Annotated in this window: 117 protein-coding genes and 4 tRNA genes (1 of these 121 running past the window's edge); 82 read left to right on the plus strand and 39 right to left on the minus strand. The window is 59.5% G+C overall.

Annotated elements, in window-relative coordinates; translation table 11 throughout:
• The first annotated feature begins 141 nt into the window (after window positions 1-141).
• From birA to bfr, 49 genes are all read left to right on the plus strand, one after another.
• The gene (gene birA / locus HX821_RS14170; RefSeq protein WP_003210105.1) at window positions 142-1,101 is read left to right on the plus strand and encodes a bifunctional biotin--[acetyl-CoA-carboxylase] ligase/biotin operon repressor BirA; all 960 of its coding nucleotides are present in this window, start codon (window positions 142-144) and stop codon (window positions 1,099-1,101) included.
• Window positions 1,091-1,840: a pantothenate kinase gene (locus HX821_RS14175; protein ID WP_087692333.1), complete on the plus strand. Its 750-nt coding sequence runs from the start codon at window positions 1,091-1,093 to the stop codon at window positions 1,838-1,840. The genes birA and HX821_RS14175 overlap by 11 nt, the downstream gene beginning before the upstream one ends.
• A gap of 7 nt (window positions 1,841-1,847) precedes the next feature.
• Window positions 1,848-2,294: a hypothetical protein gene (locus HX821_RS14180; RefSeq protein ID WP_003210101.1), complete on the plus strand. Its 447-nt coding sequence runs from the start codon at window positions 1,848-1,850 to the stop codon at window positions 2,292-2,294.
• Between the two features lie 143 nt (window positions 2,295-2,437).
• A tRNA-Tyr gene (locus tag HX821_RS14185) sits at window positions 2,438-2,522 on the plus strand.
• Window positions 2,523-2,545: 23 nt separating this feature from the next.
• Window positions 2,546-2,619: transfer RNA gene (locus HX821_RS14190), tRNA-Gly, on the plus strand.
• Between the two features lie 26 nt (window positions 2,620-2,645).
• Window positions 2,646-2,721, plus strand: a tRNA-Thr gene (locus HX821_RS14195).
• A gap of 163 nt (window positions 2,722-2,884) precedes the next feature.
• Window positions 2,885-2,960 (plus strand) — tRNA-Trp (locus tag HX821_RS14200).
• A gap of 45 nt (window positions 2,961-3,005) precedes the next feature.
• Entirely contained in the window at window positions 3,006-3,374 is a 369-nt protein-coding gene (gene secE / locus HX821_RS14205; protein ID WP_003210099.1) for a preprotein translocase subunit SecE, read from the plus strand.
• A 9-nt stretch (window positions 3,375-3,383) separates the two neighbouring features.
• Window positions 3,384-3,917 carry a transcription termination/antitermination protein NusG gene (nusG, locus tag HX821_RS14210; RefSeq protein WP_003176436.1) on the plus strand — a complete coding sequence of 178 codons (534 nt, stop codon included), beginning with the start codon at window positions 3,384-3,386 and terminating at the stop codon, window positions 3,915-3,917.
• A 117-nt stretch (window positions 3,918-4,034) separates the two neighbouring features.
• Entirely contained in the window at window positions 4,035-4,466 is a 432-nt protein-coding gene (gene rplK / locus HX821_RS14215; protein WP_003210097.1) for a 50S ribosomal protein L11, read from the plus strand.
• Window positions 4,466-5,161, plus strand: coding sequence for a 50S ribosomal protein L1 (gene rplA / locus HX821_RS14220; RefSeq protein WP_003176434.1), 696 nt, complete (start codon window positions 4,466-4,468; stop codon window positions 5,159-5,161). The genes rplK and rplA overlap by 1 nt, the downstream gene beginning before the upstream one ends.
• 198 nt (window positions 5,162-5,359) lie before the next feature.
• Complete coding sequence (gene rplJ, locus HX821_RS14225; RefSeq protein WP_003210095.1) at window positions 5,360-5,860, plus strand: 50S ribosomal protein L10; 501 nt, start codon at window positions 5,360-5,362, stop codon at window positions 5,858-5,860.
• 78 nt (window positions 5,861-5,938) lie between these two features.
• Complete coding sequence (gene rplL / locus HX821_RS14230) at window positions 5,939-6,304, plus strand: 50S ribosomal protein L7/L12 (protein ID WP_003210093.1); 366 nt, start codon at window positions 5,939-5,941, stop codon at window positions 6,302-6,304.
• A gap of 220 nt (window positions 6,305-6,524) precedes the next feature.
• Entirely contained in the window at window positions 6,525-10,598 is a 4,074-nt protein-coding gene (gene rpoB, locus HX821_RS14235) for a DNA-directed RNA polymerase subunit beta (RefSeq protein ID WP_008436421.1), read from the plus strand.
• 64 nt (window positions 10,599-10,662) lie between these two features.
• A complete protein-coding gene (gene rpoC / locus HX821_RS14240) occupies window positions 10,663-14,862 on the plus strand; it encodes a DNA-directed RNA polymerase subunit beta' (protein ID WP_003210090.1) in 4,200 nt (1,399 codons plus the stop codon).
• 216 nt (window positions 14,863-15,078) lie between these two features.
• On the plus strand, window positions 15,079-15,450 hold the full coding sequence (gene rpsL, locus HX821_RS14245) for a 30S ribosomal protein S12 (protein ID WP_002555494.1): 372 nt from the start codon (window positions 15,079-15,081) through the stop codon (window positions 15,448-15,450).
• 118 nt (window positions 15,451-15,568) lie between these two features.
• The gene (rpsG, locus tag HX821_RS14250) at window positions 15,569-16,039 is read left to right on the plus strand and encodes a 30S ribosomal protein S7 (RefSeq protein ID WP_002555493.1); all 471 of its coding nucleotides are present in this window, start codon (window positions 15,569-15,571) and stop codon (window positions 16,037-16,039) included.
• Window positions 16,040-16,069: 30 nt separating this feature from the next.
• Complete coding sequence (fusA, locus tag HX821_RS14255; protein ID WP_003210087.1) at window positions 16,070-18,175, plus strand: elongation factor G; 2,106 nt, start codon at window positions 16,070-16,072, stop codon at window positions 18,173-18,175.
• Between the two features lie 30 nt (window positions 18,176-18,205).
• On the plus strand, window positions 18,206-19,399 hold the full coding sequence (gene tuf, locus HX821_RS14260; RefSeq protein ID WP_003210085.1) for an elongation factor Tu: 1,194 nt from the start codon (window positions 18,206-18,208) through the stop codon (window positions 19,397-19,399).
• Between the two features lie 141 nt (window positions 19,400-19,540).
• Window positions 19,541-19,852, plus strand: coding sequence for a 30S ribosomal protein S10 (gene rpsJ, locus HX821_RS14265; protein WP_003210084.1), 312 nt, complete (start codon window positions 19,541-19,543; stop codon window positions 19,850-19,852).
• A gap of 81 nt (window positions 19,853-19,933) precedes the next feature.
• Complete coding sequence (gene rplC / locus HX821_RS14270) at window positions 19,934-20,569, plus strand: 50S ribosomal protein L3 (protein ID WP_003194649.1); 636 nt, start codon at window positions 19,934-19,936, stop codon at window positions 20,567-20,569.
• A 12-nt stretch (window positions 20,570-20,581) separates the two neighbouring features.
• Window positions 20,582-21,184 (plus strand): 50S ribosomal protein L4, encoded by a 603-nt coding sequence (gene rplD / locus HX821_RS14275; protein WP_003210082.1) that lies wholly within the window; start codon window positions 20,582-20,584, stop codon window positions 21,182-21,184.
• A complete protein-coding gene (rplW, locus tag HX821_RS14280; RefSeq protein ID WP_002555488.1) occupies window positions 21,181-21,480 on the plus strand; it encodes a 50S ribosomal protein L23 in 300 nt (99 codons plus the stop codon). Before rplD ends, rplW begins: the two co-directional genes overlap by 4 nt.
• A gap of 14 nt (window positions 21,481-21,494) precedes the next feature.
• Complete coding sequence (rplB, locus tag HX821_RS14285) at window positions 21,495-22,319, plus strand: 50S ribosomal protein L2 (RefSeq protein ID WP_003210080.1); 825 nt, start codon at window positions 21,495-21,497, stop codon at window positions 22,317-22,319.
• A gap of 16 nt (window positions 22,320-22,335) precedes the next feature.
• Window positions 22,336-22,611, plus strand: coding sequence for a 30S ribosomal protein S19 (gene rpsS, locus HX821_RS14290; protein ID WP_002555486.1), 276 nt, complete (start codon window positions 22,336-22,338; stop codon window positions 22,609-22,611).
• Between the two features lie 13 nt (window positions 22,612-22,624).
• Window positions 22,625-22,957 (plus strand): 50S ribosomal protein L22, encoded by a 333-nt coding sequence (gene rplV / locus HX821_RS14295; RefSeq protein WP_003210077.1) that lies wholly within the window; start codon window positions 22,625-22,627, stop codon window positions 22,955-22,957.
• Between the two features lie 13 nt (window positions 22,958-22,970).
• On the plus strand, window positions 22,971-23,657 hold the full coding sequence (gene rpsC, locus HX821_RS14300) for a 30S ribosomal protein S3 (protein WP_003176422.1): 687 nt from the start codon (window positions 22,971-22,973) through the stop codon (window positions 23,655-23,657).
• 12 nt (window positions 23,658-23,669) lie between these two features.
• The gene (gene rplP, locus HX821_RS14305) at window positions 23,670-24,083 is read left to right on the plus strand and encodes a 50S ribosomal protein L16 (protein WP_003210075.1); all 414 of its coding nucleotides are present in this window, start codon (window positions 23,670-23,672) and stop codon (window positions 24,081-24,083) included.
• Window positions 24,083-24,274 (plus strand): 50S ribosomal protein L29, encoded by a 192-nt coding sequence (gene rpmC, locus HX821_RS14310; protein ID WP_002555481.1) that lies wholly within the window; start codon window positions 24,083-24,085, stop codon window positions 24,272-24,274. The genes rplP and rpmC overlap by 1 nt, the downstream gene beginning before the upstream one ends.
• A gap of 2 nt (window positions 24,275-24,276) precedes the next feature.
• The gene (gene rpsQ / locus HX821_RS14315) at window positions 24,277-24,543 is read left to right on the plus strand and encodes a 30S ribosomal protein S17 (RefSeq protein WP_003176419.1); all 267 of its coding nucleotides are present in this window, start codon (window positions 24,277-24,279) and stop codon (window positions 24,541-24,543) included.
• Window positions 24,544-24,566: 23 nt separating this feature from the next.
• A complete protein-coding gene (gene rplN, locus HX821_RS14320) occupies window positions 24,567-24,935 on the plus strand; it encodes a 50S ribosomal protein L14 (RefSeq protein ID WP_002555479.1) in 369 nt (122 codons plus the stop codon).
• A gap of 11 nt (window positions 24,936-24,946) precedes the next feature.
• Complete coding sequence (rplX, locus tag HX821_RS14325; protein WP_007896770.1) at window positions 24,947-25,261, plus strand: 50S ribosomal protein L24; 315 nt, start codon at window positions 24,947-24,949, stop codon at window positions 25,259-25,261.
• Window positions 25,262-25,281: 20 nt separating this feature from the next.
• Window positions 25,282-25,821 (plus strand): 50S ribosomal protein L5, encoded by a 540-nt coding sequence (rplE, locus tag HX821_RS14330; protein WP_003210069.1) that lies wholly within the window; start codon window positions 25,282-25,284, stop codon window positions 25,819-25,821.
• Window positions 25,822-25,834: 13 nt separating this feature from the next.
• A complete protein-coding gene (rpsN, locus tag HX821_RS14335; protein ID WP_003176414.1) occupies window positions 25,835-26,140 on the plus strand; it encodes a 30S ribosomal protein S14 in 306 nt (101 codons plus the stop codon).
• Window positions 26,141-26,348: 208 nt separating this feature from the next.
• The gene (gene rpsH / locus HX821_RS14340) at window positions 26,349-26,741 is read left to right on the plus strand and encodes a 30S ribosomal protein S8 (protein WP_003186040.1); all 393 of its coding nucleotides are present in this window, start codon (window positions 26,349-26,351) and stop codon (window positions 26,739-26,741) included.
• A 12-nt stretch (window positions 26,742-26,753) separates the two neighbouring features.
• Window positions 26,754-27,287, plus strand: a complete 534-nt coding sequence (gene rplF / locus HX821_RS14345) for a 50S ribosomal protein L6 (protein ID WP_003176412.1) — start codon at window positions 26,754-26,756, stop codon at window positions 27,285-27,287.
• Between the two features lie 10 nt (window positions 27,288-27,297).
• Complete coding sequence (gene rplR, locus HX821_RS14350) at window positions 27,298-27,648, plus strand: 50S ribosomal protein L18 (protein ID WP_003186037.1); 351 nt, start codon at window positions 27,298-27,300, stop codon at window positions 27,646-27,648.
• Window positions 27,649-27,651: 3 nt separating this feature from the next.
• Window positions 27,652-28,152 carry a 30S ribosomal protein S5 gene (gene rpsE, locus HX821_RS14355; RefSeq protein WP_003186035.1) on the plus strand — a complete coding sequence of 167 codons (501 nt, stop codon included), beginning with the start codon at window positions 27,652-27,654 and terminating at the stop codon, window positions 28,150-28,152.
• A 2-nt stretch (window positions 28,153-28,154) separates the two neighbouring features.
• Complete coding sequence (gene rpmD, locus HX821_RS14360; RefSeq protein ID WP_003186033.1) at window positions 28,155-28,331, plus strand: 50S ribosomal protein L30; 177 nt, start codon at window positions 28,155-28,157, stop codon at window positions 28,329-28,331.
• A gap of 4 nt (window positions 28,332-28,335) precedes the next feature.
• Window positions 28,336-28,773 (plus strand): 50S ribosomal protein L15, encoded by a 438-nt coding sequence (gene rplO / locus HX821_RS14365; RefSeq protein WP_003210066.1) that lies wholly within the window; start codon window positions 28,336-28,338, stop codon window positions 28,771-28,773.
• Entirely contained in the window at window positions 28,774-30,102 is a 1,329-nt protein-coding gene (gene secY / locus HX821_RS14370) for a preprotein translocase subunit SecY (RefSeq protein WP_003210064.1), read from the plus strand.
• 27 nt (window positions 30,103-30,129) lie between these two features.
• Window positions 30,130-30,246 (plus strand): 50S ribosomal protein L36, encoded by a 117-nt coding sequence (rpmJ, locus tag HX821_RS14375; protein WP_002555468.1) that lies wholly within the window; start codon window positions 30,130-30,132, stop codon window positions 30,244-30,246.
• Window positions 30,247-30,375: 129 nt separating this feature from the next.
• The gene (gene rpsM, locus HX821_RS14380) at window positions 30,376-30,732 is read left to right on the plus strand and encodes a 30S ribosomal protein S13 (RefSeq protein WP_003210063.1); all 357 of its coding nucleotides are present in this window, start codon (window positions 30,376-30,378) and stop codon (window positions 30,730-30,732) included.
• A gap of 30 nt (window positions 30,733-30,762) precedes the next feature.
• Window positions 30,763-31,152 (plus strand): 30S ribosomal protein S11, encoded by a 390-nt coding sequence (gene rpsK / locus HX821_RS14385; protein ID WP_002555466.1) that lies wholly within the window; start codon window positions 30,763-30,765, stop codon window positions 31,150-31,152.
• 18 nt (window positions 31,153-31,170) lie between these two features.
• Entirely contained in the window at window positions 31,171-31,791 is a 621-nt protein-coding gene (rpsD, locus tag HX821_RS14390) for a 30S ribosomal protein S4 (RefSeq protein WP_003210056.1), read from the plus strand.
• A gap of 22 nt (window positions 31,792-31,813) precedes the next feature.
• Window positions 31,814-32,815 (plus strand): DNA-directed RNA polymerase subunit alpha, encoded by a 1,002-nt coding sequence (gene rpoA / locus HX821_RS14395; protein WP_003176403.1) that lies wholly within the window; start codon window positions 31,814-31,816, stop codon window positions 32,813-32,815.
• A gap of 41 nt (window positions 32,816-32,856) precedes the next feature.
• Complete coding sequence (gene rplQ, locus HX821_RS14400) at window positions 32,857-33,243, plus strand: 50S ribosomal protein L17 (protein WP_003210053.1); 387 nt, start codon at window positions 32,857-32,859, stop codon at window positions 33,241-33,243.
• A gap of 248 nt (window positions 33,244-33,491) precedes the next feature.
• Window positions 33,492-34,940, plus strand: coding sequence for a catalase (locus tag HX821_RS14405; RefSeq protein WP_177035935.1), 1,449 nt, complete (start codon window positions 33,492-33,494; stop codon window positions 34,938-34,940).
• A 155-nt stretch (window positions 34,941-35,095) separates the two neighbouring features.
• Window positions 35,096-35,560 carry a bacterioferritin gene (gene bfr, locus HX821_RS14410; protein WP_003210048.1) on the plus strand — a complete coding sequence of 155 codons (465 nt, stop codon included), beginning with the start codon at window positions 35,096-35,098 and terminating at the stop codon, window positions 35,558-35,560.
• A 68-nt stretch (window positions 35,561-35,628) separates the two neighbouring features.
• Here bfr and uvrA read toward each other — a convergent pair whose 3' ends face one another.
• A complete protein-coding gene (gene uvrA, locus HX821_RS14415; RefSeq protein WP_003210046.1) occupies window positions 35,629-38,463 on the minus strand; it encodes an excinuclease ABC subunit UvrA in 2,835 nt (944 codons plus the stop codon).
• Window positions 38,464-38,641: 178 nt separating this feature from the next.
• On the opposite strand from uvrA, the gene HX821_RS14420 reads away from it, so the two are divergent.
• On the plus strand, window positions 38,642-40,036 hold the full coding sequence (locus HX821_RS14420) for an MFS transporter (protein WP_003210044.1): 1,395 nt from the start codon (window positions 38,642-38,644) through the stop codon (window positions 40,034-40,036).
• A 9-nt stretch (window positions 40,037-40,045) separates the two neighbouring features.
• On the plus strand, window positions 40,046-40,564 hold the full coding sequence (locus tag HX821_RS14425; RefSeq protein ID WP_003210042.1) for a single-stranded DNA-binding protein: 519 nt from the start codon (window positions 40,046-40,048) through the stop codon (window positions 40,562-40,564).
• 91 nt (window positions 40,565-40,655) lie between these two features.
• Here the strand turns inward: HX821_RS14425 and HX821_RS14430 are convergent, their stop codons facing one another.
• Window positions 40,656-41,564 carry a LysR family transcriptional regulator gene (locus HX821_RS14430; protein WP_177035936.1) on the minus strand — a complete coding sequence of 303 codons (909 nt, stop codon included), beginning with the start codon at window positions 41,562-41,564 and terminating at the stop codon, window positions 40,656-40,658.
• Window positions 41,565-41,667: 103 nt separating this feature from the next.
• Between HX821_RS14430 and tam the strand changes: the two genes are divergently transcribed.
• Complete coding sequence (gene tam / locus HX821_RS14435) at window positions 41,668-42,429, plus strand: trans-aconitate 2-methyltransferase (protein ID WP_177035937.1); 762 nt, start codon at window positions 41,668-41,670, stop codon at window positions 42,427-42,429.
• A gap of 12 nt (window positions 42,430-42,441) precedes the next feature.
• On the opposite strand, the gene HX821_RS14440 is transcribed toward tam, so the two are convergent.
• Window positions 42,442-42,993: a cysteine hydrolase family protein gene (locus HX821_RS14440; protein WP_177035938.1), complete on the minus strand. Its 552-nt coding sequence runs from the start codon at window positions 42,991-42,993 to the stop codon at window positions 42,442-42,444.
• A 95-nt stretch (window positions 42,994-43,088) separates the two neighbouring features.
• On the opposite strand from HX821_RS14440, the gene HX821_RS14445 reads away from it, so the two are divergent.
• The 3 genes from HX821_RS14445 (at window position 43,089) to HX821_RS14455 (ending at window position 46,092) form a co-directional block, all read left to right on the plus strand.
• The gene (locus HX821_RS14445; RefSeq protein WP_177035939.1) at window positions 43,089-44,069 is read left to right on the plus strand and encodes a GlxA family transcriptional regulator; all 981 of its coding nucleotides are present in this window, start codon (window positions 43,089-43,091) and stop codon (window positions 44,067-44,069) included.
• Window positions 44,070-44,240: 171 nt separating this feature from the next.
• Window positions 44,241-45,350, plus strand: coding sequence for a DUF3182 family protein (locus tag HX821_RS14450; protein WP_177035940.1), 1,110 nt, complete (start codon window positions 44,241-44,243; stop codon window positions 45,348-45,350).
• Window positions 45,340-46,092, plus strand: coding sequence for a S9 family peptidase (locus HX821_RS14455; RefSeq protein ID WP_003210032.1), 753 nt, complete (start codon window positions 45,340-45,342; stop codon window positions 46,090-46,092). The genes HX821_RS14450 and HX821_RS14455 overlap by 11 nt, the downstream gene beginning before the upstream one ends.
• Here HX821_RS14455 and HX821_RS14460 read toward each other — a convergent pair.
• From HX821_RS14460 to HX821_RS14480, 5 genes are all read right to left on the minus strand, one after another.
• Window positions 46,079-47,059: a lysylphosphatidylglycerol synthase domain-containing protein gene (locus tag HX821_RS14460; protein ID WP_177020916.1), complete on the minus strand. Its 981-nt coding sequence runs from the start codon at window positions 47,057-47,059 to the stop codon at window positions 46,079-46,081. The two genes, HX821_RS14455 and HX821_RS14460, sit on opposite strands and share 14 nt — an antisense overlap.
• On the minus strand, window positions 47,037-48,335 hold the full coding sequence (clsB, locus tag HX821_RS14465; RefSeq protein WP_177035941.1) for a cardiolipin synthase ClsB: 1,299 nt from the start codon (window positions 48,333-48,335) through the stop codon (window positions 47,037-47,039). The genes HX821_RS14460 and clsB overlap by 23 nt, the downstream gene beginning before the upstream one ends.
• The gene (locus HX821_RS14470) at window positions 48,332-49,108 is read right to left on the minus strand and encodes an endonuclease/exonuclease/phosphatase family protein (protein ID WP_003210026.1); all 777 of its coding nucleotides are present in this window, start codon (window positions 49,106-49,108) and stop codon (window positions 48,332-48,334) included. The genes clsB and HX821_RS14470 overlap by 4 nt, the downstream gene beginning before the upstream one ends.
• A complete protein-coding gene (locus HX821_RS14475) occupies window positions 49,105-50,031 on the minus strand; it encodes a DUF72 domain-containing protein (protein ID WP_177035942.1) in 927 nt (308 codons plus the stop codon). Before HX821_RS14475 ends, HX821_RS14470 begins: the two co-directional genes overlap by 4 nt.
• A 213-nt stretch (window positions 50,032-50,244) precedes the next feature.
• A complete protein-coding gene (locus HX821_RS14480; RefSeq protein ID WP_177035943.1) occupies window positions 50,245-51,447 on the minus strand; it encodes an MFS transporter in 1,203 nt (400 codons plus the stop codon).
• A gap of 177 nt (window positions 51,448-51,624) precedes the next feature.
• Between HX821_RS14480 and HX821_RS14485 the strand changes: the two genes are divergently transcribed.
• On the plus strand, window positions 51,625-53,739 hold the full coding sequence (locus tag HX821_RS14485; protein ID WP_177035944.1) for a mechanosensitive ion channel family protein: 2,115 nt from the start codon (window positions 51,625-51,627) through the stop codon (window positions 53,737-53,739).
• 131 nt (window positions 53,740-53,870) lie between these two features.
• Here HX821_RS14485 and HX821_RS14490 read toward each other — a convergent pair whose 3' ends face one another.
• Window positions 53,871-58,151 carry a DEAD/DEAH box helicase gene (locus tag HX821_RS14490; protein ID WP_177035945.1) on the minus strand — a complete coding sequence of 1,427 codons (4,281 nt, stop codon included), beginning with the start codon at window positions 58,149-58,151 and terminating at the stop codon, window positions 53,871-53,873.
• A gap of 426 nt (window positions 58,152-58,577) precedes the next feature.
• Here HX821_RS14490 and HX821_RS14495 point away from each other — a divergent pair, with 426 nt between their 5' ends.
• From HX821_RS14495 to HX821_RS14510, 4 genes are all read left to right on the plus strand, one after another.
• Window positions 58,578-59,468 carry a sugar nucleotide-binding protein gene (locus tag HX821_RS14495; RefSeq protein WP_008436463.1) on the plus strand — a complete coding sequence of 297 codons (891 nt, stop codon included), beginning with the start codon at window positions 58,578-58,580 and terminating at the stop codon, window positions 59,466-59,468.
• Window positions 59,469-59,711: 243 nt separating this feature from the next.
• Entirely contained in the window at window positions 59,712-60,836 is a 1,125-nt protein-coding gene (locus tag HX821_RS14500) for a PAS domain-containing hybrid sensor histidine kinase/response regulator (protein ID WP_177035946.1), read from the plus strand.
• Between the two features lie 90 nt (window positions 60,837-60,926).
• Complete coding sequence (locus tag HX821_RS14505; RefSeq protein WP_177035947.1) at window positions 60,927-62,387, plus strand: ATPase domain-containing protein; 1,461 nt, start codon at window positions 60,927-60,929, stop codon at window positions 62,385-62,387.
• A gap of 6 nt (window positions 62,388-62,393) precedes the next feature.
• Window positions 62,394-62,756, plus strand: coding sequence for a response regulator (locus HX821_RS14510; RefSeq protein WP_003210009.1), 363 nt, complete (start codon window positions 62,394-62,396; stop codon window positions 62,754-62,756).
• 98 nt (window positions 62,757-62,854) lie between these two features.
• Here HX821_RS14510 and HX821_RS14515 read toward each other — a convergent pair whose 3' ends face one another.
• The 5 genes from HX821_RS14515 to HX821_RS14535 form a co-directional block, all read right to left on the minus strand.
• A complete protein-coding gene (locus HX821_RS14515; protein ID WP_102369992.1) occupies window positions 62,855-63,553 on the minus strand; it encodes an OmpW family protein in 699 nt (232 codons plus the stop codon).
• 96 nt (window positions 63,554-63,649) lie between these two features.
• Window positions 63,650-64,171, minus strand: coding sequence for a DUF3299 domain-containing protein (locus tag HX821_RS14520; RefSeq protein ID WP_008436468.1), 522 nt, complete (start codon window positions 64,169-64,171; stop codon window positions 63,650-63,652).
• An 11-nt stretch (window positions 64,172-64,182) separates the two neighbouring features.
• Window positions 64,183-65,448: an ABC transporter permease gene (locus tag HX821_RS14525; RefSeq protein ID WP_177035948.1), complete on the minus strand. Its 1,266-nt coding sequence runs from the start codon at window positions 65,446-65,448 to the stop codon at window positions 64,183-64,185.
• Window position 65,449: 1 nt separating this feature from the next.
• Entirely contained in the window at window positions 65,450-66,160 is a 711-nt protein-coding gene (locus HX821_RS14530) for an ABC transporter ATP-binding protein (protein WP_177035949.1), read from the minus strand.
• Between the two features lie 148 nt (window positions 66,161-66,308).
• Window positions 66,309-66,920: a DUF2796 domain-containing protein gene (locus HX821_RS14535; RefSeq protein WP_177035950.1), complete on the minus strand. Its 612-nt coding sequence runs from the start codon at window positions 66,918-66,920 to the stop codon at window positions 66,309-66,311.
• Window positions 66,921-67,055: 135 nt separating this feature from the next.
• Between HX821_RS14535 and HX821_RS14540 the strand changes: the two genes are divergently transcribed.
• Window positions 67,056-67,403, plus strand: a complete 348-nt coding sequence (locus HX821_RS14540) for a hypothetical protein (protein WP_087692349.1) — start codon at window positions 67,056-67,058, stop codon at window positions 67,401-67,403.
• Window positions 67,404-67,406: 3 nt separating this feature from the next.
• Here HX821_RS14540 and trxA read toward each other — a convergent pair whose 3' ends face one another.
• The 3 genes from trxA to HX821_RS14555 form a co-directional block, all read right to left on the minus strand.
• Window positions 67,407-68,279 carry a thioredoxin gene (gene trxA, locus HX821_RS14545; protein WP_003209995.1) on the minus strand — a complete coding sequence of 291 codons (873 nt, stop codon included), beginning with the start codon at window positions 68,277-68,279 and terminating at the stop codon, window positions 67,407-67,409.
• A 152-nt stretch (window positions 68,280-68,431) separates the two neighbouring features.
• Window positions 68,432-69,088, minus strand: a complete 657-nt coding sequence (locus tag HX821_RS14550; protein ID WP_087692350.1) for a methyltransferase — start codon at window positions 69,086-69,088, stop codon at window positions 68,432-68,434.
• A complete protein-coding gene (locus HX821_RS14555; RefSeq protein ID WP_003209991.1) occupies window positions 69,085-69,543 on the minus strand; it encodes a YbaY family lipoprotein in 459 nt (152 codons plus the stop codon). Before HX821_RS14555 ends, HX821_RS14550 begins: the two co-directional genes overlap by 4 nt.
• A 139-nt stretch (window positions 69,544-69,682) precedes the next feature.
• Between HX821_RS14555 and nrdR the strand changes: the two genes are divergently transcribed.
• The 10 genes from nrdR to HX821_RS14605 all read left to right on the plus strand — a co-directional run bounded on the left by nrdR (window position 69,683) and on the right by HX821_RS14605 (window position 77,101).
• Complete coding sequence (nrdR, locus tag HX821_RS14560; protein WP_003209990.1) at window positions 69,683-70,153, plus strand: transcriptional regulator NrdR; 471 nt, start codon at window positions 69,683-69,685, stop codon at window positions 70,151-70,153.
• Window positions 70,150-71,286 carry a bifunctional diaminohydroxyphosphoribosylaminopyrimidine deaminase/5-amino-6-(5-phosphoribosylamino)uracil reductase RibD gene (gene ribD, locus HX821_RS14565; protein ID WP_177035951.1) on the plus strand — a complete coding sequence of 379 codons (1,137 nt, stop codon included), beginning with the start codon at window positions 70,150-70,152 and terminating at the stop codon, window positions 71,284-71,286. Before nrdR ends, ribD begins: the two co-directional genes overlap by 4 nt.
• A gap of 34 nt (window positions 71,287-71,320) precedes the next feature.
• On the plus strand, window positions 71,321-71,998 hold the full coding sequence (locus HX821_RS14570) for a riboflavin synthase (protein WP_003209988.1): 678 nt from the start codon (window positions 71,321-71,323) through the stop codon (window positions 71,996-71,998).
• Window positions 71,999-72,014: 16 nt separating this feature from the next.
• Window positions 72,015-73,106, plus strand: a complete 1,092-nt coding sequence (gene ribBA, locus HX821_RS14575) for a bifunctional 3,4-dihydroxy-2-butanone-4-phosphate synthase/GTP cyclohydrolase II (RefSeq protein WP_003209987.1) — start codon at window positions 72,015-72,017, stop codon at window positions 73,104-73,106.
• Window positions 73,107-73,196: 90 nt separating this feature from the next.
• A complete protein-coding gene (ribE, locus tag HX821_RS14580; RefSeq protein ID WP_003209986.1) occupies window positions 73,197-73,673 on the plus strand; it encodes a 6,7-dimethyl-8-ribityllumazine synthase in 477 nt (158 codons plus the stop codon).
• On the plus strand, window positions 73,670-74,170 hold the full coding sequence (gene nusB / locus HX821_RS14585; RefSeq protein ID WP_003209985.1) for a transcription antitermination factor NusB: 501 nt from the start codon (window positions 73,670-73,672) through the stop codon (window positions 74,168-74,170). The genes ribE and nusB overlap by 4 nt, the downstream gene beginning before the upstream one ends.
• Before the next feature lie 18 nt (window positions 74,171-74,188).
• Window positions 74,189-75,142, plus strand: a complete 954-nt coding sequence (thiL, locus tag HX821_RS14590) for a thiamine-phosphate kinase (protein WP_087692351.1) — start codon at window positions 74,189-74,191, stop codon at window positions 75,140-75,142.
• Window positions 75,143-75,270: 128 nt separating this feature from the next.
• Entirely contained in the window at window positions 75,271-75,888 is a 618-nt protein-coding gene (gene ribA / locus HX821_RS14595) for a GTP cyclohydrolase II (RefSeq protein ID WP_003209983.1), read from the plus strand.
• Complete coding sequence (locus HX821_RS14600) at window positions 75,885-76,304, plus strand: MFS transporter (protein WP_177035952.1); 420 nt, start codon at window positions 75,885-75,887, stop codon at window positions 76,302-76,304. The genes ribA and HX821_RS14600 overlap by 4 nt, the downstream gene beginning before the upstream one ends.
• Window positions 76,304-77,101: a cobalamin-binding protein gene (locus tag HX821_RS14605; protein ID WP_177035953.1), complete on the plus strand. Its 798-nt coding sequence runs from the start codon at window positions 76,304-76,306 to the stop codon at window positions 77,099-77,101. Before HX821_RS14600 ends, HX821_RS14605 begins: the two co-directional genes overlap by 1 nt.
• 107 nt (window positions 77,102-77,208) lie before the next feature.
• Here HX821_RS14605 and HX821_RS14610 read toward each other — a convergent pair whose 3' ends face one another.
• The 7 genes from HX821_RS14610 to HX821_RS14640 all read right to left on the minus strand — a co-directional run bounded on the left by HX821_RS14610 (window position 77,209) and on the right by HX821_RS14640 (window position 85,002).
• Window positions 77,209-79,104: a TonB-dependent receptor domain-containing protein gene (locus HX821_RS14610; RefSeq protein ID WP_177035954.1), complete on the minus strand. Its 1,896-nt coding sequence runs from the start codon at window positions 79,102-79,104 to the stop codon at window positions 77,209-77,211.
• 142 nt (window positions 79,105-79,246) lie between these two features.
• Window positions 79,247-81,145 carry a 1-deoxy-D-xylulose-5-phosphate synthase gene (dxs, locus tag HX821_RS14615; protein ID WP_177035955.1) on the minus strand — a complete coding sequence of 633 codons (1,899 nt, stop codon included), beginning with the start codon at window positions 81,143-81,145 and terminating at the stop codon, window positions 79,247-79,249.
• Window positions 81,146-81,255: 110 nt separating this feature from the next.
• Entirely contained in the window at window positions 81,256-82,143 is an 888-nt protein-coding gene (ispA, locus tag HX821_RS14620) for a (2E,6E)-farnesyl diphosphate synthase (protein ID WP_008436503.1), read from the minus strand.
• Window positions 82,140-82,382 (minus strand): exodeoxyribonuclease VII small subunit, encoded by a 243-nt coding sequence (locus HX821_RS14625; RefSeq protein ID WP_003209964.1) that lies wholly within the window; start codon window positions 82,380-82,382, stop codon window positions 82,140-82,142. The genes ispA and HX821_RS14625 overlap by 4 nt, the downstream gene beginning before the upstream one ends.
• Before the next feature lie 88 nt (window positions 82,383-82,470).
• Window positions 82,471-83,610, minus strand: coding sequence for a Fic family protein (locus HX821_RS14630; RefSeq protein WP_177035956.1), 1,140 nt, complete (start codon window positions 83,608-83,610; stop codon window positions 82,471-82,473).
• 416 nt (window positions 83,611-84,026) lie between these two features.
• Complete coding sequence (locus HX821_RS14635; protein WP_087692355.1) at window positions 84,027-84,419, minus strand: MerR family transcriptional regulator; 393 nt, start codon at window positions 84,417-84,419, stop codon at window positions 84,027-84,029.
• A complete protein-coding gene (locus tag HX821_RS14640) occupies window positions 84,358-85,002 on the minus strand; it encodes an NAD(P)H-dependent oxidoreductase (protein ID WP_177035957.1) in 645 nt (214 codons plus the stop codon). Before HX821_RS14640 ends, HX821_RS14635 begins: the two co-directional genes overlap by 62 nt.
• Window positions 85,003-85,401: 399 nt before the next feature.
• Between HX821_RS14640 and HX821_RS14645 the strand changes: the two genes are divergently transcribed.
• Window positions 85,402-85,713, plus strand: a complete 312-nt coding sequence (locus tag HX821_RS14645; protein ID WP_003219377.1) for a DUF6124 family protein — start codon at window positions 85,402-85,404, stop codon at window positions 85,711-85,713.
• A gap of 123 nt (window positions 85,714-85,836) precedes the next feature.
• Here HX821_RS14645 and fic read toward each other — a convergent pair whose 3' ends face one another.
• From fic to HX821_RS14695, 10 genes are all read right to left on the minus strand, one after another.
• Window positions 85,837-86,958, minus strand: a complete 1,122-nt coding sequence (fic, locus tag HX821_RS14650) for a protein adenylyltransferase Fic (RefSeq protein ID WP_177035958.1) — start codon at window positions 86,956-86,958, stop codon at window positions 85,837-85,839.
• Between the two features lie 506 nt (window positions 86,959-87,464).
• Entirely contained in the window at window positions 87,465-88,241 is a 777-nt protein-coding gene (locus HX821_RS14655; RefSeq protein WP_177021485.1) for an XRE family transcriptional regulator, read from the minus strand.
• 214 nt (window positions 88,242-88,455) lie between these two features.
• Window positions 88,456-88,983, minus strand: a complete 528-nt coding sequence (gene ppa, locus HX821_RS14660) for an inorganic diphosphatase (RefSeq protein ID WP_003219382.1) — start codon at window positions 88,981-88,983, stop codon at window positions 88,456-88,458.
• A 93-nt stretch (window positions 88,984-89,076) separates the two neighbouring features.
• Entirely contained in the window at window positions 89,077-89,907 is an 831-nt protein-coding gene (locus HX821_RS14665; protein ID WP_008436519.1) for a zinc-dependent peptidase, read from the minus strand.
• Window positions 89,908-89,913: 6 nt separating this feature from the next.
• Window positions 89,914-90,570 carry a DedA family protein gene (locus tag HX821_RS14670; protein ID WP_177008861.1) on the minus strand — a complete coding sequence of 219 codons (657 nt, stop codon included), beginning with the start codon at window positions 90,568-90,570 and terminating at the stop codon, window positions 89,914-89,916.
• A 240-nt stretch (window positions 90,571-90,810) separates the two neighbouring features.
• Entirely contained in the window at window positions 90,811-91,269 is a 459-nt protein-coding gene (locus HX821_RS14675) for an N-acetyltransferase (protein WP_003219389.1), read from the minus strand.
• Window positions 91,270-91,361: 92 nt separating this feature from the next.
• Window positions 91,362-92,210, minus strand: a complete 849-nt coding sequence (gene eutC, locus HX821_RS14680; protein ID WP_087692359.1) for an ethanolamine ammonia-lyase subunit EutC — start codon at window positions 92,208-92,210, stop codon at window positions 91,362-91,364.
• Complete coding sequence (locus tag HX821_RS14685) at window positions 92,207-93,601, minus strand: ethanolamine ammonia-lyase subunit EutB (RefSeq protein WP_003219393.1); 1,395 nt, start codon at window positions 93,599-93,601, stop codon at window positions 92,207-92,209. The genes eutC and HX821_RS14685 overlap by 4 nt, the downstream gene beginning before the upstream one ends.
• A gap of 64 nt (window positions 93,602-93,665) precedes the next feature.
• Entirely contained in the window at window positions 93,666-95,114 is a 1,449-nt protein-coding gene (eat, locus tag HX821_RS14690; RefSeq protein ID WP_008436523.1) for an ethanolamine permease, read from the minus strand.
• 98 nt (window positions 95,115-95,212) lie between these two features.
• A complete protein-coding gene (locus HX821_RS14695; RefSeq protein ID WP_003219398.1) occupies window positions 95,213-96,733 on the minus strand; it encodes an aldehyde dehydrogenase family protein in 1,521 nt (506 codons plus the stop codon).
• Between the two features lie 286 nt (window positions 96,734-97,019).
• Here HX821_RS14695 and HX821_RS14700 point away from each other — a divergent pair, with 286 nt between their 5' ends.
• From HX821_RS14700 to HX821_RS14720, 5 genes are all read left to right on the plus strand, one after another.
• Window positions 97,020-98,930, plus strand: a complete 1,911-nt coding sequence (locus HX821_RS14700; RefSeq protein WP_087692360.1) for a sigma-54-dependent Fis family transcriptional regulator — start codon at window positions 97,020-97,022, stop codon at window positions 98,928-98,930.
• 473 nt (window positions 98,931-99,403) lie between these two features.
• Complete coding sequence (locus HX821_RS14705) at window positions 99,404-100,150, plus strand: hypothetical protein (protein ID WP_256344287.1); 747 nt, start codon at window positions 99,404-99,406, stop codon at window positions 100,148-100,150.
• A gap of 212 nt (window positions 100,151-100,362) precedes the next feature.
• Window positions 100,363-101,712: a UDP-N-acetylmuramate:L-alanyl-gamma-D-glutamyl-meso-diaminopimelate ligase gene (mpl, locus tag HX821_RS14710; protein WP_003219401.1), complete on the plus strand. Its 1,350-nt coding sequence runs from the start codon at window positions 100,363-100,365 to the stop codon at window positions 101,710-101,712.
• A complete protein-coding gene (gene ubiX, locus HX821_RS14715; protein ID WP_003219402.1) occupies window positions 101,709-102,338 on the plus strand; it encodes a flavin prenyltransferase UbiX in 630 nt (209 codons plus the stop codon). The genes mpl and ubiX overlap by 4 nt, the downstream gene beginning before the upstream one ends.
• Window positions 102,331-102,615: a YceK/YidQ family lipoprotein gene (locus HX821_RS14720; protein ID WP_177035959.1), complete on the plus strand. Its 285-nt coding sequence runs from the start codon at window positions 102,331-102,333 to the stop codon at window positions 102,613-102,615. The genes ubiX and HX821_RS14720 overlap by 8 nt, the downstream gene beginning before the upstream one ends.
• Before the next feature lie 149 nt (window positions 102,616-102,764).
• Here the strand turns inward: HX821_RS14720 and HX821_RS14725 are convergent, their stop codons facing one another.
• The 3 genes from HX821_RS14725 to HX821_RS14735 all read right to left on the minus strand — a co-directional run bounded on the left by HX821_RS14725 (window position 102,765) and on the right by HX821_RS14735 (window position 105,712).
• The gene (locus HX821_RS14725) at window positions 102,765-103,406 is read right to left on the minus strand and encodes an oxidoreductase (RefSeq protein ID WP_003215421.1); all 642 of its coding nucleotides are present in this window, start codon (window positions 103,404-103,406) and stop codon (window positions 102,765-102,767) included.
• A 28-nt stretch (window positions 103,407-103,434) separates the two neighbouring features.
• On the minus strand, window positions 103,435-105,153 hold the full coding sequence (locus tag HX821_RS14730) for a C13 family peptidase (RefSeq protein ID WP_177035960.1): 1,719 nt from the start codon (window positions 105,151-105,153) through the stop codon (window positions 103,435-103,437).
• A gap of 103 nt (window positions 105,154-105,256) precedes the next feature.
• Window positions 105,257-105,712: a MaoC family dehydratase gene (locus HX821_RS14735; RefSeq protein WP_177035961.1), complete on the minus strand. Its 456-nt coding sequence runs from the start codon at window positions 105,710-105,712 to the stop codon at window positions 105,257-105,259.
• A 179-nt stretch (window positions 105,713-105,891) separates the two neighbouring features.
• Here HX821_RS14735 and HX821_RS14740 point away from each other — a divergent pair, with 179 nt between their 5' ends.
• The 4 genes from HX821_RS14740 to HX821_RS14755 all read left to right on the plus strand — a co-directional run bounded on the left by HX821_RS14740 (window position 105,892) and on the right by HX821_RS14755 (window position 107,898).
• Window positions 105,892-106,254: a CidA/LrgA family protein gene (locus HX821_RS14740; protein ID WP_008436537.1), complete on the plus strand. Its 363-nt coding sequence runs from the start codon at window positions 105,892-105,894 to the stop codon at window positions 106,252-106,254.
• On the plus strand, window positions 106,251-106,967 hold the full coding sequence (locus HX821_RS14745; RefSeq protein ID WP_003215425.1) for an LrgB family protein: 717 nt from the start codon (window positions 106,251-106,253) through the stop codon (window positions 106,965-106,967). Before HX821_RS14740 ends, HX821_RS14745 begins: the two co-directional genes overlap by 4 nt.
• 21 nt (window positions 106,968-106,988) lie before the next feature.
• Window positions 106,989-107,579, plus strand: coding sequence for an LON peptidase substrate-binding domain-containing protein (locus HX821_RS14750; protein WP_003215426.1), 591 nt, complete (start codon window positions 106,989-106,991; stop codon window positions 107,577-107,579).
• Between the two features lie 112 nt (window positions 107,580-107,691).
• On the plus strand, window positions 107,692-107,898 hold the full coding sequence (locus HX821_RS14755; protein WP_102369967.1) for a hypothetical protein: 207 nt from the start codon (window positions 107,692-107,694) through the stop codon (window positions 107,896-107,898).
• On the opposite strand, the gene HX821_RS14760 is transcribed toward HX821_RS14755, so the two are convergent.
• Together HX821_RS14760 and HX821_RS14765 are read right to left on the minus strand one after the other, a co-directional pair.
• Window positions 107,895-109,211 (minus strand): bifunctional DedA family/phosphatase PAP2 family protein, encoded by a 1,317-nt coding sequence (locus tag HX821_RS14760; RefSeq protein WP_102369966.1) that lies wholly within the window; start codon window positions 109,209-109,211, stop codon window positions 107,895-107,897. The two genes, HX821_RS14755 and HX821_RS14760, sit on opposite strands and share 4 nt — an antisense overlap.
• A gap of 113 nt (window positions 109,212-109,324) precedes the next feature.
• Window positions 109,325-110,008 (minus strand): DNA-3-methyladenine glycosylase, encoded by a 684-nt coding sequence (locus HX821_RS14765; RefSeq protein ID WP_102369965.1) that lies wholly within the window; start codon window positions 110,006-110,008, stop codon window positions 109,325-109,327.
• Between the two features lie 176 nt (window positions 110,009-110,184).
• Between HX821_RS14765 and HX821_RS14770 the strand changes: the two genes are divergently transcribed.
• Window positions 110,185-110,777: the 5' end (the start) of a glutamate-5-semialdehyde dehydrogenase gene (locus tag HX821_RS14770; RefSeq protein ID WP_003215430.1), read on the plus strand. It continues 673 nt past the right edge of the window; 593 of the gene's 1,266 nt are visible here — the first part of the coding sequence; its start codon is at window positions 110,185-110,187; the stop codon falls past the right edge of the window.

Consider the following 110,777-nt stretch of genomic DNA (forward strand, 5'->3'; position numbering starts at 1 on the left):
CGCAGTCAGGGGTTTTGTTTTGGGCGGTCGGAAAATTTGGGCGGTCGAATTTCAAGCATCTTCAATGCTAACGTCCTGCCTTTCTATGCAATGGCCTAATGCATGGCTATCATGCGTGCCTCATTGTGAGGCGAGACCTGCATGCTGACGTTGTTGAAACTTCTAAAAGATGGTCGATTCCACTCCGGGGAGGCGCTCGGTGCTGCCTTGGGTGTCAGTCGCAGTGCTGTATGGAAGCAGCTTCAGCATCTCGAGGCGGAATTGGGTCTACCTATCCATAAAGTGCGCGGCAGGGGGTATCAGTTGGCTGCGCCCCTGATACTGTTAAGTGCCGATGAAATAGCTCGGCATGTACCTGTTCCTGCATGGCCTGTTCATATCTCTGACTCCATTGACTCTACCAATGCCGAGGCATTGCGGCTGATTGAATCGGGTCGCACTGCGCCATTTCTTGTGCTTTCAGAACAGCAAACTGCAGGCAGGGGAAGGCGCGGACGAAAGTGGGTCAGTCCTTTCGCTCAAAACGTCTACTACAGCCTTGTGATGCGGATCGAAGGCGGCATGCGTCAGTTGGAAGGGCTAAGCCTGGTGGTCGGACTTGCAGTTATGCAGGCGCTGCGCGACGCGGGTGTTCGTGGTGCAGGGTTGAAGTGGCCAAATGACGTTTTGGTCGGGCAGAAAAAGATCGCCGGAATTCTCCTGGAACTGGTCGGGGATCCCGCTGACGTCTGTCACGTCGTTATTGGTATCGGCATCAACGTGAACATGCAGAAGGCGGATGAGGTCGATCAGCAATGGAGCTCCGTACAGTTGGAGAGCGGCAGTGCTGTTGATCGCAACTACCTGGTAGCGCGTCTTGGAGTGCAGCTGCAGGCTTATCTTGAGCGTCACCAGGCATCTGGCTTTTCGGCAATTCAGGGTGAGTGGGAGCAAAGCCATTTATGGCAGGGCCGGCCTGTATCGCTCATCGCGGGCGTGAACCAGATTGACGGCGTGGTGCTGGGGGTCGATGGGCAAGGTGCATTGCGGTTGAGCGTGGATGGTGTTGAGAAAGTATATAGCGGTGGTGAGCTAAGCCTGAGGTTGCGTGATGATTCTTGAGCTCGACTGTGGGAATAGCTTTATCAAATGGCGGGTACTTGAGTCGGATAAGGCTCGTATCTTTGCCGAAGGTGTCGTTGGGTCGGATGCCTCGCTGATCGACAGCCTGTTCGCGCTCACGGGGCTCGCGTTAAAAGACTGCCGGCTGGTGAGTGTTCGCGCTTCGGATGAGACGAGTCAACTGGTCGCTACCCTGGTCGAGGCATTTGGCGTCAAGGTGCTGTGTGCTGCTTCGGCGAGGCAGATGGGTGGGGTGCGGAACGGGTACGAAGATTTCGAGCGCCTGGGACTGGATCGTTGGCTCGCGATGCTGGGTGGGTTTCAGCTGGCGTCGGGCGCGTGCCTGGTGCTCGATTTTGGCACCGCCGCAACAGCAGACTTCATTTCCGCAGACGGTGAGCATCTCGGCGGTTTCATTTGTCCGGGGATGCCGCTGATGCGTAATCAGCTTCGAACACATACCCGCAAAATACGCTATGACGATATCGCCGCTGAACGGGCTCTTGAGGCGCTGTCTCCAGGGCGCACAACTGTGGAGGCGGTAGAGCGCGGCTGTACGCTCATGCTGAGGGGTTTTGTGTTGACCCAGCTGGAGTTGGCTCGAAGCTATTGGGGGAGCGATTTTACCGTCTTCCTTACCGGTGGGGACGCTGAGCTCGTGGCTGACGCTGTGCCTCACGGTAGGCTTGTCCCTGATCTGGTTTTTGTTGGCTTGGCGATGGCGTGCCCTTTGTCCTGAGGTTTTTATGCGTTGGCTGTTTCTGCTTTTGCTGGTCCTCAATGTCTTCTATTACATCTGGCATCAGCAGGAGGCCCCTCTGCGCGCTAAAGATGTCACGCCTTTGGCTCTCTATCGTGGTTCTCAGCAAGATATCCGCCTGTTGAGCGAATCGGCTGATGCGATGGTTCGGCGAGACAGGGCAAAAGCGCCTGATGCGCAGGCGATGTGCTTGTATATCGGCGGTTTGCCTGATCAGAAAGAGGCTCAATCCGTTGAGCAGCGCCTCACGAGCCTGGATATCAAGGTCAGGCTGCAGTCTCTGAACCTGCCTGATGCGTCGGGATACTGGCTGCGAGTGGCCCCTGAAAGCAGGCGTCTGGCCGATGATCTGCCCTTTGAAAACCTTGCTAATGAATTCAATGAGTTAAAACATAAAATAATGCCGTGCGAAGGCATTGCAACCTTCGAATAGTTTGCATAGAATGGCGCCCGCTTCGCAGTGAAGACCTTCTAGGTCGACAGGGTGAAGTGAAGGTCAACGCAGCTAACCTCATATTTTTTAATGAGAAAATGCTTGACAGAAGGCTGGCATGATGTAGAATGCCGGCTCGCTTAGGAGGGGTTCCCGAGCGGCCAAAGGGATCAGACTGTAAATCTGACGTCTACGACTTCGAAGGTTCGAATCCTTCCCCCTCCACCATTTTAGCGTGAGCTGCAAGCTCCGCGGGTATAGTTTAGTGGTAGAACCTCAGCCTTCCAAGCTGATGATGCGGGTTCGATTCCCGCTACCCGCTCCAAGTTTGCAGGTTGTGCAAGTTGTTTCGCTCTTGTAGCTCAGTTGGTAGAGCACACCCTTGGTAAGGGTGAGGTCAGCGGTTCAAATCCGCTCAAGAGCTCCATATAACAAGGCAGATATGAAAATATCTGCCTTTGTTTTAACAGCTACCTCCGGTTGAATATGCCCTCTCTCGCTGTTTTGTTTGGGTGGGTTTCAGGTCTGCAGGGGTTTGTTGTTGTAAAGTCTTTTTCAGATCGGCATAATTGTCGGCCTGATTTTGTTTTAGGTCAGTAGCTCAATTGGCAGAGCGACGGTCTCCAAAACCGTAGGTTGGGGGTTCGATTCCCTCCTGACCTGCCAGATTCACTTGGTGTGTCTGGCTTTCTTTTCACAGGATCTTCATAGATGACTCCTAAGGCTGAAGCTCAAGGCTCTCGCTTCGATCTGCTCAAGTGGCTTGTAGTAGTCGCTGTTGTGGTTGTAGGCGTTGTTGGCAACCAGTACTACTCTGGGTCGCCAATCCTGTACCGTGTCCTCGCATTGCTCGCCCTTGCTGCTGTTGCTGCCTTTGTTGGCCTGCAGACTGCAAAAGGCAAGTCGTTTGCGGTCCTGGTGAAGGAAGCTCGTACCGAGATCCGTAAAGTCGTTTGGCCGACTCGCCAAGAAACCACGCAGACCACGTTGATCGTGGTAGCTGTTGTTCTGGTTATGGCGTTGCTGTTGTGGGGGCTTGATTCCCTGCTCGGCTGGCTTGTTTCCTTGATTGTTGGCTAAGGGTGTCCCGTGGCTAAGCGTTGGTACGTTGTGCATGCTTACTCGGGTTACGAGAAGCATGTCATGCGCTCTTTGCTAGAGCGCGTAAAGCTGGCAGGCATGGAAGATGGCTTCGGCGAAATTCTGGTTCCCACTGAAGAAGTGGTTGAAATGCGTAATGGCCAGAAACGCAAAAGCGAACGTAAGTTCTTCCCTGGCTACGTGCTGGTTCAAATGGACATGAATGAGGGTACTTGGCACTTGGTCAAGGACACTCCTCGCGTCATGGGTTTCATCGGCGGTACCGCTGATAAGCCTGCTCCGATCACTGACAAAGAAGCAGAAGCAATTCTGCGTCGCGTTGCTGATGGTAGCGACAAGCCCAAGCCGAAGACGTTGTTCGAGCCGGGTGAGGTTGTTCGTGTCACAGATGGTCCGTTCGCTGATTTTAACGGCACCGTCGAAGAAGTTAACTACGAAAAGAGCCGGATCCAAGTGGCAGTGCTCATTTTCGGTCGCTCTACTCCGGTAGAGCTAGAGTTCAGCCAGGTCGAAAAAGTCTAGCTGAGCAAGCATCCCAACCCCGCAGCCTTAGGCTGTGGGGTTTTGTCGTCACTGGGATAAACGCGCAAGTAACCGGGGAGCCTTTCGAGGCGTTCGAACCCGTAATTGGAGTGCCTCATGGCCAAGAAGATTACCGCTTACATCAAGCTGCAAGTGAAGGCCGCTCAGGCCAACCCAAGCCCACCTGTTGGTCCAGCTCTGGGTCAGCACGGCGTGAACATCATGGAATTCTGCAAGGCCTTCAACGCCCGTACTCAGGGTATTGAGCCAGGTCTGCCGACTCCAGTGATCATCACTGTATACAGCGACCGTAGCTTCACCTTCGAAACCAAGTCGACCCCGGCTTCGGTTCTGTTGAAGAAAGCTGCTGGTCTGACTAGCGGTTCCGCTCGTCCTAACACCGTTAAGGTTGGCACCGTGACCCGTGCTCAGCTGGAAGAAATCGCGAAAACCAAAAACGCGGATCTGACTGCAGCTGATATGGATGCAGCCGTGCGTACCATCGCCGGTTCTGCTCGTAGCATGGGCCTTAACGTGGAGGGTGTGTAATGGCTAAGCTGACCAAGCGCCAAAAGGCTATCGCCGGCAAAATCGAAGCGGGCAAGTCCTACAATTTTGTAGACGCTGCTGCTCTGCTGACCGAGCTGTCGACTGTCAAGTTCAGCGAGTCTGTTGACGTTGCTGTAAACCTGGGCGTTGACCCACGTAAATCCGACCAGGTCGTTCGTAGCGCTACTGTGCTGCCACACGGTACTGGCAAGACCGTACGTGTAGCTGTCTTCACCCAAGGCCCAGCAGCTGAAGCTGCTCTGGCCGCCGGCGCCGATCGCGTTGGCATGGACGACCTGGCTGCCGAAATGAAAGGCGGCGACCTGAACTATGACGTCGTAATTGCTTCCCCGGATGCAATGCGCGTTGTAGGTCAGCTGGGTCAGATCCTTGGTCCACGTGGTCTGATGCCTAACCCTAAAGTCGGCACCGTGACTCCAGACGTAGCTACCGCGGTTAAAAACGCCAAGGCTGGTCAGGTTCGTTATCGCACCGACAAAAACGGCATCATTCACACCTCCGTTGGCAAAGTCGGCTTTGATGCCGTCAAGCTGAAGGAAAACGTTGAAGCCCTGATCGCTGATCTGAAGCGTATCAAGCCAGCTTCCTCGAAAGGTATCTACGTCAAGCGCGTTACCCTGAGCACCACTATGGGCCCAGGTCTGGTCATCGACCAAGGCTCGCTGGACGTATAAGACACAAATTGGCGCAAGTAATTGCGCCAATTGAAAGATTGGGGTCCCTGCCTGGCGGGGGCTATCCAAGACCGTAGGCGACGCAAGTCTTAAACCACAAGCCTACGCAGATGGTGCTCCCGGTTCCTTACCGAATCAGACACCAAAACGACATCCGGCCCAGGCCAGATGAAACGGTAACAAGCAGGAGTTAAACCCGTGGCAATTAATCTCGAAGACAAGAAGGCCATCGTCGCTGAAGTCAACGAGGCTGCCAAAGCTGCTCTGTCCGCTGTCGTGGCTGATGCCCGTGGTGTGACAGTAAGCGCTATGACCGGACTCCGTAAAGAGGCTCGTGAAGCTGGCGTATACGTACGTGTTGTACGTAACACCCTGCTCAAGCGCGCTGTTGCTGACACTGAATACAGTGTCCTCAACGACGTGTTCACTGGCCCGACCCTGATTGCGTTCTCCAAGGAACATCCTGGCGCTGCTGCCCGTTTGTTCAAGGAATTCGCCAAGGGTCAGGATAAGTTCGAGATCAAGGCAGCTGCGTTCGAGGGCAAGTTCCTCGCAGCTAACCAAATCGACGTACTGGCAACACTGCCGACCCGTAACGAAGCTATTTCTCAGCTGATGAGCGTGATTCAAGGCGCTACCAGCAAGTTGGCTCGTACTCTGGCCGCAGTTCGCGAGCAAAAAGAAGCTGCCGCAGCCTAAGGCTGAGCATCTCCTCTCGCGTATTTTTGTTTATTTCGATGGCCGCGTAGGCCGTCCCCCAATTCAGGAATTACAGCAATGTCTATCTCCCAAGACGATATCCTCAACGCCGTAGCTGAAATGTCGGTTCTGCAGGTTGTTGAGCTGATCAAAGCTTTCGAAGAAAAATTCGGTGTTTCCGCTGCCGCTGCTTCGGCTGGCCCAGCTGTTGCCGCTGTTGCTGCTGAAGAGCAAACCGAATTCAACGTCATGCTGCTGGAAGCTGGCGAGAAGAAAGTAAACGTGATCAAGGCAGTACGTGAACTGACCGGTCTGGGCCTGAAAGAAGCCAAGGCAGTAGTTGACGGCGCCCCTGCCCAGGTTCTGGAAGCAGTGTCGAAAGACGCAGCTGACAAAGCTAAAGCAGTGCTGGAAGAAGCAGGCGCTAAAGTCGAGCTGAAGTAAGCATCGACCTTGCGTCTCCAGCCCAAGCGTTAAGCTGAAGGCTGATGGCTGGTGGCTCTTGCCACCGGCCTTTTTCCGTTATTGGCAATCGACTCGGTCGTCGCCTATAACGCGCTGTAACCACCCGATGCGGTGGCGCAAACCATGGGGTTTGCAAGATTTTCTGGCTGCTCCCGTCGGGAGGGGCCAAACAAGCAGGTGACCAAGCTGGGGAACGCTGATGGCTTACTCATATACTGAGAAAAAACGTATCCGCAAGGACTTTAGCAAGTTGCCGGACGTCATGGATGTCCCGTACCTTCTGGCTATCCAGCTGGATTCGTATCGTGAATTCTTGCAGGCGGGAGCGACCAAAGATCAGTTCCGCGACGTGGGCCTGCATGCGGCCTTCAAATCCGTTTTCCCGATCATCAGCTACTCCGGCAATGCTGCGCTGGAGTACGTCGGTTATCGCCTGGGCGAACCGGCATTTGATGTCAAAGAATGCGTGTTGCGCGGTGTTACGTACGCCGTACCTTTGCGGGTAAAAGTCCGTCTGATCATCTTCGACAAAGAGTCGTCGAACAAAGCGATCAAGGACATCAAAGAGCAAGAAGTCTACATGGGTGAAATCCCCCTGATGACTGAGAACGGTACCTTCGTTATCAACGGTACCGAGCGCGTTATCGTTTCCCAGCTGCACCGTTCCCCGGGCGTGTTCTTTGACCACGACCGCGGCAAGACGCACAGCTCCGGCAAGCTCCTGTACTCCGCGCGGATCATTCCGTACCGCGGTTCGTGGTTGGACTTCGAGTTCGACCCGAAAGACTGCGTGTTCGTGCGTATCGACCGTCGTCGCAAGCTGCCGGCCTCGGTACTGCTGCGCGCGCTCGGCTATACCACTGAGCAAGTGCTGGACGCTTTCTACACCACTAACGTATTCCACCTGAGCGGCGAAACCCTCAGCCTGGAACTGGTGCCTCAGCGCCTGCGTGGTGAGATTGCCGTTCTGGACATCCAGGACGACAAAGGCAAGGTCATCGTTGAAGCCGGCCGTCGTATTACCGCGCGCCACATCAACCAGATCGAAAAAGCCGGTATCAAGACGCTGGAAGTGCCTCTGGACTACGTCCTGGGTCGCACCACCGCCAAGGTCATCGTGCACCCGGCCACCGGCGAAATCCTGGCTGAATGCAACACCGAGCTGAACACCGAGATCCTGGCGAAAATCGCCAAGTCCCAGGTTGTTCGCATCGAGACCCTGTACACCAACGACATCGACTGCGGCCCGTTCGTCTCCGACACCCTGAAGATCGACTCCACCAGCAACCAATTGGAAGCGCTGGTCGAGATCTATCGCATGATGCGTCCTGGCGAGCCACCAACCAAAGACGCTGCCGAGACCCTGTTCAACAACCTGTTCTTCAGCCCTGAGCGCTATGACCTGTCTGCGGTCGGCCGGATGAAGTTCAACCGTCGTATCGGTCGTACCGAGATCGAAGGTTCGGGCGTGCTGTGCAAGGAAGACATCGTCGCGGTACTGAAGACCCTGGTCGACATCCGTAACGGCAAAGGCATCGTCGATGACATCGACCACCTGGGTAACCGTCGTGTTCGCTGCGTAGGCGAAATGGCCGAGAACCAGTTCCGCGTTGGCCTGGTACGTGTTGAGCGTGCGGTCAAAGAGCGTCTGTCGATGGCCGAAAGCGAAGGCCTGATGCCGCAAGACCTGATCAACGCCAAGCCAGTGGCTGCGGCGGTGAAAGAGTTCTTCGGTTCCAGCCAGCTCTCGCAGTTCATGGACCAGAACAACCCGCTCTCCGAGATCACCCACAAGCGCCGTGTTTCCGCACTGGGCCCGGGCGGTCTGACTCGTGAGCGTGCAGGCTTTGAAGTCCGTGACGTACACCCGACTCACTACGGTCGTGTATGCCCGATTGAAACGCCGGAAGGTCCGAACATCGGCCTGATCAACTCCCTGGCTGCCTATGCGCGCACCAACCAGTACGGCTTCCTCGAGAGCCCGTACCGCGTGGTGAAAGACGCACTGGTCACCGACGAGATCGTGTTCCTGTCCGCCATCGAAGAAGCTGATCACGTGATCGCTCAGGCTTCGGCCACGATGAACGACAAGAAAATGCTGATCGACGAGCTGGTAGCTGTTCGTCACTTGAACGAGTTCACCGTCAAGGCGCCGGAAGACGTCACCTTGATGGACGTATCGCCGAAGCAGGTAGTTTCGGTTGCAGCGTCGCTGATCCCGTTCCTGGAACACGATGACGCCAACCGTGCGTTGATGGGTTCCAACATGCAGCGTCAAGCTGTACCGACCCTGCGCGCTGACAAGCCGCTGGTAGGTACCGGCATGGAGCGTAACGTAGCCCGTGACTCCGGCGTTTGCGTCGTGGCTCGTCGTGGCGGCGTGATCGACTCCGTTGATGCCAGCCGTATCGTGGTTCGTGTTGCCGATGACGAAGTTGAAACTGGCGAAGCCGGTGTCGACATCTACAACCTGACCAAATACACCCGCTCCAACCAGAACACCTGCATCAACCAGCGTCCGCTGGTCAGCAAGGGTGATCGGGTTCAGCGCAGCGACATCATGGCAGACGGTCCGTCCACCGATATGGGTGAGCTGGCACTGGGTCAGAACATGCGCATCGCGTTCATGGCCTGGAACGGTTACAACTTCGAAGACTCCATCTGCCTGTCCGAGCGTGTGGTTCAGGAAGATCGCTTCACCACGATCCACATTCAGGAACTGACCTGTGTGGCGCGTGACACCAAGCTTGGGCCAGAGGAAATCACTGCAGACATCCCGAACGTGGGTGAAGCTGCACTGAACAAGCTGGACGAAGCCGGTATCGTTTACGTAGGTGCTGAAGTTGGCGCAGGCGACATTCTGGTAGGTAAGGTCACTCCGAAAGGCGAGACCCAACTGACTCCGGAAGAGAAGCTGTTGCGTGCCATCTTCGGTGAAAAAGCCAGCGACGTTAAAGACACTTCCCTGCGTGTACCTACCGGTACCAAGGGCACTGTCATCGACGTACAGGTCTTCACCCGTGACGGCGTTGAGCGTGATGCTCGTGCGCTGTCCATCGAGAAGACCCAACTCGACGAGATCCGCAAGGATCTGAACGAAGAGTTCCGTATCGTTGAAGGCGCGACCTTCGAACGTCTGCGTTCCGCCCTGGTAGGCCACAAGGCTGAAGGCGGCGCAGGTCTGAAGAAAGGTCAGGACATCACCGACGAAGTACTCGACGGTCTTGAGCACGGGCAGTGGTTCAAACTGCGCATGGCTGAAGATGCTCTGAACGAGCAGCTCGAGAAGGCCCAGGCCTACATCGTCGATCGTCGCCGTCTGCTGGACGACAAGTTCGAAGACAAGAAGCGCAAACTGCAGCAGGGCGATGACCTGGCTCCAGGCGTGCTGAAAATCGTCAAGGTTTACCTGGCAATCCGTCGCCGCATCCAGCCGGGCGACAAGATGGCCGGTCGTCACGGTAACAAAGGTGTGGTCTCCGTGATCATGCCGGTTGAAGACATGCCGCACGATGCCAATGGCACCCCGGTCGATGTCGTCCTCAACCCGTTGGGCGTACCTTCGCGTATGAACGTTGGTCAGATCCTTGAAACCCACCTGGGCCTCGCGGCCAAAGGTCTGGGCGAGAAGATCAACCGTATGATCGAAGAGCAGCGCAAGGTTGCAGACCTGCGCAAGTTCCTGCACGAGATCTACAACGAGATCGGCGGTCGCAACGAAGAGCTGGACACCTTCTCCGACCAGGAAATCCTGGATCTGGCGAAGAACCTGCGCGGCGGCGTTCCAATGGCTACCCCGGTGTTCGACGGTGCCAAGGAAAGCGAAATCAAGGCCATGCTGAAACTGGCAGACCTGCCAGAAAGCGGCCAGATGCAGCTGTTCGACGGCCGTACCGGCAACAAGTTTGAGCGCCCGGTTACTGTTGGCTACATGTACATGCTGAAGCTGAACCACTTGGTAGACGACAAGATGCACGCTCGTTCTACCGGTTCGTACAGCCTGGTTACCCAGCAGCCGCTGGGTGGTAAGGCTCAGTTCGGTGGTCAGCGTTTCGGGGAGATGGAGGTCTGGGCACTGGAAGCATACGGTGCTGCTTACACTCTGCAAGAAATGCTCACAGTGAAGTCGGACGATGTGAACGGTCGGACCAAGATGTACAAAAACATCGTGGACGGCGATCACCGTATGGAGCCGGGCATGCCCGAGTCTTTCAACGTGTTGATCAAAGAAATTCGTTCCCTCGGCATCGATATCGATCTGGAAACCGAATAACACGTGACGCGAATCGAGAGCGGGGCTGTTTAGCCCGCTCTCTGCTCCGCCAGGAGGAAAGGCCTTGAAAGACCTACTGAATTTGCTGAAAAACCAGGGTCAAGTCGAAGAGTTCGACGCCATCCGTATTGGGTTGGCATCGCCTGAGATGATCCGTTCGTGGTCGTTCGGTGAAGTTAAAAAGCCGGAAACCATCAACTACCGTACGTTCAAACCAGAGCGTGACGGCCTGTTCTGCGCCAAGATCTTTGGCCCGGTAAAGGATTACGAGTGCCTGTGCGGTAAGTACAAGCGCTTGAAGCACCGTGGTGTGATCTGCGAGAAGTGCGGCGTTGAAGTTGCACTGGCCAAGGTTCGTCGTGAGCGCATGGCGCACATCGAGCTGGCTTCGCCGGTTGCCCACATCTGGTTCCTGAAATCACTGCCGTCCCGTATCGGCTTGCTGATGGACATGACCCTGCGTGATATCGAGCGCGTTCTCTACTTCGAGAGCTATGTCGTTATCGATCCAGGCATGACCACCCTTGAAAAGGGTCAGCTGCTGAACGACGAGCAGTATTTCGAAGCGCTGGAAGAGTTCGGCGACGATTTCGATGCCCGCATGGGTGCCGAAGCTGTCCGCGAACTGCTGCACGCTATCGACCTGGAACACGAGATTGGCCGTCTGCGTGAAGAAATTCCGCAAACCAACTCCGAAACCAAGATCAAGAAACTGTCCAAGCGTCTGAAGTTGATGGAAGCCTTCCAGGGTTCCGGCAACTTGCCAGAGTGGATGGTGCTGACCGTTCTGCCGGTTCTGCCGCCAGACCTGCGTCCGCTGGTACCGTTGGATGGTGGTCGCTTCGCGACTTCCGACCTCAACGACCTGTACCGTCGCGTGATCAACCGTAACAACCGCTTGAAGCGTCTGCTCGACCTGTCCGCTCCGGACATCATCGTGCGCAACGAAAAGCGTATGTTGCAGGAAGCTGTCGATGCCCTGCTCGACAACGGTCGTCGTGGCCGCGCTATCACCGGTTCGAACAAGCGTCCTCTGAAATCCCTGGCTGACATGATCAAGGGTAAGCAGGGTCGTTTCCGTCAGAACTTGCTCGGTAAGCGTGTTGACTACTCCGGTCGTTCGGTAATTACCGTAGGCCCGACCCTGCGTCTGCACCAGTGCGGTCTGCCGAAGAAGATGGCTCTCGAGCTGTTCAAGCCGTTCATTTTCGGCAAGCTGGAAATGCGTGGTCTCGCGACCACCATCAAAGCTGCCAAGAAAATGGTCGAGCGCGAGCTGCCAGAGGTTTGGGACGTTCTCGCTGAAGTGATCCGTGAACACCCGGTTCTCCTCAACCGTGCACCGACCCTTCACCGTCTGGGTATCCAGGCGTTTGAACCAGTACTGATCGAAGGTAAGGCTATCCAGCTGCACCCGCTGGTCTGTGCTGCGTACAACGCCGACTTCGACGGCGACCAAATGGCCGTGCACGTACCGCTGACGCTGGAAGCCCAGCTGGAAGCGCGTGCGTTGATGATGTCGACCAACAACATTCTGTCGCCAGCCAACGGTGAGCCAATCATCGTTCCGTCGCAGGACGTTGTATTGGGTCTGTACTACATGACTCGTGAAGCGATCAACGCCAAGGGCGAAGGTCGTGTGTTCGCGGATCTGCAGGAAGTTGACCGTGTGTTCCGTGCCGGCGAAGCCGCACTGCACGCCAAGGTTAAAGTCCGCATCCACGAAACTATCAACGATCGTGACGGTGGCAGCGTCAAGAACACCCGTATTGTCGACACCACTGTCGGCCGTGCGCTGCTGTTCCAGGTTGTTCCGCCTGGCCTGTCGTACGACGTGGTCAACCAGCCAATGAAGAAAAAGGCGATCTCCAAGCTGATCAACCAGTGCTACCGCGTGGTTGGTTTGAAAGAGACCGTTATCTTCGCTGACCAGTTGATGTACACCGGTTTTGCTTATTCGACCATTTCCGGCGTTTCCATCGGTGTTAACGACTTCGTTATCCCGGACGAGAAAGCCGCCATCATCGGTGCTGCCACCGATGAAGTGAAAGAGATCGAAAGCCAGTACGCCTCCGGCCTGGTAACCCAGGGCGAGAAGTACAACAAAGTGATCGACCTTTGGTCCAAGGCCAACGACGAAGTGTCGAAGGCGATGATGTCGAACCTCTCGAAAGAGCGTGTTATCGACCGTCATGGCGTGGAAGTCGATCAAGAGTCGTTCAACTCGATGTACATGATGGCCGACTCGGGCGCACGGGGTTCTGCTGCGCAGATCCGTCAGCTCGCCGGTATGCGTGGCCTGATGGCCAAGCCGGACGGTTCCATCATCGAAACGCCGATTACTGCGAACTTCCGTGAAGGTTTGAGCGTACTTCAGTACTTCATCTCGACTCACGGTGCTCGTAAAGGTCTGGCGGATACCGCGTTGAAAACCGCTAACTCCGGTTACCTGACTCGTCGTCTGGTAGACGTTGCGCAAGACTTGGTTGTGACTGAAGTTGACTGCGGCACCGAACACGGTCTGCTGATGACTCCGCACATCGAAGGCGGCGACGTTGTAGAGCCGTTGGGTGAGCGCGTATTGGGTCGAGTAATCGCCCGTGACGTATTCAAGCCAGGTACCGAGGAAGTCATCGTTCCTGCCGGCACCCTGGTAGACGAGAAGTGGGTCGAGTTCATCGAACTCAACAGCATCGACGAAGTGATTGTTCGCTCGCCGATCAGCTGCGAAACCCGCTATGGCATTTGCGCCAAGTGCTACGGCCGTGACTTGGCTCGTGGTCACCAGGTGAACATCGGTGAAGCGGTCGGCGTTATCGCTGCCCAGTCCATCGGTGAGCCGGGTACCCAGCTGACCATGCGTACGTTCCACATCGGTGGTGCGGCAAGCCGGACCTCCGCAGCCGACAGCGTTCAGGTGAAGAATGGCGGTACCGTCCGTCTGCACAACCTGAAGCACGTTGAGCGAGTGGATGGCCACCTGGTTGCTGTGTCCCGTTCCGGTGAGCTGGCAATCGCTGATGACTACGGTCGTGAGCGTGAGCGTTACAAGCTGCCGTACGGTGCTGTGATTTCGGTTAAAGAAGGTGACAAGGTCGACGCTGGCGCAATCGTGGCCAAGTGGGATCCACACACTCACCCAATCGTTACCGAAATGAAAGGTACCGTGACCTACGTGGGCATGGAAGAAGGCATCACGATCAAGCGTCAGACTGACGAATTGACCGGTATGACCAACATTGAAGTACTCGACGCCAAAGACCGTCCAGCTGCAGGCAAAGATATCCGTCCTGCCGTGAAGATGGTTGATGACAACGGCAAGGATCTGTTGCTGCCAGGCACTGACGTTATCGCTCAGTACTTCCTGCCAGCCAACGCCCTGGTCGGTGTTGCGGATGGTGCGAAGATCGCGATCGGTGATGTTATCGCTCGTATCCCGCAAGAAACTTCGAAGACCCGTGACATCACCGGTGGTCTGCCGCGTGTTGCCGATTTGTTCGAAGCTCGTCGTCCGAAAGAAGCGTCGATTCTGGCTGAAGTCAGCGGCACCATCGCGTTCGGTAAAGAGACCAAGGGCAAGCGCCGCCTGGTTATCACCCCGAACGACGGTAGCGATCCGTACGAAGAGCTGATTCCGAAGTGGCGTCACCTGAACGTCTTCGAAGGCGAACAGGTAAACCGCGGCGAAGTTATCTCCGACGGCCCGAGCGATCCACACGACATCCTGCGTCTGCTGGGTGTGAGTGCGCTGGCCAAGTACATCGTTAACGAGATCCAGGACGTTTACCGTCTGCAAGGCGTGAAGATCAACGATAAGCACATCGAGACCATCCTGCGTCAGATGCTGCGTAAAGTTGAAATCGCTGAATCCGGCGATTCGAGTTTCATCAAGGGCGACCAGATGGAACTGACTCACGTACTGGTAGAGAACGAGCGCCTGGCGAACGACGAGAAATTCGTTTCCAAGTTCACTCGTGTGTTGCTGGGTATCACCAAGGCGTCGTTGTCCACTGAGTCGTTCATCTCGGCGGCCTCCTTCCAGGAGACCACTCGCGTACTGACCGAAGCAGCGGTAACCGGCAAGCGCGATTACCTGCGCGGCCTGAAAGAAAACGTGGTTGTGGGTCGTCTGATCCCGGCCGGTACCGGTTTGGCCTACCACAGCGAGCGTAAGCGTCGCCGTGAACTCGACAAGCCGTTGCGCGTAAGCGCCAGTGAAGTGGAAGCTGCACTGACCGAAGCGCTGAACTCAAGCGGTAACTGAGTTCTGCGGTAAATAAGACCGGGCCCTGGCAGCCCCGTTCGTCGGATCGAGACAGATTTGTCCCGGTTCGATGGAAGGGGAGGTCGGGGCCTTGCCTTGACTGGGGACAAGATCCTCTTTAGACTCTTGTACCCCTAAATTTGGCGGGAATTCGTTCCTGCCATTTTGCTTTTCTTGCAAGACAATAGCGTCGCAAGACAACAGTGGAGCTAGTAGATGGCAACTATCAACCAGCTGGTACGTCAGCCGCGTAAGCGTATCGTCGAGAAATCCGACGTGCCTGCGCTGCAGAACTGCCCGCAACGTCGTGGCGTATGCACTCGCGTGTATACCACTACGCCGAAAAAACCTAACTCGGCACTGCGTAAAGTATGCCGTGTGCGCCTGACCAACGGTTTCGAGGTTTCCTCGTACATCGGCGGTGAAGGTCACAACCTGCAAGAGCACAGCGTGGTACTGATCCGCGGCGGTCGTGTAAAAGACTTGCCAGGTGTTCGTTACCACACCGTACGCGGCTCCTTGGATACTTCCGGCGTTAAAGGTCGTAACCAGGGTCGTTCGAAGTACGGTACCAAGAAGCCTAAGTAGTAGCGGCTTTTTGTAAAACTGAATCATCTTATTTTCTGAGTCGATAAGAGTAAGGTCGGAGGCGTCCCGAAAGGGCACCGATTCCGAGCGAACCTGAAGACCGTTTGAGGGCTTATCCATGCCAAGAAGACGCGTAGCAGCCAAGCGCGAAGTGCTTGACGATCCAAAATACGGAAGCCAAATCCTGGCCAAGTTCATGAACCACGTAATGGAAAGCGGCAAGAAAGCCGTTGCCGAGCGTATCGTTTATGGCGCGCTGGAAAAGGTTAAAGAGCGCAAGAACAGCGACCCCCTGGAAATCTTCGAGAAAGCTCTCGACGCCATCGCTCCGCTGGTCGAAGTGAAGTCGCGCCGTGTAGGCGGTGCTACTTACCAGGTTCCGGTTGAAGTTCGCCCGTCCCGTCGTAACGCTTTGGCAATGCGCTGGTTGGTAGACTTCGCCCGTAAGCGCGGCGAGAAGTCTATGGCCCTGCGTTTGGCTGGCGAACTGTTGGACGCTGCTGAAGGTAAAGGTGCTGCTGTTAAGAAGCGTGAAGACGTGCACCGTATGGCTGAAGCCAACAAAGCTTTCTCGCACTACCGCTTCTAATTCTAGCTTCACTAATTTTGCGAGGGCTTTATGGCTCGTACTACTCCGATTAGCCGCTACCGTAACATCGGTATCGTTGCTCACGTGGATGCTGGTAAAACCACCACCACCGAGCGCGTACTGTTTTACACCGGCAAAAGTCACAAAATGGGCGAGGTGCATGACGGCGCCGCGACCACAGACTGGATGGTTCAGGAGCAGGAGCGTGGTATTACCATTACTTCTGCTGCTATTACCGCCTTCTGGAAAGGTTCCGAGAAGCAGTACAAGGACGAGCACCGCTTCAACGTAATCGATACCCCGGGCCACGTAGACTTCACCATTGAAGTTGAGCGTTCCCTGCGCGTACTCGACGGCGCTGTCGTTGTGTTCTGCGGTACTTCGGGTGTTGAGCCTCAGTCGGAAACCGTATGGCGTCAGGCCAACAAGTACGGCGTTCCACGTCTTGTTTACGTAAACAAGATGGACCGTGCTGGTGCCAACTTCCTGCGCGTGATCGGTCAGATCAAACAGCGTCTGGGTCACACTCCGGTGCCAATCCAGTTGGCTATCGGTTCCGAAGACAACTTCCAGGGTCAGATCGATCTGATCAACATGGAAGCTGTTTACTGGAATGACGCTGACAAAGGCATGGTTCCTGTTCGTAAGCCTATCCCTGCAGAACTGCAGGAGCTGGCTGACGAGTGGCGTAACAACATGGTTGAGGCTGCTGCCGAAGCCAGCGAAGAGCTGATGAACAAGTACCTCGAAGGTGAAGAACTCACCAACGTGGAAATCAAGGCCGCTCTGCGTCAGCGTACTATTGCTGGTGAGATCGTTCTGGCTGTTTGCGGTTCTTCCTTCAAGAACAAGGGTGTTCCCCTGGTTCTCGACGCCGTTATCGACTACCTGCCTGCTCCAACCGACATTCCTGCTATCAAGGGTACCAACCCTGATAACGAGGAAGAAGAGATGGAGCGTCACGCCGATGACAGCGAGCCGTTCTCGGCTCTGGCGTTCAAGATCGCTACTGACCCATTCGTGGGTACTTTGACCTTCGTCCGCGTTTACTCGGGCGTGTTGGCCTCCGGCGACGGCGTGATCAACTCGGTTAAAGGCAAGAAAGAGCGTGTGGGTCGTATGGTGCAAATGCACGCAAACGCCCGTGAAGAGATCAAGGAAGTACGCGCTGGTGACATCGCGGCCCTGATCGGCATGAAGGACGTCACCACTGGTGAGACCTTGTGCGACGCTGCCAAGCCAATCATCCTGGTTCGCATGGACTTCCCGGAGCCGGTTATTTCGGTTGCCGTTGAGCCTAAGACCAAGGATGACCAGGAAAAAATGGGTATCGCTCTGGGCAAGCTTGCTCAGGAAGATCCATCTTTCCGCGTCAAGACTGATGAAGAGACTGGTCAAACGATCATCTCCGGCATGGGCGAGCTTCACCTGGACATCCTGGTTGACCGGATGCGCCGTGAGTTCAACGTCGAAGCCAACATCGGTAAGCCTCAGGTTTCCTATCGTGAGCGCATCACGAAGAACTGCGAAATCGAAGGCAAATTCGTTCGTCAGTCCGGCGGTCGTGGCCAGTTCGGCCATTGCTGGATCCGTTTTGCTCCTGCTGATGAAGGTCAGGAAGGTCTGCAATTCGTGAACGAAGTAGTGGGCGGTGTTGTTCCTAAGGAATACATCCCGGCTATCCAGAAGGGTATCGAAGAGCAGATGAAGAACGGTGTTGTTGCCGGCTATCCGCTCATCGGCCTGAAGGCGACCGTTTTTGACGGTTCTTACCACGACGTCGACTCCAACGAGATGGCGTTTAAGGTGGCTGCTTCCATGGCTACCAAGCAACTGGCCCAGAAGGGCGGTGGTGAGTTGCTTGAGCCAATCATGGCAGTAGAAGTCGTTACGCCTGAAGACTACATGGGTGACGTGATGGGCGACCTTAACCGTCGTCGCGGCATGATCTTGGGTATGGAAGATACGGTTTCCGGCAAAGTGATTCGTGCCGAGGTTCCGTTGGGCGAGATGTTCGGTTATGCGACCGACGTTCGTTCCATGTCTCAGGGTCGCGCAAGCTACTCTATGGAATTCAAAAAATACAACACAGCTCCGGCGCACATCGCTGAAACTGTATCCAAAAAACAAGGCTGATTCAGTCCTTTAGGCAAGGAGTTAATTGTCGTGGCTAAAGAAAAATTTGATCGTTCCCTACCGCACGTAAACGTTGGCACTATCGGCCACGTTGACCACGGTAAAACCACTCTGACCGCTGCTCTGACTCGCGTCTGCTCCGAAGTTTTCGGTTCGGCTCGTGTTGACTTCGACAAGATCGACAGCGCACCAGAAGAAAAAGCTCGTGGTATCACCATCAACACCGCGCACGTTGAATACAACTCGCTGATCCGTCACTACGCTCACGTTGACTGCCCAGGTCACGCTGACTATGTGAAGAACATGATCACCGGTGCTGCCCAGATGGACGGCGCGATCCTGGTTTGCTCGGCCGCTGATGGTCCGATGCCACAAACCCGTGAGCACATCCTGCTGTCCCGTCAGGTAGGCGTTCCGTACATCGTGGTTTTCCTGAACAAGGCTGACCTGGTAGACGACGCTGAGCTGCTGGAACTGGTTGAGATGGAAGTGCGCGATCTGCTGAGCACTTACGACTTCCCGGGCGACGACACTCCGATCATCATCGGTTCTGCTCGTATGGCTCTGGACGGTCTTGACGACAACGAAATGGGCACCACTGCCGTTCGTAAACTGGTTGAGACTCTGGACAGCTACATCCCAGATCCAGTTCGTGTTATCGACAAGCCGTTCCTGATGCCAATCGAAGACGTATTCTCGATCTCCGGTCGTGGTACTGTTGTGACTGGTCGTATCGAGCGCGGTATCGTTAAGGTTCAAGATCCACTGGAAATCGTTGGTCTGCGTGACACTACCGTCACCACCTGCACCGGTGTTGAAATGTTCCGTAAACTGCTCGACGAAGGTCGTGCAGGCGAGAACTGCGGCGTTCTGCTGCGTGGTACCAAGCGTGACGACGTTGAGCGTGGCCAGGTTCTGGTCAAGCCAGGTTCGGTTAAGCCGCACACTACCTTCGAAGCTGAAGTGTACGTGTTGAGCAAAGAAGAAGGCGGTCGTCACACTCCGTTCTTCAAAGGCTACCGTCCACAGTTCTACTTCCGGACCACTGACGTGACCGGTAACTGCGAACTGCCGGAAGGCGTTGAAATGGTAATGCCAGGCGACAACATCAAAATGGTTGTCACCCTGATCAAAACCATCGCAATGGAAGATGGTCTGCGTTTCGCTATCCGTGAAGGCGGTCGTACCGTCGGCGCTGGCGTCGTAGCCAAAATCATCGCTTAATAAGTGATGACTTGAAAAAGCCCCCGCTCAGCGGGGGCTTTTTTATTGAGTTGACACCCATATGGGGCGTCTATAGAATTGCGCCTCCTTTTAACGGGCGTGTTGCGCTCGCTGGGAATAGCAGCCGGAGTCTGAAATCCAATGGCAAATCAGCAAATTCGTATCAGGTTGAAGGCTTTTGACCACAAACTGATCGACCAATCCACCCAGGAAATCGTGGAAACCGCGAAACGTACTGGTGCTCAAGTGCGTGGTCCAATTCCACTGCCTACCCGTAAAGAGCGGTTCACCGTTCTGGTCTCCCCGCACGTCAACAAAGACGCGCGTGACCAGTACGAGATCCGTACTCATAAGCGCGTGCTGGACATCGTCCTGCCAACGGATAAAACCGTTGATGCACTTATGAAGCTTGATCTGGCGGCCGGTGTGGAAGTACAGATCAGCCTCGGCTAAGACTTGGGTCTTAGTCGTGTAACGCTCTGAAATGGGCGGCCATAGCGGGTGAAAGCCCCGTACACTCATGAGGTTTACAACATGACTATTGGTGTAGTCGGTCGTAAATGCGGTATGACCCGTATTTTCACCGAAGAAGGTGTCTCCATTCCGGTCACGGTCATTGAGATCGAACCGAATCGCGTCACCCAGTTTAAAACTGAAGAAACCGATGGCTATCGTGCAGTGCAAGTCACTGTCGGCGAGCGTCGTGCTTCGCGTGTGACTGCTGCTCAAGCAGGTCACTTCGCTAAAGCAAACGTTGCAGCTGGTCGTACTGTCATGGAGTTCCGTCTTGAAGACGGCGACTACCAGGCTGGCGATCTGATCAACGCTGAAATCTTCGCCGCTGGTCAACTGGTTGATGTAACCGGTCAGTCCAAGGGTAAAGGCTTCCAGGGTACGATCAAGCGTTGGAATTTCCGTGGCCAAGACAACACTCACGGTAACTCCGTTTCCCACCGCGTCCCGGGCTCTATTGGCCAGTGCCAGACTCCTGGTCGTGTATTCAAGGGCAAAAAAATGTCCGGTCATATGGGCGCTGAGCGCGTGACCGTGCAGTCCCTCGAAGTAGTGCGCGTCGACGCTGAACGCAATCTGTTGTTGGTCAAGGGTGCTGTTCCTGGCGCTACTGGCGGCAACCTGGTTGTACGTCCAGCGGCCAAGGCTCGCGGTTAAGGGGAAGCTGACATGCAATTAAACGTAAATGACGCTCAAGCGATCGAAGTTTCCGAACTGACATTTGGCGGCGAATTCAACGAGACGCTGGTTCACCAAGCAGTCGTGGCCTACATGGCCGGCGGCCGTCAAGGTAGCAAGCAGCAAAAGACCCGTTCCGACGTTCGTGGTGGCGGTAAGCGCCCTTGGCGTCAGAAAGGTACTGGCCGCGCTCGTGCCGGTACTATCCGTAGCCCAATCTGGCGTGGCGGCGGTACCACTTTCGCAGCACGTCCACAGGATCACACCCAGAAGCTCAACAAGAAGATGTATCGCGCAGCACTGCGCTCCATCCTTGCTGAACTCGTGCGTACTGATCGTCTGGTCGTGGTTCAGGACTTCGCTGTTGAAGCGCCGAAAACCAAAGATCTGCTGAACAAGCTGAACGGCATGGGCCTGACTGACGTCCTGATCGTGTCTGAAGCTGTTGATCAGAACCTGTACCTGGCTGCTCGCAACCTGCCACACGTTGATGTACGTGACGTGCAAGGTTCCGATCCAGTTAGTCTGATCGCATACGACAAGGTGTTGATCACCGTGTCGGCCGTGAAGAAATTCGAGGAGCTGCTGGGATGAACCAGGAACGCGTATTTAAAGTTCTGCTTGGCCCGCACGTTTCCGAAAAGGCTACGGTTCTGGCTGACAAGAAAGGCCAGTTCGTTTTCAAGGTTGCAACTGACGCAACCAAGCTGGAAATCAAGAAGGCCGTCGAAAGCCTGTTCAGCGTGAAAGTAGAGCGTGTTACTACCCTGAATGTTCTGGGTAAGAGCAAGCGCACTGCTCGCGGTCTGGGCAAGCGTAATGACTGGAAGAAGGCAGTTATCTCCCTTCAGCCAGGCCAAGATCTCGATTTCAGCAGCAGTGCTGAGTAAGGAAGGGGTGCATCATGGCAATCGTTAAATGCAAACCGACTTCCCCTGGCCGCCGTTTTGTGGTCAAGGTGGTCAACCAGGAGCTGCATAAAGGCGCTCCTCACGCACCGCTGCTCGAGAAGAAATCGAAGACTGGTGGTCGTAACAACAATGGTCGTATTACCACTCGTCACATCGGTGGTGGCCATAAGCAGCATTATCGTCTGGTCGACTTCCGTCGCAACGACAAAGATGGCATCGCTGCCACTGTCGAGCGTATCGAATACGATCCAAACCGTACTGCTCACATCGCTCTGCTGCTGTACGCAGATGGCGAGCGTCGCTACATCATCGCCCCTAAAGGCGTGAGTGCTGGTGACCAGCTGATCGCAGGTGCTTTGGCACCGATCAAGCCGGGCAACGCTCTGCAACTGCGCAACATTCCAGTTGGTAGCACCGTACACGGCATCGAATTGAAGCCGGGTAAAGGCGCGCAAATCGCTCGTTCCGCTGGTGCTTCGGCTCAGCTGATCGCTCGTGAAGGTGTCTACGTGACCCTGCGTCTGCGCTCTGGTGAAATGCGTAAAGTATTGGCTGAATGCCGTGCGACCCTGGGCGAAGTCTCGAACTCCGAGCACAGCCTGCGTTCGCTGGGTAAAGCTGGTGCCAAACGCTGGCGTGGCGTTCGCCCAACCGTTCGTGGTGTTGCCATGAACCCGGTTGACCACCCACACGGTGGTGGTGAAGGTCGTACCTCTGGTGGTCGTCATCCGGTATCGCCATGGGGCTTCCCGACTAAGGGCGCGAAGACTCGTGGTAATAAGCGTACCGACAAAATGATCGTCCGTCGTCGCAAGTAAATAGAGGGATACGACAGTGCCACGTTCTCTGAAAAAAGGTCCTTTTATTGATCTTCACCTACTGAAGAAGATCGAAGTGGCGGCGGAAAAGAACGATCGCAAACCGGTGAAAACCTGGTCGCGTCGTTCGATGATCCTGCCACAAATGGTCGGTCTGACCATTGCAGTGCATAACGGTCGTCAACATGTTCCAGTTCTCGTGAACGAAGACATGGTCGGCCACAAACTAGGCGAGTTTGCCGGTACCCGCACATATCGTGGGCACGTGGCAGACAAGAAAGCCAAGCGTTAAGGGGTAAGGAACGATGGAAGTAGCCGCTAAGTTGTCGGGCGCTCGAATCTCCGCCCAGAAAGCCCGCTTGGTCGCCGACCAGATCCGCGGGAAGAAGGTGGGCGAAGCGCTCAACCTGTTGGCTTTCAGCAGTAAGAAAGCCGCCGAGATCATCAAGAAAGTGCTGGAGTCGGCCGTAGCCAACGCCGAGCACAACGAAGGCGCAGACGTTGATGACCTGAAGGTCAGCACCGTTTTCGTCAACGAAGGGCGTTCGCTGAAGCGCATCATGCCTCGTGCCAAAGGCCGAGCTGATCGCATCGTCAAGCGGTCTTGCCATATCACTGTCAAGGTTGCTGACAAGTAACGGAGTCGAAGAGATGGGTCAGAAAGTACATCCCATTGGCATTCGCCTGGGAATCGTCAAGGAGCACACCTCCGTCTGGTACGCAGACGGTCGGACTTATGCGGACTACTTGTTCGCTGATCTGAAGGTGCGTGAGTATCTCCAAGACAAACTAAAAAGCGCGTCCGTGAGCCGTATCGATATCCATCGTCCTGCTCAAACTGCACGTATCACCATCCACACCGCTCGTCCAGGTATCGTTATCGGGAAGAAAGGTGAAGATGTTGAGAAACTGCGTCAGGACCTGACCAAGCAAATGGGTGTGCCTGTGCACATCAATATCGAAGAGATCCGCAAGCCGGAGCTCGACGGTATGCTGGTTGCGCAGAGCGTAGCTCAGCAGCTGGAGCGTCGCGTAATGTTCCGTCGCGCTATGAAGCGCGCAGTACAGAACGCCATGCGCATTGGTGCCAAAGGCATCAAAATCCAAGTGAGCGGTCGTCTCGGCGGTGCTGAAATCGCACGTACTGAATGGTATCGCGAAGGTCGTGTGCCACTGCACACCCTGCGTGCCGACATCGACTATGCCAACTACGAAGCTCACACCACCTACGGTGTGATCGGTGTAAAGGTTTGGATCTTCAAAGGCGAAGTAATTGGTGGTCGCCAAGAAGAACTGAAACCACAAGCACCAGCGCCTCGTAAAAAAGCTGCTAAGTAAGGGGTACGCCAAATGTTGCAACCAAAGCGTACGAAGTTCCGCAAGCAGATGACAGGCCACAACCGTGGTCTGGCTCAGCGCGGTAGCAAAGTCAGCTTCGGCGAATATGCGCTGAAGTCTGTAGCTCGTGGTCGTCTCACCGCTCGTCAGATCGAGTCAGCGCGTCGTGCACTGACCCGTCACGTTAAACGTGGCGGCAAGATCTGGATCCGTGTATTCCCGGACAAGCCTATCTCCAAAAAGCCCCTCGAAGTTCGGATGGGTAAAGGTAAGGGTAACGTGGAATATTGGGTTGCCCAGATTCAGCCAGGCAAAGTCCTGTATGAAATCGAGGGTGTTACTGAAGAGCTGGCGCGTGAGGCTTTCGCCCTGGCTGCTGCAAAGCTGCCGCTCGCCACCTCCTTTGTTAAACGGACGGTGATGTGATGAAAGCGAATGAACTTCGTGAAAAATCCGCACAGCAGCTGAACGAGCAACTGCTCGGCCTGCTGCGCGACCAGTTCAATCTGCGTATGCAGAAAGCAACTGGCCAGTTGGGGCAGTCTCATCTGCTCTCGCAAGTTAAGCGTGACATTGCTCGCGTGAAGACTGTGCTCAACCAGCAGGCAGGTAAGTGATCATGGCTGAAGCCGAAAAGACTGTCCGTACGCTGACTGGCCGTGTTGTCAGCGACAAGATGGACAAAACCATCACCGTTTTGATCGAGCGTCGCGTTAAGCACCCGATCTACGGTAAATACGTTAAGCGTTCGACTAAGCTGCACGCGCACGACGAAACCAACCAGTGCCACATCGGCGACAAAGTCACTATTCGTGAAACTCGTCCGTTGGCCAAGACCAAGTCTTGGGCCCTGGTTGATGTTCTCGAACGCGCTGTGGAAGTCTAAGGACTAGGGGTCGGAGAAATTATATGATTCAGACTCAATCCATGCTCGATGTGGCCGATAACAGCGGCGCACGCCGCGTTATGTGCATCAAGGTGCTGGGTGGCTCCCATCGTCGTTACGCTGGTATCGGTGACATCATCAAAGTTACCGTGAAGGAAGCAATTCCTCGCGGTAAAGTGAAAAAAGGCCAAGTGATGACTGCTGTTGTAGTCCGCACTCGTCACGGCGTACGCCGTGCAGATGGCTCCATTATCCGCTTTGATGGCAACGCTGCTGTTCTTCTGAACAACAAGCAAGAGCCGATCGGCACCCGTATCTTTGGGCCAGTGACCCGTGAACTTCGTACTGAGAAGTTCATGAAGATCGTCTCGCTCGCCCCAGAAGTGCTGTAAGGAGATCCGACATGCAAAAGATTCGTCGTGACGACGAGATCATCGTGATCGCCGGCAAAGACAAAGGTAAGCGCGGTAAGGTGCTGAAGGTTCTTGCTGATGACCGTCTGGTCGTTGGTGGTCTGAACCTGGTCAAGCGTCATACCAAGCCTAACCCGATGTCGGGCGTACAAGGCGGTATCGTCGAGAAAGAAGCGCCACTGCACGCTTCTAACGTCGCCATCTTCAACGGCGAAACCAACAAGGCTGACCGCGTTGGTTTCAAAGTAGAAGACGGTAAGAAAATTCGTGTCTTCAAGTCGACCCAAAAAGCGGTTGATGCTTGAACACTGCTAGGTAGAAGACCATGGCACGACTAAAAGAGATTTACCGGAAGGAAATCGCACCGAAACTTAAGGAAGAACTTAAGCTTTCGAACGTGATGGAAGTTCCGCGCGTTACCAAAATCACCCTGAACATGGGTCTGGGCGAAGCTATCGGCGACAAAAAAGTCATCGAGCACGCTGTTGCTGACCTGGAAAAGATCACCGGCCAAAAAGTCGTTGTGACCTACGCTCGTAAATCCATCGCTGGCTTTAAAGTCCGTGAAGGATGGCCGATCGGCGTCAAAGTGACTCTGCGCCGTGAGCGTATGTACGAATTCCTGGATCGTCTGCTGTCGATCTCCCTGCCTCGGGTCCGCGACTTCCGCGGCCTGAATGCCAAGTCCTTCGATGGTCGTGGTAACTACAGCATGGGCGTTAAAGAGCAGATCATCTTCCCGGAAATCGACTACGACAAGATCGATGCTCTCCGCGGTCTGGACATCACCCTGACCACCACTGCCAAGAACGATGATGAAGGCCGCGCTCTGCTGCGTGCGTTCAAATTCCCGTTCCGCAACTGATTGGAGTAGGACCATGGCCAAGATGAGCATGAAAAACCGCGAGCTGAAGCGTCAGCTCACGGTTGCCAAGTACGCCAAGAAGCGTGCAGCACTGAAAGCAATCATCGTTGATCTGAACGCAAGTCCAGAAGCGCGTTGGGAAGCTACAGTTGCTCTGCAGAAGCAGCCACGTGACGCAAGCGCTTCGCGCATGCGTAACCGCTGCCGCCTGACCGGTCGTCCACACGGCGTTTACCGCAAGTTCGGCCTCGGCCGTAACAAACTGCGTGAAGCGGCAATGCGTGGTGACGTACCAGGTCTGGTTAAAGCCAGCTGGTAAGTACGTTCGAAGTCTCGGTGGCCAGGATCGCAAGATACTGACCACCGGTGGCCTAGAATCTGGAACAAGCCCCTTTTGGGGCTTGTTTCATTTCCGGAGTGTGTCTAAAATACGCGGCTCGCCTGAGCCCGTGTGTTTTGTGCTCGGAGATTCTCGGCGACACGTAATGGCCGCAAGGCTAATTTTTTTGTATTAGGAGCGTCTAGCCATGAGTATGCAGGACCCGTTAGCGGACATGCTAACTCGTATCCGTAATGCCCAGATGGCTGAAAAGTCCGTCGTAAGCATGCCATCTTCCACGTTGAAGGTTGCTGTTGCCAAAGTCCTGAAAGACGAAGGCTACATTGCGGGTTATCAGATCAGCAGCGAAATCAAACCACTGCTGTCCATCGAGCTGAAGTACTTCGAAGGCCGTCCGGTCATCGAAGAAGTGAAGCGCGTTAGCCGTCCAGGCCTGCGTCAGTACAAGTCCGTTGATGATCTGCCAAAAGTTCGTGGCGGTCTCGGTGTGTCTATCGTCTCCACCAACAAAGGTGTGATGACGGATCGTGCTGCGCGCGCTGCCGGTGTCGGCGGCGAAGTTCTTTGCACTGTGTTCTAAGGGGGGATAAGCATGTCACGCGTCGCTAAGAACCCCGTTAAGCTGCCAGCCGGTGTCGAAGTAAAATTCGCAGGCCAACAGCTTTCGGTGAAGGGTGCCAAGGGCACTCTGGAACTGAACATCCATTCGTCCGTTGAGATCGTTGAAGAAGCTGGTGAGCTGCGTTTCGCTGCTCGCAATGGCGATCAACAAACTCGCGCAATGGCCGGTACCACTCGTGCGTTGGTAAACAACATGGTCCAAGGCGTAAGCCAAGGCTTCGAGCGCAAGCTCCAGCTGGTCGGTGTTGGTTACAAAGCGCAAGCAAAAGGCACGGTTCTGAACCTGGCCCTTGGCTTCTCGCACCCAGTGGATTACGAACTGCCGGAAGGCATCACCGCTGAGACCCCTAGCCAAACCGATATCCTGATCAAGGGTATTGATAAGCAGCTGGTAGGTCAGGTGGCCGCTGAGATCCGCGACTTCCGTCCACCAGAGCCGTACAAAGGCAAAGGTGTGCGCTACGCGGACGAAGTCGTCCGTCGTAAAGAAGCCAAGAAGAAGTAGGGCATAGCAAATGACCGACAAAAAAGTTACTCGACTGCGTCGCGCTCGCAAAGCACGCCTGAAAATGCACGAACTCGAAGTCGTGCGTCTCTGCGTGTTCCGCTCGTCGCAGCACATCTACGCCCAGGTCATCTCGGCCGACGGCAACAAAGTCCTGGCAAGCGCCTCGACTTTGGATAAAGAACTGCGTGATGGTGCCACTGGCAACATCGACGCGGCCACTAAGGTTGGCCAGCTGGTCGCTACGCGTGCTAAGGCCGCCGGCGTCTCGCAAGTGGCTTTCGACCGCTCTGGCTTCAAGTACCACGGCCGCGTGAAAGCGCTGGCTGATGCTGCTCGTGAAGCTGGGCTGGAGTTCTAAGTTATGTCAAATAACGACCAAAAGCGCGACGAAGGCTACATTGAGAAGCTGGTTCAAGTTAACCGCGTAGCCAAAACCGTTAAAGGCGGCCGTATCTTCACTTTCACCGCGTTGACCGTGGTAGGTGATGGTAAAGGGCGCGTTGGCTTCGGCCGTGGCAAGTCACGTGAAGTGCCTGCTGCGATCCAGAAGGCAATGGAAGCTGCTCGTCGCAACATGATCCAAGTTGATCTGAACGGCACCACTCTGCAGTACGCAATGAAGTCCGCTCACGGCGCTTCGAAGGTGTACATGCAGCCTGCCTCTGAAGGTACCGGTATCATCGCTGGCGGCGCTATGCGTGCTGTCCTCGAAGTTGCTGGCGTTCAGAACGTTCTGGCCAAGTGCTACGGCTCGACTAACCCGGTAAACGTGGTTCACGCCACTTTCAAGGGTTTGAAAGCAATGCAGTCTCCTGAATCCATTGCCGCCAAGCGTGGCAAAAGCGTCAAGGAGATCTTCTGATCATGGCTACCGTTAAAGTAACGCTGATCAAAAGCATGACCGGCCGCATCCCTAACCACAAATTGTGCGTTAAGGGTTTGGGTCTGCGTCGCATCGGTCACACTGTAGAAGTACTTGATACTCCCGAGAATCGCGGGATGATCAACAAGGCTTACTACATGCTGCGTGTCGAGGGTTAATTCGATGAAACTCAATGATCTGAGTCCAGCGCCGGGTTCCCGTCGCGAAAAGCATCGTCCGGGCCGTGGTATCGGTAGTGGTTTGGGCAAGACCGGTGGCCGTGGCCACAAAGGTCAGTCCTCCCGCTCCGGTGGCACCATCGCTCCAGGCTTTGAAGGCGGTCAACAGCCGCTGCATCGTCGCCTGCCGAAGTTCGGTTTCGTTTCCCTGAAAGCCATGGACCGCGCAGAAGTGCGTCTGTCCGAGCTGGCCAAAGTGGAAGGCGACATCGTTACCGTGCAGACCCTGAAAGATGCCAACGTGATCAACGTCAACGTACAGCGTGTGAAAATCATGCTGTCCGGTGAAGTGACTCGCGCTGTCACTATCGGCAAGGGAATCGGCGCCACCAAAGGTGCGCGTTCGGCTATCGAAGCAGCTGGCGGCAAGTTCGAGGAATAAATGGCTAAGCAAGGTGCTCTCTCAGCGCTCGGCAAAGGCGGTATGTCTGAACTTTGGGCTCGTCTGCGTTTTCTGTTCCTGGCGATTATCGTCTACCGAATAGGCGCACACATCCCGGTTCCAGGTATCAACCCGGACCGACTCGCAGACCTGTTTCGACAGAATGAGGGGACCATTCTTAGCTTGTTCAACATGTTTTCCGGCGGCGCGCTGGAACGGATGAGCATCTTTGCACTGGGGATCATGCCGTACATCTCGGCATCGATCATCATGCAACTGATGACCGCCGTCAGTCCGCAGTTGGAGCAGTTGAAGAAGGAAGGTGAAGCTGGCCGTCGCAAGATAAGCCAGTACACCCGCTACGGCACTGTCATCCTCGCCCTGGTTCAGGCTATCGGCATGTCCGTTGGCTTGGCCGGGCAGGGTGTTGCGTTCACTGGTGACTTTGGCTTCCATTTCGTCGCGGTATCCACATTTGTGGCTGGTGCGATGTTCATGATGTGGCTGGGTGAGCAGATTACTGAGCGTGGTGTTGGTAACGGTATCTCGATGTTGATTTTCGCAGGTATCGTTGCCGGTCTTCCGAGAGCGATTGGGCAGTCTTTCGAGTCTGCACGTCAGGGTGATATCAATATCTTCGCCCTGGTTGCCATCGGTTTGTTGGCAGTAGCGATTATCGGTTTTGTGGTGTTCATTGAGCGTGGCCAGCGTCGTATTGCTGTTCACTACGCCAAGCGTCAGCAGGGCCGCAAGGTCTTTGCCGCGCAGACCAGCCACCTGCCGCTGAAAGTGAACATGGCCGGGGTTATTCCTGCCATTTTCGCGAGCAGCATTTTGCTGTTTCCGGCTTCGTTGGGTGCCTGGTTCGGTCAGTCTGAAGGTATGGGCTGGTTGCAGGACATCTCGCAGTCGATCGCTCCTGGTCAGCCGTTGAATATTCTGCTGTTTAGTGCAGGGATTATTTTCTTCTGCTTCTTCTATACGGCGTTGATGTTCAATCCGAAAGACGTAGCGGAAAACCTGAAGAAGTCCGGTGCCTTTATTCCGGGTATTCGTCCAGGTGAGCAGTCTGCGCGCTACATTGATGGCGTTCTGACTCGCTTGACCATGTTCGGTGCTCTATATATGACGGCCGTCTGCCTGTTGCCCCAGTTCCTGGTGGTTGCAGCAAACGTTCCGTTCTACCTTGGCGGGACCTCGTTGCTGATCGTCGTCGTGGTTGTGATGGACTTCATGTCCCAAGTACAATCGCACCTCGTTTCGCACCAGTACGAATCCCTGATGAAGAAAGCCAACCTGAAGGGTTACGGCAGCGGCATGTTGCGCTGAGTACCCATAAGGTTCGAGGAGTTGGTGATGAAAGTTCGTGCATCGGTGAAAAAGCTGTGCCGTAACTGCAAGATTATTCGCCGCGAAGGTGTTGTTCGAGTAATTTGCAGCGCGGAACCGCGTCACAAACAGCGCCAAGGCTGAGTGTGATCCGCTTGAAGCCCGGCAGCTAGTGCGCTGCCGGGTTGATTATTTGTTATTACAGCGATATTATCTCGCGCCCTATTTCTTGGCTTCCGGGGCGTAGGTAGCTGTCAATTGGAGTCCCACTGAATGGCCCGTATTGCAGGCGTTAACATTCCAGATAACAAGCACACTGTTATCTCGCTGACCTACATCTATGGTGTTGGTCGCACTACTGCGCAGAAAATTTGCGCAGATACTGGGGTAAACCCAGCCGCAAAGATCAAGGATCTGAGCGACGAGCAGATTGAGCTGTTGCGTGGCGAAGTGGCGAAGTTCACCACTGAAGGTGACCTGCGTCGCGAAATCAACATGAAAATCAAGCGTTTGATGGACCTCGGTTGCTACCGTGGTCTGCGTCATCGTCGTGGTCTTCCAGTACGCGGTCAGCGTACCAAGACTAACGCGCGTACCCGTAAAGGTCCGCGTAAGCCGATCCGCAAGTAATCGCCCACGCGAATCGACAGGAAATTAATCATGGCAAAACCTGCTGCTCGTCCTCGTAAAAAAGTTAAAAAGACAGTGGTTGATGGCATCGCCCACATCCATGCATCTTTTAACAACACAATCGTGACCATCACCGACCGTCAAGGTAACGCGCTTTCTTGGGCTACCTCCGGTGGTTCGGGTTTCCGCGGTTCCCGCAAGTCCACCCCGTTTGCTGCTCAAGTAGCTGCTGAACGTGCTGGTCAAGCTGCGCTGGAATATGGCCTGAAAAACCTCGACGTCAACGTCAAAGGTCCAGGTCCAGGTCGTGAGTCTGCTGTCCGTGCATTGAACGGCTGTGGCTATAAGATCGCCAGCATCACCGACGTGACGCCAATCCCGCACAACGGGTGCCGTCCGCCGAAGAAGCGCCGCGTGTAATCCAGGAGATTGTAAAGAATGGCTCGTTACATTGGTCCAAAATGCAAACTCGCTCGTCGTGAAGGCACCGATCTCTTTCTGAAGAGCGGCGTGCGCGCGATCGAATCGAAGTGCAACATTGAAGCAGCACCTGGTATCCACGGCCAACGCCGCGGTCGCCAGTCCGACTACGGCACCCAACTGCGTGAAAAGCAGAAGGTCCGTCGTATCTACGGCGTTCTCGAGCGTCAGTTCAGCGGCTACTACAAAGAAGCTGCTGGCAAGAAAGGTGCAACCGGTGAAAACCTGCTGCAACTGCTCGAATGCCGTCTGGACAACGTTGTATACCGTATGGGCTTTGGTTCGACTCGTGCCGAATCCCGTCAGCTGGTATCGCACAAATCCGTCAGCGTAAACGGCCAAACCGTTAACGTCCCGTCGTACCAGGTTCGTGCTGGTGACGTGGTCGCGATTCGCGAGAAAGCAAAAAATCAACTTCGCATTGTCCAAGCTCTCGATCTGTGTGCCCAACGTGGCCGCGTAGAATGGGTAGAAGTAGACACTGAGAAGAAGTCGGGCGTTTTCAAGAACGTTCCTGCTCGCAGTGATCTGTCCGCCGACATCAACGAAAGCCTGATTGTCGAGCTCTACTCCAAGTAAGGGCTAGAAAATAGGTGCATCCATGCAGATTTCGGTAAATGAGTTCCTGACACCCCGTCACATTGATGTGCAGGTTGTCAGTCCAACCCGCGCCAAGATCACTCTCGAGCCTCTCGAGCGTGGTTTTGGCCACACCCTGGGCAACGCGCTGCGCCGCATCCTGTTGTCCTCAATGCCCGGCTGTGCAGTAGTCGAGGCCGAGATTGACGGTGTGCTCCACGAGTACAGCGCCATCGAAGGTGTACAGGAAGACGTAATTGAAATCCTGTTGAACCTTAAAGGTCTGGCTATCAAGCTGCACGGCCGTGACGAAGTTACGCTGACCTTGTCGAAGAAGGGTTCGGGGGTGGTTACCGCTGCCGATATTCAGCTGGATCATGATGTCGAGATCGTTAATCCCGATCACGTAATCGCTAACCTGGCGTCTAACGGCGCCCTGAACATGAAGCTCACCGTAGCTCGTGGTCGTGGTTATGAACCGGCCGACTCGCGTCAGAGCGATGAAGACGAAAGCCGCAGCATTGGTCGCTTGCAGCTCGACTCTTCGTTCAGCCCGGTTCGCCGTATCGCATACGTGGTGGAAAACGCCCGTGTCGAACAGCGTACTAACCTGGACAAGCTGGTTATTGATCTGGAAACCAACGGTACTCTGGATCCTGAAGAGGCTATCCGCCGCGCTGCAACCATTCTGCAACAGCAGTTGGCTGCGTTCGTCGACCTCAAGGGTGACAGCGAACCAGTGGTAATCGAGCAGGAAGACGAGATCGATCCGATCCTGCTTCGCCCGGTTGACGATCTGGAACTGACTGTACGTTCGGCTAACTGCCTTAAGGCGGAAAACATTTACTACATCGGTGATCTGATTCAGCGCACCGAAGTAGAACTGTTGAAGACTCCGAACCTGGGCAAGAAATCCTTGACTGAAATCAAGGACGTTCTGGCCTCCCGCGGTCTGTCCCTCGGCATGCGCCTCGACAACTGGCCGCCTGCAAGTCTTAAGAAGGACGACAAGGCGACTGCCTGATCGTCGTAATCACCGAACGTGAGTTTGGTAAGGAATGAACCATGCGTCATCGTAAAAGTGGTCGTCACCTGAGCCGTACCAGCTCGCACCGTAAGGCTATGTTCCAGAACATGGCGGTGTCGCTGTTCGAGCACGAGCTGATCAAAACTACACTGCCGAAAGCTAAAGAACTGCGTCGCGTTGCTGAGCCGCTGATTACTTTGGCCAAGACAGACAGCCTGGCTAACCGCCGTCTGGCTTTCGACCGTACTCGTTCGAAAGCTATCGTTGGTAAGCTCTTCAACGACCTGGGCAAGCGTTACGCTACCCGTGAGGGTGGCTACCTGCGCATCCTCAAGTGCGGTTTCCGCGCTGGTGACAACGCGCCTATGGCGTACGTTGAGCTGATCGATCGTCCAGTTGGCGGTGAAGCTGTATCCGCTGAGTAAGACGTCAGTCTGTAACGAAGAACCGGGCCTAGTGCCCGGTTTTTTGTGCGCGTTGGAAAACTGGAATTACCTCGAGCGGATACACGTTCATCCCGTGCAGCAACTTTTGATATCCGTTCGGATGTATCGTTAGTTAATTTCTATCGGTGGGTATGATTTAATAAATTTGATGGTGTCATCTTCCTGGTCAATAATCGCTCCAAGCCGATTAGCCGGCAGTTCCAAGACTGACCTGAGGAAGATTGAGCATGAGCCAGAATAAAACCCTTACTACCGCCAGCGGCGCACCTGTCGCGGATAACCAGAATTCCCGTTCCGCCGGCCCACGCGGCCCGCTGCTGCTCGACGACTTTCACCTGATCGAGAAGCTCGCTCACTTCAACCGTGAAAACATTCCTGAGCGTCGTGTACACGCCAAAGGCTCGGGCGCTTACGGTACCTTCACCGTCACTCAAGACATCACGCAGTACACCAGCGCCAAGCTCTTCGATTCTGTGGGCAAGCAAACTCCGACTTTCCTGCGCTTCTCCACGGTGGGTGGCGAGCGTGGTTCGGCTGATACTGAGCGCGACCCGCGTGGTTTCGCGTTGAAGTTCTACACCGAAGAAGGCAACTGGGACATCGTTGGTAACAACACCCCGGTGTTCTTCATCCGCGACCCGCTGAAGTTTCCCGACTTTATCCACACCCAAAAGCGCCTGCCGCAAAGCAACCTGAAAAGTGCACAGATGATGTGGGACTTCTGGTCGCACTCCCCTGAGGCGCTGCACCAGGTCACCATCCTGTTTTCGGACCGTGGTATCCCGGACGGCTACCGTCACATGCACGGCTTCGGCAGTCACACCTACAGCTTGATTAACGCCAAAGGCGAGCGTCACTGGGTGAAGTGGCACTACAAGACCAAGCAAGGTATCAAGAACCTGGCGCCGGCTGACGCTGCACGCCTGGCCGGTACCGACCCTGATTACGCTCAGCGCGATCTGTTCGGTGCTATTGAGCGTGGTGACTTCCCGAAATGGCGCGTGTGCATTCAGATCATGACTGAGGCCCAGGCCAACGCTCACTACGAAAACCCGTTCGACGTGACCAAGACCTGGTCGCAGAAAGAGTTCCCGCTGATCGAAGTGGGTGAGCTGGAACTGAACCGCAACCCGCTGAACTACTTCGCTGAAGTTGAACAGGCGGCTTTCGGTCCAAGCAACATGGTCCCGGGTGTTGGCCTGTCGCCAGACCGCATGCTGCAAGGGCGCGTGTTCGCTTACGCCGATGCCCATCGCTACCGCGTAGGTACCAATCACCAGCAACTGCCGGTAAATGCGCCACGCAGCCCAGTCAACAGCTACCAGCGTGATGGTTCGATGGCATTCGGCTCCAATGGTGGTGCGGCCCCCAATTACGAGCCAAACAGCTACGCCGATGCGCCGAAGCAGGCTCCTCAGTATGCCGAGCCAGCCTTGGCCCTGAGCGGTGCGGCTGATCGTTACGATCACCGCGAAGATACCGACTACTACAGCCATGCCGGTGCGCTGTTCCGCCTGATGAACGATGAGCAGAAAGCCCTGCTGATCAACAATATCGCCGGCGCAATGGCGGGTGTTTCCAGCGACGTGGTGCAGCGCCAGTTGCAGTACTTCTTCAAGGCCGACCCGGCTTATGGAGAAGGGATCGCATCTACACTGGGTGTATCGCTTAACTGACTCTAAACGATAAGCAGAACCGCCCTCATTTGGGCGGTTTTTGCGTTATTTAAGCTACTTTTCACCGGAAATCTTCACTTTTCTGCCGTTGGTCCCGTGACCTCCGGGTCATCATGGTTCAAACTACAGGCTTTCAAGCAGGGAGATGTAGGGCGATGCAAGGTCACCCCGACGTAATCGATTACCTCAACACGTTGCTGACGGGCGAACTGGCAGCTCGTGACCAATATTTCATTCACTCGCGGATGTACGAAGACTGGGGCTTTACCGAGCTCTACGAGCGTATCAACCATGAAATGGAAGAAGAGGCACAGCACGCCGACGCACTGATGCGCCGTATCCTGATGCTCGAAGGCACGCCCCGTATGCGTCCCGACGACCTGGATACCGGCACCACGGTGCCTGAGATGCTCGCCAGCGACTTGCGCCTTGAGTACAAGGTCCGTGCCGCGCTCTGCAAGGGCATTGAGCTCTGCGAGCAGCACAACGACTACGTCACGCGGGAAATCCTGCGGGTGCAGTTGAATGACACCGAAGAGGATCACACCTACTGGCTGGAAAAGCAGTTGGGCCTGATCAAGCTGATTGGCCTGGAGAATTACCTGCAATCGCAGTTCTGATTCCTCCAGCTACTAAAAAGCCCCTGTCACTTACACGGTGACAGGGGCTTTTTCGTGGGGCTGAACAATCAGTCCTTGTCGCGAGCCAGCAGAGGCTTGAGGTAGAAGCCGGTGTGAGACTGCTTCATCTCCGAGACTTGCTCCGGTGTGCCGACCGCAATGATCTGCCCACCTTTGGAACCGCCTTCCGGCCCCAGGTCCACCAGCCAGTCGGCGGTCTTGATCACATCCAGATTGTGCTCGATCACTACCACCGTATTGCCGTGGTCACGCAGGCGATGCAGCACGTCCAGCAATTGCTGAATATCCGCGAAGTGCAGGCCTGTGGTCGGCTCGTCGAGGATGTACAGCGTCTTGCCGGTATCACGCTTGGACAGCTCGCGAGACAGCTTGACCCGCTGGGCCTCGCCACCCGACAGCGTCGTCGCCGACTGACCCAGCTTGATGTACGACAGGCCAACATCCATCAGTGTCTGCAGCTTGCGCGCCAGGGCCGGTACCGCGTCGAAGAACACCCGCGCTTCCTCGATCGTCATCTCGAGGGTTTCGTGGATGCTCTTGCCCTTGTACTTGATTTCCAGGGTTTCGCGGTTGTAGCGCTTGCTCTTGCACACGTCGCACGGCACGTAGATGTCCGGCAGGAAGTGCATCTCCACCTTGATCAAGCCATCGCCCTGGCACGCTTCGCAGCGGCCGCCCTTGACGTTAAACGAGAACCGGCCAGGCCCGTAGCCACGGGAGCGCGATTCCGGCACGCCGGCGAACAGCTCGCGAATCGGCGTGAACAGCCCGGTGTAGGTCGCCGGGTTGGAGCGCGGTGTGCGGCCAATCGGGCTTTGGTCGATATCGACCACCTTGTCCAGGTGTTCCAGGCCCTTGATGCTGTCGTGAGCGGCGGCTTCCAGGGTGGTCGCGCCGTTCAGTGCAGTGGCACTCAACGGGAACAGCGTGTTGTTGATCAGCGTTGATTTGCCCGAACCGGATACACCGGTCACACAGGTCAGCAGGCCCAGCGGGATCTCCAGGTCGACATTGCGCAGGTTGTTGCCACGCGCGCCCTTGAGGTGCAGTGCCATCTTCTTGTTGCGCGGGGTGCGTTTGGCCGGCACGGCGATCTTCACGCGACCCGACAGGTACTTACCGGTCAGCGAGTCAGGATGCGCCATCACTTCAGCCGGCGTGCCCTCGGCGACAATATGCCCACCGTGAACACCCGCTCCCGGGCCGATATCGACCACATAATCGGCCAGGCGAATCGCGTCTTCATCGTGCTCGACCACGATCACCGTATTGCCGATGTCCCGCAGGTGCTTCAGCGTGCCCAGCAAGCGGTCGTTGTCCCGTTGATGCAATCCAATCGACGGTTCATCGAGGATGTACAACACGCCCACCAGGCCGGCACCGATCTGGCTGGCCAAGCGAATCCGCTGGGCTTCACCGCCGGAAAGCGTGTCGGCACTGCGGTCCAGCGACAGGTAGTCCAGGCCCACGTTGACCAGGAACTGCAGCCGTTCACGAATCTCCTTGAGGATCTTGTCGGCAATTTCCCCGCGGCGGCCCGTCAGTTTCAGCGTGCCGAAGTATTCGCAGGCATCGCCAATCGGCAGGTTGGTCACTGCCGGCAGGGTCTTCTCGCCAACCCACACATGCCGTGCCTCACGGCGCAGGCGTGTGCCACGGCAATCCGGGCAAGGCTGGGTGCTGAGGAACTTGGCCAGTTCCTCGCGCACGCTGGCGGACTCCGTCTCGCGGTAGCGCCGCTCCAGGTTCGGCACGATGCCTTCGAACGGGTGCGAGCGTTTGACGATATCGCCACGGTCGTTCAAATACTTGAAGTCGACGTTCTGTGAACCGCTGCCATGCAGGATGAATTTCTGCTGTTCGGCGGGCAGTTCGTTGAACGGCACTTCCAGGCTGAACTTGTAGTGCGAAGCCAACGACCCCAGCATCTGGAAGTAATAGACGTTACGCCTGTCCCAGCCACGTATCGCACCCTCCGCCAGTGTGAGGTCACCGTTGACCAGGCGCTTGATGTCGAAGAATTGCTTAACCCCCAGGCCATCACAGGTCGGGCAAGCGCCGGCCGGGTTGTTGAAGGAAAACAGCTTCGGTTCCAGCTCGCTGATGGCATGGCCGCAGATCGGGCAGGCGAAGCGCGCGGAGAAGATAATTTCTTCCCCGGGTTCGTCGTCCATCGGCGCCACCAGGGCGATACCGTCTGCCAGCTTCAGCGCGGTCTCGAAAGACTCCGCCAGGCGCTGCTGCAAATCGGCACGCACCTTGAAACGGTCGACGACCACATCAATCGAGTGCTTCTTCTGTTTATCCAGCTTCGGCGCTTCGTCCAGCTCGTAGAGCTTGCCGTTGATGCGGGCACGCACGAAACCCTGGGCACGCAGTTCTTCAAAGACCGAAAGGTGTTCACCCTTGCGCTCGCGAATCACCGGTGCCAGCAGCATCAGCTTGGCGCCCTCCGGCTGGGCCAGCACCAGGTCGACCATCTGGCTGACGGTCTGGGCTTCCAGGGGAATGTCGTGGTCCGGGCAGCGGGGAATACCCACGCGGGCATACAGCAGGCGCAGGTAGTCGTAGATCTCGGTGATGGTGCCCACGGTGGAACGCGGGTTGTGGGAGGTGGATTTCTGTTCGATGGAAATCGCAGGCGACAGGCCTTCAATGGTGTCGACGTCGGGCTTTTCCATCATCGACAGGAACTGGCGGGCATAGGCCGACAGGGATTCCACATAGCGGCGCTGGCCTTCGGCGTACAGCGTGTCAAACGCCAGGGACGACTTGCCGGACCCGGACAAGCCGGTGATGACGATCAGTTTGTCCCGTGGCAGGGTCAGGTCGATGTTCTTCAGGTTGTGGGTTCGAGCCCCACGAATCAGGATCTTGTCCAAGATGGCCTCGCACGGCGGGCGTAAATAATGCAGGAGTATACGGCTAAAGACTGGATGAATATACACTGTCAAAGTGCCGGGTGCAGCCTTACATGAAAGCTGCGCGGCAAAGCGCCGCATATACCCTCTCAATCGATGGGACTGGTAGAATCGCCGCCGGTTCACACGAGGTTTATCCATGCACGATCCCCACAGCGAACGCATGAGTGGCAGCGAGACCCGCGCAGCAAGCGGTCTGGCCCTGGTGTTCGCATTCCGTATGCTTGGCATGTTTATGGTGTTGCCGGTGCTGGCGACCTATGGAATGGATCTCGCAGGAGCGACCCCGGCCCTGATCGGCCTGGCGATTGGCGCCTATGGCCTGACCCAGGCGCTGTTTCAGATTCCGTTCGGCGTCATTTCCGACCGCATCGGCCGCCGGCCGGTGATCTACCTCGGCTTGATCGTCTTCGCCCTGGGCAGTGTGCTTGCGGCCAATGCCGACTCTATCTGGGGCGTGATCGCCGGACGCGTCCTGCAAGGCGCCGGCGCGATTTCCGCCGCCGTCATGGCACTGCTCTCCGACCTGACCCGCGAACAACACCGTACCAAGGCCATGGCGATGATCGGCATGACCATCGGTCTTTCGTTCGCCGTGGCGATGGTAGTCGGCCCGCTGCTGACCCGCGCGTTCGGCTTGCACGGTCTGTTCCTGGCCACCGGTGGCATGGCGCTGTTCGGCATCGTGATTGTCGCCTTCATGGTTCCGCATTCCACGGGGCCGTTGCAGCACCGTGAGTCGGGCGTCGCCAAGCAGGCATTGCTGCCGACACTCAAGCACCCGGACCTGTTGCGCCTGGATTTGGGTATCTTCGTATTACACGCAATGCTGATGTGCAGCTTCGTCGCCTTGCCCCTGGCCCTGGTACAAAAAGCCGGGCTGCCCAAGGAGCAGCACTGGTGGGTGTACCTGACCGCGCTGCTGATTTCGTTCTTCGCCATGATCCCGTTCATCATCTATGGCGAGAAGAAACGCAAAATGAAACGAGTTCTGCTGGGCGCCGTCGCGACATTGATGCTCACTGAGCTATTCTTCTGGCAGTTCGGCGACAGCCTGCGGGCGCTGGTGATCGGCACGGTGGTGTTCTTCACCGCGTTCAACCTGCTGGAGGCTTCACTGCCTTCGCTGATCAGTAAGGTTTCACCGGCCGGCGGCAAAGGCACGGCGATGGGCGTGTATTCCACCAGCCAGTTCCTCGGTTCTGCACTGGGCGGGATCATGGGTGGCTGGATGTTCCAGCATGGCGGTTTGTCGGTTGTGTTCCTGGGATGCGCAGGTCTGGCTGCCCTCTGGCTAGCCTTTGCTGTTACCATGCGCGAACCTCCCTATGTGACGAGCCTGCGCTTGCCGTTATCGCCCGAAGCGATCCGCGAAGCCGGTCTGGTCGAGCGCCTTAAGGCCGTTGTTGGGGTTACGGATGCTGTGGTTGTTACTGAAGAAGCCGCCATCTACATCAAATTGGACACCGAATTATTGGATCGCGCGACGCTCGAGCAACTGGTCAACCCAGTGCCGACAGCGCGCCCAGCCTAGGAGAACGTTATGGCCCGTGGGGTTAACAAAGTCATATTGGTCGGTACATGCGGCCAGGATCCCGAAGTTCGCTACTTGCCGAACGGTAACGCCGTGACCAACCTGAGTCTGGCGACCAGCGAGCAGTGGACCGACAAGCAAACCGGCCAGAAGGTCGAGAAAACCGAATGGCACCGTGTATCGATGTTCGGCAAGGTTGCAGAGATCGCCGGTGAATACCTGCGCAAAGGTTCGCAGGTCTACATCGAAGGCAAGCTGCAAACCCGCGAGTGGGAAAAAGACGGCATCAAGCGTTACACCACTGAAATCGTGGTCGACATGCAAGGCACCATGCAACTGCTGGGCGGCCGTCCACAGGGCGACCAACAGGGCCAGGGCGGCATGTCCAACTCGGCACCGCGTCCACAGCAGCAGTCCCGTCCGCAGCCAACCCAGCAGCCACAGCGTGAGTCGCGTCCAGCGCCACAGCAGGCCGCTCCTCAGCCGGCAGCCGACTTCGACAGCTTTGATGACGATATTCCGTTCTAAGGTCGCTTGAGACCCAGAACTGTCGCGTAACACCAGAAAACCCCCGGTGGCCTTGGCCCCGGGGGTTTTTCATTGCGGACACGGCAATCCGCTAAACGTCAGTAGAAGCGGCGCTCACCACCAACTCCCGAAACCTCTCCAATACCGACGACGTATCACCCACCCGCGTTGCCAAATGCAACGGCGCCACCAGGCTCCGGCACTCCGAAAGCTCGCGATAAACAATCCCGTCGCCCCGCAACCGTTGCATTGAGGCAGGCACAATCGAAACCCCAAGCCCCGCAGCCACCAGGCTCAACGTCGCCGTCATGCGCGGCGCCTCTTGCACAACTTGCGGGCTGAAACCCGCTTCGCGACACGCCACCAGAATCGCGTCATACAACCCAAGCCCCACCCGACGGCGATACAGCACAAACGCCTCGGTGGCCAATGCCGCCAATGCCAGCGGCGTCGACGGGTTGATAGCCAGTGGATGATCGGTAGGGAGCGCCAGCAACATTGGCTCTACCAGAATTGGCTGGTCCTGCAACGCCTGCGTCCCGCTCAGCGGCGAGCGAATGAACGCCGCGTCGAGCTTTTCGTGCAGCAACGCGTCCAGCAGTTCACCGGTACCGGCTTCTTCCAGTACCACTGAAACGCCGACAAAGGTTTCCCGAAACAGGCGCAGTACGCTGGGCACAAACGGATGCAAGGCGGCGGAGCTGGTGAAACCAATCGCCAGGCGTCCGCGTTCACCTCGGGCGGCGCGGCGCACAATGTCGGCCACACCATCGACGCTGGCCAAGATATGCCGCGCCTCTTCCAGCAAGGCCAGCCCCGCAGTGGTCGGGCGCACGCCTCGTGGCAGGCGCTCCATCAGCACCACACCCAACTCGGCTTCAAGACTTTGCAACAGGCGGGTCAGCGGCGGTTGCTGCATGCCCAGACGTTCTGCCGCGCGGGTGATATAGCCTTCTTCGGCAATCGCGACAAAGGCCCTGAGCTGCCTGAGTTCCAGCATAGGGATACTTTTCAGGTATGGGAGATGATCAATCGTGGCATTTGTTCTCATGGATCACAAGATTTAGGCTGTCCTCACTCCTCACAGAAGAAGGAATGCCGCAATGACCTGGTCAGCCAAGCAATACTCGATGTTCGAACAACAGCGCACTCGTCCCGTCCGGGATCTGGTAGCGGCCATCCCTGAGGGTGATGTGCGCACCGCCGTCGACCTGGGTTGCGGCCCGGGCAATTCGACTGAAGTCCTGGCTGATCGCTTTCCGCAGGCATTGGTCACCGGCATGGACAGCTCTGATGACATGCTGGTGGACGCCCGCAAGCGCCTGCCCGCGTTGAACTTCGAATTGGCGGATATCGGCGCCTGGAACCCCGTGCAGAAATTCGACGTCATCCTCGCCAATGCATCGCTGCAATGGCTGCCTGATCACGCCACGCTGTATCCGCATTTAGTCAATCAACTGACCTCCGGCGGCACCCTGGCGGTGCAGACGCCCGACAATCTTGACCAGCCGGCCCACAAGCTGGCGCGGGAAGTCGCGGCGGACGGCCCGTGGGCCGCAAAGATCGGCAGCGTCAAACACAATGAACGCCATACCGCGAGCTACTACTTTGAGTTGCTGAGCCAACACTGTTCCACCGTGGATGTATGGCGCACCACTTACCACCATCCGCTGGCAGGTTCCGCCGCGGTGGTGGAGTGGTTCAAGGGTTCGGCGTTGCGTCCATTCCTGGCGCCCCTGACCGAGTCAGAAAGGAACGCCTTCCTCGACGAGTACCTGGCGCGGATCACCAAGGCTTATCCAGCGCTGGCCGATGGCACTGTGTTGCTGCCGTTTCCGCGCCTGTTCATCATCGCTACCCGGTAAGCGCGGAGAAGGTCAATCGGCGGACAAGAACTGTTCCGCCGATACCACGCTCGCATAAGCAAACCCCAGCGACGACATAAACGCCGCATGCACCTGGGCTGCCGGCACGACGCTGCCATTGAATTCCAGGTCCCGCGTGGCGCAGGCATCGTGGATCACGGTCACGCTGTAGCCCAGGTCCGACGCGGCGCGCACCACGCCGTCGATGCACATATGGCTCATGCTGCCCACCACCACCAGCTCGGTGATGCTGCGTTGTTCCAGCAGGGCCCGCAGGTTGGTTTCGCGGAACGCATTGACGAAATGCTTGAGCACCACCGGCTCGTCGGCCTGGTTCAGCACCTTGGGGTGCAGGTGTGCACCTTCCGAACCCGGGGTGAAGAAGGGGGCATCGTCGGAGGTGAATTCGTGGCGTACGTGAATCACCGCATCGCCTGCCTGGCGAAATGCCTGTAGCACTTGCTGCGCCTTGTCTGCCGCCGCGTCCACTCCGTCTAGCGGCCACTTGCCCTGGGGGAAGTAGTCGTTCTGGATATCGATTAGGATGAGCGCTTGCTTGGCCATGTTGGTTTCCTTGTGAGGGTTGATGCGTCCAGTATCCTGGCTGGCGTGACGCCTGGGGATTGGCCGCACCGACAATAACAGAGGGAAAACTGACAATGGCGATCGTCGAGCTCGGCGTGCTGATCTACAGCGGTGCGCAAATGGCTGCCGTGCATGGCTTGACCGACCTGTTCGCGGTCGCCAACCGGATTGCGACCGAGCATCAGTCCGAGCAACTGCCGTCCCTGCGCATCAGCCATTGGCAGGCTGAAACAGGCGGTGCGCCGACCCGTGTATTCGATAGCGAGCCCGGTAGCGGGGATAGGTTGACGGCCTTGCTGATTCCACCCTCCATTGCCGGCTTTTTCGAGGGCCAGGCGTCCGCCGAATTGCTGGATTGGCTGCGCCAGCAACATCGCTCCGGGACCATTCTGGGCGGGGTGTGCGTAGGTTCGATCCTGATGGCGGAAAGCGGCCTGTTGGACGGTCGCAGCGCCACCACGCACTGGACGTCGGCGAAAACCTTCGCCGCCCGTTATCCGGCGATTCGCCTGGAAGCCGACAAACCCATCGTCGACGACGGCGACTTGATCACCACCGCCGGCCTCATGGCCTGGTCCGAATTGGGCCTGCGCCTGGTGGACCGTTTGCTCGGCCCGAGCATCGCTGCCAGCACCGCGCGTTTCCTGGTGATCGAACACAGTGACAGCGCCAGTGAGTGCGGCAGTAACTTTGCGCCGATCCTTGCCCATGGCGACGCTGCGATTCTCAAGGTGCAACATTGGCTGCAGGCCAGCGGTGCGGTGGATGTTTCGTTGGCTGCCATGGCGCAGGAGGCGGGACTTGAGGAACGCACCTTCCTGCGACGGTTCCGCGCCGCCACCGGTTTGAAACCCACCGAATATTGCCAGCACCTGCGTGTCGGCAAGGCGCGCCAGATGCTCGAGTTCACCAACGGCACCATTGATCACATCGCCTGGACCGTGGGTTATCAGGACCCTGGTGCTTTCCGCGCCACCTTCAAGAAAATCACCGGGCTGGCGCCAAGTGATTACCGCAGCCGTTTCGGCGTGACGCCCTCTAAGGCGCAAGCCTGAATCGTGCAGAACGCCGCGACACCTTGAGCATTTCGTGCAGAATAAAACAGGCCAAGTGCTATCGCTTTTCCCGCAACTGATTGATTCCCCGCGCGTTTGGATAAATGCCGCCTTGGCTTGATCCCTGCAACCGTCTCCCTACACACATGGCATAACAGCCAAGGGGGACGCATGACCCCGACAAATCGCAAAAAAATCGTTGTGGCGCATTCGATTCGCCCGCACGCGCCGTTGCACGAAGTCGAAACCAACCGCGCGCTGGCCCGTTGGCTGGCGCACGTCCTCGGGCTCAAATATGGCGGCAGCTATAACCCTGAGCTGCACAGTGGGCGCGACCTCTATCTATTGCCCACTCAGACGCTGGTCGGCGCGGCCCAGGCGCGGCAATTCGGCGTCAAAGGCCCTGAGGATTTGTGGGGCGGCTACGTCGATCACGATTTCATCTGCACCAAGGCCATCAGCCACGGTTTGCTGAATAAAAACGCGGTTGCGCCCGAAGGCTGGTCGCCGCTTTTTTCCGAGCGCATCCGCAATGTGGTGCTGGATGGGTTGAGTGTGCACGCCCTGGAAGATGCGCGGCCGGCGGCGACCCATTTGCTGTACACCGGGCCGATCCGTCTCAAGCCCGTGCATGCCTGCGCCGGTCGCGGCCAGGAAGTGATCCGCAGCCTCGACGAGTTCGACGCCATCCTCGCGCGCCCTGATGCGGCGCAATTGTTCAGCGACGGCGTGGTGCTGGAGCAGGACCTGAGTGACGTGGTCACCCACAGTGTCGGCCAGAGCTTTATCGGCGATCACGTCATCAGCTACTGCGGCGATCAATACCTGACCCGGGACGGGCAGGGCGAAGAGGTCTATGGTGGTTCCAACCTGTTGGTGGTCCAGGGCTACTACGAAGACCTGCTCAAGCTCGACCTGCCCGCTGACGTGCGCCTGGCCATCCAGCAAGCGCAGGTCTTCGATAACGCGGCGGATGAGGCCTATCCCGGGTTCTACGCCTCGCGGCGCAATTACGACATCGCCCAGGGCCTGGACAGCGACGGCCAACGCCGCAGCGGCGTGCTCGAGCAATCCTGGCGCATGGGCGGGGCCAGCAGCGCGGAAGTCGCGGCGCTGCAAAGCTTCGTCAACAATCCCGGGCTGCGGGCGATTTATGTCTCGTCGGTAGAAACCTACGTCGACCAGCCACTGCCGGCTGACGCGATCGAGGTGTACCGGGGCCCGGCAGAAAACAGCGACTTTCTTCTCAAGTACGTGACGGTCAAATCCTATGACGGCTAGAAGCGAAACCATTGCCATTGATATCGACGACGAACAGATGAGCGGGACCTTCCTCAGTCCCAAATCGAAAGTACCGGGGGTGTTGTTTGTGCACGGCTGGGGCGGGAGCCAGGAGCGTGACCTGGAACGCGCCAAGGGTATCGCCGGGCTCGGTTGTGTATGCCTTACATTCGACCTGCGCGGCCATGCCGGCAACGGCATTCCGTTATCCCGCGTCACCCGCGAAGACAACCTGCGCGACCTGCTCGCGGCCTACGACCGCCTGTTGTCACACCCGGCCATCGACACCTCGGCGGTGGCGGTGGTGGGCACCAGCTACGGCGGTTACCTGGCCGCCATCCTCACTTCGCTGCGCCCCGTGCGCTGGCTGGCTTTGCGGGTGCCGGCGCTGTACCGCGACCAGGAATGGCTCAAGCCCAAGCGCGACCTCGATAAAGCCGACCTGATGGATTATCGCGGCACCTTTGTGCACGCCGAAACCAATCGCGCCCTGCATGCTTGCGCGGCGTTTACCGGTGATGTGTTGATCGTGGAGTCGGAGACCGACGACCACGTGCCCCACGCCACCATCATGAGCTACCGCGCCGCCTGCCAGCAGACGCATTCGCTGACTCACCGGATTATCGACGGTGCGGATCATTCCCTGAGTGATCCGGTTTCCCAGCAGGCCTACACCTCGATCCTGGTGGACTGGATTACCGAGATGGTGGTGGGCGAGCGCTTGAGCATCATCCAGTCGTAGGCGTTTTCTTCACGCGCAATGCCTTGGCCTTGGCTTCGACCGCGAGGTACATCACCAGGGCCACCAGCAGGGGCAGGATGAAGTAGATTGCGCGGTAGGCGATCAGCCCCGCGAGCAGACTGCCGCGGGACGCTTCGTGCTGCAGCAAGGCAATGAACACTGCCTCCAGCACACCCAGCCCTGCCGGGATATGCGTGACCACCCCGGCAATGCTGCTGATCAGCAACACCCCGAGCACCACGGGGTAATCCAGCTGCTTGGGCAGCAGGGTAAAAATCACTGCTGCCATCAGCGACCAGTTCAGCGCGCCGAGCGCCAACTGCAACACTGCCATGCGCAGCGACGGCAGGCTGATTTCAATCCCGCGTATCGACCATGCGCGCTTTTTCGACAAGCGACAGGCCAGCAGGTAACCCAGGCTCGCCAGTACCAACAGCACGCCGACGCCTTGCAACGCACCGCTGCTGAGCTTCCACCCCGGCGGCAATGTCACCAGCCCGCTGCTGAATACCGCGCCGGCGATCGCCATGTAGCCGAACCAGTTGGTGGCCAGGCTCAAGCCGAGGATCTTCGCGATGTTCCCGCTGCTCACCCCGAGTCGGGAATACAACCGATAGCGCATGGCGATGCCACCTACCCACGCGCTCAGGTTGAGGTTGAACGCATAGCTGATGATGCCCACCGGCAAAATCTGCTTCCAGCCCAACGGCTGGCGGATGTAGGTGCGGCCGATCAGGTCGAAGCACGAATACACCAGGAAACTGCACAAAGTCAGCCCACCCGCGATGAGCAGCGTGCGCAGCTTGAAGTCGCCCAGGGTGTCGAGCACTTCGCTCCAGTCGATACGCCGGGCGAGCAGGGTGAACAACACGATCAGCACCAGGAAAAACACCACCGTCAGCGGTTTTTTCCAGCGTTTCAAGAAGCCGGGGCGAGCGCTTTCTTCAGCGATGCGAGCTTGGGTCATGATCCGCACGCTCCTCAAGAACGAAGGGTTTCAACCTCGGCTTGTGGGCCGGCAACCAGCCGGTCCACGACGGAAAATGCCGCAGCACATGGAACACCACGAAACCCACGGTCACCCGCCAGAACCAGCCGCGAGGCGCGCGGTTTTCCGGCATGGTCTTGCAGTGGTTCTGGCTCAGGTATTCCAGGCGCTCGAACAACTGCTGGTTGAAGCCACGATCACGAACCAGCACATTCGCCTCCAGGTTCAGCGACAGGCTCAGCGGGTCGAGATTGCTCGAACCCACCGTGCTCCACTCTTCATCCACCAGCGCCACCTTGCCGTGCAACGGACGCTGGCAGTACTCGTGGATCACCACGCCTTCCTTGAGCAAATAGTCATAGAGCATGCGTGCCGCCAGCTTGGCCAGCAGCACATCCGGCTGGCCCTGCATGATCAACTGCACGTGCACGCCGCGCCGCGCGGCATTACGAATTTCCCGCAGCAGGCGGTAGCCGGGAAAGAAATAGGCGTTGGCGATCACCACCCGCCGCTCGGCCTTGCGCAGGGCGTGCAGGTAGGCCTCTTCGATATCGGTACGGTGTTGCAGATTGTCCCGGTAGATCAGCCGTACCAGGCCGTCGCCTTCGCCGGCAGCCCATGGCGACGGGCGTTGCTCGCGCCGCCAGCCGCGCCGCTTGCGCACACGCCGGCCACTTTGTGCGAGGGCGAAATGATGCAGGTCGGCGACTGCCGGGCCCTGCACCTGCACGGCATAATCCTGCTTGGCCTCGGGGCCGAAATCCCCCAAGTGATCCGCCGAGAAATTGATCCCGCCGATAAACGCCACATTGGCATCCACCACCACAATCTTGCGGTGCAGGCGGCGAAACCAGTTGGTGCGAAACCCCAATGTCTTGCTCGCCGGGTCGAACATCTGCACGGTCACGCCGGCCTGGCTCAATTCGCTGAGAAACCCCGGTGTCAGCTCGCCACAACCAAAGCCATCGAGGCTGGCGACGACCTTGACGCCACGCTGCGCCGCCTCGATCAAAATGCCTTTGAGCTCGTGGCCGACCTTGTCTTCGAAAAGGATAAAGGTCTCCAGCAAGATCTCCCGCTGGGCCTGGCGCATCGCCTCGAACACTTTGGGAAAGTAGGCCTCGCCGTTCTCCAGCAACTCGATCTGGTTACCGCTCTGCCAGCCGTAATCCAGATCCCGGGCCACGGCATCGTCCGGCGGTTGGTCGGTCGCGATGTGTTCCACCGCGACCTTTTCCAGTGGTGCGCTGTTCATAGCTCGATCTCCACCGACAGCGGCGCATGGTCCGACAAGTGTGACCACGGGCGGCTGGTCAGGACTTGGGGCTGATGCACCTTGAGGTTGCGCACATAGATGCGGTCCAGCGGCAGCAGCGGCAGGCGCGCCGGGAAGGTGCGGGCCGGCTTGCCGTGGGTTTCGATAAACACTTCCCGCAACCCGCAGTGGGCGAGATCGGCGCGCTGGCGCCAGTCATTGAAATCACCGGCGACAATCACCGGCGCGTCGGCGGGAATCTCGGCGACCCGCTGCGCGATCAGGCGCAGTTGCTGCTGGCGATGGACTTCCCGCAGCCCCAGGTGCACGCAGATGGCATGCACGTCCTGCACGTTGCCCGGCAAGCGCAGCACGCAATGCAGCAGCCCGCGACTTTCGTGGCCGCTCTGGGAGATGTCGAGATTGTCGTAGCGGATGATCTGGAATTTCGACAGCAACGCATTACCGTGGTCGCCATGGGGATACACCGCGTTGCGACCGTAGGCGTATTGCGGCCAGATACTGTCGGCGAGGAATTCGTATTGCGGCATGCTCGGCCAGTTACTGTAGCGCTTGGGGTGGCGTTCATGGGTGCCGTGGATTTCCTGGAGGAACACCACGTCGGCGGCCACGCTGCGAATCGCCTCCCGCAACTCGGGCAATATGAAGCGCCGGTTGAGCGCGGTGAAGCCCTTGTGGGTATTGACCGTCAGCACCCTGAAGCGGGTGATGGTTTCGGTGGGCGTGGTTGGCATCAGCTCCGGATGGGTCATGGCAACACCCCCGTGTCCGGCAACTTGCCGGGTTCGGTGGCCAGTGCCTGGTCCAGGCCGAAACGCTGCAGTAATTGGCGCGCATCGAAGGGCGCGCGCACCTTGATGTCGTTATCGAAATAGCAAAACACGTCGCGTTGCTTGCGGGCGCGGGGTTTGTGCTTCGGGTCGATCAACTGTGCATCGGCGGGTTGTTTGCCGTGGCTCCAGCGTTCGATGCGATCGCCCCAGCGCTTGAGCGCTTCGGACGTATAGCCGCTGGCATACAGCGCTTTGTCCCCATGCAGGCGCAGGTACACAAAGTTGGCCGTGACGTCTTCCAGGTACGGCCACTTGCCGGCTGTGTCGGCCACCACCAGGGCCACGCCGTGCTTGTCGAGCATCTCGACAAACTCCGGCACGGCGAAACTCTTGTGGCGAATCTCCACCGCATGGCGCAGCGGCTTTTTACCGTGGGCTTGCAGGCTCGCCTTGCCGTTCAGGCGCGGCTCATGCTCGCGGGCGAGGGCGGCGGCCTGCTGGGTAGTAGTGGGTAATTCGGCGAGAAAGGCTTCAAACAACGGCGGGTCGAATTTGAAACTGGGCGGGAACTGCCAGAGGATCGGCCCGAGCTTTTCCTTGAGTTCCAGCACCCCGGAGGCGAAGAAATTCGCCATCGGCTTGTGCACCTCCCGCAACCGCAGGATATGCGTGATATAGCGCGGCGCCTTGACGCTGAACACAAACCCTTCAGGCGTGTCGCCATACCATTCGGCATAGCGCTTGGGTGTTTGCAGCGCGTAGAACGAGCCGTTGATCTCGATGCTGTTGACCGCCCGTGAGGCAAACTGCAGCTCGCGCTTCTGGGTCAGGCCCTCGGGGTAGAAATCCCCCCGCCAGGGCGTGTAGCGCCAGCCGGAAATGCCGATATGAATCGCGGCCATGATGACTCCCGTGGGTTAACTGTGTGGTGACCTCCGTTTTAGGGTGACTATGATGATCGGGAGAAAGTTTCGACGGTCCTACAGACGGCACCTCTCAAAATGTGGGAGCGGGCTTGCTCGCGAAGACGGTGGGTCAGTCGATATCTCTGTTGACTGACTTACCGCTTTCGCGAGCAAGCCCGCTCCCACATTGGGTTCTTTATCGCTGCGGGATCAGTGCCCGCCAACCACCCGGGTCGAACTTTCGGCATACACCGGCCCCAGCCGGTCAAGGCGCCCGCTCCAGGCCGTCAGCGCCAAGGCCACCAACACCACCGAACCGCCAATCCACGCCGTGTGGATCAAGCCCATGTGGGCGACGATCATGCCGCCGGCCCACGCGCCACCGGCAATCCCCAGGTTGAACGCCGCAATGTTCAGGCCCGAGGCCACGTCCACCGCGTTCGGCGTGTGATGTTCCGCCTGGCGCACCACATACACCTGCAAGCCCGGCACATTGCCGAAAGCGACCGCGCCCCACACCAGCACAGTGGCCAGGGCCAGCCATGGATTACCCGCGGTGAAGGTCAGCACGAACAACACAGCGGCGAGCAGGGCAAAGATGATTTTCAGGGCGCTGATCGGGCCGCGTTTGTCGGCCAGCTTGCCGCCCCAGATATTACCGATGGCCACCGAGATACCATACACCAGCAACACCAGGCTGACGGTGCCGGCGCTGAACCCGGAGATGTCCTGAAGGATTGGCGCCAGGTAGGTGAACGCGATGAACGAGCCGCCGTAACCCACCGCCGTCATGGCGTACACCAGCAGCAGCCGTGGTTGTTTTAATACTTGCAGTTGTTGCAACAGTGACGCGGGTTTGCTGTGGGCGATGTTTTTCGGTACGTAGAGCAGGCTGCCGATAAACGCGATCAAGCCCAGGGCCGAGACGGCGAGGAAGGTTTCGCGCCAGCCGAAGTGCTGGCCGATAAACGTCCCCAGTGGCACACCGGTCACCAACGCGACGGTCAGGCCGGTAAACATGATGGCAATCGCGCTGGCGGCTTTTTCCTTGGGCACCAGGCTTGTGGCGATCGTGGAGCCAATCGAGAAGAACACCCCGTGGGCCAGGCCGGTGACGATCCGTGCCAGTACCAGGGACTCATAACTCGGCGCTTGCCAGGCCAGCAGGTTGCCGAGGGTGAACAGCACCATCAGCGACAACAGCAGCAGTTTGCGTGGCACTTTGCCGGTGAGGGCGGTGAGTACCGGCGCGCCGATGGCCACGCCCAGGGCGTAGAGGCTGACCAGCAGGCCGGCGGACGGCAAGTCGACACCCAGGTCGGCGCCGATGGTGGGTAACAGGCCAACGATGACGAACTCGGTCGTCCCGATGGCAAAAGCGCTGAGGGTCAGCGCGAGCAAGGCAATGGGCATGGCTGCAACTCCGGTGGGTTTCAATCAGGAGCGCAGTCTCGGGGTTCGGCTTGTGCGGAAAAAGCCAGGTATTGGCATTTGATATTTGCCTGGGGCGCACGGATCGAAGTATACGGGGAACGATCAGGCGTCAAACCCGTCAGTTCCTTACAGACCCTTCTGAAGGAGCCCGGTGTTTTGTTGAATTTAAAGACTGTGCTACTGCTCGGCACGCTGCTGTTCTGCGGCAGCGGCGCGCTGCAAGCGGCCACTGCCCCCGCGGCTCCAGAGCCTGCCGCCCCGGCGAAGCCGGAACTTTTGGTAGAAGGCGGCCTGCTCGGCGCCATCAGCTCCAGCATCGATGATGTGCAGGACAAGCTCGACCTCAACCAGAACCTGGTCGACGCCTGGCGCCTGCGGGCCGACCGGGCGGCAGATGAGGTGGACAAGCTGGTCAACCAGCCGTCCGAACGTTCCTCGTGGAGCGTGGCCGGGGATTTCCTGTTGTTGTCCGGGGTGTGGATCGGCGCGTTCGCCGCGCTGACCCTGCTGGGGCGCTTTATCGTCAAGCGCCTGAGCCTGCAGCGGCATATCGCACCTCGCCAGCGCCTCCAGGCGTTGCTGGGTTACCTGATTCCCTACACGATACCGGCGCTTATCTGCCTGCCATTGACGCTCTACGTCAGCCACTTCTTGCCCACCTCGGTGGGCCGTGCGCTGGCGCTGTGTTTTGCCTACGCCACCAGCAGCGGCATCTTCTCCACCTCGATCCTGTTGTGCGTGATCGTCATGTTCAACGTCGGCCACAAGCGCCCTGCGGTGAAGATTATTCGGGACTACTGCCCCAAGCCGCTGTTCCTGATCGGCTTCCTTGCCGCCCTCAGCGATGCGCTGACCAGCCCACAGATCGCCCGCCAACTGGGGGGCAATATCACCGCCAGCGTCGCGATCTTCACCGGGCTGTTTGCCTCGGTGATTTTCGGCATGCTGGTGATTCGCCTGCGCCGTCCGGTGGCGCATTTGATCCGCAACCGGCCCCTGGCCCAGCGCCTGAAACACCCGGCGGTGCAGCAATCCCTGCGGGTGTTTTCCGGCCTGTGGTATTGGCCGATCCTGCTGATGGTGCTGGTGTCGGCGATCAACCTGATCGGCGCCGGCGACGACAGCCAGAAAGCCCTGCGCTGTGCGCTGTTCACCACGATCCTGCTGATCGGCACGGTGTTTCTCAGCACGGTGTTGCAGCACCTGTTCCAGTCCCGCAGCACGGTGGCGGTCCAGCGCAGCAGCGCCTACAAGGAACGTTTCCTCAGCCTGCTGCACGCGCTGTTGCGCATCGTGATGGCCATCGCCTTTATCGAAATACTCGGGCGTATCTGGGGCGTTTCGCTGTTTGAGTTTGCCCAGCGCAACTCCGTGGGCCGGGCCATCAGCGACTCCCTGAGCAGCATCGGTTTGATCCTGCTGGTGACCTGGCTGTTCTGGGTGGTGCTCGACACGGCGATTCAGGAAGCATTGAAACCCCCGGTCAACAAACGCTCCAGCCGCCAGCCCAGCACGCGGGTGAAAACCATCCTGCCACTGCTGCGCAACGCAGTGAAAATCATCCTGGTGGTGATCTGCGCGATCACCACCATGGCCAACCTGGGGATCAACGTCGCACCGCTGCTGGCGGGTGCCGGGGTGGTGGGCCTGGCCATTGGTTTTGGCTCCCAGCAACTGGTGCAGGATGTAATCACCGGGCTGTTCATCATCATCGAAGACACCCTGTCGATTGGCGATTGGGTGGTGCTCGACTCCGGCCACGCCGGTACCGTGGAGGGCCTGACCATCCGCACCCTGCGCCTGCGGGACGGCAAGGGGTTTGTGCATTCGGTGCCGTTCGGGCAGATCAAGGCCGTCACCAACCAGTCGCGGCAATTCGCCTATGCGTTCTTCTCGGTGCAGTTCACCTACGACACCGATGTCGACAAGGCCGTGGAACTGATTCGCGAGGCGGGGCAGTCGATCCGCGACGACGTGTTCCTCAAGTACAACCTGCAAGGGCCGCTGGAGGTATTTGGCGTCGACAAGATGGACCTCAACGGCGTGGTGCTGACGGCGCAATTCCGCACGGTGTCGGGTGGGCAATATGCGGTGAGCCGCGCGTTTAACCAGCGCTTGAAAAAGCTTGTGGATAACTGTGCCTTTGTTCACTTCGCGCAAACTTATCCACAGCAGGTGATGCTGCCGCAGCGGGTCGGGCAGCAGGTGGATGAGCCGGAGGAAGAAGTGCCTTCGTCGGTGGTGCTCACTGAGCAGCCAAGAACCCAATAGTTTTGTGTTGAGGCCGCCGGCCTCTTCGCGAGCAAGCCCGCTCCCACATTCGATACGGTTCCACCCTTGGAATGCGGTCAAATGTGGGAGCGGGCTTGCTCGCGAAGGCGTCATTACGGGCACTGCACAAGTCAGTGTCTGATCAGTTTTTCCCGCACCAACCCGGCCTCCTGCTGATCCAACTCCAGCAACACCTGCTGCTTGCCGGCAATCTCCACCGCCGCCGGCAAACCATCCCGGTACACCAACCGATTGCCGCTCAACGCCGGCACCTTGCTACCCGGCAGCAGCGTACCGACCAGGTTCAGCGGATCCGCCCCACACACGGCAATCAAGCTTCCATCGTGGGGCCGCCGCCGAACTTCCCGCAGCAGCGGAATCGCTTCCGGCAACGCAAACTGTTCCCCCGCCAAACCACTCACAAACCGCCCGCCCCGAATCTCGCCCCGGGCCTCCAGCCGGTGGAACGTACGCAGCAATTCGCGCCAACTGGGCAGCCAGTCCGCCTCGCGCTCCAGCAGGCGCCAGAACACCACCCCGTAGCGGCGCAGCAAGGTCATCGCCACATGCTCCAGCGTCTCGGCCGAGTGAGCCCCCGGACGTGTGCCGTCCGCCACCGGCGCCCGCCGTACCAGGGCCCAACGCCCGGCATCGTCCATCCCGCCGACAAACGCGCCACGTCCGCGCCGACTGCTGCGGGCCTGACGTTTGCTCGCCGGCGTGGTCAGGGCGCGCAGGCCGGCGAAGCTGTCGGCGTTCGCCAGCCCCGCGCCCACCAGTTCCTGCAACGCGGTTTCCAGTTCGCTGCGCAGCAGATGGGCTTCGTGGATCAATTCATCGAAAAACAGCGCGCCGTTTTCCCGCAGCGCCTGATGAACTTTCTGTGCCTTGGGCGACAGCTCGGTGCTGTCCGGCGCTTCGGTCAGTCCACTCCATAATGGCACCTGGCTGCGGGGCAACAGCACCACTGGCGTGCTGCGCAGGGCCGTCGCGCCGGCCTTGTTGCTCAGGCGTGTCCACACCACTTTGCCGCTGCGGCACAAATCGTCCAGCCAGTGGGGCGCGTAATCCTTGATTCGTGCGCTGAGCAAATCGCTGTCCCAGGCCGAAGTGGCTGCGGCGTACCCTTCCAACTGCGCGACGATCTGCGGCAACACCGCGCTGCCCTGGCCCCGGGTGCCGTTCGACAAGTGCTGCCAATCGAACAGAAAACGCATGAAATCCTGCAACGCCACCGGCTCGATTTCCCGGCGCAGGCGCTTGACCGTGTAGCGGTGAATGCGCGCCAGCAGGTGGCGTTCGCACCATTGTTCGGCGCTGGCGCCGGGGCTGAAACGGCCGCGCAGCACGTAGCCTTCGCTCTCCAGCCGCGCGAGTGCCTGTGATACGTCGGCCACCGGCAAGGCCAGGGGCGCGGCGATCTCGATCAGCGTCAATGGGCCATAACCGCTCAGGCGCGCCCGCAGCACTTCCACCAAGGCTTCATCGAAGGTCCAGGGCTCATCGAAACCTGGCAACAGCGGCAGGTCATTCGGGTAGATCGCCGTTAAACAGCTCAAGCGCTCCAGGGCGACCCAAACGGCTTGATTAGCACCAATCTGCAATCGGCTGGCGCGCCCACCGTCGGCCAGGGCTTGCAGCCATTCGGCCCACTGCGCCGTGACCTCCGATTCGGCAATGCACGCCAAACTCATCAGTGCTTCATGCATCTCGTCCAGGCCATTGGGCGCCGGCCAGGCTTCCTCGCACACACCGGCAATCGCTTCGGCATCCAGCGCACCAAGGTCATCGGTGCTTTGCGGGTCGCTCCAGCGCCGGTTGAGCACGGCCTGGGTGCGGCGCTCCTCCAGCGGAGCGTCGTCGAGAAAGGTGTAGGGGCGGGCGCTGAGAATCTCTGCTGCCAGTGGCGACGGCGCCGGCAGATCACGGCTGATCAGGCGGATTTCGCCGCGCTCCATGCGCCGCAACAGGGCCAGCCAGCCTTCGCTGTCCATGGCCTCGTGCAGGCAGTCGTCGAGGGTTTGCTCCACCAGCGGATGCTCGGGCACTTCGCGCTCGCCAGCGAGGTTTTCCAGGCAGGCGATCTGGTCGGGGAACACACTGGCGATCAGGTCTTCACTCTTCATGCGCTGGATCTGCGGCGCCACCTTGCGCCCACCGGTGTAGCGCGGCAATGCCAGGGCCACCCCGGCATTCCAGCGCCAGCGCACGCCGAACAGCGGTGCATCCAGTACCGCCTGGATCAGGATGTGCTCGGCCGTGTTGCTGTTCAGGTAGCGCCACACTTCGTCCAGCTCAAAGCTGTGACTGGTGGACAGCGACAACACGATCGCATCCTCGCTGGCGGCGGCTTGCAGTTCGAAGTTGAAGGTGCGGCAAAACCGCTTGCGCAGCGCCAGGCCCCAGGCGCGGTTGATGCGACTGCCGAACGGCGTATGGATGATCAATTGGGTGCCGCCGGACTCGTCGAAAAACCGTTCCATGATCAACGTGTCCTGGGACGGCAGCGCGCTCAGCGCCAGCCGCGCCCGCGCCAGGTAATCCAGCAGTTGTTCGGCGCTGGCCAGGTTCAGGCCGAGGGCGCCGGTGAGCCAATCGAGCGCCGGTTGCAGGTTACCCGGCGTGGCGCCCAGCAGCGCGTCCAGTTGCCCCTGAAAACGCGCCACGGCAAACGACAACTCGGCACTGCGCCCCGGTGCTTCGCCGAGCCAGAACGGAATGGTCGGCGGCTGGCCGTGGGCATCCTCGACCCGCACCTTCCCGGGTTCCACTCGCAGGATGCGGTAGGAGGTGTTGCCCAGCTGGAAGATATCGCCGGCGATGCTTTCCACCGCGAAGTCTTCGTTGACGCTGCCGATGTTCAGGCTTTGCGGCTCAAGCAGCACGCTGTAGTCGGCGTTGTCGGGGATGGTGCCGCCGCTGGTCACGGCGGTGAGCTTGGCGCCCCGCCGGCCACGCAGGGTGCGGGTGATGGCGTCGCGGTGCAGGTAGGCGCTGCGCAGGCCCTGGCGCCCGTTGTAGCCTTCGGCGAGCATTTGCAGCAGTGCCTGATAGTGACGCTCATCCAGCTCGGCGTAGGGCGAGGCGCGGCGGATCAGCGTGAGCAGGGCCTGTTCCTGCCATTCCTGGCAGCTGACTTCGGCGATGATCTGCTGGGCCAGCACATCCAGCGGCGCAACCGGAATCAGCAAGGTGTCCAGCTCGCCCCGGCGCACGCAGTCGAGCAGGGCGGCGCATTCGATCAGGTCGTCACGGGTGGTGGCGAACAACCGGCCCTTGGGCGTGCCGCCGACCTGATGCCCGGAGCGTCCGACCCGTTGCAGAAAACCGTTGATCGAGCCGGGCGAGCCGATCTGGCACACCAGGTCGACATCGCCGATATCAATCCCCAGTTCCAGCGACGCAGTGGCGATCAACACCTGCAGCTCACCGGCCTTGAGCCGTTGTTCGGCGTCCAGGCGCATTTCCTTCGCGAGGCTGCCGTGGTGGGCGGCGACGGCGGTTTTGCCCAGGCGCTCGCTCAAGTGCCGGGCCAGGCGTTCGGCCAGGCGCCGGGTGTTGACGAAAATCAGCGTGGTGCGGTGTTGCCTGGCCAGTTCGGCGAGGCGGTCGTAGACCAGCTCCCACACGTCGTTGGCCATGACGGCCGACAGCGGCACCGGCGGCACTTCGATATCCAGGTCCCGTGGGCGTGCGTGGCCGATATCGACGATCTCGCAAGGCCGGCCGGTGCCCACCAGAAAGCGCGACACCGCCTCGATGGGCTTTTGCGTGGCCGACAGGCCGATGCGGGTCAGCGGTTCGCTGCACAAACCCTGCAGGCGCTCCAGTGTCAGGGCCATGTGGCTGCCGCGCTTGCTGGCGGCGATGGCGTGGATCTCATCGATGATCACCGTGCGGGTGCTGGCAAGCATCTGCCGGCCGGAATCCGAGCCGAGCAGCACGTAGAGCGATTCCGGGGTGGTGACCAGGATGTGCGGCGGGTGCTTGCGCATCAGGGCGCGGTCTTTCTGCGGGGTGTCGCCGGTACGCACGGCGGTGCGGATCGCCAGCGGAGGCAGGTCGAGGCGCTGCAAGTGATCGGTGATGCCGGCCAGCGGGGTTTGCAGGTTGATCTGGATGTCGTTGGAAAGAGCCTTCAGGGGCGAGACGTAGACCACCAGCGTTTGGTCTGGCAGTTGGCCGCCATTGGCCAGGCCTTGGTGCACGAGATCGTCCAGCACCGCGAGAAAGGCAGTCAGGGTCTTGCCGGAGCCGGTGGGTGCGGCGATCAGTGTGGAGCGGCGCTGGCGGATCAGCGGCCACGCCTGGGCCTGGGCGGCGGTCACCGACGGGAACGTGCTGCGGAACCAGGTGCTGACGGCGGGGTGGAAACCGTTCAAGACCGTGTCCGTTGATTCAGGAAGGTTCATACCCAATTTATGCGGCCGGCCCTGGCAACTTGCAACCCCGGGATGCATTCCCTGTGGTGAGGGAGCTTGTTGTGGCGAGGGAGCTTGCAGTGGCGAGGGAGCTTGCTCCCGCTGGAGTGCGCAGCGCTCCCGCTTTTTTGGGGCCGCTACGCAGCCCAGCGGGAGCAAGCTCCCTCGCCACAAGAAGCTCCCTGGCCACAGCAAGCTCGCTGACCACTGCAAGGCCCCTGGCCACTGCATGCTCCCTAGCCATAAAAAGGCTCTCTCTACCTAAACCCCCCCCGGCCGCAATCGGCGGCGCACTTTATAAGTGACGGTTGCGCTACAAACCCGCAAAATGCAACGATTCTGGCAAATGCCAACGGCATGGCTCACAAGCCTGTCGATAATAACCATCGTTCCAAACAGACCGGGCCTGCTCAATCTATGCGAATGCGCCTTATGTTACTGGGCGGCGGGAATGCCCTCGGGCAGGCGCTGATTCGCCTCGGTGCGGAGGAAGACATCGGTTTCCTCGCCCCGCGCCCGCCCCAAGACGGCTGGGATGCCGCGAGCCTCACGCAACTGCTCGACGACACCCGTCCCGATGCCTTGATCAATCTCGCCTATTACTTCGACTGGTTTCAGGCGGAGACGGTCAGCGAGACGCGTCTGGCCGCGCAGGAGTACGCGATCGAGCGCCTGGCGGAACTGTGCCAGCACCACAGCATCACCCTGCTGCAACCGTCCAGCTACCGGGTGTTCGATGGCTCCCGCGCCACCGCCTACAGCGAAAAAGACGAACCCGTGCCCTTGGGCCTTCGAGGCCAAGCGTTGTGGCGCATCGAGCAGAGCGTACGCGCCACCTGCCCGCAGCACGTGCTGTTGCGTTTCGGCTGGCTGCTGGATGACAGCGTCGACGGCACCCTCGGGCGCTTCCTGGCCCGTGCCGAAAAACCTGACGAACTGCTGATGGCCGACGACCGCCGGGGCAACCCGACGCCGGTGGACGATGCCGCGCGGGTGATCATTTCGGTGCTTAAGCAACTGGATTGCGCCGCGCCGTTGTGGGGCACTTATCACTATGCCGGCCACGAAGCGACTACCCCGCTGGCGCTGGGGCAGGCGATCCTGACCGAAGCGCGCAACTTCCACCCGCTGGCCGTGGAAGCGCCGACCGCCCAGGCCCACGCCGCCCGTCCGGATGCAGCCGACGAGCCGCAACACGCGGTGCTGGCCTGCAAGAAAATCCTCCACACCTTCGGCATCAAGCCACGGGCATGGCGGGCCGGGCTGCCGGCGTTGCTCGACCGGTTCTATCGACACGGTCAAACATAAAAAAGGCGCCTGAAACAGGCGCCTTTTTTTGTGGCGGTGCGCGGACGGTTAAAAGTGATATGTGTTGGCAAGTCGGATGCGCCACGGCATACGAAAAATTTGAAACCTTTGGTGCGCCCGGTCATCCATGCCAATAGGGATTGATTGTGCTTACGGCTCGTTCAGCAAAAGCAAAAGTCCGCATTCAGAAGAAGACTTCGCCCATCCAGCCATGGGCAGCCTAAAAGAGGAGCCCTACCCATCATGGCAACAAACTCTCCGGTGGATGGTTCGCCGCCGCCTCACGATGATGTGTATGAGGAAGCGCACGACCTGCAGTTCGCTTTGAGTGCCGCCGGGCTTGGTATATGGCGCCTGGATTTGACGACGGGCGAGCTGAAGACCTCAGCCACTTGCCGCCTCAACTTCGGACTCGAACCTCACGTACCGTTCAGCTATGAACACATGCAGCGCTTGGTGCACGCCGAAGACAAGCGCCGAGTGGCCGAAGCATGGGATCACTCGATCGCTCAACGCTGCGCCTACGACGTTCACTACCGGATCGTCACGCCCCACGGTGAAACTCGCTGGCTGCACGTGTGTGCCAGAGCCCGTTACGCCGATGACGGTCACCCCGTCGCGATGACGGGAACCGTTCAGGATGCGACCCAGGAGCAGTTACTGCAGTCGCAAAACATGGAAGCGCTGGGGCGGATAACGGGCCGCGTGGCTCATGACTTTAACAACCTGCTGACGGTGATCCGTTCTTCAGCAGATCTTTTGAAGCGTCCTTCAGTATCGGAAGAGCGGCGGCTGCGCCTGGTGCAAGCCATTTCCGAGGCGGTAAAGCGTGGTTCTCACTTCACCAGCCAATTGCTGTCCTTCGCTCGCAGGCAAACCCTCCATCCCGCACCGCTGGACGTCAATTCAAGCACGTTGGCCATGGCCGATACGATTGCTTTGCGGGTTGGCACAGGCATCAACGTACGCATCGAGTCCACAGCAGCACCCTGCGTTGTTCACGTTGACCCAGAACAGTTTGAAACCGCCATTCTCAATATGCTCATGAATGCCCGAGACGCCATGCCTGATCACGGTGAGGTGGTTATCCGTGTTGAGTCGATGGACCTTATCCCTGCGTCCAATGGTCATGCCCTTATGAACGGAAGTTACGTTGCCGTCTCCATCACAGACAATGGTTCGGGTATCGCACCGCTCAACCTCGACAGAATCTTTGAACCGTTTTTCTCCACCAAAGGCAACGACCAGGGAACCGGGTTGGGGCTCAGCCAGGTATTTGGTTTTGCCAAGCAGTCGGGGGGAGAGATCAGGGTAGAGAGTCGTCCTGGTCAGGGAAGTACGTTCACGCTTTATTTGCCCCGCGCTTGAACGGGCTGAGTGGATAGCCCGATTGCACAAATGGAGTTAGCATCGTAAACCTTCGGCTCAAGAGCCTGTTGTTCACATCAGGGTTGCATTGTGGAAAAGCTAAATCGCCTTCAAAGCGGAATAGAAGGGCTGGATGCTCTGCTCAAGGGTGGGCTAGTCGCAGGTGCCTCCTACATCATCCAGGGGCGCCCGGGATCCGGTAAAACCATCCTCGCCAATCAGCTGGGGTTTAACCATGCGCGCAATGGGGGCCGTGTACTGGTGGCCACGTTGCTGGCCGAATCCCACGACCGTTTATTTCAGTTCCTCTCGACCCTGAACTTCTTTGATGTTTCCCGGGTGGGGGCTGAAATTCAGTTCGTCAGTGCGTTTGACACCCTTGAGAACGAAGGTCTCGATGAGGTGGTCAAGCTGCTTCGGCGTGAGATCAGTCGCCAGAAGGCCACCGTGTTAGTGGTTGATGGCTTGCTCAATGCACGCTCCAAGGCTGACTCGCCCATCGACACCAAGAAATTCATTTCCGAGCTGCAAGGGCACGCTGCGTTCGCCGGTTGTACGGTGCTGTTTCTCACCAGTTCCCGGTTGGACGACGGCAGTCCCGAGCACACCATGGTTGATGGTGTGATCGAGATGGGTGAAGAGCTTCACGGCAGCCGTTCAGTGCGCCGTATTCAACTGCGCAAGACTCGCGGCAGTGGTGCACTGACCGGATTGCACGAGTGTGAAATCACCGACGATGGCCTGGTGGTTTATCCGCGTCTGGAAAGCCTCTACAGCCATCCGTCTTTACCTGACAGTGCTGATCTGACGCGTATCACCAGCGGCATCGGTTCGCTGGACGCCATCATCGGCGGTGGCCTGCACAGTTCGTCCGTTACCCTCGTCATGGGGCCTTCCGGCGTCGGGAAAACCACATTGGGGCTCCGGTTCCTCGCTGAGTCGACAGTGGAAGCGCCGGGCCTGCATTTCGGTTTTTATGAAAGCCCGCAGCGGTTACGCCTCAAAGGCCAATCGCTGGGTATTGATATCAAGGGTATGGAAGAAAGTGGTGCGCTGAGTCTTGCCTGGCAACCCACGACAGAAGGCCTGCTCGACGGTCTCGGCGCACGTCTGCTGAAAATAGTTGAGGAAAAGGGCATCAAGCGCCTGTTCATCGACAGCTTGAGCGGCATGACCCGAGTGTCGACAAACCCGGCACGTATCACTGATTTCTACAGCGCCCTGATGAGCGAGCTTCGTGCCCGTGGCGTAACGGTGTTTGCCTCATGGGAGATGCGTGACGTTTTTGGTTCGGAGGTCAGCTCTCCAACCCCGGACCTGTCCAGTATTGTCGATAACCTGCTGCTGATGCGTTTCTTCGAGATTCAATCTGAACTAAGAAGAATGCTTTCGATTCTTAAGGTACGAGACAGCTTCTACGATCCTTCGCTTCTTGAAGTGGTAATCCATGAACACGGCGTTGACTTGAAGAAGGCATCAAGAAATGCATTGGCTGTCGCTGATGATTCCTGGCGGCCGGGCTCAACGTCCAAAGTCTCTGATTCGGGTTGAATTGACATGACCACCATCCTGGTCGTCGACGACGAGTATTTGATCGCTGACATTCTCGGCTATGCGCTGGAGGATGAGGGGTACATGGTCGTAAAAGCGAGCAATGGCCAGAAAGCACTCGAGGTCCTGGAGCGCGAGCGGCCAGCGTTGATCATCACCGACTTCATGATGCCGGTCATGGATGGCCAGGAGTTTGCCGAAGCGGTTCGCGCCCTGCCGGCAGTCAAACACTTGCCCATCATTCTGATCAGCGGAGCCCAGGCTCATATTGGTATGGAGCGGTCGGACTTGTTCAATGCGGTGTTGAAAAAGCCGTTCAACATTGACTTGGTCATCGCTGAAGTTCGCCAACTCCTGGCTGAAGCCTGAATCGCAGCACACGGACGTGTGCCTGGCCTCTGATTGGCGCTTGCCTCCAGGGGAAGCCTCACAAAAAAGGCCCTGTACAACAGGGCCTTGGGTAGAACCTAGAACTTGTAGCCAATACCGACCATGTACACCATCGGGTCAACATCCACATTGACCTTGGCCCGAGTGCCCTGGCCCAGCGCGTTGTTATCCACGGTGGCCTTGGTGCTGATGTCGATGTAGCGCGCCTGGGCGTTGATCATCCACTTGTCGTTGATCATGTAGTCCGCACCGATCTGCGCGGCCCAACCCCAGGAGTTTTCCGCCTTGAAGTTGCTGAAGCCGGCCTGCTCGGCGCGGCTGCCGACGTGCTCGTCGTAGATCCAGGTGTAGTTGATACCGGCGCCGATGTACGGTTGGAATACCGACTTGCTGTCCAGCGGGTAGTACACGACGCTCAGGGTCGGTGGCAGGTGCTTCAGCGTACCGAGCTTGCCGTTGGCAGCGCCCAGGGCGGTGTTCTTGATCTTCACATCATGTTCGAACGGCGTGGCCGCCAGCAGTTCGATACCCCAGTGGCTGGTGAACATGTAGGCGAAGTTCAAGCCCAGCTGGGTGTCGCTGCTCATGGTCGCCTTGCCGCCCAGGTTGGTCCCTGCCAGCGGGCCCTGGTCAACCTTGACACTGCTGCTGTCCGCTTTCGGGTTGACGGTGATGGCACCGGCGCGAATCAGGATGTCACCCGCTTCGTGAGCGTGGGCAACAGGGGCGACGAGGGCGAGCGCGACAAGCGACGCGCCGAGCAGGGACTTGTTCATGGGAGCTCCAAAGGACGTTATTAATTGCTTGTGTCCAATGGTAAAGATCGTAACGTTCGAGCTTTTGACTCAGCTCAATGAAAGCGCAATCACGGGTTATTCCTGCAACTCGTACACATAGATCTTGTCGGCATCCATCTGGTAGCCGGCATCGGCCAGTTCACTGCTGGACGGTTTGACCTGCATCTGGCCTTCGATCCAGTACGGTTGATACAACTCGTCGAGCTTCACGCCGACTTCGCTTTTGACATGCACGATCTGGTTCGACGGCGGTGGCGGTACATGGATGCACGCGCCGAAATACGGCACCAGCAGGAACTCCGTGGTGCGACCTTCTTCGCTGACTTCCAGCGGCACGATATAACCCGGCAGGCGGATGTGCTTGCCGTCCAGGCTTTGTACGACCGGCGCGTTGGGCAGGTCCTGCTTGGCGGCCGGCGCTGACTCCACCGACAACGCATCGGCCATGCCCGACAAGTCGTGCAGCGGTTTCATGTTGGGGATTTCCGGCGGCGCGTCCGGCGGGATCATCTCCTGCCACGACAGGTCCTTGGGCTGGTCTTCAGCCCACACGGGCAGGGCCACCAACAGCAACAACGCAAGCACGACGCGACGCATCAACAGCTTCCTCATAAACGTATCGACAGGCCGTCGGCCAACGATTGCCGGTAGGCGCGCCAGGCCGGCACGCTGCCCATCAGCAGGGCTGCGACGAGAATACCGCCGAGCAGGGTCCATTCATATTCGCTCGGCAACGACAGCGGCAGGTCCAGGCCGTAATTGGCCTGCAAATACCCGCGCGACGCGGCGATGCACACATACAGCAGCCCGACGCCGGCGATCACGCCCGACAATGCCAGGGCGAAGGCTTCGAAGATCAGCAAGGTCGCAATATGCCAGGGCCGTGCGCCCACCGAACGCAGGATTGCCATTTCCCGGCGGCGCTCGTTGAGGCTGGTGAGGATCGCGGTGAGCATGCCGATCAAACCGGTCAGTACCACGAACAGCGAGATCACGAACAGCGCTTTTTCAGCCGTGCCCATCATGCTCCACAGCTCTTGCAGCGCCACGCCCGGCAGGATCGCCAGCATCGGCTCGCCACGGAATTCGTTGATCTCCCGTTGCAGGGCGAAGGTGGAGATCTTGTTGTTCAAGCCGAGCATGAACGCGGTGATGGCTTGGGGCGTCAGGTCCATGTTGCGAGCCTGGTCGGCGCTGATCCGGCCTTTGCCCTGGGCCGGCACGCCGTTGTGCCAGTCGATGTGAATCGCTTCCATGCCGCCGAGGCTGATATGCAGTGTGCGGTCCACCGGAGTGCCGGTGCGCTTGAGAATGCCGACCACGGTGAACGGCTTGTCGTCGTGCTTGACCAGGCTGACTAACGCCACGCCGTGGGCCAGCACCAGCTTGTCGCCGAGCTTGTAATGCAGCGCGTCGGCCACTTCGGCGCCGAGCACCACTTCGAATGGATCGGTGGCGAAGGCGCGGCCGCTGGCCAGTTCCAGGTTCTGCCGGCGGCCGTATTGGTAGTGTTCGAAATAGGATTCGTTGGTGCCCATCACGCGGTAGCCACGGTGGGAGTCGCCGAGGGAAATCGGGATCGCCCATTTTACCTGCGGGTTGGCCGCGAAGTGTTCGTAGCTGTCCCAGCGAATGTTGTTGGTGGCGTTGCCGATGCGGAACACCGAATACAGCAGCAAATTCACCGAGCCGGAGCGCGCGCCGACGATCAGGTCGGTGCCGCTGATGGTGCTGGCGAAGCTGGCGCGGGCTTCGGTGCGTACCCGTTCCACCGCCAGCAACAGGCACACCGACAGGGCGATGGCGAAGGCGGTGAGGATCGCGGTAAAGCGGCGGTTAGCCAGGCTGGCCATGGCTAGTCGAAACAAATACATCTCAAACCTCTGCGGGCGTGGCGGCGCGATTGAGTTCGGCCAGCGACAGGTTGCGGTCGAACAGCGGCGCCAGGCTCTGGTCATGGCTGACGAACAACAGGCTGGCGCCTGCTTCGCGGCATTCGGCGAACAGCAACTGAATGAAGGCTTCCCGGGCGTCGTAGTCCAGGGCCGAGGTCGGCTCGTCGGCGATCACCAGCTCCGGCTGGCCGATCAGCGCACGGGCAGCGGCCACCCGTTGTTGTTGGCCGATGGACAGGGAGTCGGCGCGGCGCTCCAGCAGGCTCTTGTCCTTCAGGCCCAGGTGGGCGAGCAAGGTCGCGGCAGCCTGGTCGACGCTGCCGTGACGCTGGATTGCCCGCTGTGCCCGTAACGGTGAAAAGTGGCAGGGCAACTCGACGTTCTCGCGCACCGAGAGAAACGGCAACAGGTTGAACTGCTGGAAGATGTAGCCGGTGTGGTCGACCCGGAAACGGTCGCGGGCGCCGGCCGAGAGTTCGGTCAGTTCCTGGCCCAGTAGGCGGATGCTGCCCCGGCTGGGCTTTTGCACACCGCCCAACAGGCCGAGCAGGGTGGTCTTGCCACTGCCGCTGGGGCCCTTGAGGAACAGGGTTTCCCCCGGCTCCAGGCGGAACGTGGGGATGTCCAGCAACTGTGGGTGACCGGGCCAATTGAAGCCCAGGTCAGACAGTTCGATAAGTGCTTGGGTCATAGGGAGGTCAGTGGTCTGGCTCGATTTGGATGATGACACCGATCAACGGTAGGAGCTGGCTTGCCTGCGATGGCATCACCGCGGTGTTTCTGGAGCACCGCGGCGTCTGCATCGCAGGCAAGCCAGCTCCTACAGTGTGGTGTTTACATCAGAATTTCAGGGTGGCTGCTGTGGCAGTCGCTTCCACACCCTGCTGGCCGCTCGGGCCAATGAGTTGTACCTGAATTTTCTGGGTGGCGGGGAAGGTCTTGAACACCTGGGTCAGGTCGAGGTTGCTCAGGGCGGTCGGCGTGCCGCAAGTGAACTGGTAGTGAGCGTGGATTTCGCTGTGGTCGTGGTGATGTTCGTGGGCGGCGGCGCCTTTGCCATCGGTGGCGTGGTCGTCATCGTCTTCATCGTGGTCGGCTTCAGGCTTGTCGCCGAACAGCGGGCTGTTCAGTTCCTGGGTGCTGATCACGCAACCGGCGGCCTTGGGCAGGCTGAACAGCACCAAAGGTTGTTCAAGTTGTTTGCGGGCAGCGGCGACCTTGGCTTTGTCGGCGGACGTTGTAGCGAGGTGTTCGAAGCCCACCAGGTTCATCGCCGGGCTGTCCAGTTCCAGCTCCAGGGCCTGGCCGTCGAGCACCGCATTGAGGCGACCCACGCCGTGTTCGTGGGCACCGAGGCTGCCGTGCTCGTGATCATGGTCGTGCTCGTCGGCAGCGTGGGCGATGGCCAGTGGCAACAGGGCAAACGGCAAAGCGAGCAGCAAACGGCGCATGGTGGAGCTCCCGGACAAAGATGAAAGTTTTGTTATGTGATCTTATAACAATTTTGCTAGGAGTTTGACCGCCCGCTTGGCGTAGCGCAAGACGCGTGGGAGCATGCTCGTCAGAAAAGTGCGGGAGTAAGTGCGATGTTGAGAATTCGTGGAACCGTCGGTGACCTGCCGGTGGACTTGACCCTGGAGCTGGATGACGGCGATTGGGCCCAGTTGGGCGCGCAGTTGCAGGCCAGCAAAACCCCGAGTGCGGAACCGGTAGTGACGCCGGCGGCGGGTAACCTGGACGAGAGCCTGTGGCAGGCCGCCCAGGATTTACTGCGCAAGGCCGGGCAACTCAACGGCCTGGAATTGCTTGATCAGTTGGAAGGCCTGGCCGGCAGCGCCTCGGCGGGCAAGCGCCTGCTGGTGCGCCTGCGCCATAGCGCCAAGGTCAAGGTAGCCAGCGGCGGGGATACGCCGCTGTACAGTTGGATCGAGTAACGATCAGTAAAGCGCGGCGAACAGCTTGCGGCGGTATACGGTGACCAGCGGGTGATCGTTGCCGAGCAGTTCGAACACCTGCAACAGCGTCTTGTGGGGCAGGCCTTCGCTGTAGCTGCGGTTGCGGATGAACAGCTTGAGCAAGCCATCCAGCGCGGCGTCGTATTGCTGGCGCGCCAGTTGTTGCACGGCCAGTTGGTACACCGCCTCGTCATCCTGCGGGTTTTGCGCCAGGCGGGCTTTCAGGTCTGCGGCGTCCGGCAGGTCGGCGGCCTGGCGCAGGAAAGTGATCTGCGCCTTGGCGCCGGCCAGTGCGGCCTTGTGATCATCGCTCTTGACGGCGTCGAGCACGGTTTGCGCTTCGCCCAGTTCACCGCGCTCGGCCAGGCAGCGTGCGTACAGGATCAGCGCGGCGGCGTTGGTGTTGTCTTCGCCAAGCAGGGTGACCAGCACGGCCTCGGCGTCGGTGATACGGCCTTCGGCAAACAGCGCCTGGGCCTGCTCCAGTGGATCGGCAGCCGCCGGTGGTGGCATCTGCACATGGGGCTCCAGCATCGCGCGCACGGCGGATTCAGGCTGCGCACCGGCAAACCCATCCACTGGCTGGCCATCCTTGAACAGCACCACGGTCGGCAGGCTGCGAATGCCAAAGCGCGAGACCACGTCCGGCTCGGCATCGCAATCGACCTTGGCCAGCAGCAACTCACCCTGATAACTCTCGGCAATCTGCGCGAGCATCGGCATCAACGCCTTGCACGGCGCGCACCACTCGGCCCAGAAATCCACCAGCACGGGTTTTTCGAAGGAGTTCTGGATCACCGCCTGATCGAAGGTGGCGGTGGTGGCATCGAAGATGTACGGCGTGGGCTCACTCATGGGGAATCTCGAAGAAAGCAGGGGATGGGGCAACTATAAGGGTTGGTGGGGTTAGCTGAAAGCGGGGCGGTCTCAGGATCGCAATCGCAGGCAAGCCAGCTCCCACAGGGGAATGCATTTCAAATGTGGGAGCGGGCTTGCCCGCGATGCTCTCAAGCGCGCTGCGAATGGTACAGGCTCACCTTGCGAAACTCCCACGGCTCGGCCAGGTCGGGCAGTGTCAGGGCGTCGAGGATACCCAGGCGCTGATACTCCGGGTGCTGGAAGTCCCGAACCCGGGAATCGGCGACCAGCGCTTCGCGGCCGCGTGTCAGGAATTGATCCAGCAGCGGCAGGTTCGCCCGGTCGTATAGCACATCGGCGACCAGGATCAGGTCAAACCGGTCGGCTTCGGTGAAGAAGTCTTCTGAATAGCCCAGTGTTACGCCGTTGAGTTCGGCATTCGCCCGGCAGGCAGCCAGGGCCAGCGGATCCAGGTCGCACGCCACCACTTCCAGCGCTCCGGCCTTTACCGCGGCAATCCCGGCAACACCCGAACCTGCGCCGAAATCCAGCACCCGCTTACCCGCGACCCACTCGGGGTTGGCCGCCAGATATCGCGCCAGCGCCAGGCCACTGGCCCAGCAAAAGCTCCAGTACGGCGGCTCATGCAGGATGCGCCGGGTTTCTTCGGGGCTGAAGGCGCGGTCCATGTTGTCGGCGTCCAGTAACCACAGCGACAACTCGGTGCCCGGCAGCGGGCAGGGCACCAGTTGGGCGTCGCCGATCAGTTCGCTCAGTGCGCGTTGCAGGCCCAGCGGTGGCGTCATGGTGCGGGAACGAGTTGCAGCGGCCCGGTGGTCTGGGTGATCGCCTGGGTGATGCGCACCGGCGGCAGGTGCAGGATCAACTGGCCGGACTGGCTGGCGCGACCACGCAATTCAACGCGCCCGCCCGCCGGGAACGCTTGCGGGTTGAAGCGCAGGCGGAAGGCCAGAGGCTTGTTGTTGCCGATCAGCACGCTGCTGGCCAGCAGTTGTTGCGGGCGCGAACGGTCGTCGATCACCAGCAGCGCCAGTTCGACTTCGGCACCCGCCGGTATACCGTTCAATTGGCCGCTGACTTCACGCTGGTAGGCGGGCAACGGGCCGAGATCTTCTTCCACGCCCGGCAGTTTTTTCTCTTGTTGCGGTGCCGGAGCCGGCGCCGCAGGTTTTGGGGCATGGCTGCTGCAGGCGACCAGAAAACCGAGCAACGTGAGCAAAACAAGTGGTCGTAACTGCATGTACGGCTCCAGAAAGGACAAAATCCGTGGCTTAAAAAATATGAAACATAATAGTCAGCCTATATACCGTAAAGGCTATGGCTTGTCTTGCCACAGGGATGCGCTACCATGGCCCTCCCATTTTTTGTTGCCTGCCACCATGCACTGTCCCTTCTGCGGTGCCAACGACACCAAGGTCATTGACTCGCGTCTGGTCGCCGAGGGCGAACAGGTGCGTCGCCGGCGTGAATGCCTGGCCTCTGGCTGCGGTGAACGTTTCACCACCTTCGAAACCGCCGAACTGGTATTGCCACGTCTGATCAAGACCGACGGCAGTCGCCAGCCTTTCGACGAAGAAAAACTGCGCGCCGGAATGCAGCGCGCCCTGGAAAAACGCCCGGTGAGTGTCGAGCGGCTGGAAGCGGCACTGGTGCATATCAAGCACAAGCTGCGCGCCACCGGCGAGCGCGAAGTCAAATCCCTGGTGGTTGGAGAACTGGTGATGGGCGAGCTGCAAAAGCTCGACGAAGTCGCCTATATCCGTTTCGCCTCGGTGTATCGACGCTTCCAGGACCTCAACGAGTTCCGCGAAGAGATCGACCGCCTGGCCCGTGAGCCGGTAAAAGAATGAACCCACCTTCGGCAGAACAAGCGGTACTCGACGCCCATTACATGGCCCGTGCCCTGGAACTGGCGCGCAAGGGCCTGTACACCACCCACCCCAACCCCCGGGTTGGCTGCGTGATCGTGCGTGACGGGCAGGTTGTCGGCGAAGGCTGGCACGTGCGCACCGGCGAACCCCATGCGGAAGTCCATGCCCTGCGGGCAGCGGGCGACAAAGCCCGGGGCGCCACGGCCTACGTGACCCTTGAACCGTGCAGCCACCACGGGCACACGCCGCCGTGCGCCGATGCCTTGGTGAATGCCGGCCTGGCCCGTGTGGTTGCGGCAATGCAGGACCCGAACCCGGAAGTCGCCGGGCGTGGCATGCGCCGCCTGGCCCAGGCCGGGATCGAGACCCACAGCGGCTTGCTGGAAAACGAAGCGCGGGCGCTTAACCCGGGCTTTCTCAAGCGCATGGAGCATGGCCTGCCGTTTGTGCGGGTCAAGTTGGCCATGAGCCTGGACGGTCGCACCGCGATGGCCAACGGCGAAAGCCAATGGATCACCGGCCCGGCCGCCCGTGCCGATGTACAGCGCCTGCGTGCCCAGGCCAGTGTGGTGCTGACCGGCGCCGACACGGTGCTGGCCGATGGTGCTCGCCTGACCGTGCGCGCCGCCGAACTGGGTCTGGATGAAGAAACCACCGCCCTGGCGATGTCCCGTCCGCCGCTGCGTGTGCTGATCGACGGCCGCCTGCGGGTGCCGCTGAATACGCCGTTCTTCAAGGCTGGCCCCGCGCTGGTCATCACCTGCGTGACGCCGGACAACCAGTACCCCACAGGCCCCGAGTGCCTGGTGGTGCCGGGTGTCGACGGCCAGGTCGACCTGCGTTCCGCGCTGGTGGCCCTGGCGGCCCGTGGTGTCAACGAAGTGTTGGTGGAAGCCGGCCCAAGCCTGGCGGGTGCCTTCGCCCAGCAAGGGCTGGTGGACGAGTACGTGATATTCGTCGCCGGCAAGTTTCTTGGCTCTGCCGCCCGGCCTTTGCTGGACTGGCCGCTTGAGAAACTGGCCGACGCCCCCCAACTCAAGATCACTGAAATGCGCGCTGTTGGCGATGACTGGAGAGTCACTGCCATCCCTCTGCCATCAGCGAGCGTATAATTCCCGGCCTGCGCCACGTCTTCAGGAGAACGGCATGTTCACCGGCATTATCGAATCCATCGGCAGCATCCGTGCAATGACCCCAAAAGGCGGCGATGTACGCCTGCTGGTTGAAACCGGCAAGCTCGACCTGAGCGACGTCAAACTGGGCGACAGCATCGCCGTCAGCGGTGTGTGCCTGACCGTCATCGAGTTGCCTGGCAACGGCTTTGCCGCCGATGTCAGCCGGGAAACCCTGGACTGCACCGCGATGAACGACCTCAAGAGCGGCAGCCCGGTGAACCTGGAAAAAGCCCTGACCCCGACCACCCGCCTCGGTGGGCACCTGGTCAGCGGCCACGTCGACGGGGTCGGCGAAGTGGTTGCCCGCAGCGAAAACGCGCGTGCCGTGGAATTTCGCATTCGCGCACCGAAAGAGCTGGCCAAGTACATCGCCCACAAAGGCTCGATCACCGTCGACGGCACCAGCCTGACGGTGAACGCCGTGAATGGCGCCGAATTTGAACTGACCATCATTCCCCACACCCTGAGCGAAACCATCATGGCGTCGTACCAGCCGGGTCGCCGGGTGAACCTGGAAGTCGACTTGCTTGCCCGTTACCTGGAGCGCCTGTTGTTGGGCGATAAGGCCGCAGAGTCTGACTCTCTTCAAGGGCCCGCCGGGAACATCACTGAAAGTTTTTTAGCCGCTAACGGCTACCTTAAATCCTGACCCAAGGGGGTGCCGCGTGGCGCTCAACAGCATCGAAGAACTGGTTGAAGACATCCGCCAAGGCAAGATGGTCATCCTCATGGATGACGAAGACCGCGAGAATGAAGGCGACCTGATCATGGCCGCCGAGTGCTGCCAGCCGGAACACATCAACTTCATGGCCAAGCACGCCCGTGGCCTGATCTGCATGCCGATGAGCCGCGAGCGCTGCGAGCTGCTGAAGCTGCCGTTGATGGCGCCGCGCAATGGTTCCGGGTTTGGCACCAAGTTCACCGTGTCCATCGAAGCCACCACCGGTGTCACCACTGGCATCTCCGCTGCTGACCGCGCCCGCACCGTACAAGCCGCTGCCGCGAAAGACGCCAAGGCCGAAGACATCGTCAGCCCGGGCCACATCTTCCCGCTGATGGCCCAGCCGGGTGGCACCCTGGCTCGCGCCGGCCACACCGAAGCGGCCTGCGACCTGGCGCGCATGGCCGGTTTCGAGCCGAGCGGTGTGATCTGCGAAGTGATGAACGACGACGGCACCATGTCCCGTCGCGCCGAGCTGGAAGAATTTGCCGCGCTGCACAACATCAAGATCGGCACCATTGCCGACCTGATCCACTACCGGATGATCCACGAACGTACCGTTCAGCGGATTGCCGAGCAGCCGCTGGACAGCGAACTGGGCCAGTTCAACCTGGTGACCTATCGTGATTCCGTGGAAGGCGACGTGCACATGGCCCTGACCCTGGGCACCATCTGCGCTGAAGAGCCAACCCTGGTGCGGGTGCACAACATGGACCCGCTGCGGGACCTGCTGATGGTCAAGCAGCCGGGGCGCTGGAGCCTGCGGGCCGCGATGTCCGCGGTGTCCGAGGCCGGCAGCGGTGTTGTATTGCTGCTGGGCCATCCGCTGGATGGCGACGTGCTGCTGGCGCATATCCGCGAAACCGCCGACCACGCGCCGGTGAAAAAACCGACCACCTACAGCATCGTCGGGGCCGGTTCGCAGATCCTGCGGGACCTGGGCGTGCGCAAAATGCGCCTGATGAGTGCGCCAATGAAATTTAATGCCATATCCGGTTTCGACCTGGAAGTAGTAGAATACGTGCCCTCCGAATAAAGGCCGGCGTTGTTTGCCCCTTGTTCGCGGTTCAAATATCACTGAGGGGCGCGCACTAAGCGCGTCCCGGCTCTTTAAGAGATTTGTCGAATGACCCTGAAGACCATCGAAGGTACCTTCATCGCCCCCAAAGGCCGCTATGCCCTGGTGGTTGGCCGCTTCAACAGCTTCGTGGTTGAAAGCCTGGTAAGCGGTGCCGTGGATGCCCTGGTTCGCCACGGTGTGAGCGAAAGCGACATCACTATCATCCGCGCTCCTGGCGCCTTCGAAATTCCACTGGTTGCGCAGAAAGTTGCACAGCAGGGTGAATACGCGGCGATCATCGCCCTGGGCGCGGTCATTCGTGGCGGCACTCCGCACTTCGAATACGTGGCTGGCGAATGCACCAAGGGCCTGGCCCAGGTGTCCATGGAGTTCGGCGTGCCGGTCGCCTTTGGCGTGCTGACCGTTGATTCCATCGAACAAGCCATCGAGCGTTCCGGCACCAAGGCCGGCAACAAAGGTGCTGAAGCTGCCCTGTCCGCCCTGGAAATGGTCAGCCTGCTGGCGCAGTTGGAGGCCAAGTGATTAGCGACGACAGCGATCAGTTCAACCCCCAGGACCCGCGCCCGGCAGACGCCGGCAAGCCATCGAAAAGCGAAAAGCGTCGTTCGGCCCGCCAGCTCGCGACCCAGGCTTTGTACCAGCGCCACATGGCGAAAACCTCGCTGAACGAAATCGAGGCGCAGTTTCGCGTCGACAACGATTTCAGCGCGGCCGATGCCAGCTACTTCCACGACATCCTGCACGGTGTTCCGGCCAACCTGGCCGAGATCGACGCTGCACTGACGCCGTGCCTGGACCTGGCGATCGAAGAGCTGGACCCGGTTGAACTGGCCGTACTGCGCCTGTCCACCTGGGAACTGCTCAAGCGCGTCGACGTGCCTTACCGCGTTGTGATCAACGAAGGGATCGAACTGGCGAAAGTCTACGGTTCCACCGACGGTCACAAGTTCGTCAACGGCGTGCTCGACAAGCTGGCCCCGCGCCTGCGTGAAGCCGAAGTGAAGGCGTACAAGCGCTAACTGGCGCTTGCTGACGCAATGGGCGAGTTTGAGCTGATCCGCAACTACTTCGCCGCCGCGCCCTGTGCGCAGGGCGGCGAAGGCATTGCACTGGGGATTGGCGACGACTGCGCCTTGCTGGCTGTTCCTCCCGGGGAACAGCTGGCGATTTCTACCGATACCCTGGTGGCCGGCGTGCATTTTGCCGACCCCTGCGATCCGTTTCTGCTCGGCCAGCGCTCGCTGGCCGTGGCAGTCAGCGACCTGGCAGCCATGGGCGCCAATCCCCTCGCGTTTACCCTTGCCCTCACCACCCCGACGGTTGATGCCGATTGGCTGCAACGCTATGCCCAGGGCTTGAACGCCATGGCGCAGGGTTGTGGCGTGGTTCTGGTAGGTGGCGACACCACCCGTGGGCCGCTGAGCCTGACCATGACCGTGTTTGGCCGGGTGCCGGCGGGCCAGGCCTTGACCCGCAGCGGCGCGCGGCCCGGCGACTTGCTGTGTGTGGGCGGTGAGCTGGGTAACGCAGCGGGCGCCTTGCCGCTGGTCCTGGGGCAGCGCACGGCGGAGGCGGCTATCGCCGAGCCGCTGCTGGCCCATTACTGGTCGCCGCAACCGCAGTTGGCGCTGGGCTTGGCGTTGCGGGGCAAGGCCACGTCTGCCATGGATATTTCCGACGGCCTTTTAGCTGATTGCGGGCATATCGCCAAGGCGTCGGCTGTCAGCTTGTTGATCGAGCAGCAAAAACTGCCGTTGTCCGCCGCCTTGCTGGCGTTCGTCGGTGAGGCGGATGCCCGGGTGGCCGCGTTGAGCGGGGGGGACGACTACGTACTGGCGTTCACCTTGCCGCCCGCCGAACTGGCGCCGCTGTTGGCCGCCGGTGTACCGGTCCATGTAATCGGCCGGGTCGAGGCGGGGCAGGGCGTTACCCTGCTGGATGCGTCTGGCCAGGACGTCACGCCGGCCATTCGTGGCTATCAACATTTCTGAAAGGCATAGAACCAAGCTGAAGGCCAATCGAACCTATTGATCTTTATCAGCGATAATTCAGCTTAAGCGTCTGTAGGAACCTACTGTTACAATCCCTCCCCTGTGAAATCTGAAATCAGGAGCACAAGGTGCCCGTCGTTTTCGTCGCCGCTTCCAAGCTGCCAACCCCTTTTGCCACGTTCACCATGAATGGCTTTCTTGAAGAAGCCACCGGGCGCGAACACGTTGTTCTCAGCCTCGGTGACGTGGCGGACGGTGCCCCGGTCCTCGGTCGCGTGCACTCCGAGTGCCTGACCGGCGATGCGCTGTTCAGCCAGCGCTGTGACTGCGGCTCGCAACTGGAAGCCGCCCTGCAGGCCATCGCCCGCGAAGGCCGTGGCGTGTTGCTGTACCTGCGTCAGGAAGGCCGTGGCATTGGCCTGCTGAACAAGATCCGCGCCTATGAGCTGCAAGATGGCGGCGCCGACACTGTGGAAGCCAACGAGCGCCTCGGTTTTGCCGCTGACCAGCGCGACTATGGGATCTGCCTGCCGATGCTCCAGCACCTGGGCGTCAAATCCCTGCGGCTGATGACCAACAACCCGCGCAAGGTCAAAGCCTTGACCGACATGGGCATCACCGTCGCCGAGCGCGTGCCGCTGCACACCGGCCACAACCCGCACAACAAGCTCTACCTGGCCACCAAGGCCAGCAAGCTCGACCACATGATGGGCAACGAGCACCAGGGCGAGGCCGATCGGGCGTGACGCGCGGCCAGGTCAAGCGGCGGCTGTCGTTTAACTGGTGGCAATACCTGGCGTTGGCGCTGGCGCCGTTGTTTGTGATCAACCTCGTGTTTGGCAAGGCCGAGCCTTTGCTGCCGGTGCTGGCGATGCCGTTTTTTATCGCCGGCGTAGCCTCGATGTTTGTCAGCCTGCGTTACTTTCATGGCTATAAACACGCGCTGATCGCCACCGGCAAAGCCCTCGATACCCCTGAAGAACCGGTTGCCTGGATCACCCTCGCGGCCCGCCGTCGTGTGGCGTTGCTGGTGGCTGCACTGCCGGCCTGGGTCGGCGCGCTGGCGGTGTTTGTCGGGCTGGAAGCGGTGCCGCTGTTTCTGTTGGCACTGTCGACCCTGGTGCTGTTCTACCTCTACCGCATCCCGCGCCAGTTGGGTTGATGCGCGTCTGGCTGGCGGTGTGGCTGCTGGTTGTCGCGGCCCAGGCTGCGGCGGTCGAGCGGGTGGTCAGCCTTGCGCCTTCGTTGTCTGAAATCGTCGTTGAACTGGGGGCCGCCGATTTGCTGGTGGGCGTGCTGGATGGCGGCGAGCGGCCACAGGCGTTGGCGAACGTGCCGTCTGTGGGCAACTACGGGCAGTTGGACATGGAGCGGCTGCTCAGCCTCAAGCCCGACCTGATCCTGCTTTGGCCCGGCAGCGTCGGCCCGGGCCAGCGTGAACAGCTGCAACGCCTGAACATCCCGGTATTTGTCGCCGAACCCCACAGCCTCGAACAACTCACCTCACAGGTCGAAACCATTGCCCGGCAACTCGGGCGGGATGACGCCGGCCGGCAATTGGCCGCGCAGTTGCGTCAGCGCTTGGCCGAATTGCGCTCGCGCTATCACCGGGCCGAGCCGTTGCGGGTGTTTTATCAGGTGTGGAACCAGCCGCTGTACACCGTGGGTGGCGGGCAGATCATCAGCGATGCGCTGAGTGTGTGCGGCGCGCGCAATGTGTTCGATGACCTGAAATTACCGGCACCGCAGGTCAGCATTGAGTCGGTGTTGCAGCGTAATCCCGAGGTGATTCTGGCGGGCGATCAAGCGCAGCTGGATGCCTGGAAAGCCTGGCCCCAGGTGGCGGCGGTGGCTGGCGGGCGTTTGCTGGTGGTGCCTGACAAGGGCCTGGAACGGCCCAGCGGGCAGATGCTGCAGGCGGTGGCGCGGTTGTGTCAGGTGATTGCACCGGGGCTGTGAGACCGCTATCGCAGGCACGCCAGCTCCCACATTTGACCGAGTCGTCTGGATAAGCACGGTCCCCTGTGGGAGCCGGGCTTGCCCGCGATGAGGCCGGTGCAGACGACTTAGAGTTCCGGCGTCCAGGTCACCCCGAACATCAGCGCCCGGCCTTCCTCCCGATAGCCATATTGCTGGCCTTGATACTGATACAGCGCCCGGCTGTAGTCCTTGTTCAGCAGGTTATCGAGCTTCATTTCCAGCGTGACTTCATGGTTCACCGCCCAACTGCCCCGTAGCCCCAGCAAGCCATACCCGCCCAGGCGTTGCTGGTTCACCGCATCGTCGTAGCTGCTGCTCACCGCTTGCCAGCTGGCGCCGACGCCGAATTGATCGAATTGGCGATCCAGGTCCAGGCTCAGGGTGCGCCGGGCTCGACGCGCCAGTGTGCGCCCGGTGTCGCGGTCGCGTGGGTCGATCAATGCAACGGCGAGGCTGCTTTGCCAGCCGAACAGTTCTTGCTTGAGCGCTGCCTCGAAGCCGTTGATGCGTGCGGCGCTGACGTTTTGCGGGCCGTTGCTGGCAAACACGATCGCATCCTGAATATCGGTGCGGTACAGCGAGGCTTCCAGTCGGCTGCTGTCGCTGAGCTGGCTGCGCCATTGCACTTCGTAGCTTTTCGATGTCTCGGGCTTGAGGTTCGGGTTACTGTTTTTGAAGCCGAATTCGTCCGGGTAGTAGAGGTCGTTGAACGTAGGCGCGCGGAAGCCTTCGCTGTAGCTCAGCAACAGATCATTGTCCGGGTTCAGCGGCAGGGTGAAGGTGCCGCTCCAACTATTGTGGCCGCCGAACTGTTGGTTATCGTCGCGACGCAGGCCCAGTTCAGTGGAAAAGGACTGGGCTTGAAAACGGTGCTGGATAAACGCCGCTCGATTCCAGCGACTGTCTTCGGCGAACGCTGTGCTGCTGTTGACCTGGTCCTCGTACCAGTCGCCGCCCAGTATCAGGCTGTTCTGCTCATTGAGGGTCAGGTCGTTCTGCCAGTTCAGTGAGTTGCGGTAAGTGTTGAACACGCTGCGTTCGGTGCTGAGCTTGTCCCGGGTTTCTTCGCGGTTTTCGCTGTGGCCCGCTTCCAGCCGGGACTTCCACGTGTCATTGATACGCGCGTCAACATAGGTGCTGACACTGCTCACGTTGAAGTGGGTGTAGGGCTTTTGCTGGAAGCTTTGGAAGGTGGTCGAATCGAAGCGACCGAACGGGTTGTCGAATTCGCTTTTGCCGCGGTTATCCAGCACGTTCACACCCGCTTCGAGGTCATCGTTGAAGGCATGGCTCAGGCTGAAACTGATGGCCTGGTTGCGATAGGCGTCATGGTCACGGTCGCTGGGATAGGAGTCGTACGTGCGATTGATTCCGGCCGTGTCATCCAGGCTGGCGCCGAGGTTGAAGCGAGTTTGCGCATCGCCGCCGGACAAGCCCAGGCTGCGTTCCCACGTCTGGTTGCTGCCAAATCCCACATGCAGGCGGGGTTGCAGGCCGGACTCGTTACCACGCCGGGTGAAAATCTGGATCACCCCGCCAATCGCATCGCTGCCGTAGATCACCGAGCGCGAACCACGCAGGACTTCCACGCGTTCGATCTGCTGGATGTTCAGGTGCTGCAGGTTGCTGTCGCCGGAAGTCGAGTTGCCGATGCGCTGGCCGTCGACCAGCACCAGGCTCTGGGCCGACTTGGTGCCACGAATGTAGACGCTTGCCAGGCTGCCACGGCCACCGGCCTGTGAAACCTGCACGCCGGGCACGCGGCTGAGCAAGTCGGTCACGCTGGTGGGTTGCAGGCGGTCGATGTCGTCGCGGGTGAAGACGGTGTTGGCGGCGCTGCTGTCGTTGCGCGCCTGGACCTGGCGGTTGGCGCTGATCACCACGTCGGGCAGCTTGAGGGCTTGGTCGCGATCGAAACTGTCGGCGAGCAGGTCGGTGGCGGGCAGTAACAGAAGGGGCAGGGCGAGGCGAAGGCGGTTCATGGGCTGTCCGTAGCATTTGAAGTTGGCATAAAACAAATGTGGGAGCGGGCTTGCTCGCGAAGGCGCAGTGTCAGTCAATGCATCTGTCGACTGACCCAGCGCTTTCGCGAGCAAGCCCGCTCCCACATTTTTAATCGCGTTTCTACAGGCCCAGCAGGGCCATGCGCTGACGAACCGAAGCTTCAATCCCGGATTCATCCAGCCCGCACTCGGCCAGCATCTGCGCCGGCTTGGCATGCTCGACATACACATCCGGCAGGCCCAGGTGCAGCACCGACTTGAGGATATTCTCCCGTGCCAGGAACTCACTGACTGCCGCACCGGCGCCGCCCATGATGGCGTTTTCTTCGAGGGTCACCAGCAGCTCATGGCTGCCGGCGATCTCGCGCACCAAGGCCTCGTCCAGTGGCTTGACGAAACGCATGTCTACCACCGTGGCGTCGATCTTCTCGGCCACTTTCAAGGCTTCAGCCAATTGCACGCCGAACACCAGCAAGGCAACGCCGCTGCCCTGGCGGCGGACGATACCCTTGCCGATTTCGATAGGCTCAAGGTCCTTTTCGATCACCGCATTCGGACCATTCCCCCGCGGATAGCGCACAGCCGCCGGGCCGTTGTACAGGTGGCCGGTGCTGAGCATCTTGCGCAGTTCGTTCTCGTCGCTCGGGGTCATCACCAGCATGCCGGGGATGCAGCGCAGGTACGAGAGGTCGAAGCTGCCGGCATGGGTCGGGCCGTCTTCGCCCACCAGGCCCGCACGGTCGATGGCGAACAGTACGTCGAGGTTCTGCACCGCGACGTCATGAATCAACTGGTCATAACCGCGTTGCAGGAACGTAGAGTAGATCGCGACTACCGGCTTGGCGCCTTCACAGGCCATGCCCGCGGCGAAGGTCACCGCGTGTTGCTCGGCGATGGCCACGTCGAAATAGCGCAGCGGGAAACGCTCGCTGAACGCCACCAGGTCGGAACCTTCCTTCATCGCCGGGGTGATGCCCACCAGGCGCGGGTCGGCGGCGGCCATGTCACACAGCCATTCGCCGAACACACCGGAATACTTTGGCCCGCTGGGCTTCTTCGGCGCGGCGGCCGGGGCGTTCAGCGGTTCCAGCTTGGTGATCGCGTGGTAACCAATCGGGTCGACTTCCGCCGGGGCGAAGCCTTTGCCTTTCTTGGTCACGATATGCAGGAACTGCGGGCCTTTAAGGTCACGCATGTTGCGCAGGGTGGCGATCAGGGTTGGCAGGTCATGGCCGTCGATCGGGCCGATGTAGTTCCAGCCCAGCTCTTCGAACAGGGTGCCGGGAACCAGCATCCCCTTGGCATATTCTTCGGTACGACGGGCAATTTCCCACGCGCCGGGCAGACGCGAGAGCACCTTCTTGCTGCCTTCACGCATGCTGGCGTAAGTGCGGCTGGAGAGGATTTTTGCCAGGTAATTCGACAGGCCACCGACATTGCGCGAGATCGACATGTCGTTGTCGTTGAGGATCACCAGCATGTTGGCGTCCACTTCCGGCGCGTGGTTCAGCGCCTCGAAGGCCATGCCGGCGGTCAACGCGCCATCACCGATCACCGCAATCGCCTTGCGATCGCTGTTTTGCAGGCGGGCGGCAATCGCCATGCCCAACGCTGCACTGATAGAGGTGCTGGAGTGGCCGACGCCAAAGGTGTCGTACTCGCTCTCGGAGCGGCGCGGGAAGGCGGCGATGCCATCCTTCTGGCGCAGTGTGGCCATGCGCTCGCGGCGTCCGGTGAGAATCTTGTGCGGATAGGCCTGATGACCCACGTCCCACACCAGCCGGTCGTCCGGAGTGTCGAATACGTAATGCAGCGCAATGGTCAGCTCGATGACGCCCAGGCCGGCACCGAAATGCCCACCGGTCTGGCCGACCGTGTAGAGCAATTCCAGGCGCAACTCATCGGCCAGGGTTTCCAGCTCGGCTTCACCCAGGCGGCGCAGGCCGGCTGGCGTGTTGGCACGGTCCAGCAGGGGCGTGGCCGGGCGCTTGCGGGGAATCTCTTGAAACGTCGTGGGCATCAGGCGAATCGTTATAGGTATAGAAGAGGCGGCAGTTTACCTCAAGCATCGCAAACTGCCCACGCAGAGCGCCGAACTTGGCTGATATGCGGTGGAAAAGGCCGCTGTTGTCAGTGGCGACGTTCGACGATATACCGCGCCAGGTCACGCAGTGGCTCGGCAGCCGCGTCGAAAGGTCGCAGGGCATCCAGGGCCTGGTCCCGCAGCTCCAGGGCGTACGCCTTGGCGGCTTCCAGCCCGAGAAGCGAAGGATAAGTCGGCTTGTCCCGTGCGATATCAGCACCCTGGCGCTTGCCGAGGGTCGCGGTATCGCTTTCAACGTCGAGAATATCGTCCTGCACCTGGAACGCCAGGCCGATGGCCCGCGCGTAGGTTTGCAGCGCCGCCAGTTGCGCAGCTTCGGCACGGCCACTGGCCAGGGCGCCGAGGTGCACGGCGGCCTCGATCAGCGCGCCGGTCTTGTGGCGGTGCATGTATTCCAGGGCTTGTTGATCGAGCTTCAAACCGACCGAACCCAGGTCAATCGCCTGGCCGCCGACCATGCCGGCAGGCCCTGCGGCCAGCGCCAGCGCGGTAACCATGCGCAGACGGATCTCGGCGTTGACGCTGCTCAGGCGCGGGTCCAGCAGGGCGCTGAACGCCAGGCTTTGCAGGCCGTCACCGGCGAGAATCGCGCAGGCTTCATCAAAGGCTTTATGGGTAGTGGGTTGGCCGCGACGCAGATCGTCGTCGTCCATTGCCGGCAAATCGTCGTGTACCAGGGAGTAAGCGTGGATCAACTCCACCGCACAGGCGGCGCCGTTGGCTTCCTCCGCCTGGGCGCCGAGGGCTTCACAGGCCGCATAGGCGAGCAACGGGCGAACGCGCTTGCCACCGTTCATCACGCTGTAGCGCATGGCCTCATACAGGCGGTTCAGCTCAGGGCTGGGCGCGACAAACAGCGGATCCAGCGCAGCATTGACCCGGGCCTGGCTGCCGGCCTGATAAGCGTCGATCATTCAGGCTGTTCCGCATCGAAAGGTTCTTCGGCCAACTCCCCATCGCGTTCCAGCAACACCTGGACCTTCTGCTCCGCCTGCGCCAGGGCGCTCTGGCAGTCGCGGGTCAGGCCGATGCCTTGCTCGAATGCGGTCAACGAGTCTTCCAGCGACAACTCGCCGTTCTCCATACGCTCGACCAGGGTTTGCAGGTCGGCGAGGGATTGTTCGAAATCGAGTGCAACTTTTTTGCGGGCCATGGCGGCTATTCCGGTAGACGGTAAACCGGCGCGACACTAGCAGACATGGGGGATTGGGGCAAATGAGTGGGGGGATTTGCCTTGTAAATCAATCGCCTTGGGTGTTGATTTGATAGCGGGTGCTGCGGCCGCCGCCGGGTAGCCGAACCAGGCAGTTTTTTTCCAGAAGATCGGCCAGATGTCGGGTCGCCGTGGCCTTGGACACTTTGGCCACTGCCTGATACTGGGCGGCGCTGATCCCGTGCTCAAAGCCCTTTTCGCCACCGTCGAGCAGGCGATTCAAGACTTTGGTCTGTTCGGCGCTGAGTGCGTGGTCCCGATGCTGCTGCCAGAAGCGGGTTTTGCCCAGCACCCGGTCAATCCGCACCATGGCCTGCTGCAAGCTACGAAGCAGCGTTTGCAGGAACCACTCAAGCCAATCGGTGATATCCAGCGTGGCCTTTTGACTGGTTTCCAGTGCACGGTAATAGCCCGCCCGGTCTTCAAGGATGCTCGCCGACATCGCGTAGAAGCGGATCGCTTGATGCTCTGCCTGGGCAAGCGCGAGGTCGGTAATCGCCCGCGTCAGACGACCATTACCATCATCGAAGGGATGCAGGGTGACGAACCAGAAATGCGCCAGGCCTGCGCGCAGCAATGGGTCAAGGGCCGCATGATTCCGGCTGGCTTCAAACCATTCGATGAAATCGTCCAGCGACTGCTCTAGCCCTTGGCGGGGTGGGGCCTCGAAATGCACAGTGGGTCGGTCCAGTCGTCCCGACACAACCTGCATGGGCTCATCTCCCCTTAGCGCGCCTACGTTCAAGCCGTGGGTGGAAAAGCGGGCCTCCTCGGCGGGAAACAACCACCGATGCCAGTTAAATAGACGGGTGAGGGTAAACGGTTGAGCAAACTGTTGCGTGGCGTCCAGCATCAAGTCAGCCAGACCCTCGCTGCGTCGGCTCACTGAGCCGTCTTGCAATTGCTCCAGGCCCAGGCGTCGGGCCAAAGAGGAACGTACGGAACCCATATTCAGTTGCTCACCCTCGATTGCCGAGGAGGTCAGAATGTTTTGCAGCAACGCATCCAGTTCATTCTCTGAACTCTGTGCCTGGCTGACCGAACCGAGCATGCCCAGCAACTTTCCTTGCACCTGCGTGCACTCTCGCAACAACGCTGCAAGGCGCTCTGGTTGCCAGTGAAAGTGCGGCCAGTCCGGTTGTTGCCAGATCCAGTTCGGGTGATCCATAGAGGCATGCTCGGTATGTGAGCCGAATAGAAGGCTTATTCGGCTCATTTGGTGAGCCGATTGTGTGAGCTATTCGGCTCACTGTCCAGTCAGATGCGCACATCAGGTACAGCGCCGCCTCATCACTGGCCAGCAGGATCGCCTGTTCCATAACCTTTGGCGCAGTACTCGCCAGCTCCATCGATTCGCTGGCTGTCGCCCCCAGGCTTTCAAACAGCTTGCCGGCGTCCTTGAAGATCTCCTGCGCTTGCTTGATGGCGTCCCACACGCCGGTAATCGCCGTCCAACTTCCCGCCAGCACGCCATTGCCAATCGCGCTCGAAGTGGACCTTTCCCAGTGCGGCCGGAAACCACTCCATTACTTGCGAAGCTTTTTCTGTTCCGAGCCGCTGCCCGGTACTACGTAAAACAGCGGTTCAGCTCATTGACGGCCGTGGCGTTTTCGGTGGTGCGTTGCATTGACCCTGAGCGTCCTTGAGACTGGCCTCAAATTCGACCAATCCCCCGTGCATCTTCTGCAGCGCTTCGATTTGCTTCATCAGTTCCTGCTTTTTGTTGGTGATTGCCTTGTCCGCCAGCTCCCAGGGCAACCCATCACCAGGATGCCCGACCAGAATCACCTGCAACTCCTTGAGCTTGAAACCCAACTGCTGGGCACACTTGATGAACGTCAGCAGCTCGACACTTTGCGTAGAGTAAATCCGATAACGGCCTTCCCGCTGCGGCGGCGGCAACAGGCCGATGGCCTCATAGTGACGAATCGCCTTGATGGTTGTGCCCGACAGTTGCGCGGCTTTGCCGATGTACATGAAAAATCCTTTTCCCAAAGAGTGCGCCGGCCTGTTTCAGCCACTGTTCCCGCTGTGCTGGCGTAGAGCCAAGCACCGGCCCGAACTGCAACGTCTTGATCGGCTGGATGCCACAAAACTCCAGCGTCGTCTTGCGTATCTGGTGCAGCGCGGGCATGCGGTAGAACCACCTGTAATACCACGGCGGCGTGTCCAGGGTCACCAGCAAGTGCGCGGTTCTGCCCTTCAGGAGTTTGTCGGGGAAGGCTTTGCCTTTGCGGTATTTGAAGGCGAAACCAGACAGGAGAATTCGGTCGATAAAGCCCTTCATCAAAGCCGGGATGCCACCCCACCAGATGGGGAAGACAAACGTCAGGTGATTGGCCCACAGGATGTCGGATTGGGCGTTGAGCAGGTCGGGTTCCAGGGGTTGGGTTTGGTTGTAGCCGTTGTGCAGGATGGGATCGAAAGTCAGGTCGCCGAGGCGCAGGACGCGCACTTCGTGACCGGCGGTTTTGGCCGAGGTGATGTAGGTGTCGGTGAGGGCCGAGCAGAAGCTGGTGCTGGAAGGGTGGCCGAGGATGACCAGGATGCGTTGGCTCATGGTGGTGCGGTCCTGAAAACTGGGGTTTCAGGGTGAGGTGTGACCTTAGGGGGAGAGTCAAGAAGATGCAGTGATTGGGAATGGCCAGGAAGACTGATCCCTTTCATTTGCAGGACGTTTCCTAGAGAATTCCAAGCGCTTGCGCCAGCAAAATCCCGCGACTAGTCTGCGTTCCGTCACTGCATATTCGGTGATCGGGTTTAGTCGCCCGGATTCGATTGGCGCACGATCAGTTCATGAGTCAGGCCGTTTTTCGCCTGCACTTTTATGGTGGCTGTGCGCAGGGCGCCCTCGGGCGCGCCGGGTTTCCAATCGACCGGTCGACTAACCTGCGTACAGCTGCCGCCTTCGTTTAGTCGCGAGGAGTGGTGGCTCCAAATGTTTGATTGGAGATTTACCATGGTCAAAGTTACCCCCGATCCACCCGCATTCCATAAAGCCTTACTCCGCGACACTGATGCCTCGCGTCGAGTGATCGATCACTACCTTAAAGCGCCGGACGCGCAGCCTTCACCCAACCCGTTTACCGTCGATGACGAACTGAGTTTCGAAGATGCGCTGGCCCATGCTGCCGAGTTGCTGCATTGCGCCGTAGCAACCGCCCAGGCGTCGACCGAGCCGCTGAATGGCGCACAGCGGGCGGTGATGCATTTGGTGGAAATGTCGAAGGTGGTGGTGGATCGAGCGCTGGACTGTTTGCAGCCGAGGTGAGGACCTTAAGCCTACGCTGAGGTTGCGATGCATTTGGTCAGCGATCTACTGACCAAATGCTCATCATCCTGGCTCAGGGGCGGAAATCCCGGCAGACGATCGCCATGGATTAAAGCGGTCTCCTCAGGCGTATGGCTTGAAGTCATTGCTGTCGCGAGTGAGTAGCTGCATCAGTTTGGGATGGATGAAGAGCTTTTCCTTGCCAACCTGAACCTCTTGCAGAACGCCGATGGCGACTAGTTCTTTGAGGTAACGGGAGGCTGCTTGACGCTGGGCAATCTGTTTGTCGACGACGTTGCTGATGCGGCAGTAGGGCTGTTCGAAAATGACGTCTACCAGCTCGCGGGAATAGGTTTTCGGCAACTGCTCACGAACAAACTGGGTGGTGTGCTCGGACAGGCTGCGAATAGCGGCAATTTTTGCACAAGTCCAGCGTGCTGTTTCTTCCACAGCGCTGAGCATGTACAGCAGCCAAGGCTCCCAGGCTTGTTCGCGAGTGACATCAAGCAACAGGCGGTAGTAATCGGCTCTATGGGCAATGATGTAACGGCTAAGGTAGAGAATCGGTAGATTCAGCAGGCCTTCCTGGATCAGGTACAGGGTGTTGAGCACTCGCCCGGTACGGCCATTGCCGTCGGTGAATGGGTGAATGGCTTCGAATTGATAGTGACTAACCGCCATACGTACTAATGGATCCAGGTCGGTCTCGTTGTGCAGGAAGCGCTCCCAGTTGGCGAGCATGTCACGTAAGCGATCTTCGCCTTCCGGTGGGGTATAGATGATCTCGCCGGTTCGGTCGTTGGCTAGCTGGACTCCTGGCACCCGGCGTATATCCATGTTCACGCCTTTAAGCGTGCGGCAGATTTCGACTGCAGTACCGGTGGAGAGTGGGCGGTCGGCCAACGATTGATAACCTTTCTGCAGGGCTTTGCGGTAGCGCAGTGCTTCCTTGGTCGCTGGGTCTGCGTGGCTATCTCCATCCTGAGCATGCTGAAAGAGCAAATCCGTGGTGGTGACGATACTTTCGATCTCTGAGCTGTCCTTGGCCTCCAGCAATGGAAAGGTGTTGATCAGCATTGTCTGGTTAGGGATCAGCTCAGCCGCTTGCTTCAATTCGGCCAGGGCTGTGCGGGCCTCAATGCAGCGTTTGAGCACTGCATGGGTTTCCAGAACAGTTGCCGGTGGCAAAGTGGGAAGCTGGTTGTAGGGCTTGTCAGCCTGCCAGGGAAGGTGGGATGCGGTCATGGATGGGGCTCGGTCTTTGACTTATCCGTCTAAAGGTAAGAGGGGCTCATCAGGGCGCCCTTTCGTGGCGTCAGTGTAAACATGCGTGCACTACGTGTCGCTATATTTTGATTTCTGCGACACGTCTTGATGTTATGTCGTTGGTAACGACAGGTATGCGAAACGTGTTCTTGGAACGGGCTTTTAGCGACGTATCAGGCGAATGTCCTGAGGATGGAAAAGACGGCTTGCGTGCCTTGGAGCGGTTGGCGCGTTCTCAAATAGCTCGATGCCTGGCAGGTGTAGCGCATTTCTTCCAGGCATTAAAAAGCCGGCTTGTGGCCGGCTTCTCGGGGACTGGTTCAGCTTATTTTTGGTAAACCTCACCAGCCTTCAAATCGTTCACCCAGGCTCGCACCCAGATGATAAGGGGCATCAGCGGGAACTCCTCCGCATCGCCAGGCAGGGCGGACCGGCTTCACGCCAACCCCCTGCCAAATGTGCGGCGGATAATACCCACATTCGCCTCAATTTCCCAGCTCCGGATCCGATTTAGAGCCTTCGTAGCCCAATAAATGCTCATCCAGCGGCACCGGCGGGCGGCGGTTATTCAGTGTCGCCCACCAGAACACCCAACCCAGAATCTCAAAGTTCTGCTCATGCCGCTGCTCATAGGTCAAAAACTCGTCCGGATGCTCGGCGCTGTTGTGGCTGCGCATCCGCAGGCCACCTCCTGGACGGTTGTAGAGGTATTTGATCCGCAGCATTCCGTCGTGCTCTACCGCGTAGATTTCGCCATCGATGATCTGTTTGCGACCACAGTCGATGGCAAGGGTACTTCCGTCCTGGATGATGTCGATCATGCTGTTGCCGACCATGTAGGCCCCGAGTGCCCGCTCCGGGCTTACACCGATGGCTTCAAGGGTGTGCAGGGAGAGGCGGATGCTTTCGGTCGAGGTGAAGGTGGGGTGGAGGGGGATCTCCACGTCGATTTTTACCGGGCCCGAGACCGGGTGGGTGATGTAGTTGCCGCTGGTCTCGCGGGCGATACGGTGGGAGGTGTCTGCATCGGATCCTTCCAGCAGGTAGTTGGCGGGTGGATGTTTGGGGCCTTCGCCTGTGCGCAGCCAACGGCTGGTGACGCACAACAATTCTGCGAACTCGTTGAGCCGGCCCATGGGGACGCCGCGTTTGAACCAGTTGTTTACGTGTTGAGGCGTAACATCGCGGTTCTTGGCGAAGTCGGAAGCGGAAAGATGAACTTCCCGTAATAGCGCTCTTAAGCGATCACCTGATGTATTCATAAACGCAGAGTTTACTGGCCGTAAAATCAGATCAAATAAACCATGCGTTGAGTTGCTGTATGTAGGTGTTTCCTTATCGCAGGACTATTCTGCTAGTTGATTAAGCTAGTTAAACAATTGCTGTAAATATGTTTATTAAAGTAGCCGGATGTTTATATTTTTCCCACAAAAAAAGCCCCGTTTAATCGGGGCTTTTTCAGAGCGAATAGCGGTATCAGCCTTTGTAGGCAGCGACCGACTTCAGGATCTCGGCGCGGGCGGCGTCTGCATTGCCCCAACCGTCGATCTTCACCCATTTGCCTTTTTCGAGGTCTTTGTAGTTCTCGAAGAAGTGTTTGATCTGTTCCAGCAGCAGTGGCGGCAGATCGGTGTATTCCTTCACGTCGACATACAGCTGGGACAGCTTGTCGTGTGGTACTGCGATAACTTTGGCATCGCCGCCGCCGTCGTCAGTCATGTTCAGGATGCCGACCGGGCGGGCGCGAATAACCGAGCCTGGGGTAACCGGGTAAGGGGTCACGACCAGCACGTCGAGGGGGTCACCGTCGTCTGCCAGGGTGTTGGGGATGAAACCGTAGTTGGCCGGGTAGAACATCGGGGTGGCCATGAAACGGTCAACGAACAGGCAGTCGCTGTCTTTGTCGATTTCGTATTTGATCGGCGCGTGGTTGGCCGGAATCTCGATGGCGACGTAGATGTCGTTCGGCAGGTCTTTGCCAGCCGGAATCTTGCTGTAGCTCATTGGGCGTTGCCCCCGTAGTTGGCCATGGAACATGGCCGGATTGGCCTAAAAGTGGCGGCGATTATAGGCATATTCTGACGCCGATGCCATGCGTCAGACGTCGTAGTGCGCTTGGCGTTCCGTCTGATACCGCACGTCGCCGGCCTGCAGTTGGTGCAGGCGCGCCAGGGGATCCTGACGGTAGAAGTGGCTCAGTTGCTCGTACACCTGTGGATAACTGCTGACCAGTAAATCCGGGGCACTGAAGAAGTATTCGCTGGTGACGGCAAAGAACTCGGCCGGGTTTTCCGCGGCGTAGGGGTCGATGGCCGTTTCGGCGTCAGGGTTGCGGTCGAGCTGGCGGTTGAGGTCGTCGAAGGCGCTTTGCATGACGCTGGCCCATTCCTGCACGCGCATGTCGTGGTGCAGGGGTGGCAGGCCGTTGGCGTCGCCGTTGAGCATGTCCAGCTTGTGGGCCAGTTCGTGAATGACCAGGTTGTAGCCTTCCCAGTTGCCGCTGGCCAGTACGCCGGGCCACGCTAGGATCACCGGGCCCTGTTGCCAGGCTTCGCCGCTGTGCTCGCCGTCCCACTCGTGCTCCACGCCGCTGGCGTCGCGATGGCGCTGCGGGCTGAGGAAGTCGTCGGGGTACAGCACGATCTCGTGGAAGCCCTGGTACCAGTCGAGGTCGCCGAGGTTCATCAGCGGCAGTTGTGCCTGGGCGGCGAGCAGCAGGCGTTGTTCCTGGTGCAGTTCGACGCCGGGCAGGGCGGTGAGGTGTTTTTCGGCGAGGAACACCACGCAGGCTTCCCGCAACCACTGGTCTTGCTCGGCAGTGATGCCGTCGAGGAAGGTCAGGTGATGGCGCACCCGCTGCCACGTTTCATCGGCAATCGGGTGCTTGGCCAGCAGGCGCCGGCGACGCCAGGCGCTCAGGGACCACATCGCAGATTACTGCGGCTTGGCTTCGGAGGAGCTGCGGCCAAAGCGGCTGCGGAACACGCCGATGATCATCGGTACCAGCGACAGCAGGATGATGAACACCACCAGCAGCGACAGGTTTTTCTTGATGAATGGCACGTTGCCGAAGAAGTAGCCCAGGGTTACCAGGCCGCCGACCCAGAGGACGGTGCCGAACACGCTGAAACCGAAGAAGCGCGGGTAAGGCATCTTGGCGATGCCGGCGACGAACGGTGCGAAGGTCCGCAGGATCGGCAGGAAGCGCGCCAGGGTCACGGTTTTGCCGCCGTGCTTGTCGTAGAAGTCGTGGGTTTTTTGCAGGTAGTCGCGGCGGAAGATCTTCGAGTTGGGGTTGCTGAACAAGCGTTCCCCGGCCGTTCGTCCGATCACGTAGTTGGTACTGTCACCCAGGATGGCCGCGAGCATAAGCAGGCCGCCCAGCAATATCGGGTCCATGCCGCCGCCCGCTGCAACAGCGCCGGCGATGAACAGTAAGGAATCACCCGGCAGAAACGGCATGACCACCAGGCCGGTTTCGCAAAAGATAACCAGGAACAGAATGGCGTAGATCCACACTCCGTAGTTTCTCACCAGCATGTCGAGGTACACGTCGAGATGCAGGATAAGGTCGAGCGGGTTGAAATCCATGGAGGGCACCTGTGTGAATGGCCTGGCTCAGCGGGCCTGTGCGGAGGCTTCGGGTAATAAGGGCTACAAGGTTGTGGCGTAATTCTTACGACCCTGAAAGGTCCGCATTATACGGATAGAGTTGTGAAAAGCGTGCTGGTTTTGTAGCGGGGAATGTCGCGAAAGCGATCTGATTGTAGACACAGCGTCAGTGTGGGAGGGGGCTCCCACAACAGCTGTATGAGGTTTGGTTAATAGTTGTCAGTCATCGCTGATCGCAAGCACGTAGTTCTTGAACTCGGTGTCTTCCCGAAAACCGATGGACTCATAGGTTTTCTGCGCCACCTGGTTGTCGCTGCTGGTGGACACACGCAGGCGCACGGCTTGAGTTTCCTTGGCCATCTTCTTCGCGGTACGCATCAGGTTGTCGGCCACCAACTGCCGGCGTGCGTCTTCGGCGACGTAGATGTCGTTGAGGATCCACACCCGCTTGAGGGACAACGATGAAAAGCTTGGATACAGCTGGCAAAAGCCAAGCAGTTTCTTGTCGTCATCGTCGGCCAGCGCCAGGTAGATCACGGACTCCTTGCGGCGCAGACGTTTTTCCAGGAAGGCGCGGCTCGAATCAGGAAACGGCAGCGCGCCGTAAAATTCGCGGTATTTGACGAAAAGCGGGGTCAACAGGTCCAGGTGTTCCAGGGTCGCTTGAGTAATCCGCATGCCAGGCCTCAACTTCCAAATGGGGTATGACCACACAAGCGGCCGTGTCTCGATGCTGCCTAAAGCAGAGAAAAAGCGCAATCGTGCAGGGATCAGTCCTTCGGTGGGCTGAGCAGGAAGTTTCCTTTCATCAGGTCGGGATCATCCGACTCGAGGGTTTGTACCTGCGCTTCATCCTTGAGGTTGACCCCCGACAACTGCCGGCGACAGGCCTCCCGCATCAAGTAAAGCAGGCGGTGAGCGGCCATGCCGTAGCTCAAGCCTTCCAGGCGCACATTGGAGATGCAGTTGCGGTAGGCGTCAGTGAGGCCGACCTTGGGGTTGTAGGTGAAATACAGCCCCAGGCTGTCCGGCGAGCTGAGCCCCGGCCGCTCACCGATCAGGATCACCACCATTTTTGCCCCGAGCAACTGGCCGACTTCATCCGCGACGGCGACACGGCCCTGCTCCACCAGAATCACCGGTGACAGCGACCAGCCTTCAGCGTGGGTTTGTTCCTCCATGCGTGTAAGAAACGGCAACGTATGTTTATGCACCGCCAGGGCCGACAAGCCATCGGCCACCACCACCGCCAGGTCCACGCCGCCGGGGTTGGCTTCGGCATAGTCCCGCAGGGCCTGGGCGGATTCATCACTGAGGCGGCGCCCAAGGTCCGGGCGTTGCAAGTAGCTGTGGCGGTCGACGGCGGCGCTGTGCAGCAACAGGCTGTCGCGGCCGCGCTCCGCCAGTTGGCTGCTGAGTCCTGCATGATCAAACGGCAGGTGTACCGCGTCGCGGGCCTGGGCATGGGCGAACTGGAAATCCAGCTGAGCGCCGGTAGGCATGCTGGTGCCGGTGCGGCCCAGGGCAATCCGCGCCGGGGTCAGGCGCCGCAGCTCAAGCCACGGGTTGTCCACGTTGTTTTCCGGGGTGTCGATGTGCACGGGCGGTTCCTTCTTCATCCCAGTTGCGCCAAGGCGTGGCGGAATGCCGGTGGCAGGCTGTTGCCGAAGTGCACCTTGCCGTCGGCTTGCGTGAAGATGCCCATTTTCGCCAGCCACTGTTCAAACTCCGGTGCCGGCTTTAAACCCAATGTTTGGCGGGCGTACAGCGCGTCGTGAAATGAAGTGGTCTGGTAGTTGAGCATGATGTCGTCGGAGCCCGGGATGCCCATGATGAAGTTGATCCCGGCCACGCCCAGCAGGGTGAGCAGGGTGTCCATGTCGTCCTGGTCGGCTTCGGCATGGTTGGTGTAGCAGATGTCGCACCCCATGGGCACGCCCAGCAGCTTGCCGCAGAAGTGGTCTTCGAGGCCGGCGCGGATGATCTGCTTGCCGTTGTACAGGTACTCGGGGCCGATAAATCCTACGACCGTGTTCACCAAAAACGGCTTGAAATGCCGGGCAACGGCATAGGCGCGGGTTTCGCAGGTTTGCTGGTCGACGCCAAAGTGTGCGTTGGCCGACAAGGCGCTGCCCTGGCCGGTTTCGAAATACATCAGGTTTTGCCCGAGGGTGCCGCGGTTCAGGCTCAGGCCCGCGTCGTAGCCTTCCTGCAGCACGCTCAGGCTGATGCCGAAACTGGCATTGGCCGCCTCGGTGCCGGCGATCGACTGGAACACCAGGTCCAGCGGCACGCCACGGTTGATGGCTTCGATGGAGGTGGTGACGTGGGTCAGCACGCAGGCCTGGGTCGGGATTTCATAACGCTGGATGATCGCGTCGAGCATTTCCAGCATCGCGCAGATCGAGGCGATGCTGTCGGTGGCCGGGTTGATGCCGATCATGGCGTCGCCGTTGCCGTAGAGCAGGCCGTCGAGAATGCTCGCGGCGATGCCCGCCGGTTCATCGGTGGGATGATTCGGTTGCAGGCGGGTAGACAGGCGCCCACGCAGGCCCATCGTGCCGCGGAACTGTGTGACGACGCGGATCTTCTGCGCCACCAGTACCAAGTCCTGCACGCGCATGATCTTCGACACGGCGGCGGCCATTTCCGGTGTCAGCCCGGGTGCCAGGGCGCGCAGGCTTTGTTCGTCGGCCGCGTCGCTGAGCAGCCAATCTCGCAAGCCCCCGACGGTCAGGTGGCTGACCACGGAAAACGCCTGTTTATCGTGGGTGTCGATAATCAGCCGGGTGACTTCGTCGCTTTCGTACGGGATCAACACTTCTTCGAGAAAGTGCTTCAACGGAATGTTGGCCAGGGCCATTTGCGCCGCGACCCGCTCGCCATCGTTCTGGGCGGCAACACCCGCCAAAAAATCCCCGGAGCGGGCCGGGCTGGCCTTGGCCATCACGTCCTTGAGGCTGTCGAAGCGGTAGGTCAATGCACCGACCGCGTGGGAAAAGCTTGCCATACAGAGTCTCCTTGTCGACGCGGGCTGAATGTGAGTAAAGCGCCCGCGTCGAGGTTTATGGCAGTTAGTGCAAGGCGGCCTCTGCGGCCTGGATCGCCGCAAATTCTTCTTCCGGCGTGCCTGCTACCAAGTGATGCCGACTGTAGAAAGCAAAGTAAGCAATTAATACTCCATAGATGATCGCGGCGCCAATCACCACGCGCGGATCCACCAGAAAGCCCGCCACAACAGCAATGCAGGCCAGTACCAGGGCGACGCCCGAGGTGAAGATGCCGCCCGGAGTACGGTAAGGGCGGTCCATTTTGGGGCGGCGGATGCGCAACGTGATGTGCGCGGCCATCATCAGCACGTAGGAAATGGTCGCGCCGAATACGGCGACCAGGATCAGCAAATCGCCTTGGCCGGTCAGCGACAGGCCGAACCCGATGATGCCGGGGATCACCAGGGCCAGTACCGGTGCCTTGCTTTTGTTGGTCTGCGACAGCTTGCGCGGCAGGTAGCCGGCCCGGGAGAGGGCGAAGATCTGCCGGGAGTAGGCGTAGATGATCGAGAAGAAGCTCGCGATCAGCCCGGCCAGGCCCACCAGATTGACGAAGTGGCCCATCCACGTGGAGCCGCCGTAGGCTTTGGACAAGGCTTCCACCAGCGGATTGCCCGATGCCATCAGCGCGTAGGCGCCAGCACCGCCGGGGGCGATTACCAAAATCAGCAGGGCGAAGCTGGTCAGCACCACAATGGCGCCGATCAGGCCGCGGGGCAGGTCGCGTTTGGGGTTCTTGGTTTCTTCGGCGGCCAGGGGCACGCCTTCGACCGCAAGGAAAAACCAGATCGCATAGGGAATCGCCGCCCACACGCCGACATAACCGAAGGGCAGGAAAGTGCTGGCGCCCTTGGCCTCGGTCACCGGGATGTCCAGCAGGTTGGCGACACTGAAGTGCGGCACCATCGACACCAGGAACACACCCAGGGCAATCGCGGCGACGGCGGTAATCACAAACATCAGCTTCAGCGCTTCACCCACGCCGAAGATGTGGATGCCGATAAAGATGATGTAGAACGCCAGGTAGATCATCCAGCCGCCAATGCCGAACAGCGACTCGCAATAGGCGCCGATAAACACCGCGATGGCGGCGGGGGCGATGGCGTATTCGATAAGGATCGCGGTGCCGGTGAGGAACCCGCCCCAGGGGCCGAATGCGCTGCGGGCAAAGCCGTAGCCGCCGCCGGCGGTAGGAATCATGGAGGACAGTTCGGCCAGGGAGAAACACATGCACAGGTACATGGTGGCCATCAGCAGTGTGGCGAGGAACATGCCGCCCCAGCCACCCTGGGCGAGGCCGAAGTTCCAGCCGGCGTAGTCGCCGGAGATGACGTAGGCAACCCCGAGACCGACTAATAGTACCCAGCCGGCAGCGCCTTTTTTCAGTTCCCGTTGTTGGAAGTATTCGGTGCCGACCTTTTCAAAGTCGACGGAAGACCCGGACGCCGGAGCGCCATTCGGTTCGCTGGGCATGATGGAATCCCTTTCTTATTGTTTTATCCCGGCTTACTTAAGTAAGCCGAATGAGTAGCAAGGTCTTGTGAAGATCAAATGTGGGAGCGGGTTGTCAGTTAGAAGAAACCCAGCGGGTTGATGTCGTAGCTCACCAGCAGGTTTTTGGTCTGCTGATAGTGATCAAGCATCATCTTGTGAGTCTCACGGCCCACACCGGACTTCTTGTAACCACCGAACGCGGCATGCGCCGGGTACAGGTGGTAGCAGTTGGTCCATACACGCCCGGCCTTGATCGCCCGGCCCATGCGGTACGCGCGGTTGATGTCGCGGGTCCACAGGCCGGCACCCAGGCCGAACTCGGTGTCGTTGGCAATCGCCAGGGCTTCGGCTTCATCCTTGAACGTGGTGATGCTCACCACAGGGCCAAAGATTTCTTCCTGGAACACCCGCATCTTGTTGGTGCCCTTGAGCAGGGTTGGCTGGATGTAATAGCCGGTGGCCAGATCGCCGGTCAGCTTCTCGACCTTGCCACCAGTCAGCAGCTCGGCGCCTTCGCCCTTGGCGATTTCGAGGTAGGACAAAATCTTGTCGAACTGCTGCTCGGACGCCTGGGCGCCGACCATGGTGTCGGTGTCCAGCGGGTCGCCACGTTTGATCGACTCGACCTTCTTCATCACCACTTTCATGAAGTCGTCGTAGATCGACTCTTCCACCAGCGCGCGGGAAGGGCAGGTGCACACTTCGCCCTGGTTGAAGAACGCCAGCACCAAACCTTCGGCGGCCTTCTCGATGAATTGCGGTTCGGCTTTCATGATGTCGGCGAAGAAGATGTTCGGCGACTTGCCGCCCAGCTCAACGGTGGACGGAATGATGTTCTCGGCGGCCGCGTGCATGATGTGCGAGCCCACTGGCGTGGAGCCGGTGAAGGCGATCTTGGCGATGCGCTTGCTGGTGGCCAGGGCTTCGCCGGCTTCTTTGCCGTAGCCGTGCACCACGTTCAGCACGCCCGGCGGCAGCAGGTCGCCGATCAGTTCCATCAGCACGTTGATGCCCAGCGGGGTTTGCTCGGCAGGCTTGAGCACCACGCAGTTACCGGCGGCCAGGGCTGGCGCGAGTTTCCAGGCGGCCATCAGCAGCGGGAAGTTCCACGGGATGATCTGGCCGACCACGCCCAGCGGTTCGTGGAAGTGGTAAGCGGCGGTGTGTTCGTTGATCTCGGCGCTGCTGCCTTCCTGGGCGCGGATGCAGCCGGCGAAGTAGCGGAAGTGATCCGCGGCCAGCGGGATGTCGGCGTTCAGGGTTTCGCGCACGGCCTTGCCGTTGTCCCAGGTTTCGGTGATGGCCAGCAGTTCGAGGTTCTGTTCGATGCGGTCGGCGATTTTCAGCAGTACCAGCGAGCGGTCCTGGGCCGAGGTCTTGCCCCAGGCGTCAGCGGCGGCGTGGGCGGCGTCCAGGGCCTTGTCGATATCCTTGGCAGTGGAGCGCGGGAATTCGGCGATGGGCTTGCCGTTGACCGGCGAGGTGTTGGTGAAATAGTTGCCATCGACCGGCGCGACAAACTCACCGCCGATGTAGTTGCCGTACTTGGCCTTGAACGAAACGATCGCGCCTTCAGTACCGGGGTGTGCGTAACGCATGGTGGGTATCTCCTGGCTTTTTGTGTTTATTGGAGGACGCACGGTTGTGCTTGTTAAAGCGTAGAGCAAAGGTCGGGCCAGTGCCTCGTAGAGCCTGTAAATCAAGGGTTTAGAGGTTGTTGCAAACCGTTGCTGTGGCAAGCTTGGTACAGCCTGGGTGACAGTTTGTGCCATAAGCGGTACAGCCTGTGACCGGTGGGTCTGCCCGGGATTGCAATGGTCGGGAGGCTGGAGGATGCTGGGCACTCGCGCGCGGTGTACTTCACGCAGGGAGAATAATAAGAACATGCAAAACGATCATTTCAGTCGCCATGCCCAACAAGTCCTGACGGTCACCCGTGGGCAGGACCCGCTGCATGGCCCCGGCAGCGATCCGTCCATCGCCCGCTCCTGGCTGCGTTGTCTTGAGGACTATCACCTCGACCCCGCATTGACCATCGCGCCCACGGTGCTCGAACATGGCCGCCTGCTGGAAAGCCGCGAACGCCTGCAACAAGTGCTGAGCATCGCCGGCAATGAAATGAACAGCCTGCATCAACAGCTCTCCGGCGCCGGCCATGCGGTGCTGCTGACCGACGCCCGCGGGGTGATCCTCAACTGCGTCACCGCCTCCAGCGAGCGCAAGATCTTCGAGGGTGCCGGGCTGTGGCTGGGTGCCGATTGGAGCGAGGCCTGCGAAGGCACCAACGGCATCGGCACCTGCCTGGTGGAGCGCCAGTCCCTGACGATTCATCGCGATGAACATTTTCGTGGCCGACATACCGGCCTGACCTGCTCGGCCAGCCCGGTGTTCGACCCTCATGGCGAACTGCTGGCGGTGCTGGATGTGTCCTCGGCCCGGGAGGCGGTGTCGCGCCAGAGCCAGTTCCACACCATGGCGCTGGTCAATCTTTCGGCGAAGATGATCGAGAGCTGTTACTTCCTGCGCCATTTTGAGCACCACTGGTTGCTGCGCTTTCATTTGCAGGCAGAGTCTGTGGGCCTGTTCAGCGAAGGGCTGCTGGCGTTCGATGGTGAAGGGCGCATTTGCGCGGTTAACCAGAGTGCGCTGAACCTGCTCGGGCAAATCCGTGGCGGGTTGTTGGGGCAGCCGGTCGAGGCGTTTTTCGATTGTTCGCTCGATGAGTTGCTCGGGCGTGCCAGCGCGAACGCCAGCGCCAGTTGGCCCCTGCGTACCCGCGATGGCCGTGGCTTGTTCGCGGTGTTGCGCGGCCAGCCACGCAGCGTACCGGTGCCGGTGGCCCACGCCTTGCCGGAGCGGCCGCGATTGCCGGGCATTTGCCTTGGAGACGCGGCGCTGCAAAACGATTTCCGCAGAGCCTTGCGGGTGTTCGAGCGTGATGTGCCTTTGCTGATCCAGGGGGAAACCGGGTCTGGCAAAGAGGCGTTTGCCAAGGCCGTGCACCATGCAAGCCTGCGCGCAGATAAAGCCTTTGTGGCCCTCAACTGCGCAGCCATCCCGGAAAGCCTCATCGAAAGCGAGCTGTTCGGTTATCGCGGCGGCAGTTTTACCGGCGCCCGCAAGGAAGGCATGCGCGGCAAGCTGCAGCAGGCAGATGGTGGCACGTTGTTTCTGGATGAAATCGGCGATATGCCGCTGGCTTTGCAAACCCGGCTATTAAGGGTGCTTGAAGACCGCTTGGTAGTGCCCATCGGCGGTGAACCGCAAGCGGTGGACGTCAGAATTATCAGCGCTACCCACCGTAATCTGCTTGATCGGGTGCAGGACGGTAGTTTTCGTGAAGACCTGTATTACCGGCTCAATGGCCTGGAAGTGGCCTTGCCGCCGTTGCGCGAGCGCAGTGACAAGTTGCAACTGCTGGACTTCCTGTTGGCCGAAGAAGCGGGAGATCAGGCGGTGCAGCTTGACGGCGAGGCCCGCCAGGCCCTGTTGGCGTTCGCGTGGCCGGGCAACGTGCGGCAGTTGCGCACGGTGTTGCGCACCCTTGCCGCACTGTGTGAGGACGGGCGGGTGAGGCTTGATGACCTGCCTGCACAGATTCGTGCCGTGCAAACCCTGCCGGTGGCGATGAGTGAACCGGCAAACTCATTGCTGGATGCTGCCGAGCGCCAGGCATTGCTGGCAACATTGGTGCAGCAACGCTGGCATATGACGCACGTGGCGACCGTGCTTGGAGTCAGTAGAAATACGCTTTATAGAAAGTTACGTAAGTATGGTATAGCGCGTCAGGTGTAATGATGACGTTACCTGTTCTGGCTGTGAGTGATCAATCTGTGTTGTGGGCGACTGTGCGTTAAATAATTGGCGTCGCACCGTATTAATGTTTTGTCATGTATTTTCGTGTGTGGGTGACTGTCTTCTGGAACGTTCATTATCTGTTTAGTTACTAAGTTGGCGGTTGTCGATTGTCTCGATAACTCGCTAATAGCGCTTATGGGTAAATAGTAACAACAAGTGAGATAATAATCATGAATAGTATTAGAGTTCGGCCCAACACGGTCAATCTACCTCCAGTGAATAAACCACCGGCCCCGCGCAATGGCGGTGTAACGCCTCCGATAGTACGTCCCGGTGGCCAGGGCAGCTCCCCTCCAATAGCTCCCCAACCTAAACCCCGGTTAGGGAAAAATCCGGCCACAGACACCTCCACAACGCTACCCAAGCCCGAGAAACCCAATAATTTTCAAACGCTGACACAACAAAAATTGATGAACCAAGGGCCTGCCAACCGGCCGTTCAAGCCTCAGGCCAGCGCAGATCCTAAAGATTTGGCACAGGTGACTCAAAACCTGATGGTTGCTGATCGGCTGGTCAAGGCCGGGGTGTTCAACACCTCGCCCCAGGCGGCAACGGTAGCCCGCGACGCCTTTGTCAGTGCGGGTATAAGCGGATTGGTCAGCGCTCCCCTGAGTATTGGTACCTACGCAGGCTCGGTTTGGTCTGGCGAGACAATCAAGGCGCAGTTTACAAACAATACGCCACTGCTCCCTCCGGCTCACCAGCCGGCTCCAAGCACGCAGGTGCCTGCCGCGAAAACCGACGGGACAACATCGGTCGTCGCCACGCAGGACACCGACACGGGTGCCACGACCGCGCGCTTGGGCCTGGCCGAGTTGCGCATGGAAGTCATTGCCAACAATATTATGGCAATGCGTCAAGGAACGAATGCTCCGGCACTTAAAATGAGCGACTCCTCGTCGCGTACGCCAAGCGAGCGCCTCGAAACGCTTGAGGCCTTGTATAAAACTGCGGAGGAACAGCTTAAAAAACTGGGGGACGAAAACGACATGGTATTCCGGCCTTACATTGCCACTCCCGCAGACGGCACCGATGACAAAGGCCGTCTGGATGTTATTGATAAGAAATTCGACGCATTAAACAAGTTCATAGGGAAGTTGTTGCACATGGGCACGATGTCATTACCGGCAGAGTCTGCCGAAACAAAAGTCGTGTGACATAACCCCGCGTAAACTTTCGAGTCATGGATGATGCTCAGTCAAACTGGCGATGGGTCCGATGCCATGCCTGTGGCACCGGACTTATCGAATATTCCCCTACGCTCTGACAAACAATGGCGGCTACCCCCCCAAGGCCTGCGTGCTACAGCTAAAGAGTGCGATTTTCCCTTCCCTGCGCTAACCTGCCTCGATGTTTTACGAGGTCGACTATGCACATTCATATTCTCGGTATTTGCGGCACGTTCATGGGCTCCATGGCGGTGCTCGCCAAAGAACTGGGCCATCATGTTACTGGCTCCGATGCCAACGTTTACCCACCCATGAGCACGCAACTGCAGGCCCAGGGCATTGAGCTGACCCAAGGTTATGACCCGGCGCAATTCGACCCGGTCCCGGACCTTGTCGTGATCGGCAATGCCATGGTGCGCGGTAACCCGGCAGTCGAATATGTACTGAATAAAGGTTTGCCGTACGTGTCTGGCCCGCAATGGCTGGCCGACCATGTGTTGCAAGGCCGTTGGGTACTCGCCGTTGCCGGTACCCATGGCAAGACCACCACCAGCAGCATGCTGGCCTGGGTGCTGGAGCATGCGGGCATGAGCCCGGGCTTCCTGATTGGTGGCGTGCCGCAGAATTTCTCGGTGTCGGCGCGCCTCGGCGACACCCCGTTTTTTGTCATCGAGGCCGATGAGTACGACAGCGCGTTCTTCGACAAACGCTCCAAGTTCGTTCACTACCGCCCGCGTACGGCGATCCTGAACAACCTGGAGTTCGATCACGCGGACATCTTCCCTGATCTGGCGGCCATCGAGCGGCAGTTCCACCACTTGGTGCGCACCATTCCCAGCGAAGGCCTGGTGATTCACCCCACCACCGAACCTGCCCTGCAGCGAGTTATCGAGATGGGCTGCTGGACCCCGGTACAAACCACCGGTGCTGGCGGCCAATGGCAGGTCAAACTGCTGAGCGAAGATGGCTCCAAATTTGAAGTACTGTTCGAAGGCGTCGCCCAAGGCATCGTCGATTGGGACATGACCGGCCAGCACAACGTCGCCAATGCCTTGGTCACCCTGGCGGCTGCGCGGCATGTCGGCGTGGTGCCGTCCATGGGCATTGCGGCCTTGAGCGCGTTCAAAAGCGTCAAGCGCCGGATGGAAAAGGTCGCCGAAGTGAATGGGATTACCATCTATGACGACTTTGCCCACCACCCGACGGCCATCGCCACTACCCTGGATGGCTTGCGCAAGCGTGTGGGTGATGCCCAGGTGATCGCGATTATCGAGCCGCGCTCCAACTCCATGAAGCTGGGCGCCCACCGTGATGGTTTGCCGGAAAGCGTCAACGATGCCGACCAGGTTGTGTGGTACGCGCCGGCCAACCTCGGTTGGGACCTGCCTGCCATCGCCGCGTTGTGCACGGTGCCGTCGATTTGCCGCGACTCACTGGAAGGCATCATCGAGCACGTGAAACACCAGGCCAGGCCCGGCACTCACGTGGTGATCATGAGCAACGGCGGCTTTGGCGGCCTGCATGGCAAACTCGCCGAGGCCCTGAAGTGAGCGGCCCGGAACGCGTCACCCTGGCGATGACCGGTGCGTCCGGCGCGCCCTATGGCTTGCGCCTGCTGGACTGCCTGGTGCGCGAAGACCGCGAGGTGCACTTCCTGATCTCCAAGGCCGCGCAACTGGTGCTGGCCACCGAGACCGATGTGGCGTTGCCGCCCAAAGTGCAGATGATGCAGGCCTTCCTCACCGAGTACACCGGTGCGGCGGCGGGGCAGATCAAGGTCTATGGCAAGGAAGACTGGATGTCACCGGTGGCGTCGGGCTCCGGTGCGCCGGCCGCGATGGTGGTGGTGCCGTGTTCCACCGGGACCCTGTCGGCGATTGCCACGGGCGCCTGCAACAACCTGATCGAGCGCGCGGCGGACGTGACCTTGAAGGAGCGTCGCCAGTTGATTCTGGTGCCGCGCGAAGCGCCGTATTCGAGCATCCATCTGGAGCACATGCTCAAGCTGTCGAACATGGGCGTGACTATCTTGCCGGCGTCGCCGGGCTTCTATCACCAGCCGCAGACCATCGATGACCTGGTGGACTTTGTGGTGGCGCGGATTCTCAACCTGCTGAACATTCCCCAGGACATGCTGCCGCGCTGGGGCGAGCACCATTTGAGCAGTGATGAATAAACTATTGATGGTGCTGCTGGCGCTGCAACTGACCGGGTGTGCGACTGCGCGAACCCTGGACGCCGCCCAGCCCGGCGCGCCGGTGGTGTATGCCGGCACGCGGCTGGACATGTATGCGATTCAGGGCGGGTGCTGCGCGATGGACCGTTTTGTGGCCGAGGCGCCGAGCTATCCCCATGTCGACCTGCCGGCCAGTGCCTTGCTCGACACGCTGCTGTTGCCGCTGTCGGTGCTGACGGTGCTGGGGGTTGGGTTCAATGCGACGGGCGGGCTGTAGTACTTAATCCCATTATTAACAGAAATCCAATGTGGGAGCGGGCTTGCTCGCGAATGCGGTGGATCAGTCACTGTATCATTGACTGATCCACCGCATTCGCGAGCAAGCCCGCTCCCACATTTGGATGGTGTCCTGCCTGGAATTACGTGTTATTTGCCGAGCTTGCGCAGCTCGTCCGACTCTATAACCCGCACCCCATCCTGCTCTTCCAGCGCCAGTCGCCACATCGCCCGCGCCAGTTCGCACACTTCAATGCCGTGGTACTTGCCCGGAATCAGCCGCGACAATGGCCCGGCCAGTTGCTCGGCCAGCCGCGGTTCCAATCGCTCACCCAACAACAGCGAAGGTCGGACGATGGTCAACTGCGGCCAATCCTGGGCTTTCAACGCCTGTTCCATCTCGCCCTTGACGCGGTTGTAGAAGATCGAGGATTTCGGGTCGGCGCCGATTGCGCTGATCACGATCAGGTGCCGCGCCCCCATTTCCCGAGCGCGCTTGGCAAAGGCCACGACCATGTCCAGGTCGACGGCGCGGAACGCTTCTTCGGAGCCGGCCTGCTTGATGGTGGTGCCCAGGCAGCAGAAGGCGATGTCCACCTGGCCGCTCAGTTGCGGCAGGAATACTGCCGGGTCGCCCACCGGGTTTTCCAGGTGTGGATGCTCGGCCAGAGGCTTGCGGCTGGGTGCCAGCACGCGGGTCACGGTCGGCTCGTTGAGCAGGCGGTCCAGCAGGTGCTCCCCGGTCAAGCCGGAGGCTCCGGCGAGCAAGATATGCTGAGGCGTCAGGTACATGATGTTTCCCCCTTGATACAGATTCAGCTTAGTTGCTCTTGGCTTCCTTGCTATTCATTGAGACGCTTTCGAGCGCCTTTCGTGCCTGCTGTTTGCGTAATAATTGCCAATGGGCGATTACGCCTTTGGGGGCCCAGATCTGCGGTTCGGAGGCTTCGAAGTTGTCCGCCTGTTCGCGTTCGGCCACGTGGGTCTGTGCCAGCTTGAAGGCTTGCTGCAAGTCGTCGGTCTGGTTGAAGGCCTGGGCGAAGAGGGCGTCGCCGAAGTAGGTGAAGTCGGCCTCTTCGGAGCAGCCGAACGACACACGATCGGCGCGCGAGGCGGTCATGATCAGGGTGTGTTCGTCCTTCAGGGCCGGGATGAACCCGCCGGAGTAGCAGGCCGAAATCACGATGATCTTGTCGCGGTTCTTCAGCGGTGCCAGCACGGCGGCCAACTCATCGGCCGGCAGGTCGGCCAGCTCCATGCGCGGCTGGTCGAGCACCAGTTCGTGCTCGTGAGTGCCGTGGCTGGTCAGGTAGATAAACACCAGGTCTTGCGGGCCACTGCGTTCGGCCAAGGTCTGGACTGCGCGGCGCAGGCTTTCGCGAGTGGCCATCGGGCGGTCGGCAATATGGTCGCGATGGTTCACCAGGCGGATCTGGCCGTAGGCGCCGAAGCGCGTGGCGAGCATGTTGCTGACGTAGTCGGCTTCGCGCAGGAACACGCTTTGTTTGCCGTCGCCGGCCACCACCAGGGTGTACAGCTCCACCCCCGATTTGGACGCGGGCACGGCGGCGAGGGCGGCATCCAGCAAGTGGCCCTGGGCAAACAGGCCGATTTCCAGCGGGTCAGGCAACAATTTGCCCTCGGCGTCGCGCACGCGCATGCCGTTGACCCAGGTGCCGGCCTGCACGGTGCCGTCGGTGAGCACCAAAGTGCCACGACCTTGATAGCTGTCGCTGTCGAAGCCGCCAATATAGAAGCTGCCGTCGGTGAGGTTCAGGCGGCCTGTGCCTGTGAAGCGCCAGTCGACGAACTGGCCGACGTAGTGGCTGCCATCGATGCCGATCAGTTCGCCCTTGCCGCTGAGGGCGCCTTCCTTGAATTCGCCGATCCATACGTCGCCGTCGGCGTTTTCGTAGCGGCCCTTGCCGTTGAGCTGGTTTTGTTTGAAATGGCCGATGTACATGTCGCCGTCGGCGCTGTTGAAGGTGCCGTTGCCCTCCAGCTGGCCATCGACGAAGCGGCCGCTGAACTGGTTGCCGCTGTCGTCGTTGCGCTGGCCTTCGCCGTTGGGCTTGCCGTGGGCGAACTGGCCCTGGTACTGGCTGCCGTCGGCCAGCTCGAGGCGGCCGAGGCCGGAATACTGGTCGTCCTTGAATTCGCCGCGATAGGTCATCTGCCCCTCTTTGAGGGTGCCTTCGCCGTTGCGCTTGCCTTGTTTGAAACCGCCGACGTAGCTGTTGCCCGACGTGGTCAGGCTGCCCTGGCCGTCGAACAGGCCCTGCTGGAACTGGCCTTTATAGACCTCGCCGTTGCTGCCATGCCATTCGCCCTGGCCGTGCCACTGGCCTTTATCGAACTGGCCCGCGTACCAGCTGCCATTGGGGTAATCCACCCGGCCCTGGCCTTGCAGCAAGCCATTGACCACATCGCCACGGTAACGACCGCCATCGGGCAGCCGCGCATCGGGCGGCAACAGCGATTCGCCGTCGCCGCACGCGGTGAGCAACAGGACAAGAGCAAGGGGAGCGAGTGGGCGCATAGCGGGATCCGGATAATTGAGCGCCGAGTATGCCGCAGCTGCGAGATCTATACATAAATTTACATGAATTGTGGTGAGCGGACGGGCTCACCACAGCCAGGTTTCAGACGAAGCAGAGTGACAACGATTCTGCAATGTAGGCCGGTTTTTCCTGGCCATCGATTTCCAGGGTGCAGGTGGCTTTAAGCAACCATTGCCCAGGTTTTTTCTCGGTGGCGTCGGTCAGGGTCACAGCCAGGCGCACCCTGGAGTCGACCTTCACGGGCTGGATGAAGCGCACGCTGTCCAGGCCATAGTTGACCGCCATCTTCAGGCCTTCGGGCATGATCAGGATGTCTTCGATGAGCTTGGGTATCAGCGACAGCGACAGGAAACCGTGGGCGATGGTGCCGCCAAACGGGGTCTGGGCGGCTTTCACCGGGTCGACGTGGATGAACTGAAAATCGCCGGTGGCTTCCGCGAACAGGTTGATACGTTCCTGGTCGATGGTGAGCCATGCAGAACGTCCCAGTTCCTTGCCGACATATTCTATGAGTTGCGCTACGGGTACTGAGGGCATTGCGACTCTCCTTCTTTGCTCGGTTGGCTTCATCGTTTTTGTAGTTTTGGACAGGTCCAGAGAACCAATGTAGATCATCACGGGCACTTGGCCCGGTCAACCCACCATGCTTTTGGCGAATGCCGCTCCATAGAGGCAGCGTGCTTATAATGCCGACACGCTTTTGGGGGGAAGAACGGATGCTGTTACGCGGTCTGACATGGCTGGTGCTGTTTCAATTGCTCGGCACGGCGATCAATCATTTGTTTGTCCCGGTGCTGCCGGGGCCGATTATCGGGCTGCTGCTGATGCTGGCCTTCCTGGTGTGGCGCGGCGAAGTCGGTGAACCCCTGAACCTGGCGGCCAGCAGCCTGCTGCGTTATTTGCCATTGCTGCTGGTGCCGCCTGCGGTCGGCGTTATGGTGTATGCCAAGGACATCGCCGCCGACTTCTGGGCCATCGTCGGCGCGCTGGTGTTGTCGCTGGTGATCGCCATGGGCTTTGTCGGCGTGCTGATGCAGAAACTGGTCAAGCGCCAGGCGCAGCGGGAGGACGGCCAATGACACTGGACTGGCAGGGCGCCTGGGCCGCCGTGATTCATCACCCGTTGTTCGGCATCGGCATCACCCTCGGCGCCTATCAGCTGGTGCTGGCCGGTTTCGAGAAAACCCGCTGGATTTTCCTGCAACCGGTGCTGGTGTCGATGCTGTTGGTGATCGGCGTGTTGCTCGGCTGTGGCCTGACGTACGTCGAGTACCGCAAGAGCACCGAGATCATGAGCATCCTGCTGGGCCCTGCGACGGTAGCCCTGGCGGTGCCGCTTTACCTGAATCTGCGACGAATTCGCCAATTGTTCTGGCCGATTTTTACTACGCTGGTGGTGGGAGGCGTATTGGCCACCGGCCTGTGCGTGCTGTTGGGCTGGTGGTTTGGCGCCGAACACATGATGCTGATGACCATGGCACCCAAGTCCGTGACCTCACCGATTGCGATGCTGGTGGCCGAGCAGATCGGCGGCGTGGCGGCATTGGCGGCGGTGTTCGTGCTGATCACCGGGGTGATCGGCGCGATGATCGGTCCGGCGTATCTGTCACGGCTGGGCGTGCACAGCCCCGAAGCGCGCGGTATGGCGCTGGGCATGACCGCCCACGCCGTAGGTACGTCGGTGGCCTTGCAGGAAAGCGAAGAGACCGGCGCCTTTGCGGCGCTGGCCATGAGTCTGATGGGCGTGGCCACGGCGGTGTTCCTGCCGTTGGCCGTGTCGCTGGTTATTTAAGTCGGGTTTAAGGAAACCTTTATGAGTCTGGCGCTTTTCCCGCTCAATACCGTGCTGTTTCCCGGGTGCACCCTCGACCTGCAGCTGTTCGAGGCGCGTTACCTGGACATGATCAGCCGCTGCATGAAAAAGGGCGAAAGCTTTGGCGTGGTGTGCATCCTCGACGGCAAGGAAGTGGGGCTGGCGCCGGATGGCTATGCGTTGATTGGCTGCGAGGCGCTGATCCGCGACTTCAAGCAGCAGGACAATGGCCTGCTGGGGATTCGGGTCGAGGGTGGCCGGCGTTTCCGCGTGCGTGATGCCGGTGTGCAGAAGGACCAGTTGCTGGTGGCCGAGGTGCAATGGCTGCACGAGCATCCCGAGCAACCGCTGGAAGAGGAAGACGCTGACTTGCTGGCGTTGCTTCATGCCCTGGCCGAGCATCCGATGGTGGCGTCCCTGGATATGGGCACCCACGCCGATGGACAGCAAGCCCTGGGCAATCAGTTGGCCTATCTGCTGCCCTTTACCGAGGCCGACAAGATCGACCTGTTGCAACTCGATGACCCGCAACAGCGCCTGGACGCGATCCAGTTGCTGCTGGATGAGTTGCAGGGCGAGTTGTTCACCTGACCCGCGAGTGTCACTCGGACTTGTCCTTCCCGGTCTTCAGATTTTCCGTGGTTGTCCTGATCCCGTTGCCTGAAATAGTTGGCAGTCACGTAACGATGACCAGGGGGAAAGGATGATTCGGCTTTCGCAATCGGAGCAAGTCGTGTGGGATGCGTTTTTTATGGCCGTCACCACGCAAATTCTTCATATGAACGACGGTCGCAGCGCGGAGTACATCGCCGAACGCGCCGCGGAGATGGCTGACGAAATGCTTCTGGAGCGGCGCGAGCGCAGCGTCGAACGCCGCGCTGCACCCCTGGATTGGCTGGGGCCTGCCTAGTAGGCATACCTCAGCAGCGCGTGGGAAGTGCCGGTAAACGCAATGAACCCGAGCACCGCGCCACACACCGGCAGGATCAGCCACCAGACTTTCGGCGGCATCGGTGGCAACAGGCTGCGGTGCTGGCTTAACGTCAGGCTGAAGGCGCACACCGTCATTGCCAGCAGGGTGCCGGCCAGGATGTCCGTCGGCCAGTGTGCACCCAGGTACACCCGGGAAATCGCGATGGTGGCGGCGGGAATGCAGCCAAGCACCAGCCAGGTCAGGCGCAGTCGTGTCGGTTGACCGCGACCGGCAAGCACTGCCAAGGCCAGGAAGAATGCAAACGAGCCGGACGCATGGCCGCTGGGCATGCTGAAGCTGGTGAGTGGGTCGGTCAGCACTTCGGGGCGCATCCGCGCAAAAAACAGCTTGGTCCCGGTATTGATCAGCGCCGCGCCCAGCAGGGTGGCGCCGACAAAGATTGCCTGGCGCCATTGCCGCGCCACCACCAGCAGGCCGGTCAGCACCGCGCTGGCGACAAACATCTTCTTGAACTCGCCGAGCTGGGTCACCATCACCATTGCCCGGTCGATCGCCGGGCCGCGGTGTTCCTGCACCAGTGCCATCAAGCCCTGGTCAAAGTCGTTGAGGTAGGGATAGCCGATAAACAACGCGATCAACAGTGTGCCGCCAATGCAGCCAATCCATAGAGTGGCGCGCCGATGGCCGCGCAGGCTGCTGTTGAGGCTTACGCCGATCAACACTGCGAGACAGGCGGCGACAATCCCGGCCTCCGGCCAGAAGCCTTCGGGCAATGGCAGGCGGAAGGCCGCGCCGGTGGCCCAGCCCGGCAACAGATACGCCACCGACCAGCCTGCACCGGCCAGCAGGCTCACGGCGGCAAAACGCGGGAAGGGCATGTCGCACATGCCCGCAACCATCGGCAACATCGGCCGCAGCGGGCCAATGAAGCGGCCTACCAACAGGCTGGCGATGCCGTACTTCTGGAAGTAAGCCTCGGCGCCGCTCATCCATTCCGGGTGATGCCGCAGGCCGGGAAGGCGCCGGATGTTCTGGTGGAAATGGCGACCGAGGAAGTAGGAAACAACATCGCCCAACACGCCGCCGAGGAAGCCCAGCAACAGGGTTTCTCCCAGGGACAGTGCGCCGCTGCCGGCCAGGGCGGCGATGGCAAACAGCAATACCGTGCCAGGTACGATCAGGCCGGCAATGGCCAGGCACTCCACGCACGCCACGATAAACACCGCCACGGCCAGCCATTGCGGGTTCAGGGTCAGCCAGCCGGTAATGCTATCGAGCCATGGGCCCATACAATCAACTCCCTTTTGTAGATCGTCCTTGTGGGAGCCCGGCTTGCCGGCGATGGCGTCCTTGGGTCCGCTATCGCCGGGCAAGCCGGGCTCCTACAGGTTTATGTATGTTTTCAAATCAAAAAATAGTCGCGGCCTTCGACCTGGCCCCGGCGCAGCGGGTTCCGTGTGCAATACGGCGCATAACCGGCATCGACGAAGCGGTACATCAGGTGTTCATCGCGCCCACCGGGAATGCCCAGGCGGGTGGTCTGGATGATCTGCGCTGGCGCCAGCCCTACGTCTTCCACGTAGAGCAGTTCCTGGTCAAAGCGCTTGGCGTCCCACATCGGCACCTTCAAACCCAGCGCCTTGCACAGCAAGGTCTGGCCGGCGCACAGCTTTTGCGAGGGCCGTGGCCTGCCGCTGGCGTCCGGGTTATTCAGCAGCATCTGCGCCAGGCTGGCCGGGCCGGAGACTTCGTCGACCCACGGATAGGCTGATTTGATCAGCACCGCATTGCCCGGACCGTGGGCGCTGAAGTTCAGCGAATCACCGCCGCGGGCGTAGTACATATAGATGTGCCCGCCATCCAGAAACAAAGCCTTACGCTTTTCTGTGTAGCCCAAGGACGCGTGGCTGCCTTTTTCGGCGAGGTAATACGCTTCGGTTTCGATAATTCGTGCCGACAGCCACAAATCACCAACACGATGGCGAATGACTTTTCCGAGCAATTCGCGCGCGAGCAGTTGCGCGTCACGGTCGAAAAAGCCGTCGGGCAGGGCGTTGGCGGGGATCAGCGGCGAGAAACTGGACATGGCGATCAAAGGTAATACGGCTAAATGTGACAGGATGATAACAACTCCAGCCTTAATTCCCGCTGAACGTCGGGTTTTTACAGTTCATTTCGACCATCCGCCCCTCACCGCTGTCCGTAGGACGGCGTCACAGCTATAATCTGCCGCTTTCCTCTTTGCCAAGACCCCACCAGACCATGACTGAGTCCGTTCTTGACTACATGACCCGCCTGGGTCGCGCTGCCCGTCAGGCCTCGCGGTTGATCGCCCGTGCGAGTACTGCGCAGAAGAACCGCGCCTTGCTGGCGGCCGCCGACGCTCTGGATGCTTCGCGCTCCGAGCTGAGCGCCGCCAATGAACAGGATTTGGCCAACGGTCGCGCCAATGGCCTGGAGCCTGCATTGCTGGATCGCCTGGCGCTGACGCCGGCGCGGATCGACGACATGATCGAAGGCTTGCGTCAGGTGGCCAAGCTGCCTGACCCCATCGGTGAAATCCGCGACATGCGCTACCTGCCCTCCGGCATTCAAGTCGGCAAGATGCGCGTGCCCCTGGGCGTGATCGGCATCATCTATGAGTCACGCCCGAACGTGACCATCGACGCCGCGAGCCTGTGCCTCAAGTCGGGCAACGCCACCATCCTGCGGGGCGGTTCCGAGGCCATCAATTCCAACCGTGCCATCGCCGCGTGCATTCAGCAGGGCCTGGCCGTGGCTGAACTGCCGGCCGAAGTGGTGCAAGTGGTCGAGACCACTGACCGCGCTGCCGTTGGTGCGCTTATCACCATGCC

The organism is Pseudomonas sp. B6001 (assembly GCF_013386015.1).
Classification (GTDB): Bacteria; Pseudomonadota; Gammaproteobacteria; order Pseudomonadales; family Pseudomonadaceae; genus Aquipseudomonas.

What these genes read in the sequence shown, in the direction of transcription:
- nrdR (WP_003209990.1), top strand. Translation starts at nt 69,683, where the DNA reads ATGCACTGTCCCTTCTGCGGTGCCAACGACACCAAGGTCATTGACTCG.
- HX821_RS14430 (WP_177035936.1), bottom strand. Translation starts at nt 41,564, where the DNA reads ATGCTGGAACTCAGGCAGCTCAGGGCCTTTGTCGCGATTGCCGAAGAA.
- ppa (WP_003219382.1), bottom strand. Translation starts at nt 88,983, where the DNA reads ATGAGCTACAGCAAGATTCCGGCTGGCAAAGACCTGCCGAACGACATC.
- HX821_RS14605 (WP_177035953.1), top strand. Translation starts at nt 76,304, where the DNA reads ATGCGCGTCTGGCTGGCGGTGTGGCTGCTGGTTGTCGCGGCCCAGGCT.
- HX821_RS14765 (WP_102369965.1), bottom strand. Translation starts at nt 110,008, where the DNA reads ATGTCCAGTTTCTCGCCGCTGATCCCCGCCAACGCCCTGCCCGACGGC.
- HX821_RS14475 (WP_177035942.1), bottom strand. Translation starts at nt 50,031, where the DNA reads ATGGCCGCGATTCATATCGGCATTTCCGGCTGGCGCTACACGCCCTGG.
- HX821_RS14555 (WP_003209991.1), bottom strand. Translation starts at nt 69,543, where the DNA reads ATGCAGTTACGACCACTTGTTTTGCTCACGTTGCTCGGTTTTCTGGTC.
- rpsG (WP_002555493.1), top strand. Translation starts at nt 15,569, where the DNA reads ATGCCAAGAAGACGCGTAGCAGCCAAGCGCGAAGTGCTTGACGATCCA.
- HX821_RS14700 (WP_087692360.1), top strand. Translation starts at nt 97,020, where the DNA reads ATGCAAAACGATCATTTCAGTCGCCATGCCCAACAAGTCCTGACGGTC.
- HX821_RS14480 (WP_177035943.1), bottom strand. Translation starts at nt 51,447, where the DNA reads ATGCCCATTGCCTTGCTCGCGCTGACCCTCAGCGCTTTTGCCATCGGG.
- HX821_RS14490 (WP_177035945.1), bottom strand. Translation starts at nt 58,151, where the DNA reads ATGAACCTTCCTGAATCAACGGACACGGTCTTGAACGGTTTCCACCCC.
- HX821_RS14550 (WP_087692350.1), bottom strand. Translation starts at nt 69,088, where the DNA reads ATGACGCCACCGCTGGGCCTGCAACGCGCACTGAGCGAACTGATCGGC.
- rplN (WP_002555479.1), top strand. Translation starts at nt 24,567, where the DNA reads ATGATTCAGACTCAATCCATGCTCGATGTGGCCGATAACAGCGGCGCA.
- ribD (WP_177035951.1), top strand. Translation starts at nt 70,150, where the DNA reads ATGAACCCACCTTCGGCAGAACAAGCGGTACTCGACGCCCATTACATG.
- HX821_RS14425 (WP_003210042.1), top strand. Translation starts at nt 40,046, where the DNA reads ATGGCCCGTGGGGTTAACAAAGTCATATTGGTCGGTACATGCGGCCAG.
- ribE (WP_003209986.1), top strand. Translation starts at nt 73,197, where the DNA reads ATGACCCTGAAGACCATCGAAGGTACCTTCATCGCCCCCAAAGGCCGC.
- ispA (WP_008436503.1), bottom strand. Translation starts at nt 82,143, where the DNA reads ATGATCGACGCTTATCAGGCCGGCAGCCAGGCCCGGGTCAATGCTGCG.
- rpsL (WP_002555494.1), top strand. Translation starts at nt 15,079, where the DNA reads ATGGCAACTATCAACCAGCTGGTACGTCAGCCGCGTAAGCGTATCGTC.
- rpsH (WP_003186040.1), top strand. Translation starts at nt 26,349, where the DNA reads ATGAGTATGCAGGACCCGTTAGCGGACATGCTAACTCGTATCCGTAAT.
- HX821_RS14735 (WP_177035961.1), bottom strand. Translation starts at nt 105,712, where the DNA reads ATGCCCTCAGTACCCGTAGCGCAACTCATAGAATATGTCGGCAAGGAA.
- tam (WP_177035937.1), top strand. Translation starts at nt 41,668, where the DNA reads ATGACCTGGTCAGCCAAGCAATACTCGATGTTCGAACAACAGCGCACT.
- eutC (WP_087692359.1), bottom strand. Translation starts at nt 92,210, where the DNA reads ATGAAGAAGGAACCGCCCGTGCACATCGACACCCCGGAAAACAACGTG.
- HX821_RS14645 (WP_003219377.1), top strand. Translation starts at nt 85,402, where the DNA reads ATGGTCAAAGTTACCCCCGATCCACCCGCATTCCATAAAGCCTTACTC.
- HX821_RS14720 (WP_177035959.1), top strand. Translation starts at nt 102,331, where the DNA reads ATGAATAAACTATTGATGGTGCTGCTGGCGCTGCAACTGACCGGGTGT.
- rpsM (WP_003210063.1), top strand. Translation starts at nt 30,376, where the DNA reads ATGGCCCGTATTGCAGGCGTTAACATTCCAGATAACAAGCACACTGTT.
- HX821_RS14510 (WP_003210009.1), top strand. Translation starts at nt 62,394, where the DNA reads ATGACCACCATCCTGGTCGTCGACGACGAGTATTTGATCGCTGACATT.
- rpoB (WP_008436421.1), top strand. Translation starts at nt 6,525, where the DNA reads ATGGCTTACTCATATACTGAGAAAAAACGTATCCGCAAGGACTTTAGC.
- HX821_RS14760 (WP_102369966.1), bottom strand. Translation starts at nt 109,211, where the DNA reads ATGGGCCCATGGCTCGATAGCATTACCGGCTGGCTGACCCTGAACCCG.
- HX821_RS14740 (WP_008436537.1), top strand. Translation starts at nt 105,892, where the DNA reads ATGCTGTTACGCGGTCTGACATGGCTGGTGCTGTTTCAATTGCTCGGC.
- birA (WP_003210105.1), top strand. Translation starts at nt 142, where the DNA reads ATGCTGACGTTGTTGAAACTTCTAAAAGATGGTCGATTCCACTCCGGG.
- HX821_RS14750 (WP_003215426.1), top strand. Translation starts at nt 106,989, where the DNA reads ATGAGTCTGGCGCTTTTCCCGCTCAATACCGTGCTGTTTCCCGGGTGC.
- rplB (WP_003210080.1), top strand. Translation starts at nt 21,495, where the DNA reads ATGGCAATCGTTAAATGCAAACCGACTTCCCCTGGCCGCCGTTTTGTG.
- HX821_RS14530 (WP_177035949.1), bottom strand. Translation starts at nt 66,160, where the DNA reads ATGACCCAAGCACTTATCGAACTGTCTGACCTGGGCTTCAATTGGCCC.
- HX821_RS14685 (WP_003219393.1), bottom strand. Translation starts at nt 93,601, where the DNA reads ATGGCAAGCTTTTCCCACGCGGTCGGTGCATTGACCTACCGCTTCGAC.
- rplK (WP_003210097.1), top strand. Translation starts at nt 4,035, where the DNA reads ATGGCCAAGAAGATTACCGCTTACATCAAGCTGCAAGTGAAGGCCGCT.
- HX821_RS14695 (WP_003219398.1), bottom strand. Translation starts at nt 96,733, where the DNA reads ATGCGTTACGCACACCCCGGTACTGAAGGCGCGATCGTTTCGTTCAAG.
- HX821_RS14450 (WP_177035940.1), top strand. Translation starts at nt 44,241, where the DNA reads ATGACCCCGACAAATCGCAAAAAAATCGTTGTGGCGCATTCGATTCGC.
- clsB (WP_177035941.1), bottom strand. Translation starts at nt 48,335, where the DNA reads ATGAACAGCGCACCACTGGAAAAGGTCGCGGTGGAACACATCGCGACC.
- rplF (WP_003176412.1), top strand. Translation starts at nt 26,754, where the DNA reads ATGTCACGCGTCGCTAAGAACCCCGTTAAGCTGCCAGCCGGTGTCGAA.
- HX821_RS14440 (WP_177035938.1), bottom strand. Translation starts at nt 42,993, where the DNA reads ATGGCCAAGCAAGCGCTCATCCTAATCGATATCCAGAACGACTACTTC.
- HX821_RS14610 (WP_177035954.1), bottom strand. Translation starts at nt 79,104, where the DNA reads ATGAACCGCCTTCGCCTCGCCCTGCCCCTTCTGTTACTGCCCGCCACC.
- HX821_RS14640 (WP_177035957.1), bottom strand. Translation starts at nt 85,002, where the DNA reads ATGAGCCAACGCATCCTGGTCATCCTCGGCCACCCTTCCAGCACCAGC.
- rpsE (WP_003186035.1), top strand. Translation starts at nt 27,652, where the DNA reads ATGTCAAATAACGACCAAAAGCGCGACGAAGGCTACATTGAGAAGCTG.
- rplL (WP_003210093.1), top strand. Translation starts at nt 5,939, where the DNA reads ATGTCTATCTCCCAAGACGATATCCTCAACGCCGTAGCTGAAATGTCG.
- HX821_RS14705 (WP_256344287.1), top strand. Translation starts at nt 99,404, where the DNA reads ATGAACCAAGGGCCTGCCAACCGGCCGTTCAAGCCTCAGGCCAGCGCA.
- HX821_RS14520 (WP_008436468.1), bottom strand. Translation starts at nt 64,171, where the DNA reads ATGCGTCGCGTCGTGCTTGCGTTGTTGCTGTTGGTGGCCCTGCCCGTG.
- HX821_RS14725 (WP_003215421.1), bottom strand. Translation starts at nt 103,406, where the DNA reads ATGTACCTGACGCCTCAGCATATCTTGCTCGCCGGAGCCTCCGGCTTG.
- HX821_RS14455 (WP_003210032.1), top strand. Translation starts at nt 45,340, where the DNA reads ATGACGGCTAGAAGCGAAACCATTGCCATTGATATCGACGACGAACAG.
- HX821_RS14460 (WP_177020916.1), bottom strand. Translation starts at nt 47,059, where the DNA reads ATGACCCAAGCTCGCATCGCTGAAGAAAGCGCTCGCCCCGGCTTCTTG.
- mpl (WP_003219401.1), top strand. Translation starts at nt 100,363, where the DNA reads ATGCACATTCATATTCTCGGTATTTGCGGCACGTTCATGGGCTCCATG.
- HX821_RS14675 (WP_003219389.1), bottom strand. Translation starts at nt 91,269, where the DNA reads ATGCGGATTACTCAAGCGACCCTGGAACACCTGGACCTGTTGACCCCG.
- rplO (WP_003210066.1), top strand. Translation starts at nt 28,336, where the DNA reads ATGAAACTCAATGATCTGAGTCCAGCGCCGGGTTCCCGTCGCGAAAAG.
- HX821_RS14630 (WP_177035956.1), bottom strand. Translation starts at nt 83,610, where the DNA reads ATGGATCACCCGAACTGGATCTGGCAACAACCGGACTGGCCGCACTTT.
- rplV (WP_003210077.1), top strand. Translation starts at nt 22,625, where the DNA reads ATGGAAGTAGCCGCTAAGTTGTCGGGCGCTCGAATCTCCGCCCAGAAA.
- HX821_RS14535 (WP_177035950.1), bottom strand. Translation starts at nt 66,920, where the DNA reads ATGCGCCGTTTGCTGCTCGCTTTGCCGTTTGCCCTGTTGCCACTGGCC.
- rpoA (WP_003176403.1), top strand. Translation starts at nt 31,814, where the DNA reads ATGCAGATTTCGGTAAATGAGTTCCTGACACCCCGTCACATTGATGTG.
- rpmJ (WP_002555468.1), top strand. Translation starts at nt 30,130, where the DNA reads ATGAAAGTTCGTGCATCGGTGAAAAAGCTGTGCCGTAACTGCAAGATT.
- trxA (WP_003209995.1), bottom strand. Translation starts at nt 68,279, where the DNA reads ATGAGTGAGCCCACGCCGTACATCTTCGATGCCACCACCGCCACCTTC.
- HX821_RS14570 (WP_003209988.1), top strand. Translation starts at nt 71,321, where the DNA reads ATGTTCACCGGCATTATCGAATCCATCGGCAGCATCCGTGCAATGACC.
- rplR (WP_003186037.1), top strand. Translation starts at nt 27,298, where the DNA reads ATGACCGACAAAAAAGTTACTCGACTGCGTCGCGCTCGCAAAGCACGC.
- rplA (WP_003176434.1), top strand. Translation starts at nt 4,466, where the DNA reads ATGGCTAAGCTGACCAAGCGCCAAAAGGCTATCGCCGGCAAAATCGAA.
- HX821_RS14500 (WP_177035946.1), top strand. Translation starts at nt 59,712, where the DNA reads ATGGCAACAAACTCTCCGGTGGATGGTTCGCCGCCGCCTCACGATGAT.
- rplD (WP_003210082.1), top strand. Translation starts at nt 20,582, where the DNA reads ATGCAATTAAACGTAAATGACGCTCAAGCGATCGAAGTTTCCGAACTG.
- rplX (WP_007896770.1), top strand. Translation starts at nt 24,947, where the DNA reads ATGCAAAAGATTCGTCGTGACGACGAGATCATCGTGATCGCCGGCAAA.
- HX821_RS14540 (WP_087692349.1), top strand. Translation starts at nt 67,056, where the DNA reads ATGTTGAGAATTCGTGGAACCGTCGGTGACCTGCCGGTGGACTTGACC.
- HX821_RS14755 (WP_102369967.1), top strand. Translation starts at nt 107,692, where the DNA reads ATGATTCGGCTTTCGCAATCGGAGCAAGTCGTGTGGGATGCGTTTTTT.
- rpsQ (WP_003176419.1), top strand. Translation starts at nt 24,277, where the DNA reads ATGGCTGAAGCCGAAAAGACTGTCCGTACGCTGACTGGCCGTGTTGTC.
- HX821_RS14180 (WP_003210101.1), top strand. Translation starts at nt 1,848, where the DNA reads ATGCGTTGGCTGTTTCTGCTTTTGCTGGTCCTCAATGTCTTCTATTAC.
- HX821_RS14625 (WP_003209964.1), bottom strand. Translation starts at nt 82,382, where the DNA reads ATGGCCCGCAAAAAAGTTGCACTCGATTTCGAACAATCCCTCGCCGAC.
- secY (WP_003210064.1), top strand. Translation starts at nt 28,774, where the DNA reads ATGGCTAAGCAAGGTGCTCTCTCAGCGCTCGGCAAAGGCGGTATGTCT.
- rpsD (WP_003210056.1), top strand. Translation starts at nt 31,171, where the DNA reads ATGGCTCGTTACATTGGTCCAAAATGCAAACTCGCTCGTCGTGAAGGC.
- rpmC (WP_002555481.1), top strand. Translation starts at nt 24,083, where the DNA reads ATGAAAGCGAATGAACTTCGTGAAAAATCCGCACAGCAGCTGAACGAG.
- HX821_RS14665 (WP_008436519.1), bottom strand. Translation starts at nt 89,907, where the DNA reads ATGTGGTCCCTGAGCGCCTGGCGTCGCCGGCGCCTGCTGGCCAAGCAC.
- rplC (WP_003194649.1), top strand. Translation starts at nt 19,934, where the DNA reads ATGACTATTGGTGTAGTCGGTCGTAAATGCGGTATGACCCGTATTTTC.
- dxs (WP_177035955.1), bottom strand. Translation starts at nt 81,145, where the DNA reads ATGCCCACGACGTTTCAAGAGATTCCCCGCAAGCGCCCGGCCACGCCC.
- HX821_RS14495 (WP_008436463.1), top strand. Translation starts at nt 58,578, where the DNA reads ATGCGAATGCGCCTTATGTTACTGGGCGGCGGGAATGCCCTCGGGCAG.
- rpsJ (WP_003210084.1), top strand. Translation starts at nt 19,541, where the DNA reads ATGGCAAATCAGCAAATTCGTATCAGGTTGAAGGCTTTTGACCACAAA.
- HX821_RS14470 (WP_003210026.1), bottom strand. Translation starts at nt 49,108, where the DNA reads ATGACCCATCCGGAGCTGATGCCAACCACGCCCACCGAAACCATCACC.
- HX821_RS14635 (WP_087692355.1), bottom strand. Translation starts at nt 84,419, where the DNA reads ATGTACATCGGCAAAGCCGCGCAACTGTCGGGCACAACCATCAAGGCG.
- rplE (WP_003210069.1), top strand. Translation starts at nt 25,282, where the DNA reads ATGGCACGACTAAAAGAGATTTACCGGAAGGAAATCGCACCGAAACTT.
- rplW (WP_002555488.1), top strand. Translation starts at nt 21,181, where the DNA reads ATGAACCAGGAACGCGTATTTAAAGTTCTGCTTGGCCCGCACGTTTCC.
- rpsC (WP_003176422.1), top strand. Translation starts at nt 22,971, where the DNA reads ATGGGTCAGAAAGTACATCCCATTGGCATTCGCCTGGGAATCGTCAAG.
- secE (WP_003210099.1), top strand. Translation starts at nt 3,006, where the DNA reads ATGACTCCTAAGGCTGAAGCTCAAGGCTCTCGCTTCGATCTGCTCAAG.
- rpmD (WP_003186033.1), top strand. Translation starts at nt 28,155, where the DNA reads ATGGCTACCGTTAAAGTAACGCTGATCAAAAGCATGACCGGCCGCATC.
- HX821_RS14655 (WP_177021485.1), bottom strand. Translation starts at nt 88,241, where the DNA reads ATGAATACATCAGGTGATCGCTTAAGAGCGCTATTACGGGAAGTTCAT.
- HX821_RS14420 (WP_003210044.1), top strand. Translation starts at nt 38,642, where the DNA reads ATGCACGATCCCCACAGCGAACGCATGAGTGGCAGCGAGACCCGCGCA.
- HX821_RS14525 (WP_177035948.1), bottom strand. Translation starts at nt 65,448, where the DNA reads ATGTATTTGTTTCGACTAGCCATGGCCAGCCTGGCTAACCGCCGCTTT.
- rpsK (WP_002555466.1), top strand. Translation starts at nt 30,763, where the DNA reads ATGGCAAAACCTGCTGCTCGTCCTCGTAAAAAAGTTAAAAAGACAGTG.
- fic (WP_177035958.1), bottom strand. Translation starts at nt 86,958, where the DNA reads ATGACCGCATCCCACCTTCCCTGGCAGGCTGACAAGCCCTACAACCAG.
- thiL (WP_087692351.1), top strand. Translation starts at nt 74,189, where the DNA reads ATGGGCGAGTTTGAGCTGATCCGCAACTACTTCGCCGCCGCGCCCTGT.
- eat (WP_008436523.1), bottom strand. Translation starts at nt 95,114, where the DNA reads ATGCCCAGCGAACCGAATGGCGCTCCGGCGTCCGGGTCTTCCGTCGAC.
- fusA (WP_003210087.1), top strand. Translation starts at nt 16,070, where the DNA reads ATGGCTCGTACTACTCCGATTAGCCGCTACCGTAACATCGGTATCGTT.
- HX821_RS14445 (WP_177035939.1), top strand. Translation starts at nt 43,089, where the DNA reads ATGGCGATCGTCGAGCTCGGCGTGCTGATCTACAGCGGTGCGCAAATG.
- rpsN (WP_003176414.1), top strand. Translation starts at nt 25,835, where the DNA reads ATGGCCAAGATGAGCATGAAAAACCGCGAGCTGAAGCGTCAGCTCACG.
- HX821_RS14670 (WP_177008861.1), bottom strand. Translation starts at nt 90,570, where the DNA reads ATGGATTTCAACCCGCTCGACCTTATCCTGCATCTCGACGTGTACCTC.
- bfr (WP_003210048.1), top strand. Translation starts at nt 35,096, where the DNA reads ATGCAAGGTCACCCCGACGTAATCGATTACCTCAACACGTTGCTGACG.
- HX821_RS14730 (WP_177035960.1), bottom strand. Translation starts at nt 105,153, where the DNA reads ATGCGCCCACTCGCTCCCCTTGCTCTTGTCCTGTTGCTCACCGCGTGC.
- HX821_RS14175 (WP_087692333.1), top strand. Translation starts at nt 1,091, where the DNA reads ATGATTCTTGAGCTCGACTGTGGGAATAGCTTTATCAAATGGCGGGTA.
- rplP (WP_003210075.1), top strand. Translation starts at nt 23,670, where the DNA reads ATGTTGCAACCAAAGCGTACGAAGTTCCGCAAGCAGATGACAGGCCAC.
- rplQ (WP_003210053.1), top strand. Translation starts at nt 32,857, where the DNA reads ATGCGTCATCGTAAAAGTGGTCGTCACCTGAGCCGTACCAGCTCGCAC.
- HX821_RS14405 (WP_177035935.1), top strand. Translation starts at nt 33,492, where the DNA reads ATGAGCCAGAATAAAACCCTTACTACCGCCAGCGGCGCACCTGTCGCG.
- HX821_RS14745 (WP_003215425.1), top strand. Translation starts at nt 106,251, where the DNA reads ATGACACTGGACTGGCAGGGCGCCTGGGCCGCCGTGATTCATCACCCG.
- HX821_RS14515 (WP_102369992.1), bottom strand. Translation starts at nt 63,553, where the DNA reads ATGAACAAGTCCCTGCTCGGCGCGTCGCTTGTCGCGCTCGCCCTCGTC.